Genomic DNA, 112,579 nt, shown 5'->3' on the forward strand with positions numbered 1-112,579 from the left:
AAACGACACAAAAAGTACCCTATCGGATTTTTTTACCAGCACAGTCAGATGAGGGACTCACCGGAGCCGAAACCGATCGGCCATCCACGCCAGCGCGCCGCGTTAGAGGGCGAGGGGAGGCGCCAACGAAAAGTGGACAACAAAAAGCGGGGGTCCTTTTTTGGCTTTGGGCACCCCCCACTGAACCGGGGCAATTAGCCTTTTTCGCGAGCTTTATTTTTTTCGAGATACTTCCTTACTGCCGCACCTGAAGTACCTACGGTTTTTACAGCCTCCCTAAGCTTTGCCTCAGTGCAACCAAGAGACTTGCACCAGTTTCTGATCTCGGCAGGATCGTTTATGTCTATACGTTTTGCATCAAGGGGGTGAGTGATGTTTTTATTGTCAGGCATGAGAGTCTCCTTGGTTACATTGAGGAAATTAAGTGGGTGTCCCTTAAATTTGGTGTCCAGCGTTGCAAGACCTCATCGTCACTCAAGCCTTGCGCCCGCTCGGCGTCGATTCTCAGCACGATGTGGTAGTGGTTAGACATCACCGCATAGGCGGCAACATCAATGGTGAAGACCGAAGCCAACTGCCGGATGCGCGCTTCAATCCAGCCGCGCCGGTGCTCAAAGCTGCGGCCCGTGTGCGCGTCTTCCCCACACAAAAACGCGCGCCGCACACATCGGCTCACCACGTGATACCACGGCGTGTCAGCTAGCGAGACAAGTTCCGAGCGCGGGCGGGTCATGGAGGACTCCTTTACTAAAAAGCTTAGCCAAGGGCGGCAGCGGCGTCAACGAAAAGTGGGTGTCCTTTCTTGTTTAGGTGAGGGCGCAGCGGGGGCGGGTCATGGGGTGAGTGTAGGGCGTGCTGATTATTTAGGCAACTAAAGTGGGTGTCCTTTTATTCTAGACAACGTGGTACCAGGGCGTATCGGCCAGGGAAACGAGGGCGCAGCGGGGGCGGGTCATGGGGTGAGTGTAGGGCGTGCTGATTATTTAGGCAACTAAAGTGGGTGTCCTTTTATTCATACTGATTATTTAGGCAACTAAAGTGGGTGTCCTTTTATTCACATGCTGATTATTTAGGCAACTAAAGTGGGTGTCCTTTTATTCATTGGGGACTGGAATAACGGGACTACAGACTTCAGCATCCTGTCCTCCAGGTATAAAAAAGGGGCCCAGAGGACCCCTTCTTCTATTCCGACTAGTATAGGAGCATGTCGAAACTGGTACCAACAACATTATCGTTGGTCAGCTCAACACCCGTGACCTGAACAAGCAGATCGCCTTCGTAACCAGCCTCCTCACTCGTATCACCATACACATAGGTTGCACCATCGAACTCGAACTGAGCGAAGTTCGTGATGTTGGAACCCGGTCCTGCGCCACCAGTGATCTCAGCAACAGCAGCAACGGCTTCTTCGAGGGTTTCTGCACCGTTAACTGCATTGTTAATGAGCGTCTGAGCCGTAAAGCCGTAGAAGCCCTGGAGGAACAGTGTGTCGGCTGCGTCGAAATCGGTAATATGGATGCTGTCGCCAACGATTGGGACAACCTCATCTTCAGTGGCAATTACCAGATTACCGCCGCTGATCGCGAACAGATCGGCACCTTCGCCCCCAGCGAGCGTCACGGCAACGGCATCATCTTCCGACGACTCCTGAGCTTGGACCTGAATGACGTCGTCGCCAGCTCCAGCATCGATTGCGACGTCGTTGGTGTAACGTGCTGTACAAGTAAGGATCACGTCATCACCGGAGCCGCCCGTAACGGACGACAGCTCGATTTCATCCTCAGAACCTGCCAGGACTGCGACGAGGCCACCCGTCGAACCGCTGGCATCGATCGTCTCGATGTCATTGAACCCTTCATCAACGCCAAGGATGGTGTTGGTTGAAAGGTTGATGTTAAGAGTTTCGACACCGCTTGCGCCACCCGCACCACCGATGTCGAGGTCGAGGAAGGCGACATCGTCGTAGTCGAGACCGAACACACCACCGAGTTCATCGGCAGCTTCAACAGTGGTGAGGCTTCCAGAGACGGTAACAGTGTCAAGACCTGCGCCCGTTAGGGTAACCGTGTGCTGACCATCGAATTCGGTAGCGTCATCAGCGTCAATGACAGTGCTGCTCTCGAAAGCAATAGCAGCGTTGTCCGCGGACGCCACAAAACCAACCGTAGCAGCGATCGAAGCAATGTTGCGGAAGCCTGCAGTCTGACCTTCGGCCAAGCCCGAAATGCTGTTTGCCCGATTGATCTGCCAAATCTGCTCGGCACCGGCGAAAGCGCCAGCTGCGAGCGTGCCATCAGTTCCATTAGCGAGAAAGCCATTGGTCTGGTCGACGTTGATGATCTCAACGCCCTGAACAGTGCCCTGAAGGGTCGAAACATCGCCGGTAAGGCCCCCGAAGTCCTGAACCACCAGGTTCAGAGTATCGACGCCTTCGCCACCAGTGACTTGGTCGAACGCGTTGAGGGTGCTCGATGTGACCAATGTCGGAAAACCTGCGTCCTCGGCGACGACAGCGTTGAACGTGTCATTTGCCAAAGTACCATTCACGATCTCGCCCGTAGCAGTAGTGAGCGTGAAGGTCTGGCCGTTAGAAACCGACGTGCCCGGAGCCGTGCGGCCTTCTGCAGCGCCGAACTTGACGTAGTGAGCCAAGGCACCATTGGTGGCGCTGCCGCCAAACTGGGCCAGGTTGGCGTTCACGTAGGCGGCCACATCGGGGTAGGCAGTCAGGTAAGCGGCGCCGTTGAACGTGGCCAGAGCGGCGTTGGGCGCGCGGCCCTCGTCCAGGCCGTACTGCATGAAGTGGTACAGCAGGTCGGCCGAGTCGAAGCCCTTGCCCTTCAGGTCGGCGAAGGCATTGGCGTAGTAGGTGGGGTCGAACGTGGCGTTGGGTTTGTAGCCGCGGGCTGCACCGATCTGCACGAAGTGCTCGATGGGCGACAGGGTGCCCTGGTAGTCAGCCATGTATTGCTGACCGTAGAAGAAGGAGTCGAACGCGACAAAGTTGCCCGTCTTGGTGTTGGGCAGTGCGTTCAGGGCTGCTTGCAGCTGAGCGCCGGTGGTGAAGTACGTCATAGGAAAAGCCTCTTTCAAACGTTGAAAAAATCGACCGAAGAGGGGGGCTTCCCCGCCCGTCGACCCGTATGATTCTATCGGTAGTATTTGGCAACACCTGCGCCCCGGAAGGCTTAGCTCCACGACTACACCCCCGGGTTCCGGCCGCCCTTTTTCAGCCGGATTTTTTCCTTGCGAATCAACAACTTAGGAGCATCATCTCCTATATGAAATCGACTGTACTAAGCCCAAAGGATTAGTCCGATTGTGTTGCATATTGACAACGCACTGCGCTGCCTGCAGGACCTCAGCTCAGGTAGCCGCCGCGCAGCGCCAGGAAGGGGCGCTCGATAAGGTGGTAGGTGATGGCCGACAGGGCCAGCACGGCCGGCAGCAGCAGGGCGCCGGTGGCCAGGGCGTCCGCCACCGGGCCGGCGCCGGTGGCCAGGGGCGGCAGCCGGGCGTTGTAGGCCGCGATCACCAGGTTGTGCAGCACATAGGTGGAAAAGCTCACGGCCCCCAGGGCCGCGAGCGCGCGGTCGATGCGCTGGCGCAGCGCCTGCGGGCCCGGCCAGCGCGTGCACAGGTAGACCCCGACGAAGACGGCCCATAGGGCGGCCTCCAGCCCCGGCCAGATGATCCACACGGGGCTGGCCAGTTCGGAAAACCCCACCTTGCGGCTGAAGGCATGCAGCCCCAGCAGCAGCGCCAGGCCCGCCAGCGCCAGCCACAGCGGCGACAGGTGGGGCGCCACCGCCCCGCCCGCCCGGGCGGCGCGCGCCTGCAGCGCCTGCCGCACCTGCCAAAAGCGCGCGAGCAGCATGCCGATGATGAACTGGTCGAGCCGGCCGAAGAGGGTTTCGTAGGCGATGAAGCGCACGCTGCCGCTGGCCGCGTACACCAGGGCGCGCACCAGCACCAGCAGGCCCAGCCAAGCCCAGAGGTAGCGGCTGCCGTGGCGCCGGCTGAAGGCCAGCAGGAAGGGAAAGATCAGGTAGAACTGGAACTCGACCCAGATGGTCCACAGTTGCACGAAGTACGGCGACAGGGGCACGGTTTCCGACCGGAAGGGCATGAGCCAGCCCAGCAACTGTAAAAACCCGTAATTGCGCTGGTCGTTGTAGGTGCTGATGAACAGCTGCAGGAAGACGGCAAACACGAACAGCGGGTAGATGCGCAGCACGCGGTTCTTGATGAAGCCGCCGTAGTGGATGTGCCGTTCGCCGGCGATCACGGTGAAGATGAACCCGCTGATCACCATGAACAGGGCGATGCCGGTGTGGCCCTCGTCCACCAGCGAGACCAACGGGTTGCCCGAACGCAGGTCGCCCACCTGGGTATGGAAGTAGTGGAACAGCACCACCAGCGCCGCGGCGAAGAAGCGCAGGTGGTCGAGGCGGCTGAGGTAGGCGTGCTGGGTGGTTTGCATCTGGTCGTGGGGGGCGGTCAGCCGCCGATGCGGTGGGGGTTGGCGGCGGCGGTGGCGGCGATGTAGCGCCGCCAGGCGGTGGGGTCGCCGCCGGCCGGCGGCGCGGCGGCGGGGCCGGGCGCATCGAGCAGGCCGCCCGCGGGCAAGGCATCGAACCAGGCCTGCAGCGCAAAGCGCTGGTGAAACGGCGTGCCCAGGGCCAGGGCGTGGCAGGCCAGCTGCTCGACCAGGCTGGCGCCCTGGCCGGCGCCCTGGCCGGCGAACTCGGGGAACACCTGCAGCAGTTGCGCCGGGGGCAGGCGCAGGTAGTGGCGCAGGATGTCGGCGCGCTCCCAGGCGTCGCGGCGCACCACCTCGGGCCGGGCGCCGCTGGCGTTTTGCTGGCCGCTGCGGATGCGAAACGCGGTGAGCGGCTCGGGCAGCACGTGGATGTCGTAGCGCATGCACACGCGTATCCATTGGTCCAGGTCGGGCACCTGCGCCAGCCGGGGGTCGTACAGGCCCACGTTCTGGTAGACCTCGCGGCGCAGCAGCGCCGTGGGGTGGCACAGGGCGTTGCCCTGGTCGAAGAAGTGGCGCAGCCATTGGTGGCGGCCGCGGTTGGGCTGGTGGAAGACGGCGTGGTCCTTGTGCGCGGGGTCGTGGAAGGGCTGGCCCTGCTCGTCGATGAAGCTGGGCCAGCCGAAGACGGCGCCGACCTGCGGGTTGTGCTCCAGGAAGTCGATCTGGCGCCGCAGCTTGCCGGGCAGGAACAGGTCGTCGGAATTGAGCACGGCGATGTAGCGGCCCCGCGAGCGGCGCAGGGCGTCGTTCATGGCCAGGCAGGCGCCGCGGTTCTGCGCAAAGGCGTGCAGGTGGATGCGGGGGTCGCCCAGGGCGGCGACGTGCTGGGCGGTGGCGTCGGTGGAGCCGTCGTCGGTGACGAGGATTTCCAGGTCGTCGATGCCCTGGCTCAGCGCGCTGCGCAGGCAGTCTTGCACGAAGGGGGCGTGGTTGTAGCTGGCCACCACCACGCTGACCAGGGGCGCGCGCGCGCGGCGCCGCAGAAGTTGGGCAAACAATGACATCGGACTGGCCCGCAGGATGCCGGGCACGGGGTTGCTTCAGTGGTCCGCGGCAGCGGCCTGCCGAGGCGTGGAGGGAGACGGGCTCAACATGCCGTATTTGGCGATCACCTCGGCGCGGCTGCTCACGCCCAGGGTGCGCAGGATGCCGCGCACATGGATCTTGACGGTGGGCTCCGCCAGGTCGAGTTCGCGGCAGATCTGCTTGTTGGACAGGCCTTGCAGCAGCAGCCGGAACACGTCGGTCTGCCGCGCGGTGAACCCCAGGGACGCAATGGAGACCGGGGCCTGGGGCCCGGCCGCGGCGGGGCGGGCGGCCGGCTTTTGCAGCGCCTCGGGCGGCACGTAGACGCCCCCCGCGGCCACGAGCCGAATGGCCGATACCAGCACCTGGTTCAGCGACGACTTGGGCAGGAACCCACGTGCGCCCTGCTCCAGCGAATGGAGGACGATGCCGGCGTCGTGGTCTGCGGAGAGCATGATCACCGGCAGCTGCGGCAACCGCTGCGTGAGCTCTTCGAGCAGGCTCAGGCCGCTGACATCGGGCAGCTGGATGTCCATCAGCACGAGGTCGATGTCGGCATGCTGCTCCAGCTGCTGCCACAGCGACGCGGCGTCCCACGCCTGCACGCACTCGGCGAGCAGCTCGGAGCGGCTGAGGATGGCTTGCAGGCCCTCCCGGACAAGGCCATGGTCGTCAACGATGAGGATCTTCACGAGGCGCGATATTACAGGCACTCGGCGCCCGTCAATCCCTGGGCGGGGTGGCGGCGCCCCCGGCGCGCCACAGTTGCACCAGCACCTGGCGCAGCTCTGCCGGCTTGACGGGTTTGTAGAGCACGCGCAGGCGCTCGGTGCCCGACTGGCCCAGCGCGGCGTCTTCGGTGTCGCCGGTCAGGATGACCGCCGGCAGCTCGGCCGCCCAGTGGCGGCGCAGCGCGTCGATGAGCTGGCGGCCGTTGAGCGCGCCGCCAAGGCGGTGATCGGTGACGATGAGGTGCGGGCGCCAGCCGTCCTGGCCCAGGGCGGTGAGCACCGCGTCGGCGTTGGCGTGGACGCGGGCCTCGCCCCCCCACAGCTGCAGCAGGCGCGCGTAGCCGTCGCGCACCAGGGCATCGTCTTCCACGAGAAGGATGCGGCAGCCCTCCAGGCCGGGCGATGCCGGCGTGGACGCGCCGTGCGGCGGCGGCACGCCGGGCGCCGCCGGGGGCGCGACTTCGCAGCGGGGCAGCTGGATGTGGAAGGTGGCTCCGTGCCCCAGGCAGGAGCGCACGCCCACGGGGTGGTCGAGCAGCCGGGCCAGGCGCTGGACGATGGCCAGGCCGAGCCCCAGCCCCTGGCTGCGGTCTCTTTGCGGGTTGTGCAGCTGCACGAATTCCTGGAACACGGCCGCCTGTTCGTCGGGCGCGATGCCGGGGCCGTTGTCGCGGACCTGGATCACGCAGTGCGCGCCGCGCAGGCGCACGGCCAGCAGCACGCAACCTCCCGGCGGGGTGTAGCGCAGGGCGTTGGAGAGGAAGTTGCCCAGGATGCGCTCCAGCAGCAGGGGGTCGCTGCGCACGCAGGCCTGCGAGCCGTGGATGACCAGCGCAATGCCCTTGCGCTCGGCCTGGCGCTCGTAGGTGTCGCGCAGGCGCAGCAGCAGGGGCTGCAGCTGCAGCGGGGCGCGCTGCAGGCGCACGGTGCCGGCGTCCAGCCGCGAGATGTCGAGCAGGGCGTCGAGCAGCGCGCTCATGGCCTGGCTGCTGGCCTCGATGCGCTCCAGCAGCCTGGCGCGCTCGTCACTACGGCTTTCCTGCTTCAGGGCCTCCAGCAGCAGGTTCAGGGCGTGCATGGGCTGGCGCAGGTCGTGGCTGGCGGCGGCCAGGAACCGGGTCTTGTCGCGGTTGGCCTGCTCGGCGGCATCGCGCTGCTCGCGCAGGGCCTGGGTGGCCTCGAGGACGCGCTGCTCCAGCCGTTGGCGCGACTGTTCGAGTTGTTCGGCCATGCCGTTGATGTCCTGCGACAGACGTGCGAACGAGGGGATGGCGCTGGCGGGCAGCCGGATGCCGATATGGCCCGCGCCGATTTTTTGCGCCGCCTGCACCACGGCCTGGATGCGCTGGTCGAGGCTGGTGCTGATGCGGCGCGCCATGACCCAGCCGCTGAGCAGCACCCCCGCCAGCAGCACCATGACGCGCAGCCCGAAGTCGAACAACTCGGTGCGGATGCTGCGCGTGCTCACTTGCACGATCACATGGCCTTGCGGGGGGGCGTGGCGCTGGGGATGCGCCGCCTCGGGCAGGTCGTCGACGTCCAGCAAGGGGGTGCGCACCGGCTCCAGGTGGGCCACCCAGTGCGCATTGTGTTCGCTGACCCCGCCCCCGCCGCCACGCCTGGAGGCCTCCAGCATGGCCTGCAGCTGGCCGGGGGGGATGGCCTGGCCCTGGGCGGGCGCATGGCGGGTGGCCAGCACCCGCCCGTCAGCAGCGATGATGGTGGCCGAGATCACCGAGGATTCGCGCAGCACGCCCAGGGCGATGTTGTCCAGCGCCGCCTGGTTGAAGGAGAAGATGCCGTAGTCCGCCGCCACCGCCAGTTGCCGCGCCAGCAGCTGGGCGCGCTGCTGCAGCTGCGCCGCCAGGTCGGCGTCGCGCTGGCGGATCACGTAGCTGCCCCAGACCACCGCAAACACCAGCACCGGGAGCATGGCCAGCCACATCAGGCGCCCGCGCAGGTCCATGCGGTGCCACGCCAGCGGGTGCAGCAGGCGCGCGGCGATGCGCCCAGGCGTCATTCGCTGCTCTCCAGCGCTTGCAGGCGCTGCTGCACCGCGGCCTCGTCGGGCAGGTTGAGCCCCAGGCTCTCGGCCAGCGGCCGGTTGATGGCGATGCTGAAGTTGCGCGGATAGCGGGGCGTGGGCAAGGCCCCGCCGCGCCACAACTGGCGCGCCACCTGGGCCGCCTCCTGCCCGATCTGGCGCGGTGTGCTGTAGGCCGCGGCCAGCGCCCCGGCGCGCACGTAGGCGGCCGAGTAGCCGATGACCGGCACCCGGAACCGGAAGGCGGTGAGCAGCAGGTTTTGCGCGGTGGATACGTTGATGACGTAGGGGTCTGGCAGCGCCAGCAGCACGTCCGAGGACCTCAGGACGGACTGGAGCGCCGGGTACAGCTCGGTGTCGCGCGCGGCCTTCTCCGTGACCAGCGCCAGGCCCTTGGCGGTGGCCAGCGCGCGGATGGCGTCGAGGTCGCGCTGGTGGGTCGGTCCCACCACCAGGCCCACGTTGCGGGCGCCGGGCAGCAGGGCGCGGATCAGCTCCACCTGGCGCTGCGGGGGCTGGTCGATGTAGATGGCGGAGAGCCGCCGCGCATTGCGCGGGGGCGGATTCAATGCCTCGAAGGAGGCCCGGGGCACCATGACGCTCAATAGCGGCCAACGCGCATCGGCCGGTGCCAGGGCCACGGTGCGGCGCGTGGCCTGCAGCCCCACGGCCAGCACCATGAAGGTGTCGCCGGGCAGCGGCAGGGCGCTGGCCTCGGCGTCGAGCCCGACCAGCTGGATTTTCAGCCCCGGTACGGATTTCAGTTCCTGGCGCACGGCCTCGACGAACTCATCGTAGGCCGCGCCCTGCCCGCTGGTGACGATGCCCAGGGTGTTGGCCTGCACACCCAGGCAGAGCAGCAGGCCGGCGGCGCCCAGGATATGCCTGAGCAGGGCGCGGACGATTGCGCGGGCCATGAGCGTGCGCCTCAGTATTCCAGGCTCACGGCAAGCCACAGTTTGCGCCGTTCGCGCTGCAGCTCCCGGAATTCGTCGGATTGCCCGAGCGGCTGGAACCAGCGGACGGCGACATGCACATGCGAGCCGTTGACGCGCAGGGAGCGCGCCACGCGCAGCGAGGCAAATCGCTGCGCGCCGACCTGCGTGGGCTCGCCCAGCCAGCGCATGGAGCTCATGCTGGTGTAGCCCAGCCCCGTGGTCCAGCCCCGGGGCCAGGCATGCGAGACCAGCAGGCCGGTGCTGCGCCGCGCGATGGTCTGCGCGATGACCGCGGGCGAGGCCTGGGGCCGGGCAAAGTACTGGTTCCAGCTTACGATGGTGCCGCCGGCGGGGCGCCAGCTCAGCTGGTACTCCACCCCGCGGTTGATGGCCGAGGCGTTGTTGCGCAGGTCATAGGCCGCCGCATTGGGAGCAAAGGTTGCGCCCATGGGCAACAGGGTCAGCCTGCCGGTGACGATGCGCGAGAGTTTTTCCTGAAACAGCCGTGCATCCAGCGTCAGGCCCTGCTCGCGCCATTGGCCCAGATACACCAGATCCCAGGCGTTCACCCTCTCTGGCAGCAGCCCTCCGCTGGACAGGTAACGGATGTCCAGCGTGTTTCCTTCGTTCTGGATGCGCCAGTCGGCGCGCTGCTCAAAAATGCTGGGGGTGCGAAACGCAGACGAGTAGCCGAGCTTGAAGGTGTGTGCGGCCAGCGGCTTCCAGTTGATCGCCAGCCGCGGCGCCCATTGGGTGGGCGCCAACCGGTCGCGCTCGACCAGGCTGCCGAAGTTCAGCGTCCAGTGCGTGGAGGGTCTCCATTCGGCATTGAGAAAGCCCAGCCATGAGGCGTTGGTTTGGGGGGCGCCGCTGTTGAAGAGCTGGAACGCGGTGACGCTGTCTTGCCGGTAGCCCAGCCCCCACGAGGCTCGCCATTGCGGCGACAGGTCCTTGAAATGCTGGTAATCCAGCGCATAGCGGTTGGCGCGGCGACGGCCGTCGATGTGCAGGGAGCCTTTGTCGAGCAAGGGGATGTCGAAGCTGTCGTCGCCGCTGTCCTGGGTCGAGGACATGGTCACGCTCCACTCCTGCCCGGGGTCGACAGTCTGCCGGTAACGCGCCTGGAGGGAGGCCGATTCCGCGATCTCCGTGCGCGGGGGGTCGCCCACCCGCTTCTCGAAGCCCGAGCCCAGGTGGCTGCGGGTGATGCCGGAGGTGATGGACCACTCCTGGGTACTGGAGGGCTGGAATTCGGCGCGCAGGTCGAGGTAGTTGGTGCGGTAACCGTCGGGACGCCCGGCCAGGCCGTCGTCCGAGCGCTGACCGGCGGCAATCCGCCACTGCGCTGCGGGCTGCGCATGCCCCCAGCGGATGTGCCGGTCGGCCACGCCGGCGCTGCCCTGCACGACCTCGGCCCGCACCCCCACGCTCTGCGCGGCGGCGCGCGTGACGATGTGGATGACCCCCAAAAAGGCGTTGGCGCCATAGGTGACGGAGTTGGAGCCGCGCTGGATTTCGATGCGCTCGATCTCGTCGAGGGGCACGCTCAGGGCGCTCCAGTCGACCCCGCCAAACAGGTAGGGGGCATACACCGAGCGGCCGTCCACATAGACCTGCATGCGCTGCGATATCTGCCCCGACAGCCCGTGGTAGGCCACCACGGGGCGCCCCCCGGCCGAGGTGGCCACCTGGAAGCCGGGCACCCAGCGAAACACTTCCGTCAGCTCGCGCGCGCCCGTCAGGCGGATGAATTCGCGATCGAGCACGGTGAGCGCGCCGGCGGCGTCTTCCAGCTGCTGCGGCAGCCGCGAGGCGGAGTAGATGTGCGGTATCTCGCTCAGGTAGTCCCGCTCCGACAGCTCGTAGCCCAGTTCGTCGGCCTGGGCCGCCAGGGTCACGCCGGTACTCAGAACGATGCAGGCACACCCTGCAGGCAGGCTGCGGCGAGACACTCGGAAATACTTCACGATGGATCCAGGAATCAGGCAGGTATTGACATACGACCTTGCTTACGCGGCGCTGCAGCGATCTTTCCCTTGAAAGCATCTGGACGGTATGGCGTTGCATGGCCAGGCCGGTCAGCCGCGCGGCGGGGTCGATCGCGGACCTGCGGGAATGGGCGTTGGCCGGGTCGGACTGGCCCCGCCCTCACGAAGGTGTCCACCGTGTCAAGGATACCCCATGGCATGGGCACTGTTACCGGAAGTTTCTAGAGCGCCTGTCCCCGCCGGCATGCCGGCACCAAGGGGCTATAACGCAATTTTCATAGCATCAAGCGCTTGCCTGGCAAGCACTACAGGCATGAAACACCTTAATCACTGCTTGCGCCAGCCCATGCATGGCTGCGATGCTCAGGCGCGCAGGCTATGCACGATGGTGTCGCAGATGCGGTGCACGTCGTCGCCGCTGAGAGCGCCGTACAGGGGAAGCGCCAATACCTCGGACGCGACCCGGTAGGCGTTGGGAAGCTGTTGCGGGCTGGCGCTGGGCAACTGCCGATAGCAGCTGTACTCACTGCACAGGGGGTGGAAGTATTTGCGCGTGATGATGTTGTAGCGCTTGAGGCGCTCGTGCAGGGTGTCGCGGCTGCAACCGGCCTGCTCGGCGTTTACACGCAGCACGAGGTATTGCAGGCTGTTGGTCACGCCGGCGGGCATGGCATGCAGGCGCAGGCCCTCGATGCCCGCGAGGCGCTGCTCGTACACCTGGCGCACGGCGGCGCGGCGCTGGCGCTCCTGGCCGACATGGCGCAGCACCACACGGCCCAGCGCGGCCTGCAGCTCGCTCATCTTGCCGTTGATGCCGGGCATGACGACCTCTTCCTCGTTCTTGATGCCGAAATTCTTCAGCAGGTCGATGCGCTGCTTGAGTTCGGGGTCGTTGACCGCCAGCGCGCCGCCCTCGGCGGTGTGGAACAGCTTGGTGGCGTGGAAGCTGAGCATGGTGGCATCGCCAAAGCTGGCGATGGTCTGCCCGTCGATCTGGGTGCCGAAGGCATGGGCACCGTCGTAGACCACGCGCAGGCCGTGGCTGCGGGCGATGCCATCCAGGGCGTGCACATCGCAAGGTACGCCGTAGACATGCACACCGAGGATGCCTGTGGTGCTAGGCGTCACACGGGACTCCACGCCGGCCGGATCGATGCACAGGGTTTCCGGGTCGATGTCGGCGAACACCGGGGTGATGTTGTTCCAGCGGAGCACATGCGGCGTGGCCGGGAAGGTGAAGGGGGTGGTGATGACTTCACCGGCAAGGCGCAGCGCCTGGCAGGCCACGACCAGGGCGATGGTGCCGTTGTTGAAGAGGCTGAGGTGGGGCACCCGCAGCCACTGCACAAGCTCGGCCTCGAGGGCACGGTGCTGCTCGCCACCATTGGCCAGCCAGCCGCTGTCCCATACCTCCTGCAGCAAAGCGGTGTATTCACTCAGCGGCGGCAGCATCGGCCGGGTGACGTAGATGGGCTGGGCGAAGGGAACAGGCGTCGAGGCGTGGGGAGTCAGCATGGGCGGCAGTCTAGCGAGCGGGCTCTGGAGCGCACCAAGCGCGCACCCCAGCGTCGGCTCGGGTTTTCAATCAGGTAATGTAGCAATGCCGCCAAGGCCAGGGTGAGGACGATGTTGGACAGCAGCGCCTGCCAGCCACGCCCCCCCCAACGCGTCAATGGCAAAGATCATTCCCACATGGATGAGGTAGATGGGGTAGGAGATGTCACCCCGCCAGTGCAGGCAACCGGTGACGTTGTTATGGTGCGCCCCGCTCACCATTCGGGGACGATCCCTGCACGCCTAGCGCGCGAACACGAAGCGGCTGGAGGTGTAATAGTTGACCGCCATCCCCGCCAGGGAGCCGAAGGCCACGCCGAGCCAGGGCTGGCGCATGGCCAGTGGCAGCCACAACAAAAGCGCGGCGTATGCGCCATAGTTGACCAACCCGCCCAGCACCATCGTGGTGACGTAGCGCATCCACTCCCCTGCGCTGGCCTGGCTGCCCACGCGAAACGTGAAGCAGCGGTTGAGCCACCAGGTGGCCGTGGCGGCGGCCATGAAGGAGCCCAGGCGCGCCAGGAAGGGGTTGACCCCGCCCCACTGCACCATGGTTTGCAGCAGCCCGGCATCCACCACGAAGCCGGCCGTGCCGACCAGTCCGAAGCGCAGCAGCCGACCCGTCAATCCTGGCTCCCGACTGACGCGCCTACCGTGCCGGGCAGGCCGCTGCACGGAATGCCGAGATAAATCAGCCGGCGTACTTCCTGCCGGGTGTGGGTGACGTTCTCAAGGATGAGGCCGCAGGTCAGGGACAGGCTGGACAGGAGCCCCAGGCCGGTGGCCAGCACGGCGGTGGGCAGCCGTGGCACCAAGCCAGTTTCGACATAGGTCACGGCCAGCGGCACGGCCAACGCCACGGCCAGCAGGGCGAGCAATGCGCTGATCAGGCTGAAAAACAGCAGGGGGCGTTCGAGCCGGAACAAGCGCACGATGGTGTTCAGAATGCGCAAGCCATCGCGGATGGTGTTGAGCTTGCTGAAGGAGCCTTCTGGCCGCGCCTTGTACGGGGTATCGACTTCCGCCACCGGCATGCGCAGCTCGAGTGCATGCACCGTCAGCTCGGTCTCGGTCTCGAAACCCCGCGCCAGGGCGGGGAAGGATTTCACGTAGCGGCGGGAAAACACCCGGTAGCCCGACAGCATGTCGGTGAAGCGCCGCCCGAACAGACGGGCTACGAAGCCCGTCAGCATGCGATTGCCCAAGCGGTGTCCCAGGCGGTAGCTGTACTCTTCGATGCTTTCGCGGCGCCCGACGACCATGTCCAGGCCCTCGGCCAGCAGCAGGTCAATCATTTGCGGGCTGCTTTCGGCGTGGTACGTGGCATCGCCATCGACCAGGACGTAGATGTCGGCCTCGACGTCGGCAAACATGCGTCGCATGACGTTTCCCTTGCCTTGCAGGGGTACATGGCGCACCACGGCGCCCAGACTGCGCGCGATGGCCACGGTGTTGTCACGCGAATTGTTGTCGAACACGTAGATCGTCGCCTGCGGCAGAACCCGCTGGAAATCACGCACGACCGTCCCAATCGCCACTTCTTCGTTGAAGCAGGGTATCAATACCGCAAGACGCAATTTGTTATTCATAAAAGAACCTAGCTGGCCCAATAAAAGCGGAACTCCCCCATCCCCTGCAACAAGGATACCGTCTGTAACACAAGACCCAAAATCAACAAGGGCGCACGCCACCGCTGAAACACCTTTCCGAACGGCGCCGCACAAACCAGCGCCCAGCCGATCAGCAAAAAGACGAGCTGGAAGTAGCGGCCTTGCACGCCCTGGATGACGGCAGCGTTCGACGGCGAAAAGCTGAGCCAGAAGGCCAGGAAGATGACGCCTGTGAACAGCGCGGCGAGTGCCACCATGAACGCGGAGGCACGCAGATCTCGGGGCTGATGGCCGTCGGATGCGGCAATCGCAAGCATCGTTGCCAAGCCGGCCCAGGACAGCGCCCTGGGCGCATTGGTCATAAAGGGCGGCGGATACCCCCCCATCCGGCCCCAACCGTCCAGCCACATCACGGGCAGTTGATGGAGCAGGCTGTGAACAAAGTATTCCAGGCCGGCAAGCGGGGCATGCACGATGCTCAGCAGTACAGCCTTCGGGGCCGCATCAGTCCCCCAATAACGCCCCGGCATGAAGGGGTAGACGGCATTCCAGGCCAGCGTAAGCACCAACCCTGCACCAATGGCCGCCAGCAAGAAAAAACCTCGCCCACGACGACCGCCGAAATGCCGCGCCGGCACGAGCAGCGCCATGCCGGCCAGCAACAGATAAATCGGTTTCAGCAGGGACAACGACACCAGCATCAGCCCGAGGCCCAAACGCCCGCGGCGTGACAGGCGGGCCGAATCATCGAAGCGCAGCCGGAGGCACCAGGCGAAGAGCAAGGCCGGCAGGGCAAAATTGAGCGGGTCTGCGCTCACCGATGCCGCCAGATACAGCGCGGGGGCCGTGAGCGCCAGCATCACCACCAGGCGCCGCCCGCAGGGTGCCACCCAAGCCGCTGCTGCCATCAGCGCCACATACGCCAGCAGGTTGGCCATACGGCCAGCGATCATCTGCTCGAAGACTCCGCCTCCCAGATGACGCGCCACTGCGATCCCGGAGGCCTGTGGCAGGTACGCCAACGGTGAAAATGAGGCGCTGCTTGGAAACGAGGCCCGTGCCATGCCCTCGTTGTCTGCAAGCGCTGCCGAGACTTGCCTGGCCTGGCTGAGGCTGAACGCGGAGGAGCGTTCGAAGTGGGAATTCGCCCAGCGGGCGAATTCAAGTGCGGCTACGTCTATTTCTCCGCCATAGTCCTGCCCCTCACGCCGGTCAGCAAGAAACTGACCATGCGAGACCTGCACCGCCCGTTGCCAGTGATAGACCTCGTCTGGTGCATTCAGTGCCGGCGACAGGAAGCACATGGCCATGCCGACGCAAACTGCCAGAACCGCCATCGCTCCCAGCAAGCGGCGGGAGTATCGAAATGCGTGTCCGCCGTTGGCGAATGGTTGTCCTGGCTCCGGGTGGACAGACCCATTGGCGTGAAATGCCATGCCCCAAATGCCTCCTCTCACCCATTAGGGATCTTTTCATTAAGGTCTGGTCGGGCGTGCAGGCGCCCCCACCGCCACGCAATTGCCAGGCAAATCATGCACCACGGCGGCGCCGGCGCCGATGACCGCGTTGGCCCCCACGCTGACGCGGGGCCGAAAGCAGGCCCCGGTGCCGACATCGACCGCCTCGCCCAGCGTCACCCCCCCCGGCAGATGCACGCCGGGGCCGAGGCTGACGTATTCGCCCAGCACGCAGTCGTGACTGATGGTGCAGGCCAGGTTGATGCTGGCATGGCGTCCAATGGTGACATCGACATTGATGCAGGCGCCGGCAAACACCACACTGCCGGGCCCCAGGTGAACCCCTTCCGCCAGCCAGGCCCGCGGGTGGACCAAGGTGGCAAAGCGCAGCCCGGGGTGCTGCTGCCGCAATTGGGCTGCGATCCTGCGGCGAGCCCGGGAATCGCCTACGGCGACGATGCAGTGGGCGCCCGGGTGGGCGGCCAGCGCCTGCTGGCTGTCCCCCAGCCAGGGGGCAGGCAGGGGCATGGGATTCCCGGGGGCGGCGCCGGGGTCGGCCATGAAACCGAGCAGCTGCCAGCTGCCGGGCTGGGCCTGGTTGATGTCGCGCACCAGCTGCGCCACTTCGCGCGCGTGGCCTCCGGCACCGAAGAGGATGAGGGGCGTCATGGCAGCGGATTCTCTTCCATCGGCACCGGCAGCCCGAGCCGCTGGGCCACGCTGCGCAGGATGCGCTGGCGTTCGCCGATCTGCCGCTCGGGGGCGTACAGCTCGCGCGTGAACACCTGCCCGGCCTGGCCGATGCGGGTCAGCACCGCGGGGTCCGCGAGTATCTGGCGGATGCGGATTTCGATTTGCTGCGCCAGAGAAACCTCGGAGGCGGCGTCGAGCATCAGCATGGATTCGCCATCGACGTAGCCGGGATTTTGCTGCAGGGCATCGGTGGCCATGACGGCAACGCCGCACAGGGCGGCCTCTACGCAGCAACCGGTGGGGAAACCGTCGAAATTGCCGGGATGCAGGAGGTAGGGCTGGTTGGGCGAGACGATCAGGTCCATGCGGGCATAGAACTGACGCAAGTCCTGCGTGGTCAGCCGGCCGTGGAACTGGATGCGGTCGCCCAGCGCGCTGACGTCGATTTCTTCGGGTGTGAAGCCACCGCCCACGATGTGCCAGCGCAACCGGGCGCAGTCCGCCAACGCCAGGGCCGCCGCGATGAATGCGGGGTAGCCCTTGTTCGCGCCCTGGGGCATGTAACGCTCGGCCACGAAGCAGATGTCCAGCACCGCCTTGTCGGCCATGGCGTCGCGCGCGGGCGCCTCGACCTCGAGATAGAGCGGATTGACCACCACGCCGTCGATGCGGTGCAGGGGGGGCAAGGCCAGGCCACGCCCCGCGGCAAACCGCTGCACATAGTCCTGCGTGACGCCTTGGGTGACGATGAGGGCCTGCAACAGCGGGCAGGCCAGCACCGCGGCCAGCTTGGCGTCGCTCTCCGGCTCATCGAGGCCGAAGCCACCGCCGGGGTACAGGGTCAGCACGAAAGGCACCCGGTACTGCTGCAGCGCCGGCAAGAACTGGTGCGCGTTGTTCAGGAAGTTCAGGAACGCCAGCCCTGCTCCTGCCAGCCAGGCCGGTGCAAACGGCCGCACCCGATGGGCGAGCGCCGGGTAATGCTCGGCATAGCGCGCATGCTGCGAGGCAAAGTCGCCCAGGCTGGAGAGCACCGACAGCTGCGGAAAGGCCGCGAGGTGGGCGTTGTATTCGGCCACCCGAAAACCCGTGAGCAGGTTGGGGAAAAAATCGTCCAGCACGAGCCATGGGGCATGCGGGATGACGCTCAGGTCCTGCGGGGGTTCGATCAGGTCGCTGAGCGGAAAATGCGCACGCGGCATGACGTGCAATGTGGCGACGTCATCGGCCCACAGGTGGAACACGGCGTCGGTGTAATGCGCCACATCGGCCATGCTCGCCGCCAGCACGGTCAGGGCATAGTCGCCCTGGTGCAGGTGCACGGGAATGTCGAAGGCCAGTTCAAGCACCTCGCCCGACTGCCAGGCGCGGCCATGCACCTCGGGGCGGTCGCTGCTGTGGCCGCCCAGGATATGCTGGTTTTGCCGATTCTTGATGTGATACGACACGACCAGGTGCCGGCAGGGCTGGCGCAGCTGCAGGCGCAGGCGCAGGTGCAGGGTGTCGCCGTGCTGGGCTCGGGCTTCGGTGCCGAACATGCCCGCCACGCCCCAGCCGACCGCGAGCAGTGCGACCGCGCCCGTGCCTACGCCGGACGGCAACAGCGCCTCAGCGTCGGACGCGGCAGCGGCGGCCGGCGCATCCGTGGGCAGGTCGTGGGCTGCGTTGGCCTGGCGGATCCAGTCGTGGTCGTAATCGCGCGTGACTTCCGGAGTGGCTCCGAGGGCGCGCACTCGTCCGTGATCAAGCCAGAGCGCGCGCTGGCACAAGGCCTTGACGGCCGCGATGTCGTGGCTGATGAACAGCAGGGTGAGGCCGTCGTCCAGCATCCGGCGCATGCGGGTCATGCACTTGGCCTGGAACAGGGCATCGCCCACGGCCAGGGCTTCGTCCACGATGAGGATGTCGGGGTTGACGTGCACCACCACGGCGAACGCCAGCCGCACATACATGCCGCTGGAATAAGTCTTGACGGGCTGGTCGATGAAGGGGCCGATATCGGCGAAGGCGATGATGTCATCGAGCCGTTCGGCAATCTCACGCTGGCTCAAGCCAAGGATGGCGGCATTGATGACGATGTTTTCGCGTCCGGTGAATTCGGGATTGAAGCCGGTGCCCAGCTCCAGCAGGGCGGCAATGCGTCCGTTCACCTGCACTTGCCCGGCCGAGGGCGTCAGGGTTCCGCAGATGATCTGCAGCAGCGTGGACTTGCCCGCGCCGTTGCGCCCGATGATGCCCAGGGTCTGTCCCCGCGCCAGCTCGAACGAGACGTCGCTCAAGGCCGCGAACTCTCGGAAGTAGTTCTTGCGCCCACGCCACAGCGATTGCAGCAGGCGATGGTGCGGTTTGTCGTACAAGCGGTAGGTCTTGCCCAGGCCCTGCGCGCGGATCGCCCAGCCGCCGGATGGTATTTCAGATGACATCGGCAAACCCCTTGCGCGCGCGCTGAAAAATCCACCAGCCGGCCCAGAGCGTGGCCAGACACCCCGCTGCATGGGCACTCCAGTGAGCCCAATTCAAGCCCTGTCCATGGACCAGCAGGCTGCGGGTTGCCTCGATGGGCACCGTGAGCGGATTGAGCAGCAGCCAATGCTGCCAGTTGGGCGGCAGGCTCTCCAACGGGTAGAAGACCGGGGAGAGAAACAACAGCAATGTCGCGACGAATCCGGTGAGTTGGGCCAGGTCGCGCAAATACACCGTGAGGGCCGCAAGCATGAGGGCAATACCCGCCACCAGCGCCACCAGCGGCAGCCATGCCAGCGGCCATAACCAGGCGGTCGCCGGCAAGCCCTGGGTGAGCACCAGGGCCAGCAGCAGCACGGCCGAGCCAATGAGGAACTGCACGACCGCCGTACCCACCACGGCCAGCGGCAGCAGTTCCATTGGGAACACGACCTTCTTGACATAGCTGGGCTGGGCCAGCACGGCCGCAGGCGCACGCGACAGGCATTCGCCCAGCATGCCGTGCAACAGCATCCCGGCAAACAGGGACAGCGCAAACGCGGGGCTCAGCGCCCCGTCACCCACCTTGCGCACCGGCGTGAAAACATAGCCGAAAACGAATACATAGACCGCCAACATCACGCAGGGCAGCAGCAAGGACCAGAGCAGGCCCATCAGGGAGCCTCGGTACCGGCTGGCGACATCTCGCCGCACCAGTTGGCGGAGCAAAAAACGGTGATGCCAGAGGCTGCGCAGTAACTGCAGCGGGCTGCTCGACGGTCGCAGCCCAATGCTGCTGGAATGAGTGTTCACGATAGGAAGCGGTTCACACGGTGGCGGGGATGGCAGGGGCGTCACCCAGAAGCTTGGCCGCGACATCGGCGGCCCAAGCAAAGCCCGGGCCGCAAGAGTCCAGGAACCCACCCTGCCAGACCATCTCGGAAGCGTTGGCGGGCATGCAGGAGGTTTCGCCATGGTCGAAGGCTTGCGTCAGTGTGCGCAATGCGGCGGAGAACCCTTCCGGGTTGGGCGGCGAAGCCGACACCAATAGCGGCGAAACGCCGGAGAGATCCTTGTTCGCAAAGCGGTTCACGACCACCCGGGCGCCGAAGGCGGCCATCTCCAATGGCGGATAGCTGGGGTGTGGCGAGACCATCAGCGAGAAACCCACCGCCGTGCGGCACAACAGGTCGGCATAGGCTTCGATGCTCAGTTTACCAACGCTGTGCAGCGTGCAGCCGCTGCCGAGATCGATCGGAGCGAACGCTTCGCCTGCGGACAAAATGCGCCATTGGCGGGCCTGAGGGTAGTGCCTGGCCCAGAGTCGCAACGACGCCACGATCAGGCTGAAGGCGTTGCGCTCGGTGCCAGGACGGCCATAGACCAGCAGAATCCGCTCCTTGGCAAAGGTTTCGCAACGCGCGCGGGCGGCCGCAAGGGCGGGATGCAAGCGTGGCTGCAGGACCTCCTTGACGGGAAACGCATAGCCTTGTGCAGCCAGGTAGTCGGCAAGCCAATGCGAGTTCATCAGCGCGATGGTTCTGCCAGGCTGCTCATAGGTCGCCTGGGCCAGCAGGTAGCGCGACGACCATGGGTAGAAGCCTGGCTCGTAGTCCTGGATCAGGTACAGGAGGCGCCGGGCAGACGCCTCGGGCACCTGTGCTCGCTGCCAATTCAACAGTGCAAAGGCGTTGTGGGCCGTCCACCATGCCGTGGCCATGAAATGGTCCTGGGCATGAACAGCCAGCGTCTGTCCCCAGCGGGAGCCTGCGGCAACGATGTGATCGCACGGCGGTGACTCACTGGCCATGGGCACGATGGGCCAGGCACCGTAGTAGGCATCGCTGCGGGGCTCCGGCGTCGCCTCGTCCGTCACGATGATGCGCGCTTGGTCAAAGTACGGCCGCAGGGCATCGAAGACTTGCAGGGCGGTTTCGATGCCGCCAAATACGTGCCGTTGCGAGACCGCGGGCACCATCAGGTTGAGGCGGGTACCGCCCTGCGCCACGGCCGGCCGTGGATCGATCGGCAGGACCTCTGCAATGTCATGGTTTGGCGAGGCCGTGGACATAGCCTGCTGCTGACGGTACGCCACGGCCAGTTTCTGCAGGCCGCTGCGCACGGGCTGGTAGCGCGCCAGTCGCGCCAACACGCGGGCCGTGGTTTGGGTGAATGAGTAAGCCATGCCTTGAACTGCTGCGCCCGCTTACTGCGCCCCGGGCACATGCCCACCGGGGACCCTTGGCCGCGGAGTGCTGGCCGACAGGTCCAGGTTGGGGTTGTAGAAAGGATCGCCCTCCAGGCGGTATGGCGCGTATTTGAGCGCGGACTGCTGGAAATCGACTTCCGGCACATGGGGGCTGCGGGTTTTGCTCTCGAGATGCAGGAGCCTTGCCGCCGGCAGGTAGACGTTGAGCAGGCCTTGCTTGTGCGCGCGGATGCCCAATTCGACATCGCTGCCGCAGATTTCAAAGGCTTCATCGAACCCGCCCAGGGCATCGAAACGCGCGGTCGCCACGGCCACACAGGCGCCGGTATTGGCCAGGACATTGCGCGGCACGACACTGGACACGAAGGGCGTCGGGTAATGCTGAACCGGTTCGCCCTTGAAGACATGGTCGGCCCAGCCCCCCATGCCCACCACCACGCCAGCATGCTGAATGGTGCGATCGGGGTACAGGAGCAGGGCACCGACGGTGGCCACGTCGGGCAAGAGCGCATATTCGACCAGGCGCACCAGCCAATCGGGGGTGATGATTTCGGTGTCGTTGTTCAGGAAGACCAGCACTTGCCCGCGCGCGTGGCTGCGGCCAATGTTGTTGAGTCGGGACCAGTTGAAGGGAATGTCGGCGGCAATGACGCGTACGCGTGCGTCCTGGGTCAGGCGCTGGAAACAGGCCTGGGTTTCTGGTTCGGTGGAGCCATTGTCGAGCACCAGGATCTCGTATGCGATCCCGGTGGTGTGGCGATGGATACTTTGGATACAGGCGTCCAGCAGATCGGCCTTGTCACGCGTGGGGATGATGATGCTGGCCACGGTGCCCGCCGGCACGCGGAACCTCGGTTGGTACACAAAGGCGTGGTCGCCGTCATCGACCCGGTCAAACTGCTCCCCATATCGGCTGGCTAAGTGGCGTGCCACGGCTTGCCTGCCCGCCAGATGTGCGTAAGGCTTGGACTGCGGACTGGCGGAGGTGGAGGCGGCATGGATGCGCCAGTGGTAGAGCACTTCGGGAATGTGCTCGATCTTGGCGCCCTGCGCGGCCAACCGCAAGACGAGGTCGTGGTCTTGGCTGCCCTGGCTTCCCTCCAGAAGCCCTCCCAGTCGCTCCAGCCACGCCCGGCGCACGCACATGATGTGCCCCACATAGTTTTGCGCCCATTGCAACGTGGGGGACCACTGGGGTTTGAAAAGCGGCAGGCAGCGCCTGCCCTGCTCATCGAGCTTGTCCTCGTCGGAGTAAATGAAGTCTGGAGCCGACGGCGCATTGATGGCCTGCGCCAGCCGCAGCAGGGCCTGCGGCGCGAGGACGTCATCGTGATCGAGGAACACGACAAACTCGCCCTGGGCCAGCGCGAGGGCATCGTTCGTGGCGTGGACGATGTGGCCCGCCGTCTCGCGGCGCGTCACTTTGATTTTGTCGCTTTGATCTTGCAGCGTTTGCAGCCGCTGCCGCGTGTCCGCCCGGCTGGAGGCGTCGTCGCAGATGCAAAGCTCCCAATGCCCGTACCACTGGCCTTGCACGGAATCGACGGCCGCCTGCAAAAAATGAGGGGGGGTGTCATGCACCGGCATGACGATGGAAATCAGCGGCCGGCGCGGCAGCTCGTTGATCAGCATGCCGGCCCGCGCATGCAGCCCCTGCAGCTGCGAGGCTTCCGCCTTCAGCCATTGCCCATAGGCCGTCTTGACGCCGCCAGACTGGGCGCGGCGCCACCGAGCCGCCAGTTTCCGGACCACTGCGCGGGGCCCGGTCCTGCAGGCACGCAGAACCTGGGCCAGCTTGCGCAGGGGCACCGTCAGCCTCCATGAGCGCGAGGCTTGCATGCCTTGCGCCGTGGCTTGCCATTGCGCCGCTGCGGTACGGGCCGAATCCAACTCCAGCCGCAGCGCATCGACTTGCTCCAGCCAGCCCAGCTTTTGGCGCTCCAACTGCTGGCGCGCATGCTCGTGGCGAATGACTTGCTCCAGCCAGCCCAGCTTTTGGCGCTCCAACTGCTGGCGCGCATGCTCGTGGCGAATGAAGCGCGCCAGGTAATGCAGTCGATCAAGCGCATGTTCCGGTAGCGCCTGCCCCGCCGCGGCCCATTTTTTCTGGTAGGTGCGCAGCACGTGGTAAGCCTCTGCGTGGTTGCGCAGCGCACCGCCCAGGATGGTGTTGCGCCCATGCAGGCGATATTCCAGCAGGGCCTGGTCATGCAGGAATTGGAACGCCCGTGGCTGCTCCATGGCGACCCGCAGCGCGTAGTCCCAGTCCGGCACGTAACGCAGACGCTTGAAAGGCCCCAGCCGCTGCCAAAGCGTGCGGGACATGAAAAAATTGGACGTGGAAACCGTGAAGTTGCCCCACAGCAGCGTCTGAAGCGCGGGATTCACGCCACTGGACTGCGCGGCCCGCCAGCGCTGCAAGATGTCACCGTACATGGCATTCCACCAGTACGACTCGGGGAAAAAGTTGCCGTCGCCATCGATCAGGCGCAAGCCTGTGACGATGAAAACCTCATCGGCAGCCGCCTGCGCGGTATCCACCAAACGCTGCAGGCGCTCGGGCGCGTAGCGATCATCCGAATTCAGGATCGCGAGATAAGGGGTCCGGGCCATTGCCAGGCCCCGGTTCAGGGTGGCGTGCGAGCCGGCATTGGCCTGGGTCAACAGGCGAATGCGGGGATCACCGTGTTGTGCCGCGTAGGCCTGCAAGACAGCCCAGGTATCGTCGGTGGAACCATCGTCGATCACGATGAGTTCCCAGCGGGTGAAGGTTTGGGCGCGGACACTGTCCATCGCTTCAACCACATACTTGGCGTGGTTGTAGGCAGGCAGGATCACCGTCACCAGGGCAACTGAATCCGCATCTTCGGGACTGATGGCTGTCATTAACTTAGATAATTTTCAATGGAATGATTCGAAACACCCTCAGCCTCAGCGCTCCGCAATACCGCCGGCACGCCCCATGAGGCCATGCAGCAGGCCACGGGTTATTTTCTCCAGGTGCCGCAGCCTGGGTGCGGTGACCAGCACATGAAAACCCATCTTGAGCAGCAACCGCCAGGCAGACACCAATTTCCAATTCAATGGCACCCATGGCTCGCGATAAAGCAGCATGGCGTTTCGCGCATGGAAGTAATGCCGCAGGGGTGAGTGGCTGAGGTACTCACGCCCCAAAAAACGCACGGGCTTGTCGCCCAGCTGATGTTCCAGATGCGCCGCGCAGACACCGTACATGCGGTAACCGGCATGGCGTGCACGCAAGCACCATTCGACATCGACAAAGTCGATGAAAAAATCCTCACGCATGGCGCCCACATGGTCCAACACGCCCATGGGAATGAGACAACCCGAAGCGATGAGATGATCGACCTCCACCGCCTCGCCACCATCGAAGCAGTTCAGCCAGATCCTTCTCAGGCCGACGGTACGGACGAACGGGCTTTTGTTTTTGCCTCTGCGCGCATCGGTGTAATGGGGACCTACGGCACCCGCATGCGGCCATGCCTCGAGCGCGCGGAGCAACTGGGCAACCATATTCTGCGCTGGAATACTGTCATGATCCATGAGCAGCACGTGGCTGCCTCCCATGGACCTTGCCCATTCGATACCGCGATTCTGTGCATGGGCAATGCCCATGTTCTGTCCCAGGGCGATGCAATGCACCTGGCACGCAGGCCACTTTCCAGCCCAATCCAGAACCTCCGCTCCGGGACTGTTGTCCACCACTACGATGGAATGCACTTGTGGCAACAACGCGGCAAACTGCTCATGCAGTTTTTCCAGGTTGGGGCGATAGGCCACCACAACCGCTATGATTTTCGACATGCAGGCCATTGGCGTTCTTATCGTCGAGAGAACCTGACGTAAAGACCTTCGTCAACCCTGCCACCGGCCGAACCGCCGGCGATACAGACCGCCGCCCGATTCACGCGGGCAACTCTGCCTGCTGCAGCAGTTTGCCCGCACCGTCCTTTGCGGACAATGTGGGACGCATTCCCAGATCAGGCCAAGCGATGGCCAATGTTGGATCGTTCCACGCGATGCAGCGCTCGTACTGGGGCGCATAGTAATCGGTGGTTTTGTACAAGAAGTCGGCCGTATCACTGAGCACCACGAAACCGTGGGCAAAACCGGGCGGCACCCAGAGCTGGCGGTGGTTCTCGGCACTCAACTCGACACCGACCCATTGGCCGAATGTCGCAGAAGATTTTCGAATGTCCACGGCAACGTCGAACACCGCCCCCTGCACCACGCGCACCAGCTTGCCTTGGGGTTGTTGAATTTGATAATGCAGGCCACGCAGCACCCCTTTCGTGCTGCGGCTGTGATTGTCTTGCACAAAATGATGGTTGGTACCCGTGACCTCGTTGAAGGCGCGCTGGTTGAAGCTCTCGAAAAAAAATCCGCGTGCGTCGCCGAACACTTTAGGCTCGATCAGCACGACATCAGGAATGGCGAGGCGGGTAGCTTGCATAGGGAGCTCAATAGATTTTTTCGTTCAAAATGCGCATCAGATACTTCCCATAACCATTCTTGGTCAATGGCTGTGCCAAGCGCTCCAGTTGCGCGGCATCGACCCACCGATGGCGCCACGCGATTTCCTCGGGGCAGGCGATTTTCAATCCTTGCCGATTCTCAAGCGTGGCGATGAACTGACCCGCCTCGAGCAGGCTTTCATGCGTGCCGGTGTCCAGCCAGGCATAGCCGCGGCCCATGATTTCCACCTGCAACAGGCCTTGTTCGAGGTACAGCCGGTTCAGGTCGGTGATCTCCAGCTCGCCGCGCGGCGAGGGCTGGAGGCCCTTGGCCAGCTCCACCACCTGCGCGTCGTAGAAGTACAGGCCGGTGACGGCGTAGTTGGACTTGGGGGCCTGCGGCTTTTCTTCGAGCGACAGCACCCTGCCCTGGGCGTCGAACTCGGCCACGCCGTAGCGCTCGGGGTCGTGCACGTGGTAGGCAAAGACGCTGGCGCCCTCGGTGCGGGCGTTGGCATTGGCCAGCAGCTCATGGAAGTCGTGGCCGTAAAAAATGTTGTCGCCCAGCACCAGGGCGCTGGGCGCGCCATTCAGGAACCGCTCGCCGATCAGGAAGGCCTGGGCCAGGCCGTCGGGGCTGGGCTGCACGGCATATTGCAGGTTGAGGCCCCATTGGCTGCCGTCACCCAGCAGTTGCTCGAACCGCGGGGTGTCCTGCGGCGTGCTGATGATGAGGATGTCGCGGATGCCCGCCAGCATCAGCGTGCTGAGCGGGTAGTAGATCATGGGCTTGTCGTACACCGGCAGCAGTTGCTTGCTGATGGCCAGCGTGGCCGGGTGCAGACGGGTGCCGGAGCCGCCGGCGAGGATGATGCCTTTGCGTGTCGTCATGGGGCGTTTCACAAGATTTCGGTCAGCATGCGCGCCACGCCCTGCTGCCAGGACGGCAGGGTGAGGCCGAAGGTGTCGCGCAGCCGGGCGGTGTCCAGGCGCGAATTGTGGGGGCGCGCGGCCGGCGTGGGGAAGGCGCTGGTGGGCACGGGCGCGATCTCTTTCGCTTTGATTTCGATAGCTGCCTGGACTTGCGCGGCGTGCTCCAGCACGTATTTGGCATACGCATGCCAGGTGGTCTCGCCCGCCGCCACGCAGTGGTACAGGCCACCGTCCTCGGGGCGGCGTTGCAGCTGGCGGATGGCGTGGGCGGTCACGTCGGCCAGCAGGTCGGCGCCGGTGGGGGCGCCCCATTGGTCGTCGATGACGGTCAGGCGTTCACGCTCCTGCGCGAGGCGCAGCATGGTTTTGGCGAAGTTGCCGCCGCGCGCGGCATAGACCCAGCTGGTGCGCAGGATGAGATGCCGGCAGCCCGATTGCTGGATGAGCCGCTCGCCCTCGAGCTTGGTGGCGCCATAGACGGACAGCGGCGCGGGCGCGTCGGTTTCCACCCAGGGCGTGTCGCCGCTGCCGTCGAACACGTAGTCGGTGCTGTAGTGGACGAGCAAGGCGCCCAGGCGCGCGGCCTCCTCGGCCAGCACGCCGGGGGTGGCGGCGTTGAGCAGGCGCGCGCGCTCGGGTTCGCTCTCGGCCTTGTCCACGGCGGTGTGGGCGGCGGCGTTGACGATCACGTCGGGGCGCAGGGCGCGCACGGTCTGTGCCACGGCCTGGGGCTGGGTGAAGTCGGCCTCGTCATGGCCCAGCGCGGTGACGCGGCCCAGCACCGACAGGCTGCGCTGCAGCTCCCAGCCGACCTGGCCGCTCTTTCCCAGGAGCAGGATGTTCATGCGGCAGCGTACTGTTTTTGTACCCATTCGCGATAGGCACCGGACTGCACCTGCGCCACCCATTCCGGGTGATCCAGATACCACTGCACGGTCTTGCGGATGCCGGTCTCGAAGGTCTCGGCCGGGCGCCACGCGAGTTCGCGTTCGATCTTGCGTGCGTCGATGGCGTAGCGCCGGTCGTGGCCAGGGCGGTCGGTCACGTAGGTGATCTGCGTCGTGTAGCTCTGGCCGTCGCTGCGCGGGCGCAACTCGTCCAGCAGGGCGCACACGGTGTTGACGATGTCGATGTTGGGCTTTTCGTTCCAGCCGCCTACGTTGTAGGTCTCGCCCAGCCGGCCCGCCTGCAGCACGCGCCGGATGGCGCTGCAATGGTCCTTGACGTACAGCCAGTCCCGGATCTGCATGCCGTCGCCATACACGGGCAGGCTCTTGCCTGCCAGGGCGTTGACGATCATCAGCGGGATGAGTTTTTCCGGAAAGTGCAGCGGGCCGTAGTTGTTGCTGCAATTGGTGGTGAGCACCGGCAGGCCGTAGGTGTGGTGCCAGGCGCGCACCAGGTGGTCGCTGGCCGCCTTGCTGGCGGAGTACGGGCTGTTGGGCTCGTAGTTGTGCTCTTCGGTGAAGGCCGCAGCAGCCGGCGCCAGACTGCCATAGACCTCGTCGGTGCTCACGTGCAGGAAGCGGAATGCTTCTTTTTGTGTAGCTGGCAGCGCTTGCCAGTAGTGCCTGACGGCCTCCAAAAGCCTGAAGGTGCCGACGACGTTGGTCTGGATGAAGTCCTCGGGGCCGTGGATGGAGCGGTCTACGTGGGATTCGGCGGCGAAGTTGATCACGGCGCGTGGCTGGTGCTCGGCCAGCAGACGGTCCAGCAGCGCGCGGTCACCGATGTCGCCCTGCACGAACACGTGACGGCCATCGCCCTGCAGGCTGTCCAGGTTGTGCAGGTTGCCCGCGTAGGTGAGCTTGTCCAGGTTCACCACCGGCTCGTCACCGACAGCCAGCCAGTCGAGCACAAAGTTGGCGCCAATGAAGCCTGCGCCGCCTGTTACCAGAATCATGGGTGGAAATCCTTCGCCAGAACCGTCTGCAGACCGGACTGCCTGCGGGGACAAAGCCTTGGATTATCCCATCGGCATGCACATGCCTGTAACAAACTCCCGTGACGGGATTTAGGGCGCTGCACCTACATGCGCACGCTGGAGGGCGCCCACAATCACCACTCAGGCCAATGCACAAGGAGTCTCCTATGCCCCACGTTCCTCCCGATGACGACACCGACCCCGCGCGCGAATTCCCACGCATGGCCCGGGAGTCCGCACAGCAAATCTGGCTGGCTGGCCTGGGCGCATTTGCCAAGGCCCAGGCCGAGGGCGGCAAGGTCTTTGAGGCCCTGGTGCGCGAGGGCATGGCACTACAGCGCAAAACCCAGGACACCGCCCAGGAGCATTGGGGCGAGGCCGCGCAGCGCATGGGGCAGATGGCCTCGGGACTGGGCGAGCGCGCCGCCGGCCAGTGGGACCGGCTGGAGGGCATCTTCGAGGAGCGCGTGTCCAAAGCCCTGCAGCGCCTCGGCGTACCCACCGCGCAGGAAGTGCAGGCCCTGCACGAGCGCATCGACGCCCTCACGCAGGAATTGCAAGCGTTGCAGGAGCGCCAAGCCGACCGCGACGGCGTGACAACCGCGCCGCCGCCGTCGCGCCCATCCACCCACGAGGGTTGAACGTCCCTCCGCATCAACCCGGCTGTGCACCCGCGGGCGACTGGAGTAGATTTCCGGAGCACGACAACGCCCCCGATGGGAGGAGACAGCCCATGGCGAAGAAAGCTCCCCGCCGCACCGCCGAGCGCATCCTGGAGTCCAGCCTGGCGCTGTTCAACCGCTTTGGCGAGCCCAACGTCTCCACCACGGCCATCGCCGCGGACCTGCACATCAGCGCTGGCAACCTCTATTACCACTACCCTGCCAAGGACGAGATCGTCAACGCGCTCTTCGCGCGCTACGACGAGGCGCTGAGGGGCCTGCTGCACGCGGGTGCGGACGTGCAGGACGTGGAGGACGCGTGGTTCTTCATGCACACGCTGTTCGAGTTGATCTGGCAGTACCGCTTCTTCTACCGCGACCTGAACAACCTGCTGTCGTGCAACCGCCGGCTGGAAGAGCAGTTCCCCGTGCTGCTACAAGCCAAGACCGCCGCCATGCACGATCTCCTGCAGGCATTGCGGCGCCGTGGCGCCTTGCAGATGGAACCGGCGGACGCCATGCAGCCTACCGCAACCAGCATGGTGGTGGTGCTGACCTACTGGCTCAGCTTCGAGTATGTGCGCGCTCCGCGCCAGGCGCTGGAACCCGAGAGCGCGCAGGTTGCGCTGCTGCACGGCGCGCGGCATGTGCTGGGGCTGCTCATGCCCTACCTGGAGCCCACCCAGCGTGCGCACCTGGCGCGGCTGGTCGGGGCCTACGACCAGGCCGCTTAACACCCGCGCTGGCGGGCCGTGTCAGGCCGGCAGCTCGGCAAACCGGCGCGCCGCGATCTCCAGCAGGCCGTCAAAGATCAGGTTTTCCACCAACTCGAACGGGCGCGTCATGCTTGGCGCCATCTTCCAGCCCGCACCGCCGGTCATCATGCAGGCGGGTTCCTGCCCGCAGTGCTGCCGCAGGTGCTGGTACATGCGCTCCACCGCGCCGGCAATGGCATAGGTGCCGCCGCTGGTCAGCGCATCGCTGGTGTTGGATGGGAACAGGCGCACCTCGCCCGTGGGCACGTGCAGCCCCGCGGTGCCGGACTCCAGCGCGCGCAGCATGATGCCGTGGCCGGGCAGGATCAGGCCGCCCAGGAAGCGCCCCTCCGCGTCCAGGGCCTCCACCGTCACGGCGGTGCCCACCATCACCACGATCAGCGGCCGCGCGGGCCCCTGGGCCAGCAGGCGGTGGCGCGCACCGATCATGGCCACCCAGCGGTCCGCGCCCAGGCGGGTGGGATGGTCGTAGCCGTTGATGACGCCGGCTTCCTGCGCCGACGGCACCACCCAGCGCGCGGGCACATCCCACAGCTCCATCTGCTCGGCCACGCGGCGCTTGACCGCGTCGCCCGCCACCACGCAGCCCAGCATATGCCGGGGCGCGGGCAGGTGGGACCACGGGCCCTCGGCCAGGCGTTCGATATGGTCCAGGAATTCAGCGCCATGGGCCAGCAGGCCGGCACCGGGCTGCGCTGCGTCGAACAACGCCCACTTGAGACGGGTGTTGCCCACGTCGATGGCCAGGAAAGTCATGGCGCGGATTATCCGTTTTTTGCCTTTGCCTCCCGCAGAGCGCCGCAAATGCACGCGCTGCCGCCGGCGCGGGCGTTTTTCCGACATGGTGGTGCCGGACAGTACGGCTATAGTGGTCCCGACCGTTTCTGCAACCCCCAAGAAGGAGAGAAAGCCATGGGTCTTTTCAGTTTCATCAAGGAAGCCGGCGAGAAGCTGTTTGGCGACAAGGACGCGCAGGCTTCCACAGCCGCCGCGCCCACGCAGGCCGAGCTCAACGACAAGGCCGGCAAGGCGATCGAGGCCTACATCGCGTCGCAGAACCTGGGCGTGAGCGACGTGCAGGTCCACTTCGAAGGCCCCGAGGGCAAGGTGACGGTGAAGGGCACCGCACCTACGCAGGCGGCCAAGGAAAAAGTCACCCTGTGCTGCGGCAACGTGGCCAGCGTGACCAGCGTGGACAACCAGATGAGCGTGACCAACCCCGAGCCCGAAGCGCAGTACCACGATGTGGTGCGCGGCGACACGCTGAGCGCCATCGCCAAGAAGTTCTATGGCGACGCCAACAAGTACCCGGTGATCTTCGAGGCCAACAAGCCCATGCTGACCCACCCCGACAAGATCTACCCCGGCCAGAAGCTGCGCATTCCACCGCTGGCCAAGTAAGCCCCGGCAATCTCAAGCCAAAACGGCTGCCAGCGCTTGCACATCAAGCGCTGGCAGCTATTTTTTTGAGAGCAAAAAACTCCAGCAACCCGCTCAGCCCTGCCGCCACGGCAGGCCGCGAAAGCGCCAGCCGCTGCGCCGGTTGCGCTGGCCGTTCTCGTCCGGCTCGCCCTCGAAGCCTTCCAGGATGTTGTAGGCCGTGATGCCCAGCTCGGTCGCGCGCCGCGCCGCGGCCACCGAGCGCACGCCGCTGCGGCACAACAGCACCGCCGTGCCGCCGGGCGGCACTGCCGCGCGCAACTGCGCGTCAAAATCGGCATTGGGCTGCATGCCGGGCCATTGCTTCCAGGCCGCGGCCACGGCGCCGGGCACGAAGCCCACCCAGTCGCGCTCGGCATCGGTGCGCACGTCCACCAGCACCGCCTGGCCGGCGCGCACCCATTGCCACGCCAGCGGCGGGCTCACGTCGCCGGCGTAGCCCTCGGCGGGCAGGGGTTGCTCAGAAGCGTGGAGGTCGGGCGTGGGCGTGTTCATGGCGGCCATTCTGGCAGACCATGGCCGCCGCGCGCCCATCAGTCCCAGGGCGGCGCGGGCTGCTCGCGCAGGCTGCGGCGCAGCGCGGCGTAGTCGGGCACCACGGTGGCCACGGTGTCCCAGAAGCGCGGGCTGTGGTCCATCACGCGCAGGTGCGACAGCTCGTGCGCGACCACGTAGTCGATGATGGCCGGGCGGTAGTGCATGAGCCGCCAGTTCAGCCGGATGGAGCCGTCGGCCCGCGCGCTGCCCCAGCGGGTGTTGGCGCTGGACAGGCGCAGCCGCGTCCAGCGCACATCCAGCAGCGGCGCGAAGTGGTGCAGCCGCTCGGTGAAGCAGCGGCGCGCATCGCGCATCAGCCAGGCCTGCACCGCGTCGCGCACCTGGGCGGGCGCGGCGCTGCGCGCCAGGGCGATGCGCAGCGCGCGACCGGTTGCGCCCTGCCCTTCGAGCACTCCGCCGCGTGCTGCGAAGCCGTGCGTAGGGTCCAGCACCACGGTGAGCGGCTCGCCCAGGTAGGGCAGCACGGCGCCGTCGCCCCAGACGATGCGCGCGCGCTCTTCCTGCTGGCGGCGCGCCTGCTGCTCGCCAAGCTTGCGCAGGATCCACGGCGCCTTGTCGCGCAGCGCGGCATCCACGCCCGCCAGCGTGACCCAGGAGGGCGCGCGCACGGACAGGCCGTCGGGCCCCACGGTGAAGCCGATGGAACGCCGGCGCGCACGCTGCAGCGCATAGGCCACCACCGCGTCGCCCAGCAGCACCTCGCGGCTGGCCGCCGGGTGGCGGAACACGGCGGGCGTGAGCAGATCGCCCAGCGGCGGCGCTGGCGCTACTAATAAAGGAGCTTCTGGCGCTTGTTGGACCGGCGCCATCGCCCGTTTCGGCTGTGGCACCTCGGAATCCGGGCTGCTCCCGCCACCCAGGAAGTCCAGCGCCAGCTGCACCAGCCGCTGCATGTCAGCCGGCGGTGGGGGGGTAGGCGTCGGGGTCCAGGCGGCGCATCTCGCCCTCGATCCAGGCCTCGACCTCGCGCATCAGCTCGTCAGGCTTGCGCCCCTCGGTGGGGATGGGCCGGCCGACGGACACGTGCACCACCCCCGGGCGCTTGATGAAGGCCTTGCGCGGCCAGACCGTGGCCGAGGTCACGGCGATCGGCACCACGGGCACGCCGGCGTCGATGGCCAGGCGCGTGCCGCCGCTCTTGTAGTCGCCCTTGGCGCCGCGTTCCGTGCGCGTGCCCTCGGGGAACATGATGACCCAGGTGCCCTTGGCCAACAGGCGGCGGCCTTGCTGCAGCACCTTGGCGAAGGCGCGGGCGCGCTGGCCACGGTCGATGTGGATCATGTCCAAGCTGCCGATGGACCAGCCGAAGAACGGCACGGAAAGCAGTTCCTTCTTGAACACGTAGGCCAGCGGGTGCGGCATGATCGCCGGCATCAGGAAGGTCTCATAGGTGGACTGGTGCTTGACCAGCAGCACCGCGCCCTGCTGCTCGCCCTGGGGCAGGTGCTCCATGCCGGTGATCTGCGTGCGGATGCCCAGCAGCCAGCGCGCCGAGTCGATGCACAGCTTCAGCCAGGCGCGCGCCACGCGGTAGCGCGCCGCCGGGCTGCCGCCCAGCACACGCACCAGCAGGATGCCCAGGGTGTAGGGGACTACGGTGACGACCATCACCAGCAAATGAAGAATGGAGCGGATCAGTGCCATGAAGCAGTTTTCAGTGTTTTTGGCTTCTAGCGCCCATGCAGTAAGCGCCAGCAGCTATCAATTCAATAGTTTTCGCATCACAGGGCCACGGGCAGGCTGGCGCCGTTCTGCGGGGCGATGAAATCCGCCAGCGCGCCCAGGCTGGCATGGGCGCGCGTGCCGGCGGGCCAGCCGGGCGGCAGGCTCTGGCGCGGGTCCAGGTGGGCCGAGCGACCGGTGCAGACCATGTGCAGTTGCGCGCCCAGCTCGCTCGCCGCCTGCAGGTGGGCCGCACTGCTGCCCGCCACCAGAATTTCCTGCCCCTCCGCGCCGTAGCGATCGCGGATCTGCTCCATCAGGCCCGGAGCGGGCTTGCGGCAGTGGCATTGCTCGCTCTCGGTGTGGGGGCAGTAGAACACCGCGTCGATGCGCCCACCCAGCGTGGCCAGCTGCCGGTGCATCTTCGCGTGGATGGCCACCAGGGTCTGCGCATCGAAGAGGCCGCGGCCCAGGCCCGGCTGGTTGGTGGCCACCACCACATGCCAGCCCGCGTGGTTCAGCCGTGCCACCGCCTCCAGCGCGCCAGGCACCGGCACCCATTCGTCGGGCGAAGCGATGAAGCCATCGCCCAGCGCGTTGAGCGTTCCGTCTCGGTCCAGGATGGCGAGTTTCATGGCGCGATTATCAAAGCAACGCTGCCGCGCCGTCCGCGTCCGCCGTCACCGGCGTAACGGTCCAGGCCCCACAGCCGCGCACGGTCACACCGCCAGGCGCGAGAGGTCGGCCACGCGGTTCATCGCCATGTGCAGCTTCTTGAGCAGGCCCTGGCGGTTCAGGCGCAACGCCAGTTCCTCGGCATTGACCATCACGTCGTCGAAGAACGCGTCCACGGGCGCGCGCAGCACGGCCAGGGTTTGCAGGCTGGCGGTGTAGTCGCCGCTGTCGAACTGGGCGTTGGCCTCGGGCACGAAGCGCTGCAGCGCGGCGTACAGGTCCTTCTCGGCGGGCTCCTGCAGCAGTTCCTCATTCACGTGCGGATCCACCTCGCCGGCCTTCTTCAGGATGTTGGTCACGCGCTTGTTGGCAGCGGCCAGCGCGGGCGCTTCTTCCAGTTGGGTGAAAGCACGCACGGCCTCCAACTGGCGGGGCACCAGGGCCAGGCGCTGCGGGCGCAGGGCGATGACGGCGTCCACCTCCTGGGCGCTGTATCCCTGCTCGCGCAGGGAGCCAGCCAGGCGGTCGTAGATGAAGTCGGCCAGCTGAGCGCTGGTGTCCTCGATCTTGTCGCCGAAGGCCGGCACGGCGCTGGCCAGCAGCGCATCCAGATCCAGCGGCAGCTCCTTCTCGACCAGCATGCGGATCACGCCCAGCGCATGGCGGCGCAGCGCAAACGGGTCGCGGTCGCCCGTGGGCAGGTTGCCGATGCCGAACATGCCCACCAGCGTCTCCAGCTTGTCGGCCAGCGCGACGACCACGCCCACGTTCTCGCGCGGCAGCGCGTCGCCGGCAAAGCGGGGCTTGTAATGGTCCTCGATGGCGTGCGCCACCTCGTCGGGCAGGCCGTCGCTCACCGCGTAGTAGCCGCCCATGATGCCCTGCAGCTCGGGGAACTCGCCCACCATGTCGGTGACCAGGTCGGTCTTGGCCAGCAGCGCGGCGTTGTCCACGCAGGTCAGCAGATAGTCCTGGGCGATCTCGCCTTCCTGGGAGTCCAGCGCCGCGTTGCCTTGCGCAAGCGCCGTGAACAGCTGCGTGGCGATGGCCTTGGCGATATGGCGCACCCGCTCCACGCGTTCACCCTGCGTGCCCAGCTTGTTGTGGTAGACCACCTTGGCCAGCTGGTCCACGCGGCTGACCAGGGTCTTCTTGCGGTCCTGGTCGAAGAAGAACTTGGCGTCCGCCAGGCGCGGGCGCACCACGCGCTCGTTGCCCTGGATGACGGCGCTGGCGTCCTGCGGGCTGATGTTGCTCACCACCAGGAACTGGTGGGTGAGCTTGCCCTCGGCATCCAGCAGCGGGAAGTACTTCTGGTTGGCCTTCATGGTGAGGATCAGGCACTCCTGCGGCACGGCGAGGAACTCCTTCTCGAATTCGCAGACCAGCACATTGGGGCGCTCGACCAGCGCCGTTACTTCGTCCAGCAGGGCGGCGTCTTCGATCGGCCGCACGCCACCGCCTACACGGTCGGCGGCCGCCTGCAGCTGGCGCGCGATCTCGGCGCGGCGCTCGGCAAAGCTAGCAATCACCGCGCCTTCGCTGCGCAGTTGCTCGGCGTAGCTGTCGGCGCTCTGGATCACGACCGGGTCCACGGAGGCCTCGAAGCGGTGGCCGTGCGTGGTGTTGCCGGCCGTCAGGCCCAGGGCCTGCACGCCCACCAGCACCTGCGTGCCGTGGAGCGCCACCAGGCCGTGCGCCGGGCGCACGAAGTGCACGCTGGTCCAACCGTCCTGCAGCTGGTAGCGCATCACCTTCGGGATCGGCAGCTTGGCAATGGCCTCGTCCAGCGCCTTCTGCAGGCCATCGGCCAGCAGCGCGCCCTTGGCCATGCTTTCAAAGAACAGCACCTCGGCCTTGCCGTCGTGCACGCGCTTGAGCTGCGGCACGCTGGCGGCGTCGGCGCCCAGCGCAGCCAACTTCTTGAGCAGCGCCGGCGTGGGCTGGCCGCTCGCATCCAGACCCACGGCCACGGGCATGAGCTTTTGCGACACCGCCTTGTCGGCCGCGGCGGGCAGCACTTCGGTGATGTGCGCCGCCAGCCGGCGCGGCGAGGCAAAGGCGGTGAGCTGCGAATGTGCCGAGGTCAGGCCTTGCGCCTGCAATTGCTCCAGCAGCACGCCCGCGAAGGCATCGCCGAGCTTTTGCAACGCCTTCGGGGGCAGTTCTTCGACAAACAGTTCGACAAGAAGATTCTGGTGATTCATGGTGTGTTTCTCGCTGCGCGGCGCGTGCGCTCACGCGGCCTTCTTGTTCTGTTGTTCCGCGGCCTTGGCCAGCTCGGCCAGCACCTCGTCGGCATGCGCCTTGGGCGCCATGGGGAAGCCCAGGCGCGCACGGCTGTCCAGGTAGGCCTTGGCCACGGCGCGCGCCAGGTTGCGGATGCGGCCGATGTAGGCGGCGCGCTCGGTCACGGAGATCGCCCCGCGCGCATCCAGCAGGTTGAACGTGTGCGCCGCCTTGAGCACCTGCTCGTAGGCCGGCAGCGCGAGCTGCTCGCCCATCAGGTGGTTGGCCTGCTTTTCATGGGCGCCGAAGGCGGTGAAGAGGAACTCGGCGTCGGAATGCTCGAAGTTGTAGGTGGACTGCTCCACCTCGTTCTGGTGGTACACGTCGCCATAGGTCAATTTCGCGCCATTCGGGCCCTCGGTCCAGGTCAGGTTGTAGACGTTGTCCACGCCCTGCAGGTACATGGCCAGGCGCTCCAGGCCGTAAGTGATCTCGCCCGTGGCGGGCTTGCAGTCGATGCCGCCGACCTGCTGGAAATAGGTGAACTGCGTCACCTCCATGCCGTTGAGCCACACCTCCCAGCCCAGGCCCCAGGCGCCCAGCGTGGGGTTCTCCCAGTCGTCCTCGACGAAGCGGATGTCGTTCTTCTTGAGGTCAAAGCCCAAGGCTTCGAGCGAGCCCAGGTACAGCTCCAGGATGTTGTCGGGCGCGGGCTTGAGCACCACCTGGTACTGGTAGTAATGCTGCAGGCGGTTGGGGTTCTCGCCATAGCGGCCGTCCTTGGGGCGGCGGCTGGGCTGCACGTAGGCGGCCTTCCAGGGCTCCGGGCCCAGAGCTCTCAAAAACGTAGCTGTATGCGACGTACCGGCGCCCACTTCCATGTCATAGGGCTGCAAGAGTGCGCAACCCTGGTCGGCCCAGTAGGACTGCAGTTTGAGGATGATTTGTTGGAATGTCAGCATGGCTGTGTGTCTGAGAGAGCGGGCGCGCTCGCACGCGCGAACCGGCAATTTTAGGCGTCCAAGCAAAACGGGGGCCGCAGCCCCCGTCGTACCTGGCCCGAGGCCGTCACTGGCCTTGCCAGCGGCGCAGCACCAGGCTGGCGTTGGTGCCGCCAAAGCCAAAGCTGTTGGACAGCACGTGTGTCAACTGCGCGTCGCGCGTCTGGGTCACCAGCGGCATGGAGCCCAGCAGCGGGTCGGGTGTCTCCACGTTGGCCGAACCGGCGATGAAGCCCTTGTTCAGCATGATCAGGCAGTAGATCGCTTCCTGCACGCCGGTGGCGCCCAGCGAATGGCCGGTGAGCGACTTGGTGCTGGAGAACGGCGGCACGGCCTCGCCGAACACCGCCTGCATGGCACGCACTTCCTGCATGTCGCCCACAGGCGTGGAGGTGCCGTGGGTGTTGATGTAGTCGATGGGCGCGCCCAGTCCTTCCATGGCCTGCTGCATGCAGGCGATGGCGCCGTCGCCCGACGGGGCCACCATATCTTCGCCGTCGCTCGTGGCGCCGAAGCCCACGACCTCACCCAGGATGGTGGCGCCGCGTGCCAGTGCATGCTCCAGGCTTTCCAGCACCACGGCACCACCGCCGCCGGCGATCACGAAGCCGTCGCGGTTGGCGTCATAAGCGCGCGAGGCCTTCTCGGGCGTGGCGTTGTACTTGCTGGACATGGCGCCCATGCCGTCGAACAGCAGCGACATGCCCCAGGACAGCTCTTCGCCGCCGCCGGCGAACATCACGTCCTGCAGGCCCCAGGCGATCTGCTGCGCAGCGGCGCCGATGCAGTGCGCCGAGGTGGAGCAGGCCGAGGTAATGGAATAGTTGATGCCCTTGACCTTGAAGTTGGTCGCAAGGCACGCCGAGACGGTGGAGCTCATGCAGCGCGTGACCTGGTAGGGTCCCACGCGGCGGATGCCTTTTTCGCGCAGCGTGTCGGCCGCCTCGATCTGGTTGGCGGGAGAGCCGCCGCCCGAGCCCATGATGAGGCCGGTGCGCGGGTGGCTGACCTGTTCGGGGGTGAGGCCGGCCTGCTGGATGGCGTCTTCCAGGGCAATCTGCGCATAGGCCGCGGCGTCGCCCATGAAGCGCAGCTGCTTGCGGTCGATGCGCGCCTCGACGTCGATCTCAGGCACGCCCGCCACCTGGCTGCGCAGGCCCAGCTCGGTGAACTGGGGCACGGCCTTGATGCCGGAGCGGCTGGCGCGCAGCGCCTCCTCCACGGTCTGCAGATCGTTGCCAATGCACGAGACGATGCCCGCGCCCGTGATCACCACCCGTTTCTTGGTCATGCTGCGCTTCCCTGTGCGTCGCCTTCGCGCAGGAACAGACCCACGCGCAGGTCGTTGGCCACGTAGATTTCCTTGCCGTCGGCCAGCAGGCGTGCATCGCCGATGGCCATGTTGAGTTTGCGCTTGATGACGCGCTTGAGGTCGATTTCGTAGGTCACGAGCTTTACGTCCGGGCCCACCTCGCCGGTGAACTTGACCTCGCCCGCGCCCAGCGCGCGGCCACGGCCCGGCAGGCGCAGCCAGGTGAGATAGAAGCCGATGAGCTGCCACATGGCATCCAGCCCCAGGCAGCCGGGCATGACCGGGTCACCCTGGAAATGGCAGGCGAAGAACCACAGGTCGGGCTTGACGTCGAGTTCGGCCACGATCCTTCCCAGGCCATGCGCGCCGCCGTCGGTGTCGATGTGCGTGATGCGATCGAACATCAGCATGGGGGGCAGGGGCAGGCGCCCGCTGTCCGGACCGAACAACCGGCCCTCGCCCGAGGCGATGAGTTGTTCGTACGAGAAGGAATCAGCCATTGTCAATCGTGCTCCAGACGGCCCGTGCCGCCGCGGTAGGTGGTTGTCGTTGATGCAAAAAAATCAGCGCGCGGCCCGCGGCCACGGGCGGCGAAGGCCCTCTATTATCCAGGCTCGCGCGCGCTCTGGCCTGTAACCGTGCCCCGGGAAAGCCCGCTGGCTACCGCGCCGGGATGATCTGGATCAATTTCCAGCCCGCGCCCGCCCTGTGCGCCCGCGCAGGCACCAGGCCAGCCCCGCCACTGCAAACCCGAGCGCCCACAGGGGCCAAAGCCCCCAGCGCGCCACCCACCGGGCGTACGGCGTGGCGGCGCCACCACGCCCCTGCACCTGGGCGCGCAGCACGCCGCGCTGATAGGCCGGCATGCGGTGCGTGACCTGCCCGCGGTGGTCGATCACCGCCGTGGCGCCGGTGTTGGTGGCACGCACCATGGGACGCTCGAACTCCAGCGCGCGCAGACGGCTGATGGCCAGGTGCTGGTCCACCGCCACGGTGTTGCCGAACCAGCCGATGTTGCTCAGGTTCACGAGGATGGTCGGGCTGCTCGCCGGGTCGAGAAAGCGCACGCCGATTTCCTCGCCGAACAAGTCCTCGTAGCAGATATTGGGCGCTATGCGCTCGCCTGCCCACGCCAGCGACGGCTGACCCACCGCGCCGCGGTTGAAGTCGCCCAGGGGGATGTTCATCATCTCGGTGAACCAGCGGAAGAACGGCGGGATGAACTCGCCGAACGGCACCAGGTGGTGCTTGTCGTAGCGGTAGGGCTGCGGCTGCTCGGGCGCAAAGCCCAGCACCGAGTTGGTATAGCCCTCTTCCAGGCTGCCCAGCGGGATGCCCAGCAGCAGCGCCTGGCCGCCTGCGGCATAGCGCTCGGCCATGCCCTCCAAATAGCCGGGCACCAGCTGCTGCGGCAGCAGGGGGATGGCCGTCTCGGGCGCCACCACCAGGCTGGCCTTGGCCGCGTGGATCTGGTCGTAATACCACTGCAGCGCCATCGGCACGCCACTGCCGGGCTGGAACTTCTCGTCCTGCGGGATGTTGCCCTGCAGCAGCGCCAGCGACAGGGGCGCATGCACGGGCGGCGGGGCACCGCAGCCCTCGACGGCGCAGTGGCGCTGCCAGGCGGCCCCTGCCCCCACGGCCGTGAGCGCGAGGACCAGCGCCCAGGCCCGTGCGTTGCGCAGGTCGGCGCGGCGCGCCTGCGCCAGCATCATGGCCAAGAGCGCCGCCGCGGCACCGATGCCGTACACGCCCACGCTGCGCGCCAGCGCGGCCAGGGGCCCCTGCACATGCGCGTAGCCGCCAGCGCCCCAGGGAAAGCCGGTCCACCATTGGCCGCGTGCCAGTTCCGCCAACAACCACAGCGCAGCAAAAACGATAGCTGCCAGCGCTCTATGGACAGGCGCTAGAGTCCAAAAACATGCAGAAACCGCTGCGTAATAACTGCCGAGGAACGCCGCCAGCCCCAGCACCGCCAGCACGGCCAGCGGCGCGGCCAGTCCCCCATACGTGTGCATGGAGATGAACAGCCACCAGAACGTGCCCGCGAGCCACGCCGTGGCGAACACCCAGCCCAGCAGGCCGGCCCGGCGTGTACCGCCGGCGCCCAGTAGCACATGCGCCCACAAGGCCAGCGACAGGATCTGCAGCCACCACAGCGGCTGTCCGCCCCAGGGCCAGGCCAGCGATGCGGCCTGCGCCAGCCCGGCCACCAGTGCCAGCACCCAGGGCAACGGGCCGCGGCGCGGTGCGTGCGCGGCCAGGGGCGGTGCGACGGCCATCAGCGTTCGGACTCGGGCGTGGCCGCCGCCGGTGCGACCTTGAACCAGCGCACCGACCCGCCCTTGGTGTGCATCACCACAAACTGCAGGCCGCCGAGCACCACGGACTCTCCCTTGCGCGGCATGCGGCCCAGCTCGTGCGCGATCAGGCCGCCGATGGTGTCAAAGCTCTCATCGGGGTCGCTGCCCTGCAGCGCCACGCCGAAGGCCTCGGCCACGCGCTCCACGGGCGTGTCGCCGCTCACGCGGAAGGTGCGGTCGGCCAGGCCGAAGATGTCGCCCTCGTCCTCGGGGATGTCGAATTCGTCCTCGATCTCGCCCACGATCTGCTCGATCACGTCCTCGAACGTCACCAGACCGGCGATGCGGCCGAACTCGTCGATGGCGATGGCCATGTGGTTGCGCGTGTTGCGAAACTCACGCCCCAGGTCATGCAGGCCCTTGCTCTCGGGCACGAACAGCGCCGGGCGCACCAGCGTGCGCACGTTCAGCCCCGGCGAGCGCCAGAGCTTGAGCAGATCCTTGGCCAGCAGGATGCCGATGATGTTGTCGCGCTCGCCCTGGTACACCGGAAAGCGCGAGTGCGCGGTGTGCAGCACCTGGTGCATGAGCTCGTCCACCGGCGCGTCGATGTCCAGCATGTCCATGCGTGGCGCGGGCACCAGCACGTCGCCCGCGGTCATCTCGGCCATGCGCAGCACGCGCTCCAGCATCACCCGCGCATCGGCATTGATGACGTCGTTGTCCTCGGCCTCGGCCAGCGTGGCGATGAGCTCGGCCGTCGAGTCCGGCCCGGGGTTGATGAACTCGACGAGGCGCTGCAGGAACGTGCGCTTGTCCTCCTTGTCGGAGGCGCGCGCAGGGTGGGGGTCGGACACGGGGACGGGTGCAGGTTGTGCAGGGAGTGGATCAGCCCCCAAGGATAGCGGATCGCCCCGCGCACCCGCGGGGCACGCCGGGGGCGCGCCTGCCTACTCGGCGGCCTGGTGGCGGCCGTCGCGCACGCCCTGGCGGATTTCCTGCAGGTCGGCCAGGAAACGCCAGAACTGCCGCGCCTGCTTCTTGAGCTGGTAGTCCACTTCGCCGAAATGCTCGGCCATGATCTCGGACACGCGCGTGTCGAAGCGCGCGGGCGGCAACTGCAAGTACGCCTCGGACTCGGATCCGTCGCGGCGCACCGTGGCGCCGGCATTGCGCGCGATCTTGAGCATGGCCGTGTTCTCGGTGAGCGCGTGGATGAACATCATGCTCACGCCGCGGTTGCGCGCCAGCATCACCGCGCGCTCGAACAGCCGCGCGCCGTAGCCGCGCCCGCGCGCCGTGGCCGAGACCGAGACGCCGAACTCGGCGCAGCTTTCGTACTCACCCGATGGCGCAAACGCCACATGGGCCATGGCGATCAACTCCAGGCGGCGGTTGAAGATGCCGAACACCTCGTCGCGCGAGAAGTCCAGCAACTCGGCGTAGCGGCGCACCTGGTCGTCGTTGGCGGCGTAGCCAAAGCGCAGGTAGCGGTCGCGCGGCTCCAGGCGCAGCAGGTGGGCGGCAATGCGCTCGCGGTGCTGCGGGCCGAGCGAACGGATGGGCACCATCACAGTGTTCATGGCAAAACCTCGGTGGAAGCGTCCCCCGGCGGCGGGGCGCAGCATTTGTCGCCCTGCATTCCAGGAAGCGCGAAGCCAGTCTTTGGTTGAAAGCATGATGCGGCCGATTCTAGGGTTTTCCCTAGGAATCTGGGGCGCATATGCTGCAATGCAACAAAAAAGTGGGGGAAATCGGATCCAAGGGAAAAATGGCCTCTAGCCCTTACCCAGTAAGCGCAAGCAGCTATCAATACAGGACTTCCTCTGTCCGCCACGCGACTGCCGTGCCTTTTTTATCTACACCGGCAGGGCGGTAGTGGCCTTGACCCGGTCCAGCACGAAGCTGGTCTTGCAGTCCTGCACGCTGGGGTGCTTCAGCAGCGTGTCCATGATGAAGCGGCTGTAGTGCGCCATGTCGGCCACCACCACGCGCAGCAGGTAGTCCATCTCGCCGGTGAGCGACGCGCACTCCACCACCTCGGGCCAGGTCTGCACGCTGGCGCGGAACAGGTCCATCGGGTTGCGCTTGTGGCTCTCGGTGTGCTTTTCCAGGCGCACGTTCAGGTAGGCGGTCAGTCCCAGGCCCACGCGCTCGGGGCGTACCAGTGCCACGTAGCGGTCGATCACGCCCTCTTCCTCCAGCCGCTTGGCGCGGCGCAACACGGCGCTGGGCGACAGGCCCACCTGTTCGCCGATCACGTCATAGGTCTCGCGGCCGTTGTCCTGCAGGCGGCGCAGGATGGCACGGTCCAGCTTGTCGAGGGCGGGGGTGCGTTCGCTCATGGCGGCGGATTCTAGGCAAGCGCCGCACGAGACGCACCCGCGTGTTCTTTAACGCGAAATGACTGCACATCGCATTGACGTTGCGCAACATTCCTGCATATCCACACTCAAACCCGTGCGCATTCGCCAGAAACATGAGCCCCGCCCCTCCTACAGTGAAGCGACACACCCTAACAGGCCGTTGAAAAAGTGCTTTTCGAACGCATCAGGGACGCTGAGTGCGAAGACACGAGCTGCCCAGACGCGTCTGCGCAGCGATTGCAACGGCCCATCTGGCCGGTTTGCAGGCCCTCCCGCCCATTTCGGGCGCACGTATCCCTGGGCTCACGCATGATGCGCGTCCCACCAGCCGCCGATGCTGCCCATTCGCACAAGGTTGTAGGTGGCAAAGCACAGCAGCGCCTGGCCCGTGAGCTTGGCCTGACCGATCAGCTTGGTCTTTGCCAGACCACCGACGGTCTTGATCCAGCCAAAGGCCTCTTCGATGCGCTTGCGCACCTTCAGGCTGGTCTTGTAGCCCTCGTGCCGTGTCACTCGCGCATCCACCGCCGAGTGTTTGTCCTTGGCCGCCACGTGGGGCGTGACTTTGAGCTTTCTGCAGCCTTTGATGAAGGCCTTGCTGTCGTAGCCCTTGTCGGCACCGACCGTGGCCCGTTTGTTCCTGTTGCCCCGACGCTCCAACATGGCCAGCGCCGCCTCGCGCTCGGCCGTGCCGCTGGCGTGGGTGATCTCGACATCCACGATCAGCCCGTTGCGGTTCTCCATGAGGATGTGCCCCATGTGGCACAGGCGGGATTTGTCGCCCTGGCTCTTCTTGAACAGCCGGGCATCGGCGTCCGTGGTGCTCTCGTGGGTGTCGTTGCAGCGCTCCTGCCCCTTGAAGTCCACCTCGGGGTTGCGCCCAGGCGGCGTGCCGCTGTCGTCGTCTTTGCGCTTGAAGCTCTTGTGCGAGGCCCAGGCGTCAATGAGCGTGCCGTCCACGCTGAAGTGCTCGTCGCTGGCGAGCTTGCCCCACTGGGCACTGAGCTTGACGCGCTCGAAGAAGGCGCGGGCGAGGTCTTCGTTGAACAGACGTTCGCGGTTGGCGCTGAAAGTGGAGTGGTCCCAGACCTTGTCTTCGATGTTCAGGCCCACGAACCAGCGGTACAGCAGGTTGTAGTTGATCGCTTCGACCAACTGGCGCTCGCTGCGGATGGAGAACAGGATCTGCAGCAGCAAGGCCTTGAGCAGCATCTCCGGTGGCACCGATGGGCGGCCACGGCGGGCGTACACCGCTTCGAACTCGCGGTTCATGGTTGCCAGCAGCGCATCAACCACCGCGCGCAACTTGCGCAGCGGGTGTGCCTGCGGCACGCGCTCTTCAAGGCTGATGTAGCTGAACATCGCCCCCTGGAAATCTTGACTGCCTCTCATCGTCCTCGTCTGGGTCGTTCACCGATGGCTTCAGATCGTAGCGGCCAACGCGGGCGTCGGCGGGGGATTTTTCAACGGCCTGCTAAGGAGACTGCCGATGACTGCCGCCCTGCCCCTTCGCGCCACCCACGACGCCGACGCCTGGGAGAACCCCATGGGCCTGATGGGCTTCGAGTTCGTGGAGTTCACCTCGCCCACCCCGGGGCTGCTGGAAGCGGTGTTCGAGAAGCTGGGATTCACGCTGGTGGCGCGCCACCGGTCCAAGGACGTGCTGCTGTACCGGCAGAACCAGATCAACTTCATCCTGAACCGCGAGCCGGCCAGCCAGGCCGCGTACTTTGGCGCCGAACACGGCCCCTCGGCCTGCGGGCTGGCCTTTCGCGTGAAGGATTCGCACCAGGCCTACCGGCGTGCGCTGGAGCTGGGCGCCCAGCCGATCGAGATCCCCACCGGTCCCATGGAACTGCGCCTGCCGGCCATCAAGGGCATCGGCGGCGCGCCGCTGTACCTGATCGACCGCTTCGAGGACGGCAAGTCCATCTACGACATCGACTTCGACTTCCTGCCCGGCGTGGACCGGCGCCCTGTGGGGCACGGCCTGAACGAGATCGACCACCTCACGCACAACGTGTACCGGGGCCGCATGGGATTCTGGGCCAATTTCTACGAAAAGCTCTTCAACTTCCGCGAGATCCGCTACTTCGACATCCAGGGCGAGTACACGGGCCTGACGTCGAAGGCCATGACCGCGCCGGACGGCAAGATCCGCATCCCGCTGAACGAAGAGGCCAAGCAGGGCGGCGGGCAGATCGAGGAATTCCTGATGCAGTTCAACGGCGAGGGCATCCAGCACATCGCGCTGATCTGCGACTCGCTCGTCGAGGTGGTGGACAAGCTGGGGCTGGCGGGCGTGCCCCTGGCCCCGGCGCCCAACGACATCTATTACGACATGCTGGACACCCGCCTGCCGGGTCACGGCCAGAACGTGGCGGAACTGCAGGCGCGCGGCATCCTGCTGGACGGCACCACGGCCGACGGCACGCCCCGTCTGCTGCTGCAGATCTTCTCCACGCCCATGCTGGGGCCGGTGTTCTTTGAGTTCATCGAACGCCAGGGCAACTACCGCGAGGGTTTCGGCGAAGGCAACTTCAAGGCGCTGTTCGAATCGCTGGAGCGTGACCAGATCCGGCGCGGCGTCCTGCAGACCCAGGCGTGAGCCCTGGGCGCGGCCCGGCCATGGAATGACGCACTGCAACAACGGCTTTCTTTACTGAGCGCCCTTTCAAAGAGACTCGGGAGAAATTCAATGTTGCGTCGCCGTCAATTGGTGGGTTCCCTTGCGCTGTGCATGGCTTGCGCCGTACAGGCACAGAACGCATCCGCCCCCATGACCATCGTGGTGCCCTACGCGGCCGGAGGCCCGCTCGACAAGAGCGCGCGCATCCTGGCCGAAGGGGCACAGGCCCAGCTCGGGCCCATCCAGGTGCAGAACAAGCCGGGCGCCGGCGGCAACCTGGGCGCAGACACGGTGGCCAAGGCGCCCAAGAGCGGCAACCTGCTGGTGATGGGTGCGGTCGCCACCCATGCCGTGAACCCATGGCTGTACAAGAATTTCCCCTACAACCCGGTCAAGGATTTCACGCCCATCGTGCTCGTCGCCCGCACACCGAACGTGCTGGTGATGAGCGCCGAACGGGCCAAGGCGTTGGATATCAGCACCACCACCGACCTCGTGAAGTACATGAAGGCCCACCCGGACCAGCTCAAGTACGGCTCGGGCGGCAACGGCAGCATCGGCCACATCGCCGGGGAGATGTTCAAGTCGCTCACCAACACGCGCATGCCCCATGCGCCCTTCCAGGGCGCGGGTCCGGCGCTCAAGGCGCTGCAGGACGGCGGCGTGGACATCGTGTTCGACAACCTGGCGTCGTCACTGCCGCTGATCCAGGGCGGCAAGCTCAAGGCGCTGGGCGTGACATCGCTGGGCAGCGACGACGCCCTGCCCCACGTGCCCAGCATCAACAGCGAGGTGCCCGGCTTCAACGTGTCCACCTGGTTCGGGCTGTTTGCCCCCGCCACGCTGCCCGCCGCCGATGCACAGAAGTACGCCACGGCGTTCTCGAAAGCCATGCACTCGCCGGCCGGCAAGGCGCAGTTCCAGAAAATGGGCCTGACGCCCGAAGAACTCACGCTGGGCGGCTTCGGCAGCTTCGTGCGCTCGGAACTGGGCAAGTACGAATTCCTCATCAAGGCCGCCAAGATCCACATCGACTGAACGCCGTCCTGCACTCCCGCCCGCCGGCCCACACCAGGCCGGCGGTGCACGACGACGGCGCGGTTCCAACAAGGAGACAAGCACCATGGGACAAGCCCCCGTCGTCTACGGACAATCCAGCCGCCCGCCGCGCGGCGACTATTCGCGTGCGCAGGAGGATTACACCTGCGCGCAGAACTTCGCGGCCTACACCGCCGCCGACCACGACACCTACCACCGCCTGTACCAGCGCCAGTCGGCCCAGCTGCAGGGCCTGGCGAGCAAGGCCTTCATCCAGGCCCTGCCGCTGCTGGGCGCCAAGGAGCGCATCCCGCGCTTCGATGACGTGAACGAACGCCTGTACCGCGCCACGCGCTGGGAGCTGGTGGCCGTGCCGGGGCTGATCCCCGAGGTGCCGTTCTTCTCGCTGCTGGCGAACCGCAAATTCCCGGTCACCGACTGGATCCGCACGCCCCAGGAGTTCGACTACATCGTCGAGCCCGACGTGTTCCACGACCTGTTCGGCCACGTGCCGCTGCTGTTCAACCCGGTGTTTGCCGACTATGTGCAGCGCTATGGTGAGGGCGGTCTGAAGGCGGCCGGGCTGGGCGCGTGCGAGATGCTCTCGCGGCTGTACTGGTACACGATCGAGTTCGGCCTGATCCGCGAGCAAGGCGGGCTGCGCGCCTATGGCGCGGGCATCCTCAGCTCGCGCGGCGAACTGCCCTACGCCGTGCACAGCCCCGAGCCGCAGCGCCTGCCACTGGAGCTGGAACGCACCATGCGCACGCGCTACAAGATCGACACCTACCAGCAGACCTACTTCGTGATCGACAGCTTCGAGCAGCTCTTCGAACTCACGGCGCAGGATTTCGCGCCGATCTACGAACGGCTGCGCGGCCAGCCCGAGTTCGCGGCCGATGCGCGCGAGCCGCTCCCGGCCTGAAGCGCGTCGCCGACACGCTCAGGGCTGCTCGAGCAGCGCCAGGCAGTCCTGCAGCACGCGCGGGTGGAACGCCATCTCGACGTGCGCCACCCCCTCGATGAAGCGGTTGTCCGCGCCCTGCAGCATTGCGGCCGCGGGCGGATAGACCACGTTGTCGCAGTTGGAGTACCAGCACACGAAGACTGCGGCGCGTGCCGGCGGCTCGTCTTGCCCCAACTGGCGCACCCAGGGGCCGTGCAACCGCATCTGCCGGCCATTGGTGCTGCGTGCGCCGCGCGCGGGCCAGGTGCCGTGGTGCGGCGATCCCAGCGTGACGATGCGGTGCACGCGCTGCTCGCTGCCCGGCACGGCGCGCAGCCAGGCGCGTGCGGCCAGACCGCCCATGCTGTGGCCCACGATCAGCGGCGTCCGCCCAGTGGCCTCGGCCACGCGGCGCACGGCATCGTCGATGGTGCGGCAGTAATCGTCGATGGAGCCGAAGGCGGGCTCCAGCGTCACGGCCACGAAGGCATGGCCGCGCGCACGCAGCAGCGCCAGCCAGGGCGTCCAGAACCCTCGGTTGCACAGGAAGCCGTGCACCAGCACCACGCCGCGCGGGCCGGGCACGTCCGACGCGCGCGGTGGCAGCCAGTCCGCCACGGCCTGGTGGCGGAACGGCTGCCACCAACCGAAGACCAGGCTGGCCCAGCGTGACTCGGCCCACCAGGCGCGCAGCAGTTGCCCGGCGCGCGGACGCGGCGTCGCATCCCCCCGGCAAACCCAGGCCATCAAGAAAAATTGCGGCGCCATGCCCAGGCGGAACATCAGCGGGACCGCGGCCACGCCCGCCAGCGCCAGCGCCGGCGAACGGCCCCAGAACCAGGCCATCCAGCCCGCGATCAACAGCAGATGCACGGCCACCGCCCAGCGTTGCCAACGCGCGTTCGTCATGAAGCTCCCTTGTGGTGGTTGTGGTGTGTCGCTTGGGTGACCTCTGCGGCATCCGGACTAGGACAAGCCCGGTATGGCGCGTCGAAGGCCACTTCCACAATCGGTGCGATCTTGCCCCATACCGCAACGAGGACCCTTGCATGGAACGAATCTGGCTCAAGAACTACCCCGCTGGCGTGCCGCACGACGTGGATGCCGATGCCTACCCCTCGGTGGCGCAGATGCTGGAGGAATCCTTCCACCGCCACGCCGACAGCCCGTTCTCGGTGTGCATGGACCGGTGGATGAGCTACCGCGAACTCGACCGCCTGTCAGCCCGGCTCGGCGCGTGGCTGCAGGGCCAGGGTCTCGCACCCGGTGCGCGCGTGGCCATCATGCTGCCCAACGTGCCGCAGTTCGCGGTGACCATGGCCGCCGTGCTGCGCGCGGGCTACACGTGCGTGAACGTGAACCCGCTGTACACCGCGCGCGAGCTGGAGCACCAGCTCAAGGACTCGGGCGCCACGGCCATCGTCATCCTGGAGAACTTCGCGCACACGCTGGCCGAGGTGATCGACCACACGGCCGTGCAGCATGTGGTGATCGCCTCCATGGGCGACCTGCTGGGCGCCTGGTACGGACGCTGGATCACCTTTGCCGTGCGCCACCTGGCCAAGATGGTGCCCGCGTACGAGCTGCCCCTGACGGGCGGGCGCCAAGTGATCAGTTTCAAGCGCGCGCTGGCCCTGGGCGAGCGGCGCACGCTGACCCCGGCGCGCGTCGCGCCCGACACGCCGGCCTTCCTGCAGTACACGGGCGGCACCACGGGCCTGTCCAAAGGCGCAGTGCTCACCCAGCGCAACATCGTCGCCGCGACGCTGCAGGCCGAGGCCTGGTTCACCCCCGCGCTGGGCAAGATCGGCGACCTGAGCCGCGCCAACAGCATTGCCGCGCTGCCGCTGTACCACATCTTCGCGCTCACGCTGTGCCTGCTGGCCATCCGCCAGGGCTCACGCCTGACGCTGATCCCGAACCCGCGGGACATCCCCAAGTTCGTGGAGGTGCTGAAGAAGCGCCCCTTCCACATGCTGCCCGCCGTGAACACGCTGTTCAACGCACTGCTGCAGAACCCGCAGTTCCGCCATCTGGATTTCTCGCAGCTGTGCGTGGCGCAGGCCGGCGGCATGGCCGCGACCGAGGCCACGGCCCAGCAGTGGAAGGCCGTGACGGGCGCCACCATGATCGAAGGCTGGGGCATGAGCGAGACCTGCGCCATCGGCACCAACAACCCGGTGAACAGCACCGCCTTCAGCGGCAGCATCGGCCTGCCGCTGCCGGGCATCGACATCGCCATCAAGGACGACGCAGGCGCGAGCCTGCCCATCGGCTCGGCGGGCGAAATCTGCATCAAGGGCCCCAACGTGATGCCCGGCTACTACAACCAGCCCGAGGAAAATGCCAAGGCCTTCACGCCCGACGGCTTCATGCGCACGGGCGACATCGGCGTGATGGACGAGGAGGGCTATACGCGCATCATCGACCGCAAGAAGGACATGATCCTGGTGAGCGGCTTCAACGTCTTCCCCAACGAACTGGAGCAGGTGGTGGCCCTGTGCCCGGGCGTGCTGGAATGCGCCGCCGTGGGCGTGGCCGACGACAAGCAGGGCGAGGCCATCAAGGTGTTCGTGGTGCGCAGCGACCCCTCGCTGACCGAGGACGACGTGGTCCGCTACTGCCATGAACACCTGACCGGCTACAAGCGGCCAAAATACATCGAATTCCGCGACGAACTGCCCAAGACCAACGTGGGCAAGATCCTGCGACGGGAGCTGCGCGACGGCAAGTGATGCCGCGCTCCGGTTACTCCAATTTTCATAGCTGATGCCGCTTGTTCCACCTGCCCTACCGCCGGAAATCATTGTCATCGAGCGCGGCTGGCTGTCGGCCAACAACGTGCTGCTGTTGGGGCGCGACTGCACGGCGCTGGTGGACAGCGGCTACTGCGCCCACGCGCCGCAAACCGTGGCGCTGGTGGAGTCGGCGCTGGGCGGGCGTGTGCTGGACCAGTTGCTCAATACCCACCTGCACAGCGACCATTGCGGCGGCAATGCCGCGCTGCAGGCGCGCTGGCCGCAGCTTGCCACCCGCATCCCCCCGGGGCAGTGGGCACAGGTGCAGGACTGGGACCCGGTGGCGCTGAGCTACGTGCCCACCGGCCAGGAGTGCCCGCGCTTTCGTGCCGACGGCGTGCTGCCCCCCGCCACCGAGGTGCAGCTGGGCGACCGCGCGTGGCAGGTGCACGCAGCCCCGGGGCATGACACCCATGCCGTGGTGCTGTTCGAGCCGCGCGCGCGCGTGCTGATCTCGGGCGACGCGCTCTGGGAGAACGGCTTCGGCGTGGTGTTCCCCGAACTGGACGGCGAGCAGGCCTTTGCCGAGGTGGGCGCCACGCTGGACCTGATCGAGCGGCTGGATCCGCTCACCGTGATCCCCGGCCACGGCAGCGTGTTTGGCGACGTGCCCGCCGCGCTGGCGCGGGCGCGGCGCCGGCTTGCGGGTTTCGAGGCCGACCCAGTCAAACACGCGCGCCACGCGGCCAAGGTGCTGCTCAAGTACAAGCTGCTGGAATGGCAGCAGGCGCCGCTGGCGCAAGTGCATGCATGGTTGGCGACCACACCGTACTTCGGCCTGCTGCACCAGCGACACTTTGCCGGCCAGACGGCCGTGGCATGGGCGGAGCAGCTGATGCAGGAACTGATGGACGCCGGCGCGGCCCGGCGCGAGGGCGGCGCGCTGCTCAACGCCTGATCGCCCTGCCGCCGTGTGCCATCCGGTAACGGGGCACGCGCCAGCATTGGCCGAATGCTTGCCGCGCTGGGCGGGACTTGGCGGGACTTCGCGCGCCCAACCGTGTGTTTGTTGCCAAACCACCACAAAACACCACTGCTGCTGACGTTTCCGCCACTGTGGGTGAGGCATTTTTGCACTTATTGACGCAAACGAGATTGATTCGCAACAATAATCCCTAGCGAATAATTCCAACCTCTCGTTTCCAGCAATGCCCTCCTCCTCCCCTCTCAAGAAGCCCAAGAGCCTGCGCATGGCCGCAGCCCTGCTGCCGCTGAGCGCCATCGCCCAGGTGCAGCCTACGCCCGCCCCCGTCACCACGCTGCCCACGGTGACGGTGCAGGAGCAGGCCATCGATCCCAACCCCAACGCCGAGGTCGGCGCGCCCTACAAGGCCAAGACCTCCGCCGACACGCGCCACACCCGCCCGCTGGCCGAGACGCCGCAGACCATCCAAGTGGTCACCGGCGAGGCCATCCGCGACTCCGGCGCCACCGACCTCAAGCAGATCCTGGCCGCGCAGCCCGGCATCACCCTGGGAACGGGCGAAAACGGCAACGCCTTTGGCGACCGCTACATCATCCGCGGCCAGGAGGCGCGCTCGGACGTGTTCGTGGACGGCCTGCGCGACCCCGGCATGACCACGCGCGAGAGCTTCGCCATCGAGCAGATCGAAATCACCAAGGGCCCCAACTCCAGCTTCGCGGGCCGCGGCTCGGCAGGCGGCGCGGTGAACGCCGTGACCAAGCAGGCCACGCTGGACTATGACTTCACACGCGTGTCCGCCGGCGTGGGCACCGACAGCCACCACCGCGTGACGCTGGACATGAACAAGGGCTTCACCGACAAGTTCGCCCTGCGCGCCAACGCCCTGACCTCGGGCGAGGACGTGCCGGGCCGCAGCCCCTCGCAGCGCCGCCGCGACGGCCTGGCGCTGTCGGGCCTGTGGGAGCTGAACCAAGACCTGTCCGTCACGCTGGACTACTACGGCCTGCGCGCCAAGGACAAGCATCCCGACCTGGGCGGCTACCTCGTGGGCACGGTGCCCAACCGCCGCCCCGCCACGGGTGTGCCGGTCTATGCGCAGAACAGCGACTTCCTGAATTCCGACGTGGACACGGTCACCGCGCGCATCGCCTACCGCTTTGCGCCCGACCTCAAACTCACCAGCCTGACGCGCTACGGCCAGTCGGACAACCGCTACGCCACCACGGGAGCCTCCAACGGCACGGTGCTGGACGCGGCCAACAACCCGATCGGCACGGCCGGCGTGCTGGACGGCGGCCACACCGGCTGGCAGGACGTGAAATATTTCGCGCACCAGAGCAACCTGCGCTGGGACAAGCAGATCGGCAGCCTCAAGCATGAATTCATCTTCGGCTTCGAATACACCGACCACAAGGTGAAGTCCGGCAACTACGGCGTGACCAACACCGGCGCCACCAACTGCCGCGTTTCGGGCCGCAACGGCCCGCAGGCCGGCTGGTGCATCACTGATCTGAACGGCAACCCCGTGAGCAACCTGGGCGACCTGGCCGGCCGCAGCTACGAACGCCGCAGTTGGACACGCGACTGGCGCGTGAAGACCTTCGCGCTGTCGGCCATGGACACGGTGGACCTGACCGACCAGTGGACCGTGTTCGGCGGCCTGCGCGCCGACCACTACGACCTGTCGCTGGACACCCGCAACAACCAGACGGGCGCGATCACGGGCAACTACGGCTTCAACGACACACTGCTCAACGGCCACCTGGGTGTGAGCTACAAGATCAACCCCATGGGTATGGTCTATGCAAGCTACGGCACGGCGCAGGACATCAACGGCGGCGAACCCGACACCGGCACGAGCAGCGGCTACGGCGGCCTGGTGATCCACAACGGCAGCGCCGCCGGCGCCAAGCCCGAGACCTCGCAGAACATCGAGCTGGGCACCAAGTGGAACCTGCTGGACGACAAGCTGCTGGCCACCGCCGCCGTGTTCCAGACCACCAAGGACGACGTGATGGAGGGCGCCAACTACGACACTGAAGGCACCTTCAACACCGGCAAGAACCGCGTGCGCGGCATCGAACTGGGCCTGGCCGGCAATCTCACCAAGAACTTCCAGCTGCAAGCCGGAGCGGCGATCATGAAATCCAAGGTGCTGCGCTCGGCCGTGGCGTCCAACGTGGGCAACCCACTGTCCAACTTCGCCGACCGCTCCTTCACCGTACAGGGCAAGTACCAGCTCACGCGCGACTTCTCCTTCGGCGCCGTGGCGCGCTACGAGAGCAGCCGCTGCGGCGGCCAGCCCGACACCGGCGCCGGCTACACCAACGGCATGTGCTCGCAGCCGGTGCCCTCGTTCAGCGTGTACGACCTGTTCGCGTCCTACCGCATCAACAAGCACGCCGACCTGCGCCTGAACGTGCTGAACGTGACCGACAAGGACTACTACACCGCCGTGTACCGCTCGGGCGCCTTCCTGTACAAGGGCGACGGCCGCGCAGTGCGCCTGACGTTGAACCTGGACTTGTAATCAAATAGGCTGCCAGCGCTTGATGGACAAGCGCTGGCAGCTATCAAATTTGATGACACCACATATTCCCGCAGGCGTCTGGAACGCCATCGATTACGAACGGCTCGCGCCCCAGCACATGGACGCGGGCCGTCTTGCCTATGTGGCCGGCGGCTGCGGCTGGGACCGCACGGTGGCCGCCAACCGCGCCGCCTTCGCCGCCTGGGCCATCGTGCCGCGCCTGCTGCGCGACGTGCGCGGCGGCCACACGCGGCTCACGCTGGGTGGGCTGGACCTGCCCCACCCGCTGCTGCTGGCCCCGGTGGCGCACCAGCGCCTGGCCCACTCCGAGGCAGAAGTCGCCACCGCCCGCGCCGCCCAGGCCACGGGCACCTGCCTGGTGGCCAGCACGCTGTCGTCGTGCACGCTGGAGACGATCGCGGGTGCCGCCGGCCCCGCGCGCTGGTTCCAGCTGTACCTGCAGCCCGAGCGAGAACACACGCTCGCCCTGCTGCGCCGCGCCGAGGCCGCGGGCTACCGCGCCATCGTGCTCACGCTGGACGCCAGCATCCAGCTGGCCAGCCGCAGCGCGCTGCAGGCGGGTTTTGTGATGCCCGCCGACTGCACGCCCGCCAACCTGGCGGCCTACCCACCGCCCGCGCCGCCCGTACTGGGCGCGGACGACAGCCGCATCTTCCAGGGCGCCATGCGCCATGCCCCTACCTGGGACGACCTGCGCTGGCTGCTGGGCGAGACCCGCCTGCCCGTATGGATCAAGGGCGTCATGCACTCCGACGACGCCCGCGCGCTGCAGGCGGCGGGCGCGGCCGGCCTCATCGTCTCCAACCACGGCGGGCGCAGCCTGGACGGCGCGCCCGCGTCCCTGCATCGCCTGCCCGCCGTGCGCGCCGCCGTGGGCGAGGGCTACCCCGTGCTGCTGGACGGCGGCGTGCGCAGCGGCGCCGACGCCTTCAAGGCCCTGGCACTGGGCGCCGACGCCGTGCTCATCGGCCGCCTGCAGATGTACGCCCTGGCCGTGGCGGGTGCGCTGGGCGTGGCCCACATGCTGCAGCTGCTGACCGAAGAGCTGCACGCCTGCATGGCCCAGGCCGGCTGTGCCCAGCTCTGCGACATCACCCCCAATTGCCTCACACCGCAACCACCATGCTGATCTCCATCGACCAGGTCCTCTCCAAGACGGAGGTGCGCGACTTTCGCGCCCAACTGGACGCCGCCGCCTGGGAGGACGGCGCCGCCACCGCCGGCACGCTGGCCAAGAGCGTCAAGCGCAACCAGCAGATCACCGACGGCAGCGAACTCTGCCAGCGCCTGGGCCAGCACATCCTGCGCCGGCTGAGCAGCACGCCGCTGTTCATCAGCGCCGCGCTGCCGCGCACCATCTACCCGCCGAAGTTCAACCGCTACGCCGACGGCGGCACCTACGGCGCGCACGTGGACAGCGCGCTCATGTTCCTGCCCGGCAGCCACCAGCAGATGCGCACCGACCTGTCGGCCACGCTGTTCCTGGCCGAGCCCGAGGAATACGACGGCGGCGAGCTGGAGGTGGAGGGCCCCTTCGGCGTGCAGGCCGTGAAGCTGGCCGCCGGCGACATGGTGCTGTACCCCTCCAGCAGCCTGCACCGCGTCACGCCCGTCACGCGCGGGGCGCGCGTGGCATCGTTCTTCTGGATCGAGAGCCTGGTGCAGGACGAGGGCGAGCGCACGCTGCTGTTCGACCTGGACCAGTCCATCCAGCAACTCACGCCGCTGGTGGCGCCCGACGACCCGCGCCTGGTACAGCTCACGGGCGTGTACCACAACCTGCTGCGCCGCTGGGCCAGGCCCTGAGCACACCGGCGAACGATCACCGCAACCCATTCCTTCCCGGCAAGAAAGAGAGCCCCGCATGACATCCTGGATCCCGCACATCGCCGCCCTGGCGCTCGCCGTCTCGGCCAGCAGCGCCTTCGCCCACGGCAAGGTCACCTGCCCCGAGCATCCCCCCGCCGAATGGCGACCGCACACCGAGCTGGAGCAGAAGCTCGTGAAGGAAGGCTGGACCGTGCGCCGCATGGAAAAGACCGAAACCTGCTACGAGGTCTACGGCAAAGACCCGCAGGGCAAGCGCGTGGAAGCCTTCTTCGACCCCAAGACGCTTGAGCGCGTTCAAGACTGACGGTGCGCGCGCCGCTGGCGCACCGCTGCGCGTGTGGGACCGGCCCGTGCGCCTGCTGCACTGGGGCCTGGCCGCGTGCGTGGCCATGGCCTGGTGGAGCAGCGACGACACCGGTCCGCTGCACGAGCGCGTGGGCTACGTGGCCCTGGCCCTGCTGGCCGCGCGCGTGGCGTGGGGATTCGGCGGCAGCCGCTATGCGCGCTTCGCCCAGTTCGTGCGCACGCCTGCGGCCACGCTGGCCTATGCGCGCCTGGCGCTGGCGGGCCATGCGCCGCGCTACCTCGGCCACAACCCGCTGGGCGCCTGGATGGTGCTGGCACTGCTGGCGATCATGGCGTTGCTGGGCTTCACGGGCTGGCTCTACACCACCGACCGGTTCTGGGGCTATGGCTGGCTGGCCCACCTGCACCAGTCCCTGGGCTGGGCCCTGCTGGCCTGCGTGGCCCTGCATGTGGGCGGTGTGCTATGGACCTGCCTGCAGCACCGCGAGAACCTGGTGCGCGCCATGCTCACCGGCCGCAAGGCGCCGCCGCGGGGTGACGATGTGGCATGAAAAATGGCTCCAGCGCTTATCCAGCAAGCGCTGAAAGCTCCTTTTTATATAGCGCAGCAGCCCTCAAGGCAGATTCAAGGCAGATCCTTGTTCGGCTCCGGCGCGCGCGCGTCGCGCGGGCCCACGGTGCCCAGCCGGCTCTTGAGCGACTGCGGCTGGCCGGTGAGGATGGCGGCGTAGTTCACCGTATTGGCCAGCACCTTCTTCACATAGTCGCGCGTCTCGCTGAAGGGCACGTTCTCGGCCCAGATGGCCGCGTCCAGCACCGGGCCGTTGCGCCAGTTGCGCGGGCGGCCCGGGCCGGCGTTGTAGGCTGCCGCCGCCAGGGGCATGGAACCGTCGAAGTCGTCCAGCGCCAGCTTGAGATAGGCCGTGCCGATCGTGATGTTGGTGTCGCGGTCGTAGAGCTGCTGCGGGGTGAAGCCCTCCAGGCCGATCTTGCGGGCCGTCCAGCGCGCGGTGGCGGGCATCACCTGCATCAGGCCCGACGCGCCCACGCCCGAGCGGGCATCCATGATGAAGCGGCTTTCCTGGCGGATCAGGCCATAGACATAGGCCGGGTCCAGCCCGATGCCCCGCGCGCGCTCCACCACGGCGGAGCGGAACGGCATCGGAAAGCGCTGCGCCGCATCGATCACGCCCTTGGTGCGCTCGCTGGTGTTGATGCAGCGGTCCCACACCTCGCGCTGGCAGGCGAAGTCGGCCGCGGCCAGCAGCTCGCGCTCGCCCATGCCGCCAGGGGTGTGCAGGTTGGTGGTGTAGTTCCACTCGCGCACGCCTTCGCTGCGCAGGCCCAGCAAGATCGCATACAGCCCGCGGTTCAGGCCGGGGTTGGCGCGCGCGGTGGCTTTTTCTTCCTCGGTCAGCGGTGCGGGCGCCGGGGGCTGCGTGACGCGCTCGCCCAGCTCCTCCAGCGCCAGCTGTTCATAGAAACCCGTGGTGCCGGCGATGCGCGCATACAGCTGGCGCGCGGCCGCGCGATCCTCGTCGCCGGGGCGGTTGGCCATGAGGGCGCGCGCCTTCCAGTACGTCCAGACGCTTTCCTGGCGCGCCGCGGGGCTCATGGCATCGATGCTGCGGCCCACCAGCTTCCATTGCCCGGCCCGCAGCGCGGCGCGCGCGCGCCAGGCCAGCATGTCGTCGGTCAGGTCGGCATCGCGGCCCACGTTGGCGTAGTAGCTGAGCGCATCGGGCGACAGCGCCGTGGCGGCCTGCTTGCCGATCAGGCCCCAGAGCCAGTTGCGCTCCTCGGCCGACAGGTGCGGCCCCCATTTGCTGTCCAGCAGGCTGGCGGCGTTGGCGACATCGCTCATGGCCATGCGGGTCAGCGCCAGCACCACCAGTTCCTGGCGCTCCTTGCCACGCGCCGTGGCGCGGCCCGTGAGGTACTTGGAAGGTGAGTCCAGCGCCTCGCGCAGTTGCGGCAGCGCATCGGGCGCGACGATTTCCACCGCCTTGCGCACCACGCGCAGGCGGTTGGCCTCTGCGCCCAGACGCGCCTTGCGCCACACGTCCAGGGGCTTGATTTTCTTGGCGGCCAGCATCTCGGCGGCGGCACTGGAGCAGCCGTCGTCCAGCTCGCGCAGCGCATACCAGTGGCGCAGCATCTCGGCGCCGGCACTCTCGGCGGCCGTGCCCTTGATCTGCTCGATCGCGAGCGCGTAGCAATGCACCTCGCGGTCATCGCCCATGCGGAACTGCGGGTGAAATTCTGCGAACTGGTCCCAGTCGCGGCGTTGGCCCAGCAGCAGCAGCCAGTCGTTGCGCAGGCGGTCTTCCTGGTAGGTGCCAGCCCAGCGCTGCAGGAAGGCGTTCACCTCAGCGGGTTGGGCCTCCTCCAGCCGCGCACGCAGTTCCCAGTACGCGGCCCAGGGCTCCAGGGCATGGCCGCGCGCGCCCGGCAGCAGCGCGGCAAGCCGCTGCTTGTCGCCCTTGCGGAAGGCCTTTTGCATCTCCAGGACGGTGTCATCGCCGCGGTTTTGCGCCCCGGCCCACGGCGCGGCGGTGGCCAGGGCAGCGCCGGCGATCAGCGGTGTCAGAATCTTCATCCAAAGCATTGGGGGATTATGTGATGGACAAAGCAGCCCTGCGCCGCGCATTGGTAGAACAGCGCCTGAATCTGCCGGACCGCCTGCAGCGCGCCGACCAGTTGCAACGCGTGATGCGCATCTGGCTGGTGGACCGCCCGGACACCATCATCGGCGCCTACTGGCCGATCAAGGGTGAGTTCGATCCGCTGCCCGCGCTGCACCGCTGGAAGGAAGATGGCGAGTTGCTGGACGAGCCCCAGCTGCGCCGCATAGGCCTGCCCGTGGTGGACAAGGTGCACAAGACGCTCACCTTCCACGCCTGGTATCCCGGCTGCCCCATGGAGGAAGACGCCTACGGCATCCCCAAGCCCAAGGACACCGAGCTCATCCACCCCACGCTGCTGTTCGTGCCCTGCGTGGGCTACGGCCCGGGCGGCTACCGCCTGGGCTACGGCGGGGGCTTCTACGACCGCACGCTGGCTGCGCTGCAGCCCCGCCCCGCCACCGTGGGCCTGGGGTTCACCCACGGCTACCTGGACGACTTCGAGCCCGAGGCACACGATCTGCCGCTGGACGCCATACTCAACGACAACGGCGTGGTCTGGCCGGTTTGACGCTTCAAAAACAAGAGCGGTTTGCGCTTGGCATACGGTGCTTTCAAGCAAATAACGAGCTCAAACCCTGTGATTACGGGCGCGAGCAGCTCTTTTTAACGTAGCACCACAGGATCAAGGAACCCCTCCATGCTCCAGCTCTACATTGGCAACAAGAACTACTCCTCCTGGTCCATGCGCCCCTGGGTGCTGCTGCGCCAGGCCGGCATCGCGTTCGAGGAAGTGCCCGTGCGCTTTGACAGCTTCGATGCCAATTCGCAGTTCAAGCGCCAGCTCAAGGCCGTCACCCCCGTGGCCAAGGTGCCCGTGCTGGTGGATGGGGACATTACCGTCTGGGACAGCCTGGCCATCGCCGAATACCTGGCCGAGCAGTACCCCGACAAGCATCTGTGGCCCCAGGACAAGGCCGCGCGCGCCCGCGCCCGCAGCGTGGTGGCCGAGATGCACAGTGGCTTCGGCGCGCTGCGCAGCCACTGCGGCATGAACATCGAGGCCCGCCTGCCCGAAGTGGGCGAGATCGTGTGGCGCGACCAGCCCGCCGTGCGCGCCGACGTGCAGCGCCTGGTCGACATGTGGAGCGAGCTGCTGGACCAGCACGGCGGCCCCATGCTGTTCGGCCAGTTCAGCATTGCCGACGCGTTCTATGCGCCGGTGTGCATGCGCCTGGCCACCTTTGCCCTGCCCGTGCCTGAACACATCACCGCCTATGTGCAGCGCGTGCAGCAGTTGCCGGGCGTGAAGGCCTGGATCGACGGCGCACTGGCCGAGCAGGACTTCGTGCCGTTCGACGAGCCCTACCGCGCGCGGCGCGGCTAGGGCCTGTTCACACTATTTTTGCCAGTGCGAATGGCGTGAAAACCGCGCCAATCTAGGCGCGTGACGACGCCAAGGCCGGGGCCTTGGCTAGGAGGGCAACGACGAATGGCGCGGTTTTCACTCCGTTCCCTCCGGGTTGCGATCAAAAAGGGCCATTCGCGGCGTTGCCAAGCCTCGCTGGGGTAGCACCCCAGCTTCGTTTGGCGCCTTGCGCCTGGCCCTTTTTGATCGCAACGCATCTGGCAAAAATAGTGTGAACAGGCCCTAGCCCGCCGGCGCGGTGCCATGAAACTGCACATCCTGTCCGACCTGCACCTGGGCGTGCAGGGCATGGAGCATCCGCGCACCGACGCGGATGTGGTGATCCTCGCGGGCGATATTGCCCGCCCCGCGGCCGCCGTGGCCTGGGCGCAGGGCTTCGCCAAGCCGGTGCTGTACGTGCCGGGCAACCACGAGTTCTACGGCTCCAGCCTGCAGGACACCGCGCAAGAGCTGCGCCGTCTGTGCGAGGGCAGCCCCGTGCACCTGCTGGACAACCGCAGCCTGGTGCTGCAGGGCGTGCGCTTCATCGGCAGCACGCTGTGGAGCGACTTCCGCGTGGCCGGCGATGGCGCCGCCCGCACCGAGGCCATGGCCCAGGCCCAGCAGTTCATGCGCGACTTCAGCCGCATACGCGCGGGTGGTGAAGACGGCGGGGCGCTCTTCACGCCCCAGCATGCGGCCGAACTGTTCGACGCCAACGCCCGCTGGCTGGCGCGCGAACTCGCCCAGCCCTTTGCCGGCCCCACCGTGGTCGTCACCCACCACGCGCCTTCGCCACACAGCATCCACCCGCGCTTTGCGGGTTCGCCCATCAACGCCGCCTTCGTGTCCGACGCACAGGCCCTGGTCGAGGGCAGCGGCGCGCGGCTGTGGGTGCATGGGCACACGCACGACAGCTTCGACTACCGGCTGCACGGCACACGCGTGCTGTGCAACCCGCGCGGCTATGCCAAGGATGGGCAGGTGGAGAACGCGCGGTTCAACCCCCACCCGGTTGTAGAGGTGGCGTAACCACCAGTCAGGCCAACGCGCCGAAAGGCCTGTACCACGGCCGACGACACCACCCACCTGCGTGCCCCCGTCCCGCTGGCCGAGGGCACATGGCTTTTCACCTGGACAAGCCTGTGGGTTGCGCCTGCAAACCGGCCGTGGTCGCACGCTGCGCGCGGCGGACGACGCCGGCATCGACGAGGACGATCTGCGCAGCGAAGAATGCTTCGGCTACTGCCACCTGCGCCCTGCCTCGTCCAGCGGGGCGGCAGTCCTGGCGATGACGTGCGGACAGCGGCCGATTCCAGGTTGAATACACTGCCCCCATGCAGATTTACATGGTGGGCGGCGCCGTGCGCGACCGGCTGTTGGGCCGCCCCGTCAATGACCACGACTGGGTCGTCGTCGGCGCCACGCCCGACGACATGGTGGCACGCGGCTACCTGCCCGTGGGGCGCGACTTCCCCGTCTTCCTCCACCCCGAGACGCGCGAGGAATACGCGCTGGCGCGCACCGAGCGCAAGAGCGGGCGCGGCTACCGCGGCTTCGTGGTGCAGACGTCGCCCGACGTGACACTGGAAGAAGACCTGTCACGGCGCGACCTTACTATCAATGCAATAGCTGCCAGCGCTGACTGGACGGGCGCTGAAGACCTGTTCGACCCTTATGGCGGCGCGCGCGACCTGCAGGCGCGGGTACTGCGCCATGTGACCGACTCCTTCCGCGAGGACCCGGTGCGCATCCTGCGCGTGGCGCGCTTTGCGGCGCGTTTCACCGACTTCACCGTGGCGCCCGAGACGATGCAGCTCATGCGCGAGATGGTGCACGACGGCGAGGCCGACCACCTGGTGCCCGAGCGCGTGTGGCAGGAATTGGCGCGCGGGCTCATGGAGCCGCAGCCCTCGCGCATGTTCGACGTGCTGCGCGACTGTGGCGCGCTGGCCGTGGTGCTGCCCGAGGTCGAGCGCCTGTGGGGCGTACCCCAGCGCCCCGAGTACCACCCCGAGGTGGACACCGGCGTGCACCTGATGATGGTGCTGGACATGGCAGCCCATTTGCAGGCCCCGCTCACCGTGCGCTTCGCCTGCCTCACGCACGACTTGGGAAAAGGCACCACGCCGCACGACGTGCTGCCACGCCATATCGGCCATGAGCAGCGCAGCGCGCGGCTGCTCAAGGCCGTGTGCGAACGCTTGCGCGTGCCGGTGGAATGCCGCGAACTGGCCGACGTGGTGGCGCGCGAGCACGGCAACATCCACCGCAGCGGCGACCTGGGCGCTGCCGCGCTGGTGCGCCTGCTGGAGCGCTGCGACGCCATCCGCAAACCCGCGCGGCTGGACGAGATCCTGCTGGCCTGCGAATGCGATGCGCGCGGACGCCTGGGTTTTGCCGATCGGCCCTACCCGCAGCGCGCGCGCATCAACGCCGCGCTCGCGGCCGTGCAGTCGGTCACCACCAGCAGCGTGGCTGCGCACGCTGCGCAACTGGGCCTGAGCGGCCCCAAGGTGGGCGAGATGATTCACGCCGCCCGCGTACAGGCCGTGGCCGACTGGCTTCACGCCACCGCGCAGCCTGCCCCAGAGCCTCAGGGCGACGCTGGCTGAGCACCTTTGATGCCTGGCCCTGGTGAGGATTCCCGGTGAGGATTGGCCGAGGGTACGCAGCAACAGCCATTCGTATGGCGAATCGTCAGCGCCGCGGCCCCACAACAGGGGCGCGCGCCACACGAGGGTTGGTTCCGCAGCGCCTTACACCGACTGCACCCAGCGCGCGATATCGGCCGCACCCAGCGCACCAGAGATGCGCGCTGCCTCCTGTCCGCCGCGAAACAGGATCATCGTCGGGATGCTGCGGATGCCGTAGCGCGCCGCGATCGCGGGGTGCGCCTCGGTATCCAGCTTGGCCAGCCGCATGCGCGGCTCCAACTCGCGCGCAGCCTGTGCGAAGGCTGGCGCCATCTGGCGGCAGGGGCCGCACCACGGCGCCCAGAAGTCCACCACCACCGGCAGATGGCTGCGCGCCACATGCCGGTCGAAGCTGGCCGCATCCAGCGCCAGCGGTTCGCCCGTGAACAGTGGCCGATGGCAGCTGCCGCAGTCGGGCGCACTGCCCAGTTGCGCGGCCTGCACGCGGTTGGTGGTGTGGCAGTGGGGGCAGACGACATGCAGTGCTTCGGGGGAGCTCATGGAGGACCTCGCGGGGGTTGGCGAAACCAGGCAATTGCGGGTAAGGGGTCAGGTTTTCAATGCCTACGGCCCTGCGGGTAGCCGGCCTACAGTGGCCGCGCGCGTGCAGGGTTAAGGTTGCGGGCGATGCCCACGCCGCCTCTGCCGACTTCCCGCCACGCCCTGTTCCTCGACTTCGACGGCACGCTGGCCGACATTGCCGCACAGCCGCATGCCGTGCAGCTGCCACCCGGCGTGGTGGACTGCCTGCAAGCACTGCATGTGCGGCTGGAGGGGGCGCTGGCCATCGTCACCGGCCGCACCATGGCCGACATCGACCATTTTTTGGACCCATTGCGCTTGCCCGTGGCCTGCGAGCATGGCGCGCAGTACCGCCTGGGCAACGGGCGCAGCGGCGGCCTGCCGGCGCTGCCACTGCAGCCGCTGCTGGCCGCGCTGCGCCCGCTGATGGCCCAGCACCCCGAGCTGCTGCTGGAGGCCAAGAGCGCCGGCCTGGCGCTGCACTACCGGCAGGCGCCGCAACTGCAGGCGCTGTGCCTGCAGGCGATCACACAGGCGCTGCGCGAGGTGCCGGGGGCCGAGTTGCTGCACGGCAAGTTCGTGTACGAGGTCAAGCCCGTGGGACCGGACAAGGGCCGCGCGATCACGGACTTCATGCGCCTGGCTCCCTTCGCCGGGCGCGCGCCGCTGTTCGTGGGTGACGATGTGACGGACGAAGCCGGCTTTGCCGCCGCACAGTCGCTGGGGGGCCTGGGCATCAAGGTGGGCGAAGGCGCGACGCGCGCCCGCGCGCGGCTGGCCACACCTGCTGCCGTACGCCAGTGGCTGCAGCACGCCGTGGGCGAGGAGATCACATGACGAGCAAAGCACCTCACGTGGGCGCCACCGCCATGGCCGCACCGTCGCTGGCGCTGGGAATGATCGGCAATTGCACCATCAGCGCGCTGGTGGATGCGCGCGCCTGCATTGTCTGGAGCTGCATGCCACGCTTTGACGGCGACCCGGTGTTCAATGCGCTGGTCCAGCCCGGCCCCGATGGCAGCCGCTTCGCCATCGAGCTGGAGGACTTCGCCCGCAGCGAGCAGTGGTACGAGCCCAATACCGCCGTGCTGCGCACGCACCTGACCGACGCGCACGGCAACTGCCTGGAGGTGACCGACTTCTGCCCGCGCTTCTTCGCACGTTCTCGCGCCTTTCGCCCCGTGATGCTGGTGCGCCGCGTGCGACCGGTGCGGGGGGCACCGCGCATCCGCGTGCTGGTACAGCCGCGCTACGACTGGGGCATGGCCCAGCCCGCCCTCACGCGCGGCAGCAACCACATCCGCTACGTGGGGGGCGACTTCACGCTGCGGCTGAATACCGACGCGCCCGTGGCCTACGTGCTCTCGGGCGAGCCCTTTGTAGCGGGGCGCGAATACAACTTCCTGCTCGGCGCAGACGAAACGCTCTCCGGCGGCATTGGCGACACCGCACGCCACTATGAGCAAGAGACCGTGTCGTACTGGAAGCACTGGACCCAGCGCCTGCATCTGCCGCTGCAGTGGCAGGAGGCCGTGATCCGCTCGGCCATCACGCTGAAGATGTCGCTGTTCGAGGACACGGGCGCCATCGTCGCGGCGATGACCACGAGCATCCCCGAATCCGCGCACAGCGGCCGCAACTGGGATTACCGCTACTGCTGGCTGCGCGACGCGTTCTTCGTGGTGCGCGCGCTCAACAGCCTGTCGGAAGTGGGCACCATGGAGGACTACCTGCGCTGGCTCGGCAACATCGTGGCCAAAACCGGCAGCGGCCACATTCAGCCGCTGTACGGCATCGGGCTGGAGCACGAGCTGCCCGAATCCGTCCTGCCCCACTTGGCTGGCTACCGCGGCATGGGCCCGGTGCGCGTGGGCAACCAGGCGGCAGAGCACTTCCAGCACGACGTGTACGGCAACATCGTGCTGGGCGCGGCGCAGTCCTTCCACGACCGGCGGCTGCTGCACCCCGCCGGAGCCGCGGAGTTCGAGCGCCTGGAGCGCGTGGGCGAGCTGGCCGTGCAGGTGTACGGCAAGCCCGACGCGGGCATGTGGGAGCTGCGCACGCGCGCGCGCATCCACACCTCGTCAGCCCTCATGAGCTGGGCGGCCTGCGACCGGCTGGCCAAGATCGCACGCGCACTGCAACTGCCCGAGCGCGCCCATTACTGGCAGCAGCATGCGCAGCGCATGCATGGCGAGATCCTGGAGCGCTCGTGGCACGCCCAGCGCCGGGTGTTTGCTGAGAGCTTTGACGGCAGCGAGCTGGACGCCAGCGTGCTGCTGATGGCCGAGGTGGGCCTGATCCACCCCACCGACCCGCGCTTCGTGAGCACGCTGGACGCCATGGAACACACGCTGTGCGACGGCCCCTTCATGCGCCGCTACGAAGCCGCGGACGATTTCGGCAAGCCCGAGACCGCGTTCAACATCTGCACCTTCTGGCGCATCGATGCGCTGGCGCGCACCGGCCGGCGCGAGCAGGCGCAGGAGATCTTCGAGGCCATGCTGGCCGTGCGCAACCCGCTGGGGCTGCTGTCCGAAGACACCCACGCCGCCACGGGCGAGATGTGGGGCAACTTCCCTCAAACCTATTCCATGGTGGGCATCATCAATGCCGCCATGCGGCTGTCCGCCCCCTGGGACAGCGTGATCTGACCTGGAGCCTTCCTGCATGAGCCGACTCGTCGTCATCTCCAACCGCCTGGCCGACCCGCGCAAGAGCGCTGCCGGCGGCCTGGCCGTGGCCCTGGGCGACGCGCTGGCACGCACGGGCGGCCTGTGGTTCGGTTGGAGCGGCACGGTCACCCGGGACGGCACACCCGGCGAAGGTGCGCTGCAAACACACCAAGCCGGCAACGTGACCCTGGCCACCGTGGACCTGTGCCAGGCGGACCACGCGGCCTATTACCAGGGCTACGCCAACAGCGTGCTGTGGCCGGTGCTGCACTACCGGCTGGACCTGGCAGACTTCAGCGCCAGTTACAGCGAGGGCTACCGCCGCGTGAACCAGATGTTCGCGCGCAAGCTGCTGCCGCTGCTGCGCGAGGACGACGTGATCTGGGTGCACGACTACCACCTGATCCCGCTGGCGGCGGAGCTGCGTGCGCTGGGTTGCCGCCAGCGCATCGGATTTTTCCTGCATGTGCCCGTTCCCCCGCCGCTCATCCTCGCAGCGCTGCCGCAACACGAGTGGCTGATGCGTTCGTTCTTTGCCTACGACCTGGTGGGCCTGCAAAGCGAGGCCGACGTCGTCCACTTCACACGCTACATGGTCAACGAAGCCCATGCGCAAGAGCTGGACGGGCAGCGCCTGCGCGCCTTCAACGCCACCGTGCGCGTGGCGGCCTTCCCCATCGGCATCGATGTGCAGGAGTTCCAGCGCCTGGGCCGCGCACCAGACGCCGTGCATACCTGCGAAGCCCTGCGCGCGGAGTATTCACGCCGCCAGCTGCTGCTGGGCATTGACCGGCTGGACTACTCCAAGGGCATCCCGCACCGCGTGCGCGCCTTCCGCCAGCTGCTGGAACGCTACCCCGAGAACGAACACAGCGCCACACTGGTGATGATCGCCTCGCCCTCGCGCGACGACGTGCACGCCTATGCCGACCTGCGCCAGGAGCTGGAGGGCCTGTGCGGCGCCATCAACGGCGACTATGGCGATCTGGACTGGATGCCGCTGCGCTACATCCACCGCACCGTCGCCCGCAAGCGCGTGCCCGGCCTGTGCCGCGCGGCACGCGTGGGGCTGGTCACGCCGCTGCGCGACGGCATGAACCTGGTGGCCAAGGAATACGTGGTGGCGCAAGAGCCCGAGGACCCGGGCGTGCTGGTGCTGTCGCGCTTTGCCGGCGCGGCCGAGCAACTCAAGGAGGCCTTGCTGGTCAACCCCTACGACACCCAGGGCATGGCCGACGCGATCCAGACCGCGCTGCGCATGCCGCTGTCCGAGCGCCAGTGGCGCCATGAACGGCTCATGGAACGCATCCAGCGCCAGGACGTGCACTGGTGGCGCAACAGCTTCCTGCAGGCGCTGCGCGACGAGGCTGCACCGCCGGTCACCGCGCCGGCAGGGGCCGTGGCAGCCACTTGAGGGTTGTCTGGGTGCACGCGTCCTGCGCGCAGCGGCCCCGCCACGCCCCAGCCGGTCAAGGCCAACCGCTGAGTTCAACCGGGTTGCTGCAGCAGAGCCAACGCCGCGTAGTCGCCCACATGGGCGCCCAGCCCCGCAGGCACCAGCTCTACCCCGGCGGTGAGCGCGGGGAAGTAGCGCGCCAGCTGCGCACGCAGCAGCGGCAGCAGCAGCGCCTGGTGGTGCAGGAACACGGCACCGCCCAGGCTGATGCGCCGCAGGTCCAGCGTGGCCACCAGGTTGTACAGCAGCCGTCCCATCAGCACGCACAGCGCCTGCACTTCGTCCAGCGCGGCAGCGTCACCCGCGTCCGCCGCCACCATCAGCGCGGGCGCCTCCCGACCCAGTCGGCGCGGCAGCGCACTGCCCGCAACGAGTGACTCCACATCGCCCTGGTTACCGCAGCCGCACAGTGCCACGTCGCTGCCCGCGTCGGGGTCGCCCACGTAGCTGTGGCCGGCATGGCCCGCGTTGCCGTTCTTGCCGCGCAGCACGCAGCCGTCCACGCACAGGCCGACGCCGATGCCGGTGCTCCAGGTCACGTAGGCGCAATCGTCCTCCCCCCGCAGCGCTCCCCACAGCCGCTCGGCCTGCAGCGCGGCCACGGCATCGTTGGCAACATGCACGCGGTCTGCGCCCAGCGCCTGCGCCAAGGGCGCCTGCAGCGGCACCCGGGTCCAGTCGTTGCCCAGGCCGCGCGGCGCACCGGCGAGCCCTCCGCAGATGTTGGGGTTGACCACTTCGACCATGCCCGCATGCCGCACGAATGGCCCGCAGGACGCCACGCCCACACCCGCCAGATCCGAACGCGTGATTCCCTGCCGCGTGCAGGCGGCATCCAGCAGCCGAAGCAACTGCTGGGCCAGCGCATCCGGCGCACCGGCCTTGGCGGTAGGCTCCGCCACGCGCGTGAGCAACACCGGCGGCCCGCTGCCGTTGGCAGGGTCCGCCAGGCACACGGCCACCTTGGTGCCGCCAATGTCCACGCCGGCATGCAGGCCCGGCGACTGGGAGGTAGGAGATTGCTGCGGCATGGGGCCCATCATGGCGCAACCGCGGCCGCCTCGGCTGTAGGGCAAAAACGTTTATCTCAATTGATAGCTACCCGCGCTTGTCCAGCGAGGGCTAGCGCCATAAAACGCTCACAACCATTTGACCGCTAGGCTGAGCAGGAAGCTCAGCAGCACGGTGCTGGCCAGCGGAATGAACCAGTCGCGCCCGAAGAGGCGGAACTGAAAATCCCCCGGCAGCCGGCCCAGCCCCAGGCGGCGCAGCCAGGGGGTGAGCCCGTTGATGAGCACCAGGGCGAGGAAAACGACGAGAAGCCAGCGCAGCATGGGCCGAGTGTAGGCGCCTGCAGCCCGCGCGGCGTGCCGCTAGTGTAGTGTTTGATTCTTAATGAAACTTAATTGAGCAACCACGCTCCAATGCTCTACTACGGTTTGCATTGGAGTGAAAAATTGCGAGTTGCCCCGACGATTGTGTTGACGGATGAAGAGGAAAGCGAGCTGAGCCGGCTGGCGCGCTCCAAGCGCACCAGCGTCAGATTGGCCCAGCGCGCCCAGATCGTGCTGCTGGCCGCGCAGGGGCTGCAAAACAAGGATATTGCCGAGCAGCTTGGCATTGGGCGCGTGCAGGTGGCGCGCTGGCGTGAACGCTACCTGCAATTGGGGCTGCAAGGTATCGAGCGCGACTTGCCGCGCGGCGCACCGCCGGTGAAGGTGGATGTGGCCAAGCTTGTGAAGCTAACCACACAGACCAAGCCCGAGGCGGCCACGCACTGGAGCACGCGCACGATGGCCGCTGAGTTGGGCGTCAGCGCCAGCACCGTGATGCGCCATTGGCAGGCCCACGGTCTCAAGCCTCACATCGTGCGCGGCTTCAAGGTCTCGCGCGATCCGCAGTTCGTGCAAAAGCTCGAAGACATCGTGGGGCTTTACATGTCGCCGCCCGAGCATGCGCTGGTGCTGTGCTGCGACGAAAAGAGCCAGGTGCAGGCGCTGGACCGAACGCAGCCCGGGCTGCCGCTCAAGAAGGGGCGCGCGGCCACCATGACGCACGACTACAAGCGCAACGGCACAACCACCTTGTTCGCTGCGCTCAACGTGCTCAACGGTCAGGTCATCGGCCAGTGCCAGCAGCGCCACACCCACATCGAGTGGCTGAAGTTCCTGCGTCAAATCAATCGGGAGACGCCCAAGGACAAGACGCTGCATCTGATCGCCGACAACTACGCCACGCACAAGCATCCAGCTGTGCAGGAGTGGCTGGCCAAGCACCCCAGATTCAACATGCACTTCACGCCGACCTCGGCATCGTGGCTGAACATGGTCGAGCGCTTCTTTCGCGACATCTCCGAGAACCGGCTACGCCGCGGGGTGTTCACCAGCGTGCCCGAACTCGTCTCGGCCATCGATGAGTACATCGCGCATCACAACACCAACCCCAAGCCGTTCATCTGGACCAAGAACGCTCGCGACATCCTGCAAAAGGTCATCCGCGCCAATAGCCGATTAAGTTCCAAACAGAATGCAACACTACACTAGGGTCTGTGATGGAAGGAGTCGCGAAGCTCATGACAGCCTGCCCATCAAGGCGCGTGACGCAGTGCGTGCGCCCGCACGCACAAGGAACGCAACACCGAGGGTGGCTGTCATGAGCTTCCCTTCGGGTTGCCTCGCAAAGGGGCCGTCTGCGGCGTTGCCCGCGCTTGCAAGGCACGAGCCTTGCGGCGCGCAAGCGCCTTGCATCCACCCCCTTTGCGAGGCAACGCGATCCCCTTCCCTAGTGTTCACAGGCCCTAGCGCTGCACGCCCCAGCGTCGCACCGTCAGGCGCTCCAGCGTGTGAAAGCCCAGGTTCTCCACCGCCAGGCCGATGGCGATCACCATGGCGAGGCCCGCGAAGACCTTGTCTGTGTAGAGCTCATTGCGGTTCTGGAAGATGTACCAGCCCAGGCCGCCCTGCCCCGAAGACGCGCCGAACACCAGTTCCGCCGCGATCAGCGTGCGCCAGGCGAAGGCCCAGCCGATCTTCAACCCCGACAGGATGGACGGCAGCGCCGCGGGCACCAGCAGTTGCAACACGTAGCGCAGGCCCTTCAGGCCGTAGTTGCGCCCCGCCATGCGCAGCGTTTCGGGCACGCCTTGAAAGCCCGCGTAGGTGTTGAGCGCCAGCGGCCACAGAACGGAATGCACCAGCACGAAGACCAGGCTGCCCTGCCCCAGGCCGAACCACAGCAGCGCCAGCGGCAGCAGCGCGATCGCCGGCAGCGGGTTGAACATGGCCGTCAGCGTGGACAGCAGGTCGCGTCCCAACTGCGTGGACACGGCCAGCGTGGTGAGCACGAAGGCACAGGCGATGCCCGCGAGGTAGCCCTTGAGCAGCACGGCCAGCGACAGTGCCGTCTTGTGCAGCAGCTCGCCCGAAGCCACGCCCTGTGCGAAGGCCTGCGCGGTCTGCAGGAAGGTGGGCAGCAGCAGGTCGTTGTCCTGCCAGCGCGCAACGCCTTCCCACAGCAGCGCCAGCACGGCGAGGATCAGCGCCTTGCGCAGCGCGCCCTGCTGCCAGAGGCGGCGGCCCAGCGGCAGCGGCTGCGCGGGCGCCACGCGTCCGAGCGGGGGCAGGGTGTGCAGCACTTCGGGGCGCACGGGCGGGTGCAGCGCGAAGGGCGCCGCGGAGACGGAAGAGGTTGGAAGGCTCATGGGCAGAGGTCAGGCGAAGGTGGGCGGAACAGGCGCGTGCGGGGCATCGGAAGGTGCGGCGCCGTGCACAGGCTCATCGAACAGCAGCGCATGCACCCGCTGCGCGGTGGCCTGGAAATCGGCGCTGCCCGCGCTGTGCAGACCGTACTGGTGGCAGTTGATCTCGGCACGCAGGCGCCCGGGGTGCGGCGAGAGAATGGCGATGCGGCTGCCCACCACCAGCGCTTCCTCGATGGAATGAGTGACGAACACCAGCGTGAAGCGCAACTCGTCCCACAGCGCCAGCAGCTCCTCCTGCATGCGCCGGCGCGTGAGCGCGTCCAGCGCCGCAAAGGGCTCGTCCATCAGCAGCACCTGGGGCTGCATGGCCAGCGCGCGGGCGATGGCCACGCGCTGCTTCATGCCGCCCGACAGCTGGTGCGGGTGCACGTCGGCAAACCGTGCCAGGCCCACCTTGTCCAGGTACAGCGCGGCGCGTTCGGCCGCCTCGGCGCGCGTGGCGCGGCGCGAGGCCAGCAGCGGAAACATCACGTTCTCGCGCACGGTCTTCCAGGGCGGCAGCTGGTCAAACTCCTGGAACACCACCACGCGTTCGGGCCCCGGCGCGGTGACCGCCTGACCCTGCAGGCGCACGACACCCTCGGCGGGCGCAATGAACCCGGCAATGGACTTGAGCAGCGTGGACTTGCCGCAGCCCGACGCGCCCAGCAGCACATAGCGCTCGCCCGCATGCACGTCGAAGGAGACTTGGTGCGTGGCACGCACCACGCGCTCGTGTGTGCGGTAGTCGAGGCTCACGCCCTGCACCTGCAACAGCGGTGCAGGTACTGCTGAGGCCGCACTGACTGGGTGGCTGGCCGGATGGACTGCTGGCTGATGGCCTGGGCTGGCGCCGGGCGGGCCGCCCCAGGCGGTCGCGCCGCTCGCTTCGCCCTGGAATGCGGTGCGCATCAGTTGCCTCCTGCAATGCGCGGATCGTCGAAGAAGTAGTCCTTCAGCGCCACGGGCTGGTGCTTGAGCGCGCCCACGCGGTGCAGAAACTGCCCCAGCCCCAGCGTGTTCTGCGGGCGGATCTGGAACTGCACCTCGGGGTTCTTCAGCACCTGCAGCAGCAGCTGCCGGTCGGTGTTGCCGCCGTGGGTGCGCAGGTAGATGTCGGCCGCCTGCTCGGGCTGCGCGGCAATGAAGCGCGCCGCCTCGTCCAGCGCGTCCAGCAGCGCGCGGTAGGTCTTGGGGCTGTCGTTGCGGAATTTCTCCGTGGCGTAGAGCACCGTGGCCGAGGCCGGCCCGCCCAGCACGTCATAGGACTTGAGCACGATGTGCGCGGCTGGGTTGGCGGCCAGTTCCTGCTCCTGGAAGGGAGGGTTGCCGAAGTGCGCGGTGATCTCGGTGCCGCCCTTGATGATCGCCGCGGCCGCATCGGGGTGCGGCAGGGCCACCTGCAGCTTGTCCAGGCGGTTGAATGCCGGGTCGCCCCAGCGCTGGGCGGAGGCCAGCTGCAGGATGCGCGACTGCACCGACACACCCACGGCCGGCAGCGCAATGCGGTCCTTGTCGGTGAAGTCGGCAATGGTCTTGACCGCTGGGTTTTTGCTCACCAGGTAGTACGGGAAGTTGCCCAGCGACGCCACGCCTTTCACATTCTGGCGGCCGCGCGTGCGGTCCCACAGCGTGAACAGCGGGCCTACGCCAGCGCCGGCGATGTCGATGGAGCCGGCCAGCAGCGCATCGTTGATCACGGCACCGCCCGAGAGCTTGACGAACTCGACCCGGATGTCCACACCCGCAGCCTTGCCGTGCTTTTCGATGAGCTTCTGGTCCTGCGCCACGTTCAGCAGCAGGTAGACGATGCCGAACTGCTGGGCGATGCGCAATTGCCCCTCGGCCGCCTGGGCCACACCGTGCGCGCCCAGCAGCAGGCCGGCGACCGAGCAGAGCACCGCAGCGCGGCGGGAGACGCGACGCAGGAAACGAAGAAAAAAATGGCGCAGGGGCCCGCGCACCGGGCGGTGCGATTGCGGTGTGGGCGTCGCGGAAGGGAGGGTCGTCATAGGTTCTGTCCTGTTTCAGGCAAAAAGTGGCCTTGGCGCTTACCCGACAAGCGCCAACAGCTATCAATTGGTGAGTGTGCGAAGGGGCGGCGGGATCAGCGGGGCGCGTCGCCCTCTACCGTGGTGCGGTAGAGCTTGCGGCGCTCGGTGTCGGGGGTGCCGGCGGCCAGGTGCAGCACCGCGCGGTTGTCCCAGAACACGAGGTCGTGCGGCTGCCACTGGTGGCGGTAGACGAATTTGGGCCGCACGCTGGCAGCGAACAGCTCCTGCAGCAGCGCGCGGCTCTCCTCCTCCGGCAGGTCCAGGATGCGCGTGGTGAAGTGCTCACTCACGAACAGCGCCTTGCGCCCCGTCGCCGGGTGGGTGCGCACCACGGGGTGCACGGCCGGCGCCACCTCGGCGATCTGCGCGGGTGTGAGCCGCGGGCGCCAGGGGTTGCGCTGGCGCAGTTCCTCATAGCGTGCCAGGTAGCTGTGCTCCGCCCGCAGGTGGGCGATGCGCTGCTGGGTGGCCTCGGGCAGCGCGTCGTAGGCGGCGTACTGGTCGGCAAACAGCGTGTCGCCGCCCACATTGGGCAGCTCCTGCGCATGCAGCAGCGAGCCCAGGCTGGGCTTGTCCTTGTACGACAGGTCCGAGTGCCATAGCGAACCCGCGTCGCCCAGCCCGGTGGGTTCGCCGTTCTCGTCGCGGATGTTGGAAACCACCAGCACTTCGGGGTGGCCCTGCAGCGCGAATTTGCGCTGCACATGGATCTGCAGCGGCCCGAAGCGGCGGCTGAAGGCTACCTGCTGCGCGGGCGTGATGCGCTGGTTGCGAAAGACCAGCACCACATGCTCCCAGTGCGCGCGCAGGATGCGGTCGAAGTCCGCATCGCTCAGCGGCTGGGCCAGGTCCAGCCCGAGCACCTCGGCGCCCAACGGGGCCGGCAGGCGGCGGATCTCAAACTCTTGCGATGCCTGTGAGGGCAGGCTCGGATCGTGGGGTAAAGCGGACATCGTGACAGCTCCTGTGCAGCGGTGGGTGAAGACGTGCAGTCACTGTAGGTGTCGCTTTTTATTTCTAAAAATACTGTTTTCTTGGTTGTTTAACACCAAAACATCTATAGAAACCTCAGAGCCGGTGGCTCCGGTCACCCTGCGCAAAGCCCAGGGGCCGCCACGGCGCGCCTGCGCCCACGGCCAGCACCTTGAACAGCTCGCCCATCTCGTGCTCCATCATCAACTTGGCCGCTTGGGCCCGCTGGGCCTGCGTCAGCCGCTCCAGTTCGGGTAGCAGACCGCAGTTGATGAGAAAGTGCGCCTGCGTCGTGTAGCCCAGCACCTGCAACCCCGCGTCCTGCGCGGCCAGGGCCATCGCGGTGAAGTTGACGTGCGCCGTGATGTCCTTGAGGCCTACGTCCGCCAGCGGGTCGGAATCCACCTGGTGCCCGCGGTGGCACACCAGCGTGCCCATGTGCCGCTGGGGGTGGTAGTACTCGTCCTCGCCAAAGCCGTAGTCGATCAGGAAGGCCGCGCCGCGCACGAGGTGCTGGGCCAGCGTGCGCATGAAGGCCTCGCCCTGGGGGTGGATCTCGGTGAGGTAGTCGTGCGGGCCGTCGATCTCCACCGGCGGGCGCAGCGGGGTGGGGCGGTCTTGCCACACAAAGCCGTTGCCCGACTCGTCCAGGGCCACGCCGCGTTCGTGCCACAGGCCCGCGCGGCGCTGCAGCAGTTGAACGGGCATGGCGTCCAGCACCTCATTGCCCACCACCACGCCCTGCATCTGATCGGGCAGGCGGTCGACCCAGTGCACGCGGTCGCCCCAGGCCGCCAGCGTGGCCTGCTGGCGTGCGCGCAGGCTGCCCGACAGGTCCACGATGGTGTAGCGCCGCACGCGGTCGCCCAACGCGCCCAGCAGCTGCGCGGCCAGCGCGCCGCTGCCGGCGCCAAACTCCCAGACCTCGTCGGTGGCGGTGGCGTCCAGTGCCTCGCGCACCTGGCGGGCCAGCACGCGGCCGAAGACGGGGGACAGCTCGGGCGCGGTCACGAAGTCGCTGCCGCTGGCGGGCATGGCGCCGAACTTTGGCAGGTCGCCCGCGTAATAGCCCAGGCCCGGCGTGTACAACGCCAGCGCCATGAACCGGTCGAAGCCGATCCAGCCTCCCGCCTCGGCAATGGCCTTGGCGACATGGGTCTGCAGGGCGCTCGGTAAAATTGTGGGTTTGCTCGTCACGCGCCCGATTGTCCCCCCAATGACCTCCCCTCCCCGCCCCCGCACCGTGCTGGTGACAGGCGCCGCCCGGCGCCTGGGCCGCAGCATTGCGCTGGCGCTGGCGGCCGGGGGCTGGCAGGTGGCCGTGCATTACCGGTCTTCGCAACAGGACGCTCTTGAAACCGTAGCTGCTTGCGGAGAACTGGCGGGTGCTAGCGCGCATTTTGATGCTGATTTTGCCGATGAAGCGGCCGTACGCGCCCTGTTGCCGCGCGTGGTGGCGCACTTCGGTGCGGTGGATGCGGTGGTCAACAGCGCCTCGCTGTTCGAACACGACACGGCCTCCAGCTTCAGCTACGCGCTGCTGGAGCAGCACCTGCGCAGCAACACCGGCGCACCCGTGCTGCTGGCGCAGGCGCTGCATGCCCATCTGGAGCAGCGCGCCGCCGCGGGCGAAGCCGACGTGCAAGGCGCGGTGGTGAACCTGCTGGACCAGAAGCTGTGGAACCAGAACCCGGACTTCCTGAGCTACACGCTCTCCAAGGCCGCGCTGGAAGCGGCCGGCACCATGCTGGCCATGGCGCTCGCGCCGCGCGTGCGCGTGGTGGGCGTGGCGCCGGGGCTCACCCTCACCAGCCATCTGCTGACGGGCGAGCGCTTTGAGCGCATGCATGCACTGAGCCCGCTGGGCCGCTCGTCCACGCCGGAAGACGTGGCCGCCGCCGTGCGTTTCGCGCTGGACAACCGCTCGCTCACCGGCACCACGCTGCTGGTGGACGGCGGCCAGCACCTGATGCGCTTCGAGCGCGACTTCTCCCTGATGTGAACCCCGCACGCCCCGTCATGCACACCGCCGCCGGCACCCAGATCCTCACGCTCACCGGTTTGCGCTTCGACGCGAACCTGGGCATCCTCGCGCACGAAAAAAACGCGCCCCAGCCCATCCAGGTGGACGCCGAGCTGAACCTGGGCACCCAGCCCCTGGCGCCGCGCGACGACGACATCCAGCACGTGCTGGACTACCGCAAGGTGCGCCAGATCATCATCGACGAGTGCACGGCCGAGCATGTGAACCTGCTGGAGAGCCTGATCGGCAAGCTGGCCAACCGGCTGATGCAGCTGCCCGGCGTGCTGGGCGTGCGCGTGAAGATCGCCAAACTGGAAATTTTTGATGACTGCGAAGTCGCCATTCGCGTCGAGACAGGACAGTGGTAAACCCATGAACACCGCCAACAACACCCTTCCCACCGCCGCCGACTGGGCCGGCGAAGAGGCCGCGCCCGATGCGGCCGACACACGCAAGATCGAGCGCGAGTCCCACAAGCTGGAAAAGCGCCTGTGCCGCGAGGTGGGCCGTGCCATCACCGACTTCAACATGATCGAGGAAGGCGACAAGATCATGGTGTGCATGTCCGGCGGCAAGGACAGCTACACGCTGCTGGACATCCTGCGCAAGCTGCAAAAGCGCGCGCCGGTGAAGTTCGACATCGTGGCCGTGAACCTGGACCAGAAGCAGCCCGGCTTCCCCGAGCATGTGCTGCCGGACTATTTCAAGAGCATCGGCGTGCAGTACCACATCGAGAACCAGGACACCTACAGCGTCGTCAAGCGCGTGGTGCCCGAGGGCAAGACCACCTGCAGCCTGTGCTCGCGCCTGCGCCGCGCCATCCTCTACAAGGTGGCGGACGACCTGGGCTGCACCAAGCTGGCGCTGGGCCACCACCGCGACGACATCGTCGCCACGCTGATGCTCAACATGTTCTACGGCGGCCGCATGAAGGGCATGCCGCCGAAGCTGGTCAGCGACGACGGCAAGCATGTGGTGATTCGCCCGCTGTGCTACGTGCCCGAGAAAGACACGGCGCGCTGGGCGCAGTACCAGCAGTTCCCCATCATTCCCTGCAACCTGTGCGGCAGCCAGGACGGCCTTCAGCGCGTGGCCGTCAACGAAATGCTGCGCGAATGGGACAAGAAGTTCCCGGGCCGCATCGAGAGCATGCTGCGCGCCATGGGCCACGTGGTGACCACACACCTGATGGACCCCCACCTGCACGACTTCAAGAACGCCAAGGCCACCGGCATTGCCGACCCGAATGGCGACATGGCGTTCGATCACGAGGAATTTCCGGTCGCACCCGCGCTGCCCGGCCTGCAGGTGGTGCAACTGGGCTGAACGCAGCGCCGCGCAACGCCGTACCATCACAGGCGCGGGGCCTGATGCCCCGGGGAGATACCGCCATGGCCTTCCTGCGCCACATTCCTGCCCTTGCGCTGAGCGCCGCGGCCGCACTGCTGGCCGGCTGCGCCGGTCCGCGCCTGGTGGAGAGCGACGTCAGCAGCTTCTCCACCCTCAGCGCTCTGCCCAGCCCACCCACCTACCGCTTCGAGCGACTGCCCTCGCAGCAGGCACAGGCCGCAGCGTTTGCACCCATCGAGGCCCTGGCCGAACAGGCGCTTGCGCGCGTGGGCCTGCGCCGCGACGACACCCAGCCACGGCTGGTTGCACAGATCGGTGCCGAGGGCGGCTACGCCACACCGCGCTACTGGCCCTATGCACCCGATCCGTTCTACGGCCGCTTCGGCTGGGGCCTGGGCTACGGCGGTGGCTGGGGTTTTGGCGGCATGGGCTGGATGATGGACGGCCCGCCCACCCTCTACCACCGCAAGGTCAGTCTGATGCTGCGCGACGCCGCTTCGCAGCAGGTGGTGTACGAAACCTCGGCCGTGTACGAGGACGTGTGGACGGATGATCCCGCCATCTACGGCGTGCTGTTCGACCAGGCGCTCACCGGCTTCCCGCGCCCCCCAGCGGGGCAGCGCAAGGTCCGCACAGAAATCACGCCACAACGCTGACCACCACACGACCTGAAAGGACCCGCCATGCGAAGCTCCATCCGACACCTTGTTCTGTGCGCCTGCCTGGGCACCGCGAGCCTGGTCGCCCAGGCATCCGGCCTGGGCGACACCCTGCGCGGCGCGACCAGCGGGGGTGCCAGCCCCTCCACGCTCGGCGGCATGTTGGGTGGGGGCGCTGCGCCGTCGGCCCTGTCTGCCATGGGTTTGAGTGGATCGGCCACCCCCAGCAACGCTGCCGGGGTGATCACCTACTGCATGAAGAACAACTATCTGAATGCCGACAAGGCCGCACTGGTCAAACAGCAGCTGCTGGGCAAGATGGGCCTGGGCGCGGCCCAGCCCGAGCCCCGCGACGAGGGCTACCTGAGCGGCCTGTCGGGCATGGTCAGCGGTTCCAACGGCAAGCAGTTCAACCTGAACCGCCTCAAGGGCGACCTGAAGGAAAAGGCCTGCGACTTCGTGCTCGACAACGCCAGTTCCCTGCTCTGACCCCACGCCTGCGCTCTTTTCCATGCACGCCACCCGCATCATCGCCATCCGCCACGGCGAAACCGCCTGGAATGTGGACACCCGCATCCAGGGCCATCTGGACATACCGCTCAACGACACCGGCCTGTGGCAGGCCCGGCAGGTGGGGCAGGCGCTGGCCGACGAAGCGGTGGCCGCCATCTACAGCAGCGACCTGCAGCGCGCCTATGCCACGGCCGAAGCCGTGGCCCGCACCACGGGCGCGCCCCTCACGCCCGTGCCCGGCCTGCGCGAGCGCAGCTTTGGCAGCTTCCAGGGGCGCACCTTCCAGCAGATCGAGACCGAATCCCCCGAGCAGGCCCTGCGCTGGCGCAAGCGCGATCCCCACTTCGTGCCCGACGGCGGCGGCGAGTCGCTGGACATGCTGCGCGAGCGCATTGCTGTCACGGTGGACGGCATTGCCGCGCGCCACGCCGGAGAGCAGATCGTGCTGGTGGCCCATGGCGGGGTGATGGACGTGCTCTACCGCCTGGCCACGCGGCTGGACCTGCAGGCCCCACGCACCTGGCAGCTGACCAACGCCGCCATCAACCGGCTGCTGTGGACCGAGGGCAACGGCCTCACCCTGGTGGGCTGGGCCGACACGCAACACCTGGAGAACGCGAGCCGCGATGAGATCCACTCCTGAGCATCCGCCCGAACACCTGCGCGCCACCGTCGGGCTGCGCGTGGACCTGATCGACACGCCCGCACTCGTCGTCGACCTGGATGCCATGGAGCGCAACATCCAGCGCATGGCCGAATTCGCGCACAAGCACCAGGTGCGCTGGCGACCCCACGCCAAGATGCACAAGAGCGCAGAGATCGCCCTGCAACTGGAAAAGGCCGGCGCGCGCGGCCACTGCGTGCAGAAGGTGTCCGAGGCCGAGGCGCTCGCCGCCGGCGGCGTGGCCGACCTGTACATCAGCAACGAGGTACTGGCGGGAGCCAAGCTGCTGCGCGCGGCACGCCTGGCCGCGCAATTGGCCGCCCGCGGCGGCCGGCTGGCCATCGCGGTGGACAGCGAAGAAGGCATCACCCGCCTGGCCGAGGCCATGCGCGTGGCAGGCAGCGACGCCGGCATCGACGTGTTCGTGGAGATCGACGTCGGCCAGGGCCGCTGCGGCGTGCCGCCCGGCCCGGCGGCGCTCGCCCTGGCCCAGGCCGTGGCGGCCCAGCCGCGCCTGCATTTCGCGGGCCTGCAGGCTTACCACGGCAGCGCACAGCACCTGCGCAGCGCGGCCGAGCGGCGCGCGGCCATCGCCCACGCGGTGCAGGCCGCCGCCGATACCCGCGCGCTGATCGCGGCCGCGGGCCTGCCCGTGCCGCTGGTCACGGGCTCCGGCACCGGCACGCTGGTGCACGAGGCCGCCAGCGGGGTGTATGGAGAACTGCAGGCCGGCTCGTTCCTCTTCATGGACGCGGACTACGCCGCCAATGAACGCGAAGGCGCCCAGCCCGCCTTCGAGCATGCGCTGTTCGTGAAGACGCAGGTGATCTCTGCGCGACCCACGCATGTGGTGTGCGACGCAGGGCACAAGAGCCACGCCGTCGACTCCGGCATGCCGCTGGTCTGGGGACTGCCGCCCGAGCGCGCCCTGCGCTACGCCAACGGCGGCGACGAACACGGCGTCCTGCACGCAGCTGGCCCCAAGGCGCGCCTGCCGGCCCTGGGCCGCATGCTGTGGCTGGTACCCGGCCACTGCGACCCCACGGTGAACCTGCACGACTACCTGATTGGCGTGCGTGGTGGCCTGGCGCACGGCGTGGTGGAGCGCATCATTCGCGTGGATGCCCGCGGCGCGGTGACGTAAGCGCCAAGCTTGAGCACTGCCGAGTGCTCGTCCATGGCGGCTGCGGCGAGTACGTGATCGATGCGGGCACGCAAAGTCTGCACGCTGTCACCTCCATAGCCAAAACCAAGAGCGCTACCGCATCCATGGCAGTGCGGCGACCCACCAAGCCGCACCGCTGGATCGCACACGCGACCGACGTTCCAAGGCGCCTCGGCAGACGGTAAAAAGGGAGAAATAGGCCTTCGGGCCAATCTGGATCCGCGCAAAAAGCTCCTAAAAGATGAGCGCTTGTGCATCAATTTCCTTACTGCCATCTCGCCCTTTCTGCTGGCACAACGCGCAATCTCCCTACCGCACTGGATGGAACCAGCAATTAAATTGTGATCAATTTAATCGCTGGCAATAATAGAGCCCATGCCCTCCCGCAAACCCGCCACGCCACCCAGCCCGCCCGAGCTACTGCTGGACAACCAACTGTGCTTCGCGCTGTATTCCGCGTCGTTGGCCATGACCAAGCTCTACAAGCCGCTGCTTGACGCCCTGGGCCTGACCTATCCGCAGTACCTGGTGATGCTGGCGCTGTGGGAGCGTGACGGGCTCACCGTCTCCGAGCTGGGCGAGCGCCTGTTCCTCGACTCGGGCACGCTCACGCCGCTGCTCAAGCGCCTGGAAGCCGCAGGCCTGCTGGTGCGGCTGCGCGACGTGCAGGACGAGCGCCGCGTGCGCATCACGCTCACCGGCCAGGGGCGTGCGCTGCGTGATGGCGCCCAGCCCATCCCGCACTGCGTGCTGGCCCGCACGCAGTGCACACCCGCCGACATTGGCGCCCTGACCGCGCAGCTCCATGCGCTGCGCGACCGGCTCGTGCAGCCGCAGGCCTGACACCGTTTTCCCTCATGCCCCCGTTGGCGGGGCCTTTGTTCCACTCTGAAAGGATGCACCCATGACCACGCTCGACAAGGTTCTCTACACCGCCCGCGCCCACACCACCGGCGGGCGCGACGGCGCATCGCGCAGCGATGACGGACGGCTGCAGGTCCAGCTGTCCTCGCCCGGCGGCAGCGGCACGGGCACCAACCCCGAGCAGCTTTTCGCCGCCGGCTACTCGGCCTGCTTCATCGGCGCCATCAAGGCCGTCGCCGCGAAGCAAAAGCTGACCCTGCCCCAGGACTTGGCCATCGACGCCGAGGTGGACCTGGGCACGATCCCCAATGCCTACGGCATCGCCGCACGCCTGAAGGTGCACCTGCCCGGCATGGACCGCGACCAGGCGCAGCAGTTGGTCAACGACGCGCACCAGGTCTGCCCCTACTCCAACGCCACACGCGGCAACATCGACGTGACGCTGACCCTGGCCTGAGGCACCGTAGCGGGCGGCGCAGTTCTCCGCGTTTTCCCTAGTCTGGCGGGATACCCATTGCAAGCGAGCGCTCAGCTTCCGGGTTCATCATGCGCGGTCTGTCCCCCGCTTCGCCTGCATTGCCCGCGCCATGAAAATCGCCCTGCTGTCCGACATCCACGCCAACCTGCCCGCCTTCGACGCTTGCCTGGAGCATGCGCGAGCACACGGTGCACAGCAGTTCGCGCTGCTGGGCGACCTGGTGGGCTATGGCGCGGACCCCGGCCCGGTGCTCGACCGGGCCATGCAGCTGGCCGCCGCGGGCGCACTGTGCGTGCGCGGCAACCATGACGCAGCCGCCCTCGCCCCGCCCGCCGTCGCCCAAAACCTGGGCGACCAGAGCGCACAGTGGACCCATCCGCACCTGGACGAGCGCCAGCGTGCCTTCCTGGCCGGCCTGCCGCTGACCGAGCGCCTGGGGCCCGACGCGCTGCTGGTGCACGCCAGCGCCGACGGCCCCGAGCGCTGGCACTACATCACCGACAGCAACGCCGCCGAGCGCTGCATGACCGCCGCCACGCGCATCGACCCGGCCATCCGCTACGTCTTCTGCGGCCACGTGCATGAGCAGGCGCTGTACTTCCTCACGCCCACGGCCAAGCTGATGCGCTTTTCGCCCCAGCCGGGCGTTCCCGTGCCCGTGCCGCCGCACCGCCAGTGGCTGGCCATCGCCGGCTCGTGCGGCCAGCCGCGCGATGGCGACACGCGCGCCATGTATGCCCTGTTCGACCCGGACGCCGCCACCATCACCTTCCAGCGCGTGGCCTACAACCATGCCGCCGCCGCGGCCGCCGTGCGCGCCAGCGGTCTGCCCACGTTCTTTGCCGACCGGCTGGAGCGCGGGCGCTGAGCCGTCCTTTCCACCCTCTAGGACCAGACACACCACCGCCCCATGAAGCTGCTCACGCCCGGCACTGAGATCGACGGCTTCGTGGTGCATGAGTGCATCCACGCGGGCGGCATGGCGCACATCTACCGCGTGGGCTATGCCAATGCGTCGCGCGACCCGGGCTTTCCCATGGCCATGAAGATCCCGCGCATGACGGCAGGCGACGGGGCCGAGAACATCGTGGGTTTCGAGGTCGAGCTGACCATCCTGCCCACGCTGTCGGGCCACCACGCGCCGCGCTTCGTGGCGGCGGGTGACCTGATGCGGCTGCCCTACCTGGTCATGGAATACGTGCAGGGCGATACGCTGCAGCATTGGCTGGACGATCGCCCGCCGGGCGACACCGCTGCGCGCAGCGCGGAGACCATCGCCCGCATCGGCGGCGCCATGGCGCTGGCCGCGCACAGCATCCACCAGCAGAACGTCTGCCACCTGGACCTGAAGCCCGCCAACGTGCTGCTGCGCCCCGACGGCAGCGTGGTGCTGCTGGACTTCGGCCTGTCCTGCCACGCGCACTACCCCGACCTGCTGGCCGAGGAAATGCGCCAGGCCGTGGGTTCGCCCGCCTGGATCGCGCCCGAGCAGGTGGTGGGCGTGCGCGGCGACCTGCGCAGCGACATCTTCGCGATCGGCGTCATGCTCTACGAGATGGCCACGGGCGAACTGCCTTTCGGCTCGCCCACCACACAGGGCGGCATGCGCCAGCGCCTGTGGATGACACCTGCGCCGCCGCGCCAGTACCGCCCCGACCTGCCCGAGTGGCTGCAGGAGGTGATCCTGCGCTGTCTGGAACCCGAAGCCGCGCAGCGCTACCCTTCGGCCGCGCACTTGGCCTTCGACCTGGCCAACCCCGACCAGGTGCCCATCACCGAGCGCGGCCGGCGCCTGCGCGGGCCCGGCGTGGGCGCGCACTTCAAGCGTTGGATCAAGGCTGCGGGCATGCACTACCAGCCCAGCCCGCTGCCGGCGCGCCAGATCGCCGAGGTGCCCATCCTCATGGTGGCCGTGCCACACGACGACGTGACGGACGCCACGCTGTACTCCTTGCGCGAAGCGGTTGCCCGTTCGCTGGGCATACGCCCCGGCGCGCGGCTGGCCTGCGTGACGGTGATCTCGCCCTCGGCCAGCAGCACGTCCGACAGCACGCGCAGCGAGACCATGCTGCACCGCACGCACCTGGCGCGGCTCAAGCAGTGGGCGGCGGGGCTGGACCTGTCGCGCCACAGCGCCAGCTACCACGTGCTGGAGGCCAGCGACGTGGCCCAGGCCCTGGTCCGCTATGCCGAGGGCAACCGCGTGAGCATGATGATCCTGGGGGCGGCGACGCACGGGCTGCAGTTGCAGCGCTTCATCGACACCGTGCCCATCCGCGTGGCGCGGGATGCCCCCTGCACCGTCATCCTGGTCAAGCAGCAACTGCCTTTCGACGCGCTGGGCCAGTGACCCCGCGGGGCTGCCGCAAGCGTGACAATCACGCCATGACCGCGCCCCACACCGATGACACGCTCCACCCCTACGCCAGCCTCACGCCCGACCTGGTGCTGGACGCGCTGGCCAGCGTCGGCTTGTATGGCGACGGCCGGCTGATGGCCCTGGGCTCCTACGAGAACCGCGTGTACCAGGCCACGCTGGAAGACGGCAGTCGCGTGGTGGCCAAGTTCTACCGCCCGGGGCGCTGGAGCGAGGCGCAGATCCTGGAGGAACACGCCTTCTCCCAGGAGCTGGCCGATGCCGAGGTGCCCGTGGTCGCGCCCCTGCTGCTGCACGGCCGCAGCCTGCACCGGCATGCGGGCTTCGACTTCGCCGTCAGTCCCTGGCGCGGCGGGCGCACGCCCGAGCTCGACGACTTCGAGGTGCTGGAGTGGCTGGGCCGCTACCTCGCACGCATCCACAACGTGGGCGCAGCCCGGCCCTTCGCGCAGCGCCCGGCGCTGGACCTGCAGACGTTGGGCCAAGAGCCGCGCGACTGGCTGATCGGCACGCAGATCATTCCCCTGGACCAACAGACGGCATGGCGCGATGCCTGCGAACAAGCTCTCGAATTAATAGCTGCTGGCGCTTGTCTATCGGGCGCTACAGGCCAATTTGGCTTAAAAGACGCGAGCAACATCCGCCTGCACGGTGACTGCCACCCCGGCAACGTGCTGTGGACGCCCGTGGACGACGCCGGCCACGGCGGCCCGCATTTCGTGGACCTGGACGACGCGCGCATGGGCCCGGCCGTGCAGGATCTGTGGATGCTGTTGTCGGGCGAGCGCCGCCAGCGCACAGTACAGCTATCGGCACTGCTGGACGGCTACGAGCAGCTGCGCCCCTTCGACCGGCGCGAGCTCGCGCTCATCGAGCCGCTGCGCACACTGCGCCTGATCCACTACAGCGCGTGGCTGGCGCGGCGCTGGAGCGATCCGATCTTTCCGATCAACTTTCCCTGGTTCGGCAGCAGCGACTACTGGCGCGGCCAAGTGGACATGCTGCATGAGCAGATCGAGGCCATGCAGGAGCCACCCCTGGTCGCCTGAGGACGGTCAGCCAGCCGGTCGCTGCGGGGCCGGCGAGGCAGCCAGGGACTGCTTCCACCCCCGCACGATCACATCGGTGAAAAACTGACGGTCCAGCCAGAGCCAGACCAGCACCGGCACCAGCGTGGGCAGTACCAGCACGCCCACCTGGTAGCCGTAGACGATGGCCTCCAGCTGCCACTGGTCCACGCGCAGCACCCGCACATCGAACTGCGCCGCGCCCGCCAGTTGCATGAGCAGGTACATCACCAGGCTGAAGGCCTGCGCCGGCAACAGCAAGACATAGCCCAGCGCCGCGCGGGAGGCCCGCCCCGGCGCACGCGCGGCACCCCAAGCCGCCACCAGCAGGGCGGCAAAGATCGGCAGGCCATAGGCGTAGCGGCCCGGGTCGGCCTCCAGCGTGACTTCGGCCCGGCGCCCGCCGGAGTTGGGTACGGCAATCTCCACCGCGGTGTCCACCTCCATGCGGCCCGGCTGCTGGTGTACGCCGCGCACCCACATGGGTGCCGCCTGTTCCAGCGCCACATGGGAGAGCCATGCCACAGGGTAGGAGAGCCATGGCGAGGCCTTGGTCCACAGCAGCGTCAGCACAATCATGGCGCCAAAGGCATACAGGACAAAGCGCGTGAGCACGGAGGGTCGGCGCGCAGGGGCTCCGGTTTGCACGGGTTTTGTCACGGGGAAATCCTCCTGCGCCTGGGGGCTCAGCGCGGCGACAGGTCGAGCGAGGTGCTCACCTGCCCCTGGCCCTTGTCCAGGCGTGGCATCACCAGCGGCATTGGCGGGGCGGGCGGCTCATCGGGTGGCGGCGTTTCCTGGGGCGGCTGGGCCTTGGCACCGGCACGGACCCAAAGCAGCCAGACGATCAGCACATCCAGCATGATGAGCCCCTGCCACAGGAATTCGTGCGCAAAGTTGAACACCGCCGTGTTCCACTGGCCCAGGTAGAAGAGGCTGATCACCCGCACCACGTTCAGTGCCTGCACCGCAGCAAAGCCTGCGACCAGGCCGAGCAGTTTGTGGCGCAAGGAGGAAGGAAAGGCGATCACGGCCGCGAACAGGACGATGCAGGCCTCGATCCCGTTGCACCCCGGTTCGATGGACACGCCAAAACCCGTGAGGGTGTTCCACAGCACCTTGCCCTGCGCGCCGGCCGTGGTATCAAACCAGGTGACCAGCCCTGCGCAGATGCGGGCCAACAGCGCCGTCCAGGGCAACTGGACACCGCCAGCGCTATCGACCTGACATGCCTGTCATCGGGTGCTGCGGCAGGGGCTCAGCAGGCTCAGCCCTCACGCTGCTGGCCCTCTTTGGACCTGCCTAGCCCACCCTGCAACGAACTGCGCGAGGACCGTGCGCCTCCATCAGTCCTGCTTGGCCCCGGATATTTTCACCAGCTTATCGATGATGGGGTTGGACGCCTCAAAGTCCTTGCGGAACTGTGCAGCCCCGCCTTCCACCCCTTCCAGGCCGAAGACCTGCAGGCGGGCCTTCATCGCGGTGGAGTGGATGATCTGCACCGCCTCCTTCTCCAGGCGGGCCAGGATGGGCTTGGGCGTGCCCGCCGGCGCCAGCATGGTGAACCAGGCGATGGTCTTGAACTCCGGGTCGGGAAAGCCCGCCTCGGCCATCGTGGGCACGTCGGGCAAATCGGCCAGTCGCCGGGGGCCCAGGATCGCCAGCGGGCGCAGGCGCTCGGCCTTGATCTGCGGCTGCGCGGCGGCCAGCGTGCCCATACCCCAGGAGACCACGCCCGCAGACAGATCCTGGATGTGCGGCGCCTCGCTCTTGTAGGCCACGTGCGTCATCTCCAGCTTGCGCGAGTCGCTGAGGTAGGCGCTCATCAGGTGGCCGGGCGAGCCGGTCCCGTACGAGCCGTAGTTGATCTTGCCCTTGTTCTGTTGCGCCCAGGCCATGAATTCCTTCATGTTCTTGACGGGCACGTTGGCGTTGACCATCAGCACCAGGCTGGTCGCAGCGATCTGGGTGATGAACTCGAAGTCCTTGCGGATGTCGTAGGGCACCTTGGAAAACATGTGGTGCGCGTAGAACACGGGCGTGGAGTACGACACCAGCACCGTGTAGCCATCAGGCGCCGCACGCGCGACCGCATTGGCGCCCAGCATGCCCGAAGCCCCGCTCTTGTTGTCCACCACCACCGGCTGGCCCAGGCGCTTGCCCAGTTCGTCGGCCAGCACGCGGCCCACCACGTCGGTGCCGCCCCCGGCTGCGGCCGGGATCACCATGGTGATGGGCCGGCGCGGATAGTCCTGCGGCGCGGCCGCATTCTGGGCCAGGGCCAGCCCCGAACAGCCCCACACCAGGGCAGAAAAAATCAGCGATGTCTTGATTCCCATGTCACAACCCTTTTTGATCGGAACGCAGGTTTCGATATTCACCATCTGAGGTCCAGACAACCATTAGGGATAGCCTTGATGTGGACCGGGACACGCGGAACCGCCGTGGCGCAAAAAAACCCGGCCTGCTCGCGCAGGACCGGGTGTGGTCGGTCTGTAGAGACGGCCCGGCACAGGCCGGGCGCGGGGGTGGCAGGCCAGCCTCAGGCCAGCAGCGCGTTCACGCGCTTTACGTACGCGGCCGGGTCCTCAGGCAGGCCGCCCTCAGCGAGCAGCGCCTGGTCGAACAGGATGTGCGCCAGGTCGTGAAAGTGCACGCTGCCGTCCAGCTTCTTGACCAGCGCATGCTCGGGGTTCACTTCCAGCACGGGCTTGGCGTCAGGCGCGCTCTGGCCGGCCTGCTTGAGCAGGCGCGCGAGCTGTGTGCTCATGCCGCCGTCCTGTACCACCAGGCAAGCGGGCGAGTCGACCAGGCGCGTGGTCACGCGCACGTCCTCGGCCTTGTCCTTGAGCGCTTCCTTGAGCTTGGCGAGCACGGGCTTGAAGGCCTCGGCGGCCTCCTCGGCGGCCTTCTTCTCGGCCTCGTCCTGCAGCTTGCCCAGGTCCACCGCGCCCTTGGCCACGGACTGCAGCGGCGTGCCGTCGAAGTCCTGCAGGTAGTTCAGCGCCCACTCGTCCACGCGGTCGGTCATGAGCAGCACTTCGATGCCCTTCTTCTTGAAGACTTCGAGCTGCGGGCTGTTCTTGGCGGCGGCCAGCGTGTCGGCGGTGATGTAGTAGATGGCCTCCTGGCCCTCCTTCATGCGCGCCTTGTAGTCGGCAAAGGAAACGCTCGGCGTATCCGATGTGGTGGAGGCAAAGCGCAGCAGCTTGGCCAGACGTTCGCGGTTGGCGAAGTCCTCGCCCAGGCCTTCCTTGAGCACGGCGCCGAACTCGGCGTAGAACTGGGTGTACTTGCCTTCCTTGGCCTTGTCCTCGGCGCTGACCACGTCCTGCACGCCATCGGCGCCTTCCGCCGCTGCCTCATGCTTGTCGTGCTTGGCCAGGTCCTCGAGCATGGACAGCACGCGCTTGACCGAGCCGTCACGGATCAGGCGCACGTCGCGGCTTTCCTGCAGCAGCTCGCGGCTCACGTTCAGCGGCAGGTCGGCGGAGTCGATCACGCCCTTGACGAAGCGCAGGTAGCTGGGCATGAGCGACTCGGCGTCGTCCATGATGAACACGCGCTTGACGTACAGCTTCACGCCGGCCTTCTTGTCGCGGTTCCACAGGTCGAACGGCGCCTTGGCAGGGATGTACAGCAGCTGCGTGTACTCGGTGTTGCCCTCGACGCGGTTATGGCTCCAGGTGAGCGGGTTCTCGAAGTCGTGGCTGATGGACTTGTAGAAGTCCTGGTACTGCTCGTCGGTGATGTCCTTCTTGGGCCGCGTCCACAGGGCGCTGGCCTTGTTCACGGTTTCCCACTCGCCGGTCTTCACCATCTGGCCCGGCTCGCCTTCCTTCTCGCTCTCCTTCCACTCCTCCTTCTCCATGAGGATGGGCAGGCTGATGTGGTCGGAATACTTGCCGATCACCTGCTTGATCTTCCAGGCGTTGAGGAACTCCTCGGCATCCTCGCGCAGGTGCAGGATCACGCTGGTGCCGCGCGCCGCACGCTCGATGGCCTCCACCTCGAAGTCGCCCGCGCCGCCGCTGGCCCAGCGCACGCCTTCGCTGGCGGGCAGGCCCGCGCGGCGGCTCTCGACCGTGATGCGGTCGGCCACGATGAAGCCCGAGTAGAAGCCCACGCCAAACTGGCCGATCAGCTGCGCGTCGGCCTTCTGGTCGCCCGACAGGCGGTTCATGAAGTCGCGCGTACCGCTCTTGGCGATCGTGCCCAGGTGGTCAATGGCCTCCTGCTCGCTCATGCCGATGCCGTTGTCGGTGATGGTCAGCGTGCGCGCTTCCTTGTCGAAGGACACGCGCACCTCCAGGTCGGGCGCATCCTCGTACAACGCGGCATTGTTCAGCGCTTCAAAGCGCAGCTTGTCGCAGGCGTCCGAGGCGTTGGAGACCAGCTCGCGCAGGAAGATCTCTTTGTTGGAATACAGCGAATGCGTGACCAGGTGCAGCAGTTGCGCCACTTCGGCCTGGAAGGAATGGGTGTGCTTGCTCATAGGTGTTTTTCAAACAAAGGCAACGGGAAAGAAATCACAGGGGATTCAACCATGTTCTCCGGCGCGGCCGGAACGCATGCGCAGGTGGGGGCGCCGCGGCCGGCTTCAAGGGGCGCGGCGCCGCGATACGCCACCAACCGATGCCACGCTGGCCGCATGCCCCAGCGTCGGCGCGATCCTGAGCGCGGTGATCTACAACGCACCGCTGTCGAGCGGCAGCAGCGACTGAACGCCCACCGCAGCCATCAAAAAAGAGAGCGGCTTGCGCTCTCCTTTTCTGCATTTCAAACGGTTTTGAAGTGCAAACGCCCTTTTGGCGAGCGCTAACAGCTCCTGATTTAATAGCTTAAAAGCGCTCACCCGGCGCCAGGTAGCGCCACTGGCCCGGCGGCAACTTGCCCAGCAGCACCTGGCCGATGCGGATGCGCTTGAGGCCCACCACCTTGAGGCCCACCAGCTCGCACATGCGGCGGATCTGGCGCTTTTTGCCCTCGCGCAGCACGAAGCGCAACTGCTCGGGGTTCTGCCACTCCACCACCGCCGGCTTGAGCTGCTGGCCGTCCAGCGCCAGGCCATGGTTCAGCAGCGCCAGCTTGTCGGCGGGGAAGACGGCGCGCACATCCTGCGCGCGATCGCCGTACTGCACGCGCACCAGGTACTCCTTGTCCACCGTCGAGTCCTCGCCGATGAGCTGGCGCGCCACGCGGCCGTCCTGCGTCAGCACCAGCAGGCCCACGGAGTCGATGTCCAGCCGCCCGCAGGGTGCCAGGCCCTTGAGTTGCGCGGGCGAAAAGCGCGTGCGGCTCTCATCGTCCTTCCAGTGCGTACGTGGGTTGATCAGCGCCACGGCCGGCGTGTGGCCGTCCTCGGCCTGGCCGCTCACATAGCCCATGGGCTTGTGCAGCAGGATGGTCACCTGCTGGCGCTGGTGGCCCTGGGCCGCGCGGTCCACGTCGATGCGGTCGTGCGGCCCCACCTGCAGCCCCATGGCCGCCACCTGCCCGTTGACGCGCACCCAGCCCTGGGCGATCCAGTCGTCGGCCTCGCGGCGCGAACACAGCCCCAGATCGGCCATGCGCTTGTTCAGGCGCATGCGGCCGTCTGCAGGCGCCTGCGCAGCGCCAGCGGGCGCACGGGTGGCAGGAGGGCGCGGCGCGGCCGGCGCGTGCTGGCTCGCCGTACGGGGGGCGCCTGCCGCGCCGCTGGGTGCGGCCGTGCCGGCCGTGCGGCCTGCGGACCGGCCCGGCGCCTTGCCGGTAGCCACAGGTGCTGCGGGCGTGGTCGGCTTGCGCAGCACCAGCCGCGGGCGCAGCGGAGTGGGGGAAGCAGAAGCGGACGGTGCGGGGACGGACCGTGCGGGGGGGCGTTCGGGCGTTTCGGGCATGGCGCTATTGTCTCGCGCCGTGGAGCGCGCCGCGCCCCGCCCCCTCTACCGCGCCTTCAGATCATGGCGGCGGGCTCGTTCTCGTCGGCCGGCGCCCTGCGCGGTGAAGCGCGGCGCCGGGGCCCGGGGCGGCCCGCGTCCGCCGGCTCCATCCGCCTGAACAGGCTGGTGCGCAGCGCCTGCAAGTCCAGCACGCGCAGGCCGCCGTACTCCACGCGGATCGCCCCCTGCGCTTCCAGGGTCGCCAGGGCCTCGTTCACACGTTGGCGCGACAGGCCGACCAGGTAGGCCAGCTCCTGCTGGGTGATGCGCAGCACTTCCCCGACGCCCGGGTAGAGCACGGGGTTGAACAGCGCCGCCAGGCTGCGCGCCACGCGCAGGTCGGGGTTGGTGAGGCGGTCGATTTCCCGCGCGGCGATGAACTGCGCCAGGCGCTCGTTGAGCTGGTTCATCACGAAGCGGTTGAAGCCGATGGAATGGTCCAGCAGCCAATGGAAGGTGTCGATGGGCAGGCCCGCCACCACGCTCCTGCGCAGGGCCTGGATGTTGTAGCGGTAGGGCTCGCGCTTGACCGCCGTGCCTTCGCCGAACCAGCCGCCGGGGGGCACGCCGGTGAAGGTCATCGTCAGCCCGTCGGCGTTGTCCGCGCTCATCTTGAGCAGGCCCTCGACCACCCCAAACCAGTACGTCACCGGCCGGCCCACACGGCACACGTAGTCGCCCGGCTGGGCATCGCCGACGGCCAGCGCGGCCACCGCCCGTTCGCGCTCGGCGGGCTGCAGCAACGCCATCCAGGGAATGCCGCTGAGTTCTTGGGCCGTGGGCGGGCGGCGCCGCTGGTGCAGGGAGGCGTCTTGGCTCATGCGCGCAAGCATGCGGTCAAAGCGCGCAGCGGGGCAGCGGGAATACCACGAACCAACGCCTGGCCGGTCCGAGGTATCGACACATCCTGGTGCTATTGATTTAATAGCTATTGGCGCCTACTGATTCTGGGTTCAAGCCCTGTTTGACTACAACCCCATCACTGCGTCGGCAAGGCATAGCGGTAGCCGCGGAACGCCCACACGGTGCGCGCCGGCTCGATGCGCTCCAGCACCAGGCCGGGGGCGGCGGTATCCCCCTCGTGCAGCACCTGGCCGTTGACGATCACCATGCGGTACACGGGGTTGGACGAGTAGGTCACGCCCGCGAGCTGCAGGGTGGGCAGTTGCTCACGCACGCTCGCCGGCAGATCGGCCTGGGCAAAGACGGTTCCCGTCGATTCCTGCGGCGCGGGTGCCGGCGACGCAGCGCGCGGGGCCGGTGCGCGGGCAGGCGCCGCGGGCGCGGGCGCGCTGCGCTCGGGCCGGGGGGCAGGCGCTTCGGCGCGGGCGGAGCGCTCGGGCGTGGGTTTGGATGCTGGTGCCGGTGCTCGCGCTGGCGTTGGCGTTGGCGTTGGCGTTGGCGTTGGCGTTGGCGTTGGCGTTGGCGTTGGCGTTGGCGTTGGTGTTGGTGTTGGTGTTGGTGTTGGTGTTGGTGTTGGTGTTGGTGTTGGTGTGGTTGCGGGCGCAGTTTCGGGCGCCGGCGCTGCCCCATGGGCCGGCACGGCCATCGGCGCGGCGGCGGCTGGAGCGGCTGGTGCCGGTATTGCGGGTGCAGGCGCAGGCACCACCGCGGCCACCGTCGCACTGGGCGCACGCACCAGCCACCAGGCGCCGGCTGCCGCCCCTACGCCCGCCAGCGCTGCAAGCACCATCCAGGGCAGCCCCCGCGCCGGTGCGGCGCGCTGCACGGTAGGCACCGCCACGGGCGACGCGGGGGTATGCAGGCCGGGCACGCTGCCACGGCCGCGCTCGGCCTGGGCGCGCCGCAGCGCATCAAGAATGTAGGACATGGGTTCAGGCTCCGCTGAGCAAACGCGGCTCCGGCACGCCTGCGGCGCGGTTGAGCAACATCAGGGTCAAGGGACCAGCGCGGCCATCGGGCGTGAGGCCCTGGCCCAGCTGAAATTGGTGGATGCGCGCGCGGCGCGCGGCGGGCGTTGCGGTACGGGCTGCGGCGGTGCCCGCGCCGGCGGCCGCCAGTTGCTGGTCCAGCCAGGCGGCGCCCGCGACAGTGGCTGTGACGTCGCCCGAATCGGCCAGCTCGGCAGGGGCCTTCCACAGCGTGGCAACCTCGCCGCGCCACAGCGGCGCAAGCTCCGTCACGCGCACCTGCAGCGTCTGGCCCTGCACGCCTTCCAGCGTGGCGGTGCCGTCATCGAGACGGCGCAGCAAGACCGCCACCTCAGGCGCCAGGGCCTCGCCCTGCGCATCGCCCTCGGCGGGCCGCAGCATCAGCAGCACGGGCCGATCAAGCTGGCGCAGCAGGTTCAGGCTGGCGCGGCGGCTGCGGTAGCAGCGCAGGCCCTCGGACGCCAGCGCGGTGCAGGGGTCCGCGGCGCCGTCGGGCACGCTCGCCTGCCACTGCCGGGCCAGCGCCTGCCAGGCCGCCGGCGCCTGCGCCACGGGCTGGATGGCCAGGAACTGCGCCAATGTCGGCGGGAGGGCCGGCGCGTCGGGCGCAGAAGCGGCCGAGGCGGGGGATGACGCGGGCACGGCCGCAGCCGACGCGGCCATGGCCGGCCTCTGTGTCTGTGCCTGCGCCTGTGTGGAGCCGGCGCCACCGTCTGCGAGCGGCCACCAGCCCAGCGCCCAGGCCAGCCCGCCCAGCGCCGCCGCGCCCACCAGCCCACCGGTTCCAGCGGCGAGCCAGCGCCCTGCCGCGCCGGGGCGCACCGTGGCGGGCGCGTCGAACACCTCGCGCGCGGCGCGGCGCACCATGGCATCGGTCACCTCGCGCACACCCGCGCCGTAGGCACCCAGCAGGGCACGGTCGCACAGCAGGTTGATGCGCCGCGGCACGCCACCCGTGAGCGCGTGCACGCGCGCCAGCGCCCGCTGCTGAAAAGGCAGCGGCCCTTGCAACCCGGCCACGGCCAGGCGGTGGGCGATGTACTGGCGTGTTTCGTCGGCGCTCAAGGCGTCCAGGTGGTAGCGCGCGATCACGCGCTGCGCGAGCTGCTCCAGCTCCGGCGCCGCCACCATCGCACGCAGCTCGGGCTGGCCGATGAGGATGATCTGCAGCAGCTTGCGCTCGCTGGTTTCGAGGTTGGTGAGCAGGCGCAGTTGTTCCAGCACATCGGGCGCGAGGTTCTGCGCCTCGTCGATGATGAGCACGTTGTTGCGCCCCGCCGCGTGCTGCTGCAGCAAGAAGTCGTTGAGCGGGTCCAGGCAGTCCTTCACGGTCTCCGCCCCCGGTATGGCGGGGCGGTGCGCCACGCCGAATTCGTCGCAGATGGAGCGCAGCAGCTCAGGCACCGTGAGCTTCGGGTTGAAGATGTAAGCAACGTTGCACTGCGGCGGAATCTGTTCCAGGAAGCAGCGGCACACCGTGGTCTTGCCGGTGCCGATCTCGCCCGTGAGCAGCACGAAGCCGCCGCCCGCATCCAGGCCGTACAGCAGGTGGGCCAGGGCTTCGCGATGGCGCTCGCTCATGAAGAGGTAGCGCGGGTCGGGCGCGATGGAAAAAGGCGGGTGTTCGAGTCCGAAGAACGGGGCGTACATGGCGGCGAGCATAGCGCCCTCGCCTGTCGCGCCCATGAACCCCTCAGCTCCCCGCGATCACCACCTGTCGAGGGCGGTCAGGGTTAGACCCCTGAGGACTAACCCTTGAATTGTCATCGCAAAGACAAGATAACGTCAAAGTCGTTCCTACCATTGGTTGCAAACCGGCAGCGGACTTCGTGTTTCCCGTGCGCTGCCCTCCACAGACCCTGATAGGAACCGGAATGAAGACCACATTCCCCCATCTACTGCTGCAGCACGCCGCCCAGCGCCCCGACGCTGCAGCACTGCGCGAGAAAGAATATGGCATCTGGCAGACCTGGAGCTGGAAGGACGCCGCGGCCGAGGTGCGCCACATGGCCTGCGGCCTGCTGTCGCTGGGTTTCGCCAAGGGCCAGAACCTGGCGCTGATCAGCGACAACCGGCCGCACGTGTACATGGGCTTCATCGCCGTGCAGAGCATAGGCGGGGTGCCGATCCCGCTGTACCAGGACGCGGTGGCCAGCGAGATGCGCTTCGTCATGGAGGACGCAGAGATCCATTTCGCGTTCGCCGAGAACCAGGAGCAGGTGGACAAGCTGCTGGAGGTGCGCGAGTCCGTGTCCGGCATCACCCACATCATCTACGACGACCCGCGCGGCCTGCGCAACTACGACCAGCCGGGCCTGATCAGCACCGCCGACCTGATGGCCAGGGGCAGCGAGTGGGACCGGGCCCACCCGGGGGTGTGGGAGTCCATGGTCGGGCAGGTCAGCTCGCAGGACGTGTCGGTCATCCTCTACACCTCGGGCACCACGGGCAAGCCCAAGGGCGTGTGCCAGACGCACGCGAGCTTCATCGGCGCGGCCAGCGGCGCGGCCGAGGTGGACAGGCTGGGCCCGCAGGACAGCATCATTTCCTACCTGCCGCCGGCCTGGGTGGGCGACCACCTGTTCTCGCTGGCGCAATGGCTGGTGGCCGGCTACACCATCAACTGCCCGGAGTCGGCCGGCACCGTCAGCATCGACATGCGCGAGATCGGCCCGACCTACTACTTCGCGCCGCCGCGCGTGTTCGAGGGCATGCTCACCTCGATCTCCATCCGCATGGAGGACGCGGCCCCCTTCAAGCGCCGCATGTACGAGAAGGCCATGGAGCTGGCGCGCCGCGTGGGCTCGGACATCCTGGACGGCAAGCCGGTGGGCGCCCTGGACCGGCTCAAGTACCGCCTGGCCGACTTCGCCGTCTACGGGCCGCTGCGCAACGTCATGGGGCTGTCGCGCATCCGCGTGGCCTACACGGCCGGCGCGGCCATTGGGCCGGAGCTGTTCAAGTTCTTCCGCTCCATCGGCATCAACCTCAAGCAGTTCTACGGCCAGACCGAGACCTGCGCCTACGTCTGCCTGCAGCGCGACGGCCAGGTGGACCTCAACAGCGTGGGCCAGGCGGCGCCGGGCATCGAGCTGAAGCTGGCGGACAACGGCGAGGTGCTGGTCAAGGGCGTCGCGGTGCTCAAGGAGTACTACAAGCGCCCCGACGCCACGGCCGAGGTGATCGACGCCAACGGCTACTTCCACACGGGCGACGCGGGCGTGATAGACGCCAACGGCCAGCTGCGCATCATCGACCGCGCCAAGGACGTGGGCAAGATGAAGAGCGGGGCCATGTTCGCGCCCAACTACATCGAGAACAAGCTCAAGTTCTTCTCGCACATCAAGGAGGCCGTGTGCTTCGGCCACGACCGCGACCAGGTCTGCGCCTTCATCAACATCGACTTCGAGGCCGTGGGCAACTGGGCCGAGCGGCAGAACCTGCCCTACGCCGGCTACGTGGACCTGGCCTCCAAGGCCAAGGTGCTGGAGCTGGTCGCCGACTGCGTGGCCCAGGTCAATGCCGACCTGGCGCGCGAGAGCGGCATGGCCGACACCCAGGTGGCGCGCTTCCTGGTGCTGCACAAGGAGCTGGACCCGGACGACGACGAGCTCACGCGCACGCGCAAGGTGCGGCGCAACTTCATCGCCGAAAAGTACGGCGTGCTGATCGACGCCCTGTACGCGGGCAAGGGCGAGCAGTTCATCGAGACCCAGGTGAAGTTCGAGGACGGGCGCACGGGGACGGTGAGCGCCACGCTCAAGATCATCGACGCCAAGACCTACCCGGCCAGCGCCGCCGCCTGACACGAGAGGCCACCACCCATGACCAGCAAGAAGATCGGCGACGTCATCCTGGACGTCAAGAACATCAGCCTCAGGTTCGGCGGCGTCAAGGCGCTGACCGACATCTCGTTCGACGTGCGCGAGCACGAGATCCGCTCCATCATTGGCCCCAACGGCGCGGGCAAGAGCTCCATGCTCAACTGCATCAACGGGGTCTACACGCCGCAGGAGGGCTCGATCACCTTCCGCGGCCAGACCTTCAGCCACATGAACAGCCGCCAGGTGGCCGAGATGGGCGTGGCGCGCACCTTCCAGAACCTGGCGCTGTTCAAGGGCATGAGCGTGATCGACAACATCATGACCGGGCGCAACCTCAAGATCAAAAGCAACCTGCTCATGCAGGCGCTGCGCATAGGCCCGGCCGAGCGCGAGGAGATCCGCCACCGCGAGTTCGTCGAGCACATCATCGACTTCCTGGAGATCCAGGCCTGGCGCAAGACCCCCGTGGGCCAGCTGCCCTACGGCCTGCAAAAGCGCGTGGACCTGGGGCGCGCCCTGGCCATGGAGCCGCAGGTGCTGCTGCTCGACGAGCCCATGGCCGGCATGAACGTGGAGGAGAAGCAGGACATGTGCCGCTTCATCCTCGACGTGAACGACGAGTTCGGCACCACCATCGTGCTCATCGAGCACGACATGGGCGTGGTGATGGACATCAGCGACCGCGTGGTGGTGCTGGACTACGGCAAGAAGATCGGCGACGGCGCCCCTGACGAGGTGCGCGACAACGAAGACGTGATCCGCGCCTACCTGGGCACGGCCCACTGAGACAAGCAGGAGCACAGAACATGGGATTTTTCCTCGAAACCCTGATCGGCGGCCTGATGGTGGGCACGCTGTACGCGCTGATCGCCATCGGCTTCGTGCTGATCTTCAAAGCCTCGGGCGTGTTCAACTTCGCGCAAGGGGCGATGGTGCTGTTCTCGGCCCTGGCCATGGCGCGCTTCGCCGAGTGGATTCCCGGCTGGCTGGGCATGGCGCCCGGGCTGGTGGGCAACCTGCTGGCCATCGTGGTCACGCTGGCGCTGATGGTGGTGGTGGCCTGGGTGATCGAGCGCTTCGCCCTGCGCCACCTGGTGAACCAGGAGCCCATCGCGCTGCTGATGGCGACCCTGGGCATCGCCTACCTGCTCGACGGCCTGGGGCCCATGGTGTTCGGCAGCGCGGTCTACAGCATCAACGTGGGCATGCCCAAGGACCCGGTGTTCGTCATGGACGGCCTGATCGAGGGCGGCGTCATGGTCAGCCTGGAGGACCTGTACGCCGCCTGCATCGCCGCGCTGCTGGTGGTGTGCCTGAGCCTGTTCTTCCAGAAGACCAAGACCGGGCGCGCCCTGCGCGCCGTGGCCGACGACCACCAGGCGGCCCAGTCGATCGGCATCCCGCTGTCGCGCATCTGGGTCATCGTGTGGTCGGTGGCCGGCGGCGTGGCCCTGGTGGTGGGCATCATCTGGGGCTCCAAGCTCGGCGTGCAGTACTCGCTGTCGCTGGTGGCCCTCAAGGCCCTGCCGGTGGTGATCCTGGGCGGGCTCACGTCGCTGCCGGGCGCCATCATCGGCGGCCTGATCATCGGCGTGGGCGAGAAGCTCTCCGAGGTCTACATCGGCCCCATGGTGGGCGGCGGCATAGAGACCTGGTTTGCCTACGGCCTGGCGCTGTGCTTCCTGCTGGTGCGGCCCCAGGGGCTGTTCGGCGACAAAATCATTGACCGTGTTTGAGGCCGGAGGGGAAATCCATGTTCTATCGTGAAAACGGCCAGTTCAAGACCAGCTACTCGGCCGACCAGCAGATCTTCGCCGTCACCCAGGACCGCATCGCCATCGGGCTGATCCTGGCCGTGGCCTTCGTGGTCGTGCCCATGGTGGCCAGCGACTATTTCTTCCAGGCCATCCTGATCCCGCTGCTGATCATGTCGCTGGGCGCGCTGGGACTGAACATCCTGGTGGGCTACTGCGGCCAGATCTCGCTGGGCACGGCGGCCTTCATGGCCGTGGGCGCCTATGCGGCCTACAACCTGCAGGCGCGCTTCGACGGCATGCCGCTGCTGCTGGCGCTGATCGGCGGCGGCCTGATCGCCATGGTGTTCGGCGTGGTGTTCGGCCTGCCGTCCCTGCGCATCCGGGGCCTGTACCTGGCCGTGGCCACACTGGCGGCGCAGTTCTTCGTGGACTGGATCACCACCCGCGCCGACTGGGTGACGAACAACTCCTCCTCGGGCTCGGTCAGCGCCAAGGCCCTGGCCATCGCCGGCTGGCAGATCGACACGCCGATGGAGAAGTACCTGCTGTGCCTGGGCATCCTGTGCGTGCTGGGGCTGGCCGCCAAGAACCTGGTGCGCAGCTCGGTGGGGCGCGAATGGATGGCCATGCGCGACATGGACGTGGCCGCCGCCGTGATCGGCATCCGCCCGGTGTACGCCAAGCTGTCGGCCTTCGCCGTGAGCAGCTTCATCGTCGGCATCGCCGGCGCGCTGTGGGGCTTCGTGCACCTGGGCGCCTGGGAGCCCGCGGCCTTCAGCCTGGACAGGTCGCTGCAGCTGCTGTTCATGGTCATCATCGGCGGCCTGGGCTCCATCATGGGCAGCATCTTCGGCGCGGCGTTCTTCATCCTGCTGCCGCTGCTCCTGAACCAGGTGCCGCACTGGCTGGGGCTGCCGATCTCCACGGCCACCGCCACCTACCTGGAGCACATGATCTTCGGCGCGCTGATCGTGTTCTTCCTCATCGTCGAGCCCCACGGCCTGGCCAAGCTGTGGTCCACGGCGCGCCAGAAGCTGCGCGTGTGGCCGTTCCCGCATTGATTTCCCCCCCTGCAGCCCCGCCAGGACTGCCTTTCACAACCCCGAAGGAGACTGAGACCATGATGTTCAAGAAAGCCGCAATCGCTGCCGCCACGGTGGCCGCAGGCATGGGCGCCCTGCTGGGCTCGCCCGCCGCACAGGCGCAGGAGCAGTTCCAGCCGCTGCTGGTGTACCGCACGGGCCAGTTCGCCCCGCTGGGCATTCCATGGGCCGACGGCAAGCAGGACTACCTCAAGCTGGTCAACGCCAGGGGCGGCATCAACGGCGTGAAGATCGCGTTCGAGGAGTGCGAGACCGCCTACGACACGGCCAAGGGCGTGGAGTGCTACGAGCGCCTCAAGAGCCGCCCGGGCGGCACCGCCAGCTTCGACACCCAGTCCACGGGCATCACCTACGCCGTGAGCGACAAGGCGCCCGGCGACAAGGCCACCATCGTCACCGCAGGCTACGGGCTGTCGCAGTCGGCCGACGGCCGGGTGTTCGAGTGGAACTTCCCGCTGCTGGGCACGTACTGGACGGCGGCCGATTCCATCATCCAGGACATCCTGAAGAAGGAGAAGGGCAACCTCAAGGGCAAGAAGATCGCCCTGGTCTACCACGACTCGCCCTACGGCAAGGAGCCCATCCCGCTGCTGGAGAAGCGCGCCGCCAAGGAAGGCTTCGAGCTGCTCAAGCTGCCGGTGACGGCGCCCGGCGTGGAGCAGAAGTCCACCTGGCTGCAGGTGCGCCAGCAGCGCCCCGACTACGTGCTGCTGTGGTCGGCCGGCGTGATGACGCCCACCGCCGTGCGCGAGGCACAGGCCACGGGCTACGCCCGCGACAAGATCTACGGCATCTGGTGGGCCGGCTCGGACCATGACGTCAAGGACATCGGCGCCGGCGCCAAGGGCTACAACACCGTCACCATCCACAACACCGCCGAGCACGACAAGGTGCACGACGAGGTCAAGGCCCAGCTCTACGACAAGGGCCAGGGCACGGCCAAGGATGCCAAGGAGCTCGGCGCCATGGCCCATACGCGCGGCATGGTGATCTCCATGCTGCAGGTCGAGGCCATCCGCACGGCGCAGGAGAAGTTCGGCAAGGGCAAGGTCATGACCTCCGAGCAGGTGCGCTGGGGCCTGGAGAACCTCAACCTGACGCAGGAGCGCCTGAACGAGCTGGGCTTCGGCAAGATCCTCAAGCCGATCAAGACCAGCTGCGAGAACCACATGGGCACCGACTGGTCGCGCATCGCGCAGTGGGATGGCGCCAAGTGGGTGGCGGTCTCCGACTGGTACCAGGCCGACAAGTCCCTGATCGACCCCCTGGTCAAGGAATACGGCGAGAAGTACGCCAAGGAGAAGAACCTCAAGGTGCGCAGCTGCAACTGATCCGATGCGCCCGCCCCTGGTGGGTGCGCACGCGCGCATCCACCAGGCCCGCGCGGCCGCACGATCACAGCAAAATCTGCATCAAACGCTTGCCTGGCAAGCGCCTACAGCTATCAAACCATGAGCATCAGGTGACCCCATGAGCGCTGCCCCCCAACCCACCGCCGCCCCCGCCGCCAGCGCCACGCCGCTGGTGGAGGTCAACGGCATCGAAGTCATCTACAACCACGTGATCCTGGTGCTCAAGGGCGTCTCCCTGAAGGTGCCGCACCACAGCATCGTGGCCCTGCTGGGCGGCAACGGCGCCGGCAAGACCACCACGCTGCGCGCCATCTCCAACCTGCTCAAGGGTGAGCGCGGCGAGGTCACCAAGGGCAGCATCACGCTGGAGGGCGAGCGCATCGAGAACCTCTCGCCCGCCGACCTGGTCAAGCGCGGCGTGGTGCAGGTCATGGAGGGCCGGCACTGCTTCGCCCACCTGACGATCGAGGAGAACCTGCTCACCGGCGCCTACACGCGCAGCGACCGGGGCGAGATCGCCGCCAACCTGGAGAAGGTCTACAGCTACTTCCCGCGCCTGAAGACGCGCCGCACCAGCCAGGCGGCCTACACCTCGGGCGGCGAGCAGCAGATGTGCGCCATCGGCCGCGCCATCATGAGCAACCCGCGCATGGTGCTGCTCGACGAGCCCTCCATGGGCCTGGCGCCGCAGATCGTGGAAGAGGTGTTCAACATCGTGAAGGATCTCAACGCCAAGGAAGGCACGACCTTCCTGCTGGCCGAGCAGAACACCAACATGGCGCTGAAGTACGCGGACTACGGCTACATCATGGAAAGCGGCCGCATCGTCATGGACGGCGCCGCGCAGGACCTGGCCAGCAACGAAGACGTGAAGGAGTTCTACCTGGGCGTCGGCGGTGGCGAGCGCAAGAGCTTCAAGGACGTCAAGAGCTACAAGCGCCGCAAGCGCTGGCTGGCCTAATTACTCTCAAATTAATAGCTGCTAGCGCTTGACAGGCAAGCGCTGGAGGCCGATTTTGCCCTAAACCTCTCCCAACGACAGGAGACCCAGGCATGAGCATGTTCTACGACGCCCTGGAAACCCGCGCCCCCGCCGAGCGTGAAGCCGCCCTCATGGCGGCCCTGCCCCGGCAGATCGCCCACGCCCAGCAGGCCAGCCCCGCCTTCGCCGGCATCCTGGCGGGCGTGGACGCCACCACCATCACCGACCGCGCCGCGCTGGCCCGCCTGCCCGTCACGCGCAAGTACGAACTGCTGGAGCGCCAGCAGGCGCAGCGCGGCCAGAATGCGTTCGGCGGCTTCAGCGCCCTGGCATTCGGGCGTCACATGCCCCGCGTGTTCGCCAGCCCCGGCACCATCTATGAACCCGAGGGCGCGCGGCCGGACTACTGGCGCATGGCACGCGCCATGTATGCCGCGGGGTTTCGCCCCGGCGAGCTGATCCACAACAGCTTCAGCTACCACTTCGTGCCTGCCGGCTCGATGATGGAAACCGGCGCCCACGCACTGGGCTGCACGGTCTTTCCGGGCGGCACGGGGCAGACCGAGCAGCAGGTGCAGGCCATGGCCGAGCTGCGCCCGGCCGGCTACATCGGCACGCCCAGCTTCCTGAAGATCATCCTCGACAAGGCCCACGAACACGGCGTGGCGCTGCCCAGCGTGACCAAGGCGCTGGTCTCGGGCGAGGCCTTCCCGCCCTCGCTGCGCGACTGGCTGGCCGCGCGCGGCGTGACGGGCTACCAGTGCTACGCCACGGCAGACCTGGGCCTGATCGCCTATGAGACCAGCGCGCGCGAAGGCCTGGTGCTGGACGAGGGCGTGATCGTCGAGATCGTGCGCCCGGGCACCGGCGACCCGGTGCCCGAGGGCGAAGTGGGCGAGCTGGTCATCACCACGCTGAACCCCGACTACCCGCTGATCCGCTTCGGCACCGGCGACCTGTCGGCCGTACTGCCGGGCCAGTGCCCCACGGGCCGCACCAACACCCGCATCAAGGGCTGGATGGGCCGCGCGGACCAGACCACCAAAGTGCGCGGCATGTTCGTGCACCCCGGCCAGATTGCCAGCGTGGTCAAGCGCTTCCCCCAGGTGCAGCGCGCGCGGCTGGTGGTCAGCGGCGAGATGGCCAACGACCAGATGGTGCTGCAGGTGGAGACCACGGAAACCGCCGCAGGCATGGCCCAGCAACTGGCCGAAGCGCTGCGCGAAGTGACCAAGCTGCGCGGCGACGTGCAGATGGTGCCTCCCGGCAGCCTGCCCAACGACGGCAAGGTCATCGAAGACGCGCGCAGCTACCGCTGATGCCCCGCGGGGCGGCCGGCCGGCGCCGTGCGTCGCCACGGCGTCGTGCGCGGCACACAAGCCGCCCGCAGCCGCGTCAACCCCCTGGGGTCAAACGTCGCCCATTTGTCAGGCGGTGCGGCCTCGGGGGTTTCCTTGATGTCCGGCACGCCGTTTCTCTCTATGATTGCGCCTCTTTTCCAAGGAGCATCATGAGAACGACATTCAAGATCGCCGTGGGAGCGGCCGCCATCCTGGCTGCATTCGGCGCATCCGCCCAGGCCTATCCGGTCAAGGACAAGAACATCACCATCGTCGTGCCCTTCTCGGCCGGCGGCCCCACCGACCGCGTGGCCCGTGACCTGGCAGAGGCCCTGCGCAAGCCCCTGGGCGGTGCCACGGTCGTCGTCGAAAACGCCGCCGGTGCAGGCAGCACCATTGGCGCAGCCAAGGTGGCCCGTGCACAGCCGGACGGCTACACCCTGCTGCTGAACCACATCGGCATGGCCACCATCCCCACGCTGTACCGCAAGCTGTCGTTCAACGTGTTGAACGACTTCGAGTTCCTGGGCATCGTCAACGACGTGCCCATGACCATCATCTCGCGCCCGACGCTGGAGGCCAAGAACTACAAGGAATTGGCCACCTGGATTGCGCAGAACAAGGAAAAGGTGAACCTGGGCCACTCCGGCCTGGGCTCGGCCGGCCATCTGTGCGGCCTGATGTTCCAGCACGCGCTGCAGTCGCACATGACGCCCGTGGCCTACAAGGGCGCGGCGCCCGCCATCACCGACCTGATTGGCGGCCAGATCGACCTGATGTGCGACCAGACCACCAACACCACGACGCAGATCGAGGGCAAGAAGGTCAAGGCCTTTGCCGTGACCACCAACCAGCGCCTGACGATGCCGTCGCTCAAGGACTTGCCGACGCTGCAGGAAAGCGGCCTGAAAGACTTCAACGTCTCCGTCTGGCATGGCCTGTATGCCCCCAAGGGCACGCCCGCCGCCGTGCTGACGCGCATCAACGAAGCGCTGCAAGTGGCCGTGAAGGATCCTGACTTCATCAAGAAGCAGGAAGGCCTGGGCGCCGTGGTGGTGGCCGACAAGCGCGTGCTGCCGGCCGAACACAAGAAGTTCGTGCAGTCTGAAATCGAAAAGTGGGGCATGGTGATCAAGGCAGCCGGCACTTACGCCGACTGATCTGCGCCAGCGCGGCGGGCGCGTCCGTCTGCCCGCCTTTCCTGCCAACGCCCGGTGCCCGCGCACCGGGCGTTTTTTCATGGGAACTGCGGGTAATCCTGCTGCCCCTGCGCGGCTGCGGCGCCTACAACCGAAGCCTTCTTTCACGCTTTTTGGAAAGACCGCATGCCGCACACATCCACCCCACGCCGCACCCCACCGCGCCGCCAGGCCCTGCACGCCATCGCGGCGCTTCTTGCATTGGGCCTGGGCGCCACGGGCGCCGCGTATGCCCAAGCCAGCCCATGGCCGGCCAAGCCGGTCCGCATCGTGGTGCCGTTCGCCGCCGGGGGTACCACCGACATCCTGGCGCGCGCCATTGCGCCCGAGCTGGGCAAGGCCTTTGGCCAGCAGTTCATCGTGGACAACCGCGGCGGCGCGGGAGGCAACATCGGTGCCGAACTGGTGGCCAGGTCCGCCCCTGACGGATACACGCTGCTGATGGGCACCGTGGGCACGCATGGCATCAACCGCGCGCTGTACAAGCAGTTGCCCTACGACCCGATCAAGGACTTCGCGCCCGTCACGCTTGTCGCGTCGGTGCCCAACGTGATGGTCATGAACACCGAGAAGGCGCGCAGCCTGGGCATCAACAACGTGCAGGACTTCATCCGCTATGCCCAAGCCAACCCGGGCAAGCTCAACATGGCGTCCAGCGGCAACGGCACCTCGATCCACCTGGCCGGCGAGCTGTTCAAGAGCATGACCGGCACCTACATGCTGCACATGCCCTACCGCGGGTCTGCGCCCGCGCTGCTGGACATGGTGGGCGGCAACATGGACGTGATGTTCGACAACTTGCCCTCCTCCATGGCCCATATCAAGGGCGGCAAGCTCAAGGCGCTGGCGGTCACCAGCGCGAAACGCTCCACCGCCCTGCCCGACGTCCCCACGGTGGAAGAGGCCGGCGGCCCCGCGCTCAAGGGCTTCGAAGCCAGTTCATGGTTCGGACTGCTGGCGCCCGCGGGCACGCCGGCCGACATCGTCCAGCGCGTCCAGCAGGAGGTGGCCAAGGCGCTGGCCACCCCTGCCGTCAAGGAGCGACTGCTGTCCCAGGGAGCGATTCCCGGCGGCAATACCAGCGCCGAATTTGCCAGCCTGATCGACCGCGAGCACCGCAAGTGGGCGCAGGTGGTGAAGGCGTCGGGTGCGAAGGTGGATTGAAGAGCGGATGCGCGCGCCCGCCAGGGCGCGCTGCGCGTCACCAGACCACGTCGCAATCCTCGGCGGCGCTGCGGCGCAGCATGTCGATGAAGGGCGCCGCGCGCTGGCGCAGGCGCACGCCGTCGCCGCGAGGGGCCTCTTCCTCGGTCTGATCGTCCTCGTCCGGGGCGGTGGCCGCTGCAGCGGCCTCTTCAACCGCTACCGCCTCTTCCAGCGCGCGGATGGCGGCAGGAATCTGCGCGGCGGTGATGATGCCGTGCGGCTCATTCGGCGACTTGCCGATGATCTCCAGCAGCTGTTTGCCATTGGGCTCCAGCATGATGACGTCGGCGGTGGCGCGGGATTTGAATTTGAAAAGCATCGAAGTTCCAGGACAAAGGATCAGTGGGTGGCCGCAGGGCCTTCGTACATGTAGGCGCGGCTGAAAGGATAGTCGGACTGCGCACCCTTGAGCACGCCATCTTCCACGTGGCCCGTGGGCCGCACGGCCAGCATCTGGTGCAGCGCGGTCCAGCCGCGCTCGAAGGCCAGGGCGCAGCCCGCCAGGTACAGCCGGTAGGCGCGCAGGGCCTTCTCGCCGCGTTCCTTGCCGTGCTGCGCGACCAGCACGCTGCGCGCCTCGTCCTGACGGGCCTCCAGCGCATCCGACCAGGCCCACAGCGTGCGGGCGTAGTGGGGGCGCAGGTTCTCGGTGTCCACCATCTCCAGCCCGGCCCGGGCCATGTCGTGCAGCACCGCGCTCACATGCAGTAGTTCGCCGCCGGGGAAGATGTAGCGCTCGATGAAATCGCCCAAGCCGGCGCCCAGCCGGGGGTTGTCCAGCCCGCCCGACGTGATGCCGTGGTTGAGCAGCAGGCCGCCCGGGCGCAGCAGACGGTGCACGGTGGCGAAGTACCGCTCCATCTGCGAACGGCCCACATGTTCGAACATGCCGACCGAGGCAATCTTGTCGAACGGCTGCTCCACCTGCAGTTCGCGGTAGTCCAGCAACTGCATGCGCACACGACCCTGCAGGCCGCGCTCCGCGATGAGCCGCTGCACATGCGCATGCTGGTTGCGCGACAGCGTGATGCCCGTGGCGTCCACACCATACTCCTGCGCGGCCCACAGCAGCAGCCCGCCCCAGCCGGCGCCAATGTCCAGAAAGCGGTCGCCGGGACGCAGCAGGAGCTTGCGGCAGATGTGGTCCAGCTTGGCCTCCTGTGCCTGGGCCAAGCTCATGTCAGGCGTGCGGTAATAGGCGCAGGAATAGACGCGCCGCGGGTCCAGCCACAGGGCGTAGAAGTCGTCGGACAGGTCGTAGTGGAACTGGATATTGCGTGCGTCATGGGACAGGGTGTGCGCCGCCATCGAGCGCGCACGCAGCAACACGCGCTGCCACCCAGTCGCCGGTCCCTCGTGCGTGGGGTTCTGCTTGAGCAGCGCCGCGGCCGCCGTCATCAACTGGCGCATGCTGCCTTCCAACGCTACGCGGCCTTCGACGATGGCCGCGCCCACGTTGCCAATCTCACCCATGGCCAGGGCCACCACGGCCATGCGGTCGCGAAAACGCAACCGCAGGTCGGCATTGGCGTCACCCAGGCGCGCGCCGTCGGGCAGTTCGACAGCTACCCCTACAGGGGAAAGCGCCAGGCTGGCCTCCAGGGAGTGGAGCAGATGCTTCATGACATGTCCCTCGGTCTCCATGACAACTGCCATTCTTGAAGGGCGCGGGCAGGCCCGTCAATAGGCGCTGGCCGACATGCCGGCAAGGTGCTGTCTGACAGATGCCGCGCGCACTGGCACCGGCAATGCCGCGGCAAAATTGCCGTGGATCTCCCGCCAGACAAGCGCCACCAGCTCATTTATTAATAGCAGATTTGGTGTCACGCCTGGCACACCCCTCGGCCTTGGAAGGGCGCTCGCGGCTATGGCCTAATAGGGAGTTTTCACCGTTTTCATTTCAGGAGCCATCATGGGCAACAAAATCGTCACCGAAGCCGACCGCAAGCGCACTCCCCGTCCCACCCCCATGCCCGGCATGGCAGTGACCACCCACGGCCGCGGCCAGCGCGTGAGCCTGGAGCGCGGCGTGGCCACGCGCAGCAAGAAAAACCCTGGCAAGCGCAGCAACAAGGGCGGCTGATCGCCCCTTTTTGCCCGGCTTAGCCTGCAAGCCCTCTTCGGAGGGCTTTTTCATGGGCGGCACTGCACGCCGCCCGTGCCGCACAATCGCCGCATTCCCGCTACCGGAAGGCCCCATGCCCCAGACGCCCGCGCCACTGTCTCCCGAAGATGCCGCCGCGCTGTACCAGGCCCTGCGCGCCGAGGGCATGGCCGACGCCCTCACCACGCTGCACATCGGTGGCGCGCACACGCGGCTGCTGAGCGGCGCCGCAGACGCGCCCGCGCTGCTGCGCACGCTGGACATCGGCGCGCGCGTGACGGCCACCACCTGCTTTGCCCACCAGCCGCCCACGGAGGCCGAGATGGAGCACGCGATCATGCTGGTGGAAGATGCGGTGATGCCGGTGCGCGACCTGCTGGCGCCCGGCTCCACGCTCTACACAGCCGACGGCGGCATACGCCAGATCGCGCTGGCTGCGGGCCTGCCGGCGCAGCCGGAGTTGCACCTGTCGCTGGAAGCGGTGGAGGACACCTTCAACCGCCTGGCCGCCCTCAGCCTGGGGCGCCCCGCCACGCAAGACACCCTTGCGCAGGACAACGCCTTCGCGGCCACGCTGCTCATCCTGCGCGAGTGCCTGCACCATCTGGGGTTTGACCACATCGTGGTCCGGTCCGACGCGGTGGTTTAGGGCCTGTTCACACTATTTTTGCCAGTGCGAATAGCGTGAGCAGGCCTTAAGCCGGCTTTGGGGCGCGCATCAGCCCGCAGCGGGGGGTGTGAACGCGGCGCGCGCGGCCTCTGCCGCAGCGCGTGCGCCGCAGCCCTCCAGGTGGTCGTTGACCAGCCCCATGGCCTGCATGAAGGCATACATGGTGGTCGGACCCACGAAGCTGAACCCACGCTTCTTCAAATCCTTGGACAGCGCCACCGACGCCGCCGAGGTGGTCATCGCACGCACCGCAGGCAGCGTCATGCGCTCGGGCCGCTGCTGCGCGGCCAGGGGCGCATAACGCCACACATAGTGCGCCAGCGACCCGAACTCGCGGCGCAGCTCCAGCACGCGGCGCGCATTGTTGATGGCCGACTCGATCTTGCCGCGGTGGCGCACGATACCGGCGTTGCCCATCAGCTGGTCCACCTCGGCAGCGCCGAAGTCCGCCAGCGGCTCGGCCTCGAACTGCGCCAGCGCCGCGCGGAAGGCCTCGCGCTTGTTCAGGATGGTGAGCCACGACAAGCCGGCCTGGAACCCCTCCAGGCAGAGCTTCTCGAACAGGCGGCGCTCGTCCGTCACCGGGAAGCCCCATTCGTGGTCGTGGTAGTGCCGGTACAGCGGGCTGGCGCGGCACCAGAAGCAGCGCGCATGGCCGCCCTCGTCGGTGAACAGGCCACTGGCCTCGCCTGAGGAGGAGGGTTCGATGGTTTCGAGCATGGGGGCATTGTGGGGGTTGGGTCGCATGGCGCAAGAACGTCTTGCTATGCTTGGCCGCACCCGCCTCCGCCACCATGAGCACATCCACCCCATCGCCCCGGCGCCCGTGGCCGCTGCTGGCAGCCGCGCTGCTGCTAGGCGGCTGCGCCCAGTCGGGCGGCACGTTGGGCTACTACTGGCAGTCCCTGCGCGGGCACCTGGAGATCATGAACGCCGCACGCCCGGTGCAGGAGTGGATCACCCACCCTGACACCTCCGCGCCGCTGCGCGAGCGGCTGCAGCTGGCCCAGCGCGCCCGGGCGTTCGCGGTGGACGAGCTGGCCCTGCCCGACAACGCCAGCTACCGCCGCTATGCGCGCCTGGACCGCACGGCTGCCGTGTGGAACGTGGTGGCGGCGGGCCCTTATTCGCTCACGCTGCACCGCTGGTGCTTTCCGATCACCGGCTGCATCGGCTACCGCGGCTACTTCGACGAGCCCGGCGCACGGGCCGAGGCCGCGCGCCTGGCGGCCACCGGACTGGAGGTCAGCGTGTACGGCGTACCCGCGTATTCCACGCTGGGCTACAGCAACTGGATGGGGGGCGACCCGCTGCTGTCCACCTTCATCGGCTGGCCGGAGGGCGACTTCGTGCGGCTGTTGCTGCACGAATTGGCGCACCAGGTGGCGTATGCCGAGGGCGATACCGCGTTCAACGAATCCTACGCCACGGCAGTGGAGCGGCTGGGCGTGCAGCGCTGGCTGCAGCAGCACGCCACCCCGGCCACCCGCGCCCAGTTCGCGGCCAGCGAGGAGCGCCGCGCGCAATGGCGCGCGCTGACCCAGGCAACGCGCCAGCGGCTGGCCGAGATTTATGCATCAAATGGGGCTGTAGCGCCCGACCATCAAGCGCTATCAGCTATGAAAAAAGAAGCAATGCAGGACTTCCGCGCGGCCTATGCCACGCTGCGCGCGCGCTGGCTGGCCGCACACGTCCCCGAGGCACAGCTGGCGACGCTGGACCGTTGGGTGCGCGATGCCAACAACGCCAGCTTCGCCGCGCAGGCGGCTTATGACGAAGGGGTGCCCGCGTTCATGGCGCTGTTCGAGCGCGAGGGGCGCGACTGGCGGCGCTTTCATGCAGCCGTGCGGGCGCTGGCCCAGGCGCCGCAGGCCGAGCGCACCGCCGCGCTGCAGGCGCTGGCGCCACAGCCGCCCCGGGTGGCCCACGGCGGAGGCTGACGCCGCGTTGCCCGCCCCCGCGTGCCTGCTGCGGCTTCGCGGCCTGGGGGACGGTTGGCCCGCACGCTGGCGGGCCCACAGCGCTCAGCCGTGCAGGGATTCGATCAAGTCGATGTACTGCTGCTTGGCCGCGTCGCCGGACGTTCCCTTGAGCTTTTCCCAGGCGTCCCACTTGGCGCGGCCCACGATGTCAGAGAAGCTCGGCTTCTTCTCGGCGTTGTCGCCGGCGGTGGCCTGCTTGTACAACGCATAGATCTTCAGCAGCGTCGGGTTGTCGGGGCGCTCGCTGAGGTTCTTGGAATTGGCCACGGCGGCCTCGAAGGTGGCGTTCAGATCGGACATGGAGTGTCTCCGGTTCAGGGTTGGTATCGCCGCACAGTGTAGTCAAAACACGAACGACCGTTCTTTTTTAAAGCCTCCCCAGGGTCACGCCATGCACAGCCCATCCACGGCCTGGAACAGCACCTGCCGCGCCTGGCTGATCACCTGGCCCTTCCAGGCGTTGGTGTCGGTGTAGAAGGCCTCGCGCATCTGGGCATGGACCCGCGCGGCCAGGGCGGGCGATGCCTCGGGATGCCGGTGCAGCCAATGGTCCGCCCGCAGCGCCTGCAGCACGGCGGGCGCGGGCTGCGTGCCGAACTCCAGCGTGAGGGCCGTGACCTCCGCCTGCGGGCACTCGTCATAGGCGCTGTGGCACATCAGCCCCGTGAGCGGCGCAGAGGTGGAGGAGCCGTCTTCGGTGGACGTGACCGGCGTGGCGCCGCCCCCGTCCCACCAGCGGCGCGCACGCGCCAGGGCCTGCGCCTCGTCGCGCCCCGCATGGATGCGCTCGCCATGGCCGCTCGGCCCCAGGCCCGTGTGCAGGTCCACCCAGGCGATGCGTTCGGCGCGCGCGCCCTCGCGGCGCAGCACGGCGCGCAACGTGCGGTTGCTCCAGGTGGGCGCCGTGCCGCCGAAGTACAGGCCGTCGGGGTGCTGGTACTGCCCGCGGGTGATCGCCGCCTGCAGCGCCTGCAAGCCGTGCGCATTCAGCAGATCGAGCAAGGCCTGCGTATTGGCCTCGCCGGGCGGCCATTCGGGCGGCAACAAAACGGGGTGCAGCGCACTGTAGGCGGGGTTGGCCGGCAACGGCTGGCTGAAGTCCACGAAGTTGCGATTCAGGTCCACGTTTTCGTGCGTCACGCGGCGCAGGTGGGCGAAGCCGTACGGGTTGAGCGCATGCAGGTAGAGCACGGCCACACGCTGCGCCCGTGCCTTGGCGCGCCACTCGCCATCCTGCAGCGCGAACACCTGCACGCCGCTGCCGCACAAGCCCTCCACGCCGTGGCAGCCGCTGCTCACGATGAGCAGACGGGGCGCGTCAAGCGGCCCATCCCGCACCACGTCCAGCGCCAGCGTTTCGCCAT

General features: G+C 67.4%; 104 protein-coding genes and 1 pseudogene (1 of these 105 only partly in view). 45 read left to right on the forward strand and 60 right to left on the reverse strand.

What is annotated here, in order from left to right:
* Positions 1-194 precede the first annotated feature (194 nt).
* The 23 genes from I3K84_RS10235 to rfbB all read right to left on the reverse strand — a co-directional run bounded on the left by I3K84_RS10235 (position 195) and on the right by rfbB (position 28,549).
* Positions 195-392 (reverse strand): DUF3606 domain-containing protein, encoded by a 198-nt coding sequence (locus tag I3K84_RS10235; RefSeq protein WP_196996037.1) that lies wholly within the window; start codon positions 390-392, stop codon positions 195-197.
* 14 nt (positions 393-406) lie between these two features.
* A complete protein-coding gene (locus I3K84_RS10240; RefSeq protein WP_196996038.1) occupies positions 407-733 on the reverse strand; it encodes a transposase in 327 nt (108 codons plus the stop codon).
* Positions 734-1,191: 458 nt separating this feature from the next.
* Entirely contained in the window at positions 1,192-3,075 is a 1,884-nt protein-coding gene (locus tag I3K84_RS10245; protein WP_196996039.1) for a hypothetical protein, read from the reverse strand.
* A 286-nt stretch (positions 3,076-3,361) separates the two neighbouring features.
* Positions 3,362-4,483 (reverse strand): acyltransferase, encoded by a 1,122-nt coding sequence (locus tag I3K84_RS10250; RefSeq protein ID WP_011804015.1) that lies wholly within the window; start codon positions 4,481-4,483, stop codon positions 3,362-3,364.
* Positions 4,484-4,500: 17 nt separating this feature from the next.
* Positions 4,501-5,550: a glycosyltransferase gene (locus I3K84_RS10255; protein ID WP_196996040.1), complete on the reverse strand. Its 1,050-nt coding sequence runs from the start codon at positions 5,548-5,550 to the stop codon at positions 4,501-4,503.
* 36 nt (positions 5,551-5,586) lie between these two features.
* Complete coding sequence (locus I3K84_RS10260; RefSeq protein WP_041835869.1) at positions 5,587-6,264, reverse strand: response regulator transcription factor; 678 nt, start codon at positions 6,262-6,264, stop codon at positions 5,587-5,589.
* A 31-nt stretch (positions 6,265-6,295) separates the two neighbouring features.
* Positions 6,296-8,323, reverse strand: a complete 2,028-nt coding sequence (locus I3K84_RS10265; RefSeq protein WP_196996041.1) for an ATP-binding protein — start codon at positions 8,321-8,323, stop codon at positions 6,296-6,298.
* Positions 8,320-9,264 carry an ABC transporter substrate-binding protein gene (locus I3K84_RS10270; protein WP_011804011.1) on the reverse strand — a complete coding sequence of 315 codons (945 nt, stop codon included), beginning with the start codon at positions 9,262-9,264 and terminating at the stop codon, positions 8,320-8,322. Before I3K84_RS10270 ends, I3K84_RS10265 begins: the two co-directional genes overlap by 4 nt.
* An 11-nt stretch (positions 9,265-9,275) precedes the next feature.
* Entirely contained in the window at positions 9,276-11,252 is a 1,977-nt protein-coding gene (locus tag I3K84_RS10275) for a TonB-dependent siderophore receptor (RefSeq protein WP_083766721.1), read from the reverse strand.
* A gap of 384 nt (positions 11,253-11,636) precedes the next feature.
* Positions 11,637-12,788: a DegT/DnrJ/EryC1/StrS aminotransferase family protein gene (locus I3K84_RS10280; RefSeq protein ID WP_103738560.1), complete on the reverse strand. Its 1,152-nt coding sequence runs from the start codon at positions 12,786-12,788 to the stop codon at positions 11,637-11,639.
* 282 nt (positions 12,789-13,070) lie between these two features.
* Positions 13,071-13,454 (reverse strand): GtrA family protein, encoded by a 384-nt coding sequence (locus I3K84_RS10285; protein ID WP_011804008.1) that lies wholly within the window; start codon positions 13,452-13,454, stop codon positions 13,071-13,073.
* Entirely contained in the window at positions 13,451-14,416 is a 966-nt protein-coding gene (locus I3K84_RS10290) for a glycosyltransferase family 2 protein (protein WP_196996042.1), read from the reverse strand. Before I3K84_RS10290 ends, I3K84_RS10285 begins: the two co-directional genes overlap by 4 nt.
* A gap of 8 nt (positions 14,417-14,424) precedes the next feature.
* Positions 14,425-15,873 (reverse strand): DUF2142 domain-containing protein, encoded by a 1,449-nt coding sequence (locus I3K84_RS10295; RefSeq protein WP_135149851.1) that lies wholly within the window; start codon positions 15,871-15,873, stop codon positions 14,425-14,427.
* A gap of 39 nt (positions 15,874-15,912) precedes the next feature.
* Positions 15,913-16,563, reverse strand: coding sequence for an acetyltransferase (locus I3K84_RS10300; protein WP_011804005.1), 651 nt, complete (start codon positions 16,561-16,563; stop codon positions 15,913-15,915).
* Positions 16,560-19,010 (reverse strand): ATP-binding cassette domain-containing protein, encoded by a 2,451-nt coding sequence (locus tag I3K84_RS22540; RefSeq protein WP_011804004.1) that lies wholly within the window; start codon positions 19,008-19,010, stop codon positions 16,560-16,562. Before I3K84_RS22540 ends, I3K84_RS10300 begins: the two co-directional genes overlap by 4 nt.
* Complete coding sequence (locus tag I3K84_RS10310) at positions 19,000-19,704, reverse strand: ABC transporter permease (protein ID WP_049756445.1); 705 nt, start codon at positions 19,702-19,704, stop codon at positions 19,000-19,002. The genes I3K84_RS22540 and I3K84_RS10310 overlap by 11 nt, the downstream gene beginning before the upstream one ends.
* A 151-nt stretch (positions 19,705-19,855) precedes the next feature.
* Entirely contained in the window at positions 19,856-21,181 is a 1,326-nt protein-coding gene (locus I3K84_RS10315; protein ID WP_172751393.1) for a glycosyltransferase family 4 protein, read from the reverse strand.
* A gap of 54 nt (positions 21,182-21,235) precedes the next feature.
* Positions 21,236-24,124: a glycosyltransferase gene (locus I3K84_RS10320; RefSeq protein WP_172205792.1), complete on the reverse strand. Its 2,889-nt coding sequence runs from the start codon at positions 24,122-24,124 to the stop codon at positions 21,236-21,238.
* A gap of 45 nt (positions 24,125-24,169) precedes the next feature.
* Positions 24,170-25,063, reverse strand: coding sequence for a glycosyltransferase family 2 protein (locus tag I3K84_RS10325; RefSeq protein WP_231403457.1), 894 nt, complete (start codon positions 25,061-25,063; stop codon positions 24,170-24,172).
* 100 nt (positions 25,064-25,163) lie between these two features.
* Positions 25,164-25,712 (reverse strand): dTDP-4-dehydrorhamnose 3,5-epimerase, encoded by a 549-nt coding sequence (gene rfbC / locus I3K84_RS10330; RefSeq protein WP_011803999.1) that lies wholly within the window; start codon positions 25,710-25,712, stop codon positions 25,164-25,166.
* A 7-nt stretch (positions 25,713-25,719) separates the two neighbouring features.
* The gene (gene rfbA, locus I3K84_RS10335; RefSeq protein ID WP_011803998.1) at positions 25,720-26,604 is read right to left on the reverse strand and encodes a glucose-1-phosphate thymidylyltransferase RfbA; all 885 of its coding nucleotides are present in this window, start codon (positions 26,602-26,604) and stop codon (positions 25,720-25,722) included.
* An 8-nt stretch (positions 26,605-26,612) separates the two neighbouring features.
* Positions 26,613-27,491, reverse strand: a complete 879-nt coding sequence (rfbD, locus tag I3K84_RS10340) for a dTDP-4-dehydrorhamnose reductase (RefSeq protein WP_172205790.1) — start codon at positions 27,489-27,491, stop codon at positions 26,613-26,615.
* Positions 27,488-28,549: a dTDP-glucose 4,6-dehydratase gene (rfbB, locus tag I3K84_RS10345; protein WP_196996043.1), complete on the reverse strand. Its 1,062-nt coding sequence runs from the start codon at positions 28,547-28,549 to the stop codon at positions 27,488-27,490. Before rfbB ends, rfbD begins: the two co-directional genes overlap by 4 nt.
* Positions 28,550-28,737: 188 nt before the next feature.
* Between rfbB and I3K84_RS10350 the strand changes: the two genes are divergently transcribed.
* Both I3K84_RS10350 and I3K84_RS10355 read left to right on the forward strand, forming a co-directional pair.
* A complete protein-coding gene (locus tag I3K84_RS10350; RefSeq protein ID WP_123674923.1) occupies positions 28,738-29,211 on the forward strand; it encodes a phasin family protein in 474 nt (157 codons plus the stop codon).
* A 92-nt stretch (positions 29,212-29,303) separates the two neighbouring features.
* Positions 29,304-29,966: a TetR/AcrR family transcriptional regulator gene (locus I3K84_RS10355; protein WP_196996044.1), complete on the forward strand. Its 663-nt coding sequence runs from the start codon at positions 29,304-29,306 to the stop codon at positions 29,964-29,966.
* 21 nt (positions 29,967-29,987) lie between these two features.
* Here the strand turns inward: I3K84_RS10355 and I3K84_RS10360 are convergent, their stop codons facing one another.
* Entirely contained in the window at positions 29,988-30,764 is a 777-nt protein-coding gene (locus tag I3K84_RS10360; RefSeq protein ID WP_011803993.1) for a type III pantothenate kinase, read from the reverse strand.
* Positions 30,765-30,920: 156 nt separating this feature from the next.
* On the opposite strand from I3K84_RS10360, the gene lysM reads away from it, so the two are divergent.
* Positions 30,921-31,409 (forward strand): peptidoglycan-binding protein LysM, encoded by a 489-nt coding sequence (gene lysM, locus I3K84_RS10365; protein ID WP_196994446.1) that lies wholly within the window; start codon positions 30,921-30,923, stop codon positions 31,407-31,409.
* A 93-nt stretch (positions 31,410-31,502) separates the two neighbouring features.
* On the opposite strand, the gene I3K84_RS10370 is transcribed toward lysM, so the two are convergent.
* The 13 genes from I3K84_RS10370 to I3K84_RS10430 all read right to left on the reverse strand — a co-directional run bounded on the left by I3K84_RS10370 (position 31,503) and on the right by I3K84_RS10430 (position 44,946).
* A complete protein-coding gene (locus tag I3K84_RS10370; RefSeq protein WP_370567729.1) occupies positions 31,503-31,952 on the reverse strand; it encodes a rhodanese-like domain-containing protein in 450 nt (149 codons plus the stop codon).
* 29 nt (positions 31,953-31,981) lie between these two features.
* Positions 31,982-32,899 (reverse strand): M48 family metallopeptidase, encoded by a 918-nt coding sequence (locus I3K84_RS10375; RefSeq protein WP_196994447.1) that lies wholly within the window; start codon positions 32,897-32,899, stop codon positions 31,982-31,984.
* A 1-nt stretch (position 32,900) separates the two neighbouring features.
* Positions 32,901-33,650 carry a 1-acyl-sn-glycerol-3-phosphate acyltransferase gene (locus tag I3K84_RS10380; RefSeq protein WP_012655569.1) on the reverse strand — a complete coding sequence of 250 codons (750 nt, stop codon included), beginning with the start codon at positions 33,648-33,650 and terminating at the stop codon, positions 32,901-32,903.
* A gap of 77 nt (positions 33,651-33,727) precedes the next feature.
* Entirely contained in the window at positions 33,728-34,303 is a 576-nt protein-coding gene (gmhB, locus tag I3K84_RS10385) for a D-glycero-beta-D-manno-heptose 1,7-bisphosphate 7-phosphatase (RefSeq protein ID WP_012655568.1), read from the reverse strand.
* 84 nt (positions 34,304-34,387) lie between these two features.
* On the reverse strand, positions 34,388-36,550 hold the full coding sequence (gene glyS / locus I3K84_RS10390) for a glycine--tRNA ligase subunit beta (protein WP_196994448.1): 2,163 nt from the start codon (positions 36,548-36,550) through the stop codon (positions 34,388-34,390).
* Between the two features lie 30 nt (positions 36,551-36,580).
* Entirely contained in the window at positions 36,581-37,534 is a 954-nt protein-coding gene (glyQ, locus tag I3K84_RS10395; RefSeq protein ID WP_011803986.1) for a glycine--tRNA ligase subunit alpha, read from the reverse strand.
* 106 nt (positions 37,535-37,640) lie between these two features.
* A complete protein-coding gene (gene fabB, locus I3K84_RS10400) occupies positions 37,641-38,864 on the reverse strand; it encodes a beta-ketoacyl-ACP synthase I (protein WP_011803985.1) in 1,224 nt (407 codons plus the stop codon).
* Positions 38,861-39,385, reverse strand: coding sequence for a 3-hydroxyacyl-[acyl-carrier-protein] dehydratase FabA (gene fabA / locus I3K84_RS10405; RefSeq protein ID WP_047350077.1), 525 nt, complete (start codon positions 39,383-39,385; stop codon positions 38,861-38,863). The genes fabB and fabA overlap by 4 nt, the downstream gene beginning before the upstream one ends.
* A 183-nt stretch (positions 39,386-39,568) precedes the next feature.
* A complete protein-coding gene (lnt, locus tag I3K84_RS10410; protein WP_196994449.1) occupies positions 39,569-41,167 on the reverse strand; it encodes an apolipoprotein N-acyltransferase in 1,599 nt (532 codons plus the stop codon).
* The gene (locus I3K84_RS10415) at positions 41,167-42,045 is read right to left on the reverse strand and encodes an HlyC/CorC family transporter (protein WP_041835866.1); all 879 of its coding nucleotides are present in this window, start codon (positions 42,043-42,045) and stop codon (positions 41,167-41,169) included. Before I3K84_RS10415 ends, lnt begins: the two co-directional genes overlap by 1 nt.
* Before the next feature lie 93 nt (positions 42,046-42,138).
* A complete protein-coding gene (locus tag I3K84_RS10420) occupies positions 42,139-42,867 on the reverse strand; it encodes a GNAT family N-acetyltransferase (RefSeq protein ID WP_196994450.1) in 729 nt (242 codons plus the stop codon).
* A 180-nt stretch (positions 42,868-43,047) separates the two neighbouring features.
* Complete coding sequence (locus tag I3K84_RS10425) at positions 43,048-43,533, reverse strand: Lrp/AsnC family transcriptional regulator (protein WP_011803980.1); 486 nt, start codon at positions 43,531-43,533, stop codon at positions 43,048-43,050.
* Between the two features lie 324 nt (positions 43,534-43,857).
* Complete coding sequence (locus tag I3K84_RS10430; RefSeq protein WP_011803559.1) at positions 43,858-44,946, reverse strand: IS5-like element ISDisp1 family transposase; 1,089 nt, start codon at positions 44,944-44,946, stop codon at positions 43,858-43,860.
* A 97-nt stretch (positions 44,947-45,043) separates the two neighbouring features.
* Between I3K84_RS10430 and hppD the strand changes: the two genes are divergently transcribed.
* The 3 genes from hppD to phhA all read left to right on the forward strand — a co-directional run bounded on the left by hppD (position 45,044) and on the right by phhA (position 48,146).
* The gene (gene hppD, locus I3K84_RS10435; RefSeq protein ID WP_047350074.1) at positions 45,044-46,162 is read left to right on the forward strand and encodes a 4-hydroxyphenylpyruvate dioxygenase; all 1,119 of its coding nucleotides are present in this window, start codon (positions 45,044-45,046) and stop codon (positions 46,160-46,162) included.
* 90 nt (positions 46,163-46,252) lie between these two features.
* Positions 46,253-47,221, forward strand: coding sequence for a tripartite tricarboxylate transporter substrate binding protein (locus I3K84_RS10440; protein WP_172205772.1), 969 nt, complete (start codon positions 46,253-46,255; stop codon positions 47,219-47,221).
* Positions 47,222-47,306: 85 nt separating this feature from the next.
* Complete coding sequence (gene phhA, locus I3K84_RS10445; RefSeq protein ID WP_172205770.1) at positions 47,307-48,146, forward strand: phenylalanine 4-monooxygenase; 840 nt, start codon at positions 47,307-47,309, stop codon at positions 48,144-48,146.
* Between the two features lie 18 nt (positions 48,147-48,164).
* On the opposite strand, the gene I3K84_RS10450 is transcribed toward phhA, so the two are convergent.
* Positions 48,165-49,076, reverse strand: coding sequence for a triacylglycerol lipase (locus tag I3K84_RS10450; protein WP_196994451.1), 912 nt, complete (start codon positions 49,074-49,076; stop codon positions 48,165-48,167).
* Between the two features lie 140 nt (positions 49,077-49,216).
* Between I3K84_RS10450 and I3K84_RS10455 the strand changes: the two genes are divergently transcribed.
* The 7 genes from I3K84_RS10455 (at position 49,217) to I3K84_RS10485 (ending at position 57,128) form a co-directional block, all read left to right on the forward strand.
* On the forward strand, positions 49,217-50,902 hold the full coding sequence (locus I3K84_RS10455; RefSeq protein ID WP_047350070.1) for an AMP-binding protein: 1,686 nt from the start codon (positions 49,217-49,219) through the stop codon (positions 50,900-50,902).
* A gap of 34 nt (positions 50,903-50,936) precedes the next feature.
* Complete coding sequence (locus I3K84_RS10460; protein ID WP_196994452.1) at positions 50,937-51,863, forward strand: MBL fold metallo-hydrolase; 927 nt, start codon at positions 50,937-50,939, stop codon at positions 51,861-51,863.
* A 250-nt stretch (positions 51,864-52,113) separates the two neighbouring features.
* Positions 52,114-54,420 carry a TonB-dependent siderophore receptor gene (locus I3K84_RS10465; RefSeq protein WP_196994453.1) on the forward strand — a complete coding sequence of 769 codons (2,307 nt, stop codon included), beginning with the start codon at positions 52,114-52,116 and terminating at the stop codon, positions 54,418-54,420.
* Positions 54,421-54,472: 52 nt separating this feature from the next.
* The gene (locus tag I3K84_RS10470; RefSeq protein ID WP_196994454.1) at positions 54,473-55,570 is read left to right on the forward strand and encodes an alpha-hydroxy acid oxidase; all 1,098 of its coding nucleotides are present in this window, start codon (positions 54,473-54,475) and stop codon (positions 55,568-55,570) included.
* Positions 55,564-56,247, forward strand: coding sequence for a Fe2+-dependent dioxygenase (locus I3K84_RS10475; protein WP_196994455.1), 684 nt, complete (start codon positions 55,564-55,566; stop codon positions 56,245-56,247). The genes I3K84_RS10470 and I3K84_RS10475 overlap by 7 nt, the downstream gene beginning before the upstream one ends.
* 58 nt (positions 56,248-56,305) lie before the next feature.
* Entirely contained in the window at positions 56,306-56,575 is a 270-nt protein-coding gene (locus tag I3K84_RS10480; RefSeq protein ID WP_011803970.1) for a PepSY domain-containing protein, read from the forward strand.
* Entirely contained in the window at positions 56,556-57,128 is a 573-nt protein-coding gene (locus I3K84_RS10485; RefSeq protein WP_172205759.1) for a cytochrome b/b6 domain-containing protein, read from the forward strand. Before I3K84_RS10480 ends, I3K84_RS10485 begins: the two co-directional genes overlap by 20 nt.
* 74 nt (positions 57,129-57,202) lie before the next feature.
* Here the strand turns inward: I3K84_RS10485 and I3K84_RS10490 are convergent, their stop codons facing one another.
* Positions 57,203-59,185 (reverse strand): lytic transglycosylase domain-containing protein, encoded by a 1,983-nt coding sequence (locus tag I3K84_RS10490; protein ID WP_196994456.1) that lies wholly within the window; start codon positions 59,183-59,185, stop codon positions 57,203-57,205.
* A gap of 14 nt (positions 59,186-59,199) precedes the next feature.
* On the opposite strand from I3K84_RS10490, the gene I3K84_RS10495 reads away from it, so the two are divergent.
* The 4 genes from I3K84_RS10495 to I3K84_RS10510 all read left to right on the forward strand — a co-directional run bounded on the left by I3K84_RS10495 (position 59,200) and on the right by I3K84_RS10510 (position 63,224).
* Complete coding sequence (locus I3K84_RS10495) at positions 59,200-59,772, forward strand: 5-formyltetrahydrofolate cyclo-ligase (RefSeq protein ID WP_103738534.1); 573 nt, start codon at positions 59,200-59,202, stop codon at positions 59,770-59,772.
* Positions 59,773-59,901: 129 nt separating this feature from the next.
* Positions 59,902-60,588 (forward strand): glutathione S-transferase family protein, encoded by a 687-nt coding sequence (locus I3K84_RS10500; protein WP_047350066.1) that lies wholly within the window; start codon positions 59,902-59,904, stop codon positions 60,586-60,588.
* 285 nt (positions 60,589-60,873) lie between these two features.
* Positions 60,874-61,641, forward strand: coding sequence for a metallophosphoesterase (locus tag I3K84_RS10505; RefSeq protein WP_196994457.1), 768 nt, complete (start codon positions 60,874-60,876; stop codon positions 61,639-61,641).
* A gap of 305 nt (positions 61,642-61,946) precedes the next feature.
* The gene (locus tag I3K84_RS10510; RefSeq protein ID WP_196994458.1) at positions 61,947-63,224 is read left to right on the forward strand and encodes a multifunctional CCA addition/repair protein; all 1,278 of its coding nucleotides are present in this window, start codon (positions 61,947-61,949) and stop codon (positions 63,222-63,224) included.
* Positions 63,225-63,368: 144 nt separating this feature from the next.
* On the opposite strand, the gene trxC is transcribed toward I3K84_RS10510, so the two are convergent.
* Positions 63,369-63,806: a thioredoxin TrxC gene (gene trxC / locus I3K84_RS10515; protein WP_011803963.1), complete on the reverse strand. Its 438-nt coding sequence runs from the start codon at positions 63,804-63,806 to the stop codon at positions 63,369-63,371.
* 126 nt (positions 63,807-63,932) lie between these two features.
* On the opposite strand from trxC, the gene otsB reads away from it, so the two are divergent.
* The 3 genes from otsB to otsA are packed head-to-tail and all read left to right on the forward strand — an operon-like array spanning position 63,933 to position 67,916.
* Positions 63,933-64,664 (forward strand): trehalose-phosphatase, encoded by a 732-nt coding sequence (gene otsB / locus I3K84_RS10520; RefSeq protein WP_196994459.1) that lies wholly within the window; start codon positions 63,933-63,935, stop codon positions 64,662-64,664.
* Positions 64,661-66,481: a glycoside hydrolase family 15 protein gene (locus I3K84_RS10525; RefSeq protein ID WP_196994460.1), complete on the forward strand. Its 1,821-nt coding sequence runs from the start codon at positions 64,661-64,663 to the stop codon at positions 66,479-66,481. Before otsB ends, I3K84_RS10525 begins: the two co-directional genes overlap by 4 nt.
* Before the next feature lie 16 nt (positions 66,482-66,497).
* Positions 66,498-67,916, forward strand: coding sequence for an alpha,alpha-trehalose-phosphate synthase (UDP-forming) (gene otsA, locus I3K84_RS10530; protein WP_196994461.1), 1,419 nt, complete (start codon positions 66,498-66,500; stop codon positions 67,914-67,916).
* A gap of 74 nt (positions 67,917-67,990) precedes the next feature.
* Here the strand turns inward: otsA and I3K84_RS10535 are convergent, their stop codons facing one another.
* Together I3K84_RS10535 and I3K84_RS10540 are read right to left on the reverse strand one after the other, a co-directional pair.
* On the reverse strand, positions 67,991-69,001 hold the full coding sequence (locus I3K84_RS10535) for an ROK family protein (RefSeq protein WP_196994462.1): 1,011 nt from the start codon (positions 68,999-69,001) through the stop codon (positions 67,991-67,993).
* Between the two features lie 96 nt (positions 69,002-69,097).
* Positions 69,098-69,292: a DUF2905 domain-containing protein gene (locus tag I3K84_RS10540; protein ID WP_011803958.1), complete on the reverse strand. Its 195-nt coding sequence runs from the start codon at positions 69,290-69,292 to the stop codon at positions 69,098-69,100.
* A 90-nt stretch (positions 69,293-69,382) separates the two neighbouring features.
* On the opposite strand from I3K84_RS10540, the gene I3K84_RS10545 reads away from it, so the two are divergent.
* Positions 69,383-70,501 carry an IS630 family transposase gene (locus I3K84_RS10545; protein ID WP_231403305.1) on the forward strand — a complete coding sequence of 373 codons (1,119 nt, stop codon included), beginning with the start codon at positions 69,383-69,385 and terminating at the stop codon, positions 70,499-70,501.
* Positions 70,502-70,755: 254 nt separating this feature from the next.
* Here I3K84_RS10545 and I3K84_RS10550 read toward each other — a convergent pair whose 3' ends face one another.
* The 5 genes from I3K84_RS10550 to I3K84_RS10570 all read right to left on the reverse strand — a co-directional run bounded on the left by I3K84_RS10550 (position 70,756) and on the right by I3K84_RS10570 (position 75,920).
* Positions 70,756-71,658 (reverse strand): ABC transporter permease, encoded by a 903-nt coding sequence (locus tag I3K84_RS10550; protein ID WP_012655545.1) that lies wholly within the window; start codon positions 71,656-71,658, stop codon positions 70,756-70,758.
* Between the two features lie 9 nt (positions 71,659-71,667).
* Positions 71,668-72,609, reverse strand: a complete 942-nt coding sequence (locus I3K84_RS10555; protein ID WP_196994463.1) for an ABC transporter ATP-binding protein — start codon at positions 72,607-72,609, stop codon at positions 71,668-71,670.
* On the reverse strand, positions 72,609-73,709 hold the full coding sequence (locus I3K84_RS10560) for an ABC transporter substrate-binding protein (protein ID WP_231403306.1): 1,101 nt from the start codon (positions 73,707-73,709) through the stop codon (positions 72,609-72,611). Before I3K84_RS10560 ends, I3K84_RS10555 begins: the two co-directional genes overlap by 1 nt.
* A gap of 95 nt (positions 73,710-73,804) precedes the next feature.
* A complete protein-coding gene (locus I3K84_RS10565) occupies positions 73,805-74,704 on the reverse strand; it encodes a TauD/TfdA family dioxygenase (protein ID WP_196994464.1) in 900 nt (299 codons plus the stop codon).
* Between the two features lie 115 nt (positions 74,705-74,819).
* Complete coding sequence (locus I3K84_RS10570) at positions 74,820-75,920, reverse strand: class I SAM-dependent methyltransferase (RefSeq protein ID WP_370567731.1); 1,101 nt, start codon at positions 75,918-75,920, stop codon at positions 74,820-74,822.
* A gap of 19 nt (positions 75,921-75,939) precedes the next feature.
* Between I3K84_RS10570 and I3K84_RS10575 the strand changes: the two genes are divergently transcribed.
* The 12 genes from I3K84_RS10575 to I3K84_RS10630 all read left to right on the forward strand — a co-directional run bounded on the left by I3K84_RS10575 (position 75,940) and on the right by I3K84_RS10630 (position 85,865).
* Positions 75,940-76,725, forward strand: coding sequence for an SDR family oxidoreductase (locus I3K84_RS10575; RefSeq protein ID WP_196994465.1), 786 nt, complete (start codon positions 75,940-75,942; stop codon positions 76,723-76,725).
* A gap of 17 nt (positions 76,726-76,742) precedes the next feature.
* Positions 76,743-77,114, forward strand: a complete 372-nt coding sequence (locus I3K84_RS10580; protein ID WP_011803955.1) for a dihydroneopterin aldolase — start codon at positions 76,743-76,745, stop codon at positions 77,112-77,114.
* Positions 77,115-77,118: 4 nt separating this feature from the next.
* Positions 77,119-78,072 (forward strand): tRNA 2-thiocytidine(32) synthetase TtcA, encoded by a 954-nt coding sequence (gene ttcA, locus I3K84_RS10585; RefSeq protein WP_196994466.1) that lies wholly within the window; start codon positions 77,119-77,121, stop codon positions 78,070-78,072.
* Positions 78,073-78,137: 65 nt separating this feature from the next.
* Complete coding sequence (locus tag I3K84_RS10590) at positions 78,138-78,752, forward strand: DUF4136 domain-containing protein (protein ID WP_103738807.1); 615 nt, start codon at positions 78,138-78,140, stop codon at positions 78,750-78,752.
* 27 nt (positions 78,753-78,779) lie between these two features.
* On the forward strand, positions 78,780-79,244 hold the full coding sequence (locus I3K84_RS10595) for a DUF2501 domain-containing protein (protein WP_196994467.1): 465 nt from the start codon (positions 78,780-78,782) through the stop codon (positions 79,242-79,244).
* A 22-nt stretch (positions 79,245-79,266) separates the two neighbouring features.
* The gene (locus I3K84_RS10600; RefSeq protein ID WP_011803951.1) at positions 79,267-79,911 is read left to right on the forward strand and encodes a histidine phosphatase family protein; all 645 of its coding nucleotides are present in this window, start codon (positions 79,267-79,269) and stop codon (positions 79,909-79,911) included.
* Positions 79,895-81,076 (forward strand): DSD1 family PLP-dependent enzyme, encoded by a 1,182-nt coding sequence (locus I3K84_RS10605; protein ID WP_196994468.1) that lies wholly within the window; start codon positions 79,895-79,897, stop codon positions 81,074-81,076. The genes I3K84_RS10600 and I3K84_RS10605 overlap by 17 nt, the downstream gene beginning before the upstream one ends.
* Before the next feature lie 396 nt (positions 81,077-81,472).
* Positions 81,473-81,940, forward strand: coding sequence for a MarR family winged helix-turn-helix transcriptional regulator (locus I3K84_RS10610; RefSeq protein ID WP_196994469.1), 468 nt, complete (start codon positions 81,473-81,475; stop codon positions 81,938-81,940).
* A gap of 61 nt (positions 81,941-82,001) precedes the next feature.
* Positions 82,002-82,418: an organic hydroperoxide resistance protein gene (locus I3K84_RS10615; protein ID WP_196994470.1), complete on the forward strand. Its 417-nt coding sequence runs from the start codon at positions 82,002-82,004 to the stop codon at positions 82,416-82,418.
* Between the two features lie 130 nt (positions 82,419-82,548).
* The gene (locus I3K84_RS10620; RefSeq protein WP_011803941.1) at positions 82,549-83,307 is read left to right on the forward strand and encodes a metallophosphoesterase; all 759 of its coding nucleotides are present in this window, start codon (positions 82,549-82,551) and stop codon (positions 83,305-83,307) included.
* A gap of 42 nt (positions 83,308-83,349) precedes the next feature.
* Complete coding sequence (locus I3K84_RS10625) at positions 83,350-84,789, forward strand: bifunctional serine/threonine-protein kinase/universal stress protein (protein WP_196994471.1); 1,440 nt, start codon at positions 83,350-83,352, stop codon at positions 84,787-84,789.
* A gap of 35 nt (positions 84,790-84,824) precedes the next feature.
* On the forward strand, positions 84,825-85,865 hold the full coding sequence (locus tag I3K84_RS10630) for a serine/threonine protein kinase (protein WP_196994472.1): 1,041 nt from the start codon (positions 84,825-84,827) through the stop codon (positions 85,863-85,865).
* Positions 85,866-85,871: 6 nt separating this feature from the next.
* On the opposite strand, the gene I3K84_RS10635 is transcribed toward I3K84_RS10630, so the two are convergent.
* The 8 genes and pseudogenes from I3K84_RS10635 to I3K84_RS10670 all read right to left on the reverse strand — a co-directional run bounded on the left by I3K84_RS10635 (position 85,872) and on the right by I3K84_RS10670 (position 95,346).
* Positions 85,872-86,543: an exosortase H-associated membrane protein gene (locus I3K84_RS10635; protein ID WP_172205714.1), complete on the reverse strand. Its 672-nt coding sequence runs from the start codon at positions 86,541-86,543 to the stop codon at positions 85,872-85,874.
* A 26-nt stretch (positions 86,544-86,569) separates the two neighbouring features.
* Positions 86,570-87,082 (reverse strand): annotated as a pseudogene (gene xrtH / locus I3K84_RS10640) (exosortase H); the annotation flags it as partial.
* Positions 87,083-87,229: 147 nt separating this feature from the next.
* Complete coding sequence (locus I3K84_RS10645) at positions 87,230-88,222, reverse strand: tripartite tricarboxylate transporter substrate binding protein (RefSeq protein WP_196994473.1); 993 nt, start codon at positions 88,220-88,222, stop codon at positions 87,230-87,232.
* A gap of 203 nt (positions 88,223-88,425) precedes the next feature.
* The gene (gene htpG / locus I3K84_RS10650; RefSeq protein WP_196994474.1) at positions 88,426-90,378 is read right to left on the reverse strand and encodes a molecular chaperone HtpG; all 1,953 of its coding nucleotides are present in this window, start codon (positions 90,376-90,378) and stop codon (positions 88,426-88,428) included.
* A 346-nt stretch (positions 90,379-90,724) separates the two neighbouring features.
* The gene (locus tag I3K84_RS10655) at positions 90,725-91,762 is read right to left on the reverse strand and encodes a pseudouridine synthase (RefSeq protein WP_231403307.1); all 1,038 of its coding nucleotides are present in this window, start codon (positions 91,760-91,762) and stop codon (positions 90,725-90,727) included.
* Between the two features lie 56 nt (positions 91,763-91,818).
* Positions 91,819-92,625 (reverse strand): Crp/Fnr family transcriptional regulator, encoded by an 807-nt coding sequence (locus I3K84_RS10660; RefSeq protein ID WP_172205710.1) that lies wholly within the window; start codon positions 92,623-92,625, stop codon positions 91,819-91,821.
* A 158-nt stretch (positions 92,626-92,783) separates the two neighbouring features.
* Positions 92,784-93,635, reverse strand: coding sequence for a general secretion pathway protein GspB (locus I3K84_RS10665; RefSeq protein WP_196994475.1), 852 nt, complete (start codon positions 93,633-93,635; stop codon positions 92,784-92,786).
* Positions 93,636-93,639: 4 nt separating this feature from the next.
* On the reverse strand, positions 93,640-95,346 hold the full coding sequence (locus I3K84_RS10670) for an ExeA family protein (RefSeq protein WP_196996102.1): 1,707 nt from the start codon (positions 95,344-95,346) through the stop codon (positions 93,640-93,642).
* Positions 95,347-95,570: 224 nt separating this feature from the next.
* On the opposite strand from I3K84_RS10670, the gene I3K84_RS10675 reads away from it, so the two are divergent.
* From I3K84_RS10675 to I3K84_RS10715, 9 genes are all read left to right on the forward strand, one after another.
* The gene (locus I3K84_RS10675; RefSeq protein WP_196994476.1) at positions 95,571-97,502 is read left to right on the forward strand and encodes a long-chain fatty acid--CoA ligase; all 1,932 of its coding nucleotides are present in this window, start codon (positions 95,571-95,573) and stop codon (positions 97,500-97,502) included.
* 18 nt (positions 97,503-97,520) lie between these two features.
* Entirely contained in the window at positions 97,521-98,306 is a 786-nt protein-coding gene (locus tag I3K84_RS10680; RefSeq protein WP_196994477.1) for an ABC transporter ATP-binding protein, read from the forward strand.
* A gap of 20 nt (positions 98,307-98,326) precedes the next feature.
* Positions 98,327-99,256 (forward strand): branched-chain amino acid ABC transporter permease, encoded by a 930-nt coding sequence (locus I3K84_RS10685; protein WP_196994478.1) that lies wholly within the window; start codon positions 98,327-98,329, stop codon positions 99,254-99,256.
* A 17-nt stretch (positions 99,257-99,273) separates the two neighbouring features.
* Positions 99,274-100,338, forward strand: a complete 1,065-nt coding sequence (locus I3K84_RS10690; protein WP_013517442.1) for a branched-chain amino acid ABC transporter permease — start codon at positions 99,274-99,276, stop codon at positions 100,336-100,338.
* Between the two features lie 59 nt (positions 100,339-100,397).
* Positions 100,398-101,711: an ABC transporter substrate-binding protein gene (locus tag I3K84_RS10695; protein ID WP_196994479.1), complete on the forward strand. Its 1,314-nt coding sequence runs from the start codon at positions 100,398-100,400 to the stop codon at positions 101,709-101,711.
* A 139-nt stretch (positions 101,712-101,850) separates the two neighbouring features.
* Positions 101,851-102,693: an ABC transporter ATP-binding protein gene (locus I3K84_RS10700; RefSeq protein ID WP_196994480.1), complete on the forward strand. Its 843-nt coding sequence runs from the start codon at positions 101,851-101,853 to the stop codon at positions 102,691-102,693.
* Positions 102,694-102,785: 92 nt separating this feature from the next.
* Positions 102,786-104,033 (forward strand): phenylacetate--CoA ligase family protein, encoded by a 1,248-nt coding sequence (locus I3K84_RS10705; protein WP_011803924.1) that lies wholly within the window; start codon positions 102,786-102,788, stop codon positions 104,031-104,033.
* A gap of 191 nt (positions 104,034-104,224) precedes the next feature.
* Positions 104,225-105,214 (forward strand): tripartite tricarboxylate transporter substrate-binding protein, encoded by a 990-nt coding sequence (locus tag I3K84_RS10710; RefSeq protein WP_011803923.1) that lies wholly within the window; start codon positions 104,225-104,227, stop codon positions 105,212-105,214.
* A gap of 165 nt (positions 105,215-105,379) precedes the next feature.
* The gene (locus I3K84_RS10715; RefSeq protein WP_047350248.1) at positions 105,380-106,417 is read left to right on the forward strand and encodes a tripartite tricarboxylate transporter substrate binding protein; all 1,038 of its coding nucleotides are present in this window, start codon (positions 105,380-105,382) and stop codon (positions 106,415-106,417) included.
* A gap of 37 nt (positions 106,418-106,454) precedes the next feature.
* Here the strand turns inward: I3K84_RS10715 and I3K84_RS10720 are convergent, their stop codons facing one another.
* Together I3K84_RS10720 and I3K84_RS10725 are read right to left on the reverse strand one after the other, a co-directional pair.
* Positions 106,455-106,778: a DUF1840 domain-containing protein gene (locus tag I3K84_RS10720; protein WP_011803921.1), complete on the reverse strand. Its 324-nt coding sequence runs from the start codon at positions 106,776-106,778 to the stop codon at positions 106,455-106,457.
* A gap of 20 nt (positions 106,779-106,798) precedes the next feature.
* Positions 106,799-108,082: a class I SAM-dependent methyltransferase gene (locus I3K84_RS10725; protein ID WP_011803920.1), complete on the reverse strand. Its 1,284-nt coding sequence runs from the start codon at positions 108,080-108,082 to the stop codon at positions 106,799-106,801.
* Between the two features lie 289 nt (positions 108,083-108,371).
* Between I3K84_RS10725 and I3K84_RS10730 the strand changes: the two genes are divergently transcribed.
* Entirely contained in the window at positions 108,372-108,542 is a 171-nt protein-coding gene (locus tag I3K84_RS10730) for a hypothetical protein (RefSeq protein WP_012655490.1), read from the forward strand.
* A gap of 115 nt (positions 108,543-108,657) precedes the next feature.
* Positions 108,658-109,212 (forward strand): hypothetical protein, encoded by a 555-nt coding sequence (locus tag I3K84_RS10735; protein WP_231403308.1) that lies wholly within the window; start codon positions 108,658-108,660, stop codon positions 109,210-109,212.
* A 69-nt stretch (positions 109,213-109,281) separates the two neighbouring features.
* Here I3K84_RS10735 and I3K84_RS10740 read toward each other — a convergent pair whose 3' ends face one another.
* On the reverse strand, positions 109,282-109,953 hold the full coding sequence (locus I3K84_RS10740) for a DNA-3-methyladenine glycosylase I (protein WP_196994482.1): 672 nt from the start codon (positions 109,951-109,953) through the stop codon (positions 109,282-109,284).
* A 74-nt stretch (positions 109,954-110,027) separates the two neighbouring features.
* On the opposite strand from I3K84_RS10740, the gene I3K84_RS10745 reads away from it, so the two are divergent.
* Complete coding sequence (locus tag I3K84_RS10745) at positions 110,028-111,173, forward strand: aminopeptidase (protein WP_196994483.1); 1,146 nt, start codon at positions 110,028-110,030, stop codon at positions 111,171-111,173.
* An 84-nt stretch (positions 111,174-111,257) separates the two neighbouring features.
* Here the strand turns inward: I3K84_RS10745 and I3K84_RS10750 are convergent, their stop codons facing one another.
* Together I3K84_RS10750 and I3K84_RS10755 are read right to left on the reverse strand one after the other, a co-directional pair.
* On the reverse strand, positions 111,258-111,515 hold the full coding sequence (locus I3K84_RS10750; protein ID WP_196994484.1) for an acyl-CoA-binding protein: 258 nt from the start codon (positions 111,513-111,515) through the stop codon (positions 111,258-111,260).
* Between the two features lie 84 nt (positions 111,516-111,599).
* Positions 111,600-112,579, reverse strand: the 3' portion of a protein-coding gene (locus I3K84_RS10755) for a M14 family metallopeptidase (RefSeq protein ID WP_196994485.1). 121 nt of this gene lie beyond the right edge of the window; only the last 980 of its 1,101 coding nucleotides appear in the window; the start codon falls outside the window, past its right edge — the gene reads right to left on this strand; the stop codon is at positions 111,600-111,602.

The organism is Diaphorobacter sp. JS3051 (assembly GCF_015832135.1).
GTDB lineage: Bacteria > Pseudomonadota > Gammaproteobacteria > Burkholderiales > Burkholderiaceae_C > Diaphorobacter > Diaphorobacter nitroreducens.

What these genes read in the sequence shown, in the direction of transcription:
- I3K84_RS10235 (WP_196996037.1), bottom strand. Translation starts at nt 392, where the DNA reads ATGCCTGACAATAAAAACATCACTCACCCCCTTGATGCAAAACGTATA.
- I3K84_RS10240 (WP_196996038.1), bottom strand. Translation starts at nt 733, where the DNA reads ATGACCCGCCCGCGCTCGGAACTTGTCTCGCTAGCTGACACGCCGTGG.
- I3K84_RS10245 (WP_196996039.1), bottom strand. Translation starts at nt 3,075, where the DNA reads ATGACGTACTTCACCACCGGCGCTCAGCTGCAAGCAGCCCTGAACGCA.
- I3K84_RS10250 (WP_011804015.1), bottom strand. Translation starts at nt 4,483, where the DNA reads ATGCAAACCACCCAGCACGCCTACCTCAGCCGCCTCGACCACCTGCGC.
- I3K84_RS10255 (WP_196996040.1), bottom strand. Translation starts at nt 5,550, where the DNA reads ATGTCATTGTTTGCCCAACTTCTGCGGCGCCGCGCGCGCGCGCCCCTG.
- I3K84_RS10265 (WP_196996041.1), bottom strand. Translation starts at nt 8,323, where the DNA reads ATGACGCCTGGGCGCATCGCCGCGCGCCTGCTGCACCCGCTGGCGTGG.
- I3K84_RS10270 (WP_011804011.1), bottom strand. Translation starts at nt 9,264, where the DNA reads ATGGCCCGCGCAATCGTCCGCGCCCTGCTCAGGCATATCCTGGGCGCC.
- I3K84_RS10280 (WP_103738560.1), bottom strand. Translation starts at nt 12,788, where the DNA reads ATGCTGACTCCCCACGCCTCGACGCCTGTTCCCTTCGCCCAGCCCATC.
- I3K84_RS10290 (WP_196996042.1), bottom strand. Translation starts at nt 14,416, where the DNA reads ATGAATAACAAATTGCGTCTTGCGGTATTGATACCCTGCTTCAACGAA.
- I3K84_RS10295 (WP_135149851.1), bottom strand. Translation starts at nt 15,873, where the DNA reads ATGGCATTTCACGCCAATGGGTCTGTCCACCCGGAGCCAGGACAACCA.
- I3K84_RS10300 (WP_011804005.1), bottom strand. Translation starts at nt 16,563, where the DNA reads ATGACGCCCCTCATCCTCTTCGGTGCCGGAGGCCACGCGCGCGAAGTG.
- I3K84_RS22540 (WP_011804004.1), bottom strand. Translation starts at nt 19,010, where the DNA reads ATGTCATCTGAAATACCATCCGGCGGCTGGGCGATCCGCGCGCAGGGC.
- I3K84_RS10310 (WP_049756445.1), bottom strand. Translation starts at nt 19,704, where the DNA reads ATGGGCCTGCTCTGGTCCTTGCTGCTGCCCTGCGTGATGTTGGCGGTC.
- I3K84_RS10320 (WP_172205792.1), bottom strand. Translation starts at nt 24,124, where the DNA reads ATGACAGCCATCAGTCCCGAAGATGCGGATTCAGTTGCCCTGGTGACG.
- I3K84_RS10325 (WP_231403457.1), bottom strand. Translation starts at nt 25,063, where the DNA reads ATGTCGAAAATCATAGCGGTTGTGGTGGCCTATCGCCCCAACCTGGAA.
- rfbC (WP_011803999.1), bottom strand. Translation starts at nt 25,712, where the DNA reads ATGCAAGCTACCCGCCTCGCCATTCCTGATGTCGTGCTGATCGAGCCT.
- rfbA (WP_011803998.1), bottom strand. Translation starts at nt 26,604, where the DNA reads ATGACGACACGCAAAGGCATCATCCTCGCCGGCGGCTCCGGCACCCGT.
- rfbD (WP_172205790.1), bottom strand. Translation starts at nt 27,491, where the DNA reads ATGAACATCCTGCTCCTGGGAAAGAGCGGCCAGGTCGGCTGGGAGCTG.
- rfbB (WP_196996043.1), bottom strand. Translation starts at nt 28,549, where the DNA reads ATGATTCTGGTAACAGGCGGCGCAGGCTTCATTGGCGCCAACTTTGTG.
- I3K84_RS10350 (WP_123674923.1), top strand. Translation starts at nt 28,738, where the DNA reads ATGCCCCACGTTCCTCCCGATGACGACACCGACCCCGCGCGCGAATTC.
- I3K84_RS10355 (WP_196996044.1), top strand. Translation starts at nt 29,304, where the DNA reads ATGGCGAAGAAAGCTCCCCGCCGCACCGCCGAGCGCATCCTGGAGTCC.
- I3K84_RS10360 (WP_011803993.1), bottom strand. Translation starts at nt 30,764, where the DNA reads ATGACTTTCCTGGCCATCGACGTGGGCAACACCCGTCTCAAGTGGGCG.
- lysM (WP_196994446.1), top strand. Translation starts at nt 30,921, where the DNA reads ATGGGTCTTTTCAGTTTCATCAAGGAAGCCGGCGAGAAGCTGTTTGGC.
- I3K84_RS10370 (WP_370567729.1), bottom strand. Translation starts at nt 31,952, where the DNA reads ATGGCCGCCATGAACACGCCCACGCCCGACCTCCACGCTTCTGAGCAA.
- I3K84_RS10375 (WP_196994447.1), bottom strand. Translation starts at nt 32,899, where the DNA reads ATGCAGCGGCTGGTGCAGCTGGCGCTGGACTTCCTGGGTGGCGGGAGC.
- I3K84_RS10380 (WP_012655569.1), bottom strand. Translation starts at nt 33,650, where the DNA reads ATGGCACTGATCCGCTCCATTCTTCATTTGCTGGTGATGGTCGTCACC.
- gmhB (WP_012655568.1), bottom strand. Translation starts at nt 34,303, where the DNA reads ATGAAACTCGCCATCCTGGACCGAGACGGAACGCTCAACGCGCTGGGC.
- glyS (WP_196994448.1), bottom strand. Translation starts at nt 36,550, where the DNA reads ATGAATCACCAGAATCTTCTTGTCGAACTGTTTGTCGAAGAACTGCCC.
- glyQ (WP_011803986.1), bottom strand. Translation starts at nt 37,534, where the DNA reads ATGCTGACATTCCAACAAATCATCCTCAAACTGCAGTCCTACTGGGCC.
- fabB (WP_011803985.1), bottom strand. Translation starts at nt 38,864, where the DNA reads ATGACCAAGAAACGGGTGGTGATCACGGGCGCGGGCATCGTCTCGTGC.
- fabA (WP_047350077.1), bottom strand. Translation starts at nt 39,385, where the DNA reads ATGGCTGATTCCTTCTCGTACGAACAACTCATCGCCTCGGGCGAGGGC.
- lnt (WP_196994449.1), bottom strand. Translation starts at nt 41,167, where the DNA reads ATGGCCGTCGCACCGCCCCTGGCCGCGCACGCACCGCGCCGCGGCCCG.
- I3K84_RS10420 (WP_196994450.1), bottom strand. Translation starts at nt 42,867, where the DNA reads ATGCTTTCAACCAAAGACTGGCTTCGCGCTTCCTGGAATGCAGGGCGA.
- I3K84_RS10425 (WP_011803980.1), bottom strand. Translation starts at nt 43,533, where the DNA reads ATGAGCGAACGCACCCCCGCCCTCGACAAGCTGGACCGTGCCATCCTG.
- I3K84_RS10430 (WP_011803559.1), bottom strand. Translation starts at nt 44,946, where the DNA reads ATGAGAGGCAGTCAAGATTTCCAGGGGGCGATGTTCAGCTACATCAGC.
- hppD (WP_047350074.1), top strand. Translation starts at nt 45,044, where the DNA reads ATGACTGCCGCCCTGCCCCTTCGCGCCACCCACGACGCCGACGCCTGG.
- I3K84_RS10440 (WP_172205772.1), top strand. Translation starts at nt 46,253, where the DNA reads ATGTTGCGTCGCCGTCAATTGGTGGGTTCCCTTGCGCTGTGCATGGCT.
- phhA (WP_172205770.1), top strand. Translation starts at nt 47,307, where the DNA reads ATGGGACAAGCCCCCGTCGTCTACGGACAATCCAGCCGCCCGCCGCGC.
- I3K84_RS10450 (WP_196994451.1), bottom strand. Translation starts at nt 49,076, where the DNA reads ATGACGAACGCGCGTTGGCAACGCTGGGCGGTGGCCGTGCATCTGCTG.
- I3K84_RS10455 (WP_047350070.1), top strand. Translation starts at nt 49,217, where the DNA reads ATGGAACGAATCTGGCTCAAGAACTACCCCGCTGGCGTGCCGCACGAC.
- I3K84_RS10460 (WP_196994452.1), top strand. Translation starts at nt 50,937, where the DNA reads ATGCCGCTTGTTCCACCTGCCCTACCGCCGGAAATCATTGTCATCGAG.
- I3K84_RS10465 (WP_196994453.1), top strand. Translation starts at nt 52,114, where the DNA reads ATGCCCTCCTCCTCCCCTCTCAAGAAGCCCAAGAGCCTGCGCATGGCC.
- I3K84_RS10470 (WP_196994454.1), top strand. Translation starts at nt 54,473, where the DNA reads ATGACACCACATATTCCCGCAGGCGTCTGGAACGCCATCGATTACGAA.
- I3K84_RS10475 (WP_196994455.1), top strand. Translation starts at nt 55,564, where the DNA reads ATGCTGATCTCCATCGACCAGGTCCTCTCCAAGACGGAGGTGCGCGAC.
- I3K84_RS10480 (WP_011803970.1), top strand. Translation starts at nt 56,306, where the DNA reads ATGACATCCTGGATCCCGCACATCGCCGCCCTGGCGCTCGCCGTCTCG.
- I3K84_RS10490 (WP_196994456.1), bottom strand. Translation starts at nt 59,185, where the DNA reads ATGCTTTGGATGAAGATTCTGACACCGCTGATCGCCGGCGCTGCCCTG.
- I3K84_RS10495 (WP_103738534.1), top strand. Translation starts at nt 59,200, where the DNA reads ATGGACAAAGCAGCCCTGCGCCGCGCATTGGTAGAACAGCGCCTGAAT.
- I3K84_RS10500 (WP_047350066.1), top strand. Translation starts at nt 59,902, where the DNA reads ATGCTCCAGCTCTACATTGGCAACAAGAACTACTCCTCCTGGTCCATG.
- I3K84_RS10505 (WP_196994457.1), top strand. Translation starts at nt 60,874, where the DNA reads ATGAAACTGCACATCCTGTCCGACCTGCACCTGGGCGTGCAGGGCATG.
- I3K84_RS10510 (WP_196994458.1), top strand. Translation starts at nt 61,947, where the DNA reads ATGCAGATTTACATGGTGGGCGGCGCCGTGCGCGACCGGCTGTTGGGC.
- trxC (WP_011803963.1), bottom strand. Translation starts at nt 63,806, where the DNA reads ATGAGCTCCCCCGAAGCACTGCATGTCGTCTGCCCCCACTGCCACACC.
- otsB (WP_196994459.1), top strand. Translation starts at nt 63,933, where the DNA reads ATGCCCACGCCGCCTCTGCCGACTTCCCGCCACGCCCTGTTCCTCGAC.
- I3K84_RS10525 (WP_196994460.1), top strand. Translation starts at nt 64,661, where the DNA reads ATGACGAGCAAAGCACCTCACGTGGGCGCCACCGCCATGGCCGCACCG.
- otsA (WP_196994461.1), top strand. Translation starts at nt 66,498, where the DNA reads ATGAGCCGACTCGTCGTCATCTCCAACCGCCTGGCCGACCCGCGCAAG.
- I3K84_RS10535 (WP_196994462.1), bottom strand. Translation starts at nt 69,001, where the DNA reads ATGATGGGCCCCATGCCGCAGCAATCTCCTACCTCCCAGTCGCCGGGC.
- I3K84_RS10540 (WP_011803958.1), bottom strand. Translation starts at nt 69,292, where the DNA reads ATGCTGCGCTGGCTTCTCGTCGTTTTCCTCGCCCTGGTGCTCATCAAC.
- I3K84_RS10545 (WP_231403305.1), top strand. Translation starts at nt 69,383, where the DNA reads ATGCTCTACTACGGTTTGCATTGGAGTGAAAAATTGCGAGTTGCCCCG.
- I3K84_RS10550 (WP_012655545.1), bottom strand. Translation starts at nt 71,658, where the DNA reads ATGAGCCTTCCAACCTCTTCCGTCTCCGCGGCGCCCTTCGCGCTGCAC.
- I3K84_RS10555 (WP_196994463.1), bottom strand. Translation starts at nt 72,609, where the DNA reads ATGCGCACCGCATTCCAGGGCGAAGCGAGCGGCGCGACCGCCTGGGGC.
- I3K84_RS10560 (WP_231403306.1), bottom strand. Translation starts at nt 73,709, where the DNA reads ATGACGACCCTCCCTTCCGCGACGCCCACACCGCAATCGCACCGCCCG.
- I3K84_RS10565 (WP_196994464.1), bottom strand. Translation starts at nt 74,704, where the DNA reads ATGTCCGCTTTACCCCACGATCCGAGCCTGCCCTCACAGGCATCGCAA.
- I3K84_RS10575 (WP_196994465.1), top strand. Translation starts at nt 75,940, where the DNA reads ATGACCTCCCCTCCCCGCCCCCGCACCGTGCTGGTGACAGGCGCCGCC.
- I3K84_RS10580 (WP_011803955.1), top strand. Translation starts at nt 76,743, where the DNA reads ATGCACACCGCCGCCGGCACCCAGATCCTCACGCTCACCGGTTTGCGC.
- ttcA (WP_196994466.1), top strand. Translation starts at nt 77,119, where the DNA reads ATGAACACCGCCAACAACACCCTTCCCACCGCCGCCGACTGGGCCGGC.
- I3K84_RS10590 (WP_103738807.1), top strand. Translation starts at nt 78,138, where the DNA reads ATGGCCTTCCTGCGCCACATTCCTGCCCTTGCGCTGAGCGCCGCGGCC.
- I3K84_RS10595 (WP_196994467.1), top strand. Translation starts at nt 78,780, where the DNA reads ATGCGAAGCTCCATCCGACACCTTGTTCTGTGCGCCTGCCTGGGCACC.
- I3K84_RS10600 (WP_011803951.1), top strand. Translation starts at nt 79,267, where the DNA reads ATGCACGCCACCCGCATCATCGCCATCCGCCACGGCGAAACCGCCTGG.
- I3K84_RS10605 (WP_196994468.1), top strand. Translation starts at nt 79,895, where the DNA reads ATGAGATCCACTCCTGAGCATCCGCCCGAACACCTGCGCGCCACCGTC.
- I3K84_RS10610 (WP_196994469.1), top strand. Translation starts at nt 81,473, where the DNA reads ATGCCCTCCCGCAAACCCGCCACGCCACCCAGCCCGCCCGAGCTACTG.
- I3K84_RS10615 (WP_196994470.1), top strand. Translation starts at nt 82,002, where the DNA reads ATGACCACGCTCGACAAGGTTCTCTACACCGCCCGCGCCCACACCACC.
- I3K84_RS10620 (WP_011803941.1), top strand. Translation starts at nt 82,549, where the DNA reads ATGAAAATCGCCCTGCTGTCCGACATCCACGCCAACCTGCCCGCCTTC.
- I3K84_RS10625 (WP_196994471.1), top strand. Translation starts at nt 83,350, where the DNA reads ATGAAGCTGCTCACGCCCGGCACTGAGATCGACGGCTTCGTGGTGCAT.
- I3K84_RS10630 (WP_196994472.1), top strand. Translation starts at nt 84,825, where the DNA reads ATGACCGCGCCCCACACCGATGACACGCTCCACCCCTACGCCAGCCTC.
- I3K84_RS10645 (WP_196994473.1), bottom strand. Translation starts at nt 88,222, where the DNA reads ATGGGAATCAAGACATCGCTGATTTTTTCTGCCCTGGTGTGGGGCTGT.
- htpG (WP_196994474.1), bottom strand. Translation starts at nt 90,378, where the DNA reads ATGAGCAAGCACACCCATTCCTTCCAGGCCGAAGTGGCGCAACTGCTG.
- I3K84_RS10655 (WP_231403307.1), bottom strand. Translation starts at nt 91,762, where the DNA reads ATGCCCGAAACGCCCGAACGCCCCCCCGCACGGTCCGTCCCCGCACCG.
- I3K84_RS10660 (WP_172205710.1), bottom strand. Translation starts at nt 92,625, where the DNA reads ATGAGCCAAGACGCCTCCCTGCACCAGCGGCGCCGCCCGCCCACGGCC.
- I3K84_RS10665 (WP_196994475.1), bottom strand. Translation starts at nt 93,635, where the DNA reads ATGTCCTACATTCTTGATGCGCTGCGGCGCGCCCAGGCCGAGCGCGGC.
- I3K84_RS10670 (WP_196996102.1), bottom strand. Translation starts at nt 95,346, where the DNA reads ATGTACGCCCCGTTCTTCGGACTCGAACACCCGCCTTTTTCCATCGCG.
- I3K84_RS10675 (WP_196994476.1), top strand. Translation starts at nt 95,571, where the DNA reads ATGAAGACCACATTCCCCCATCTACTGCTGCAGCACGCCGCCCAGCGC.
- I3K84_RS10680 (WP_196994477.1), top strand. Translation starts at nt 97,521, where the DNA reads ATGACCAGCAAGAAGATCGGCGACGTCATCCTGGACGTCAAGAACATC.
- I3K84_RS10685 (WP_196994478.1), top strand. Translation starts at nt 98,327, where the DNA reads ATGGGATTTTTCCTCGAAACCCTGATCGGCGGCCTGATGGTGGGCACG.
- I3K84_RS10690 (WP_013517442.1), top strand. Translation starts at nt 99,274, where the DNA reads ATGTTCTATCGTGAAAACGGCCAGTTCAAGACCAGCTACTCGGCCGAC.
- I3K84_RS10695 (WP_196994479.1), top strand. Translation starts at nt 100,398, where the DNA reads ATGATGTTCAAGAAAGCCGCAATCGCTGCCGCCACGGTGGCCGCAGGC.
- I3K84_RS10700 (WP_196994480.1), top strand. Translation starts at nt 101,851, where the DNA reads ATGAGCGCTGCCCCCCAACCCACCGCCGCCCCCGCCGCCAGCGCCACG.
- I3K84_RS10705 (WP_011803924.1), top strand. Translation starts at nt 102,786, where the DNA reads ATGAGCATGTTCTACGACGCCCTGGAAACCCGCGCCCCCGCCGAGCGT.
- I3K84_RS10710 (WP_011803923.1), top strand. Translation starts at nt 104,225, where the DNA reads ATGAGAACGACATTCAAGATCGCCGTGGGAGCGGCCGCCATCCTGGCT.
- I3K84_RS10715 (WP_047350248.1), top strand. Translation starts at nt 105,380, where the DNA reads ATGCCGCACACATCCACCCCACGCCGCACCCCACCGCGCCGCCAGGCC.
- I3K84_RS10720 (WP_011803921.1), bottom strand. Translation starts at nt 106,778, where the DNA reads ATGCTTTTCAAATTCAAATCCCGCGCCACCGCCGACGTCATCATGCTG.
- I3K84_RS10725 (WP_011803920.1), bottom strand. Translation starts at nt 108,082, where the DNA reads ATGAAGCATCTGCTCCACTCCCTGGAGGCCAGCCTGGCGCTTTCCCCT.
- I3K84_RS10730 (WP_012655490.1), top strand. Translation starts at nt 108,372, where the DNA reads ATGGGCAACAAAATCGTCACCGAAGCCGACCGCAAGCGCACTCCCCGT.
- I3K84_RS10735 (WP_231403308.1), top strand. Translation starts at nt 108,658, where the DNA reads ATGCCCCAGACGCCCGCGCCACTGTCTCCCGAAGATGCCGCCGCGCTG.
- I3K84_RS10740 (WP_196994482.1), bottom strand. Translation starts at nt 109,953, where the DNA reads ATGCTCGAAACCATCGAACCCTCCTCCTCAGGCGAGGCCAGTGGCCTG.
- I3K84_RS10745 (WP_196994483.1), top strand. Translation starts at nt 110,028, where the DNA reads ATGAGCACATCCACCCCATCGCCCCGGCGCCCGTGGCCGCTGCTGGCA.
- I3K84_RS10750 (WP_196994484.1), bottom strand. Translation starts at nt 111,515, where the DNA reads ATGTCCGATCTGAACGCCACCTTCGAGGCCGCCGTGGCCAATTCCAAG.